Raw genomic sequence first — 115343 nt, 5'->3', positions numbered from 1 at the left:
GCCGGTAGCTCAGATCGATGCGAACCCAGTGCACGGAGCGTGAATAGCCGGCGTTGAACACCGGCGTTCGATTGCGCTGGAAATGGCTTTCGAATGCGGGCGACGCGATGTCCTCTATGCTGATCTCTCCGCGCGGGTCCTCGAACACTTCCATCACCTGCCCGAGCGGCAAATGACGGGTGTGTTCGTCGAGCTCGACGGCGGCGGCCAAGGCAGGCAGAACAGCCAGAAAGAAGAGGAAGACGTACCGCATGATGCCTCGTGCAGGCCAGGCGACTACTGCGAACCCACCGTCGGTGAACTCCGTCGCCCGGTCCGAAAACCAAAGTGCCAGCAATCTACCACAGCGGCGTGCGCACCCGGAAAAAGCCGATTCGCCAGGATGACTTGGCCGATGACCGGTGCGCGCGGCGGTGGCGGATAGACGCACAACTGCCGCGTCCCGCCAGCGCGGTTTGGTGATAAGCTCGCACGCCATGAAAAACTTCACTTCCCGTCCCGTCGTCCTCTGCCTGTCCGGCCACGATCCCAGTGGCGGCGCCGGCCTGCAGGCGGACATCGAAGCCCTGCTGGCACAGGCCTGCCACGCCGCGCCGACCGTCACCGCGCTCACCGTGCAGGACACCGTCAACGTCTCCGACTTCCGCGTGCTCGACCGCGAGTGGGTACTCGCCCAGGCCAACGCAGTGATCGCCGACCTCCCCATCGCCGCCGTCAAGCTGGGCATGCTCGGCTCGGTTGAGATGGTCGAGACGGTGCTCGAGATCATGGCCCGGCTGCCGGGCGTGCCGCTGGTCTGCGACCCGGTGCTGCGCGCCGGCGGTGGCGGCGCGCTGGGCAAGGAGGATGTCGGCTACGCCATGCGCGAGCGGCTGTTCCCGGTTTCCACCATCGCCACGCCGAATCTGCCGGAAGCTCGGATCCTTGCCGAACTGCCGGAGGGCAGCGCCGACGAGTGTGCCGAGCGCCTGCTGCCGCATATCCGCCACCTGCTGATCACCGGCGGCCATGGCGACGAGAGCGAAGTGCACAACCGCCTGTATTGCCGCGACGGCAGTCGTCACGACTTCACTTGCGCGCGCCTACCGGGCAGCTATCACGGCTCCGGCTGCACGCTTGCCAGCGCCCTGACCGGTCGTCTGGCACTGGGCGAGGAGCTGACCAGCGCGGTCCGCTCGGCACTCGACTACACCTGGCGCACGCTGCGCGATGCCGAGGCCCCCGGCCACGGCCAGTACGTGCCGCGCCGCCTGCCCCTGGACCTGGCCTGACTGGAGACCAGCGCATGAAGGAATCGTCCCGCCTGCGCGGCCTGTACGCCATCACCGACAGCAAGTTGCTGGCCGATGGCCGCCTGCTGCCCTATGTCGAGGCGGCACTGAAGGGCGGCGCCCGCCTGCTGCAGTATCGAGACAAGACCAGCGACGAGGCACGGCGGCTGCGCGAGGCCGATGCGCTGCAGGAGCTCTGCGCCCGCCACGGTGCTCAGCTGATCATCAACGATGATGCCGAGCTGGCCGCCCGCCTGGGCGTTGGCCTGCACCTGGGCCAGGAAGATGGTTCGCTGGCAGCCGCCCGGGCCCTGCTCGGCCGCCAGGCGATCATCGGTGCCACCTGTCATGCGCAACTGCCGCTGGCCGAGCAGGCGGCGCGTGACGGCGCCAGCTACGTCGCCTTCGGCCGTTTCTTCCAGTCCCACACCAAACCCGGCGCACCGGCAGCCAATCACGAATTGCTGCGTGAAGCCCGCGCCCGTATCGGCCTGCCCATCGTCGCCATCGGTGGCATCACGCTGGACACCGCGCCATCACTGATCGCCGAAGGCGTGCAGATGATCGCCGTGATCCACGCCCTGTTCGCCGCCGACAGCGCCGCCGAGGTCGAGCGCCGCGCCCAGGCCTTCAGCCAACTGTTCAACACGCCCTGATTCCGCCACGGCGGGTCGCTGATGCCGGCCCGCCCCTGTTTTGCGAGGCCCGCATGTCCCGTTCCGAAACCCTCTTTGCCAGCGCCCAGACCCACATCCCCGGCGGCGTCAACTCGCCGGTTCGCGCCTTCCGCAGCGTCGGCGGCACCCCGCTGTTCCTCAAGCACGCCGAAGGCGCCTATGTCATCGACGAGGACGACAAGCGCTACGTCGACTACGTCGGCTCCTGGGGCCCGATGATCCTCGGCCACAGCCACCCGCAGGTACTGGATGCCGTGCGTCGCCAGCTCGAGCACGGGCTGTCCTACGGCGCACCGACCGCGATGGAAACCGAGATGGCAGAGCTGGTCTGCCGCCTGGTGCCGTCCATGGAGATGGTCCGCATGGTCAGCTCCGGCACCGAGGCAACCATGAGCGCGATCCGCCTGGCCCGTGGTTACACCGGTCGCGACGCCATCATCAAATTCGAGGGCTGCTACCACGGCCACTCCGACAGCCTGCTGGTGAAAGCCGGCTCCGGCGCCCTGACCCAGGGCGTACCAAGCTCAGCGGGCGTGCCGGCGGACTTCGCCAAACACACCCTGACCCTGGCCTACAACGACCTCGACGAAGTCGAAGCCACGCTGAAGGAAAAGGGCGAGCAGGTCGCCTGCATCATCGTCGAACCGGTGGCTGGCAACATGAACTGCGTGCCGCCGGCGCCGGGCTTCCTCGAAGGCCTGCGCCGCCTGTGCGACGCGCACGGCGTGGTGCTGATCTTCGACGAGGTGATGACCGGTTTCCGCGTCGCCCTCGGCGGTGCCCAGGCCTACTACGGCGTGACGCCGGACCTTTCGACCTTCGGCAAGATCATTGGCGGCGGCATGCCGGTGGGCTGCTTCGGCGGCAAGCGCGCCATCATGGAACGCATTGCCCCGCTCGGCCCGGTCTACCAGGCTGGCACGCTGTCGGGCAATCCACTGGCCATGGCCGCTGGCCTGACCACCCTGGAGTTGATCAGCCGCCCCGGCTTCCATGACGAACTGGGTGCCTACACCAGCCGCATGCTGCAGGGCCTGCAGGATCGCGCCGATGCCGCCGGCATCCCCTTCGTCACCACCCAGGTGGGCGGCATGTTCGGTCTGTATTTCAGCGGCGCTGACGACATCGTGACCTTCGCCGACGTCATGGCCAGCGATGCCGACCGCTTCAAGCGCTTCTTCCACCTGATGCTCGAGGGCGGCGTTTACCTGGCGCCGAGCGCGTTCGAAGCCGGCTTCACCTCCATCGCCCACGGCGATAAAGAGCTGGCCATCACCCTCGACGCCGCCGAGCGCGCCTTCGCCAAGCTCAAGTGAACGCGCCGATGGAACTGCTGCAGTCCCTGCTGCTGACGCTTGCCGCTGCTGCCAGCGCGATCCTGATCGGTCGCGCCCGGCGCCGTTACGGCGAAGCGGATCAACCGGCGCTGTTCAGCGCGATGCTCGCCTTCATCCTTGCCGCGGCCAGCGGGGCGACCGGCCTCGCCGGCGGATTGGCCGAGGCCCAGCAGTGGCTGGAACGCGCCACCCTGCTGCTCGGTCTGCCGCTGCTCGCGCTGGCGGCGCTGACCCTGGCACGACGCTGGGCCTGGAGCCGGCCGAACTGGGGCCGGGTGGTGCTGGGCCTGTGCGTGTTCTTCGAACTGGCACGACAGCTGGGCTGGAGCGAGCCCTATGCGCTCGGCCTGCTGCTCGCCAGCGCGCTGCTGGTGATCTATGCGGCGGTGCTGCAATGGCCGGAACGCTTGTCGAGCGGTGCTGGCGTCGCGGCCGGCGTGCTGTTGCTGCTCATGCTGCCGATGCCCAGCGGCAGTACTGTTGGCAATCCGCTGGCCGGGGCAGAGCCACTGCTGCTGGCCATCGCCAGTCCGCTGCTGGCGCTGCTGTTGCTGCGCTTGCCGGGCAGCACAGGCGAGCAACAGCCAACCGCGACATAAAAAGCCGATGGCAGGCGGTTAAAGGCTTTGTAAGCAGACTGCAGCTTATCCATAATGTGACGGCTGGCTCGTTCCAGCCTTTCATTATCGCCCTGCTCCTCGAGGCGCCAGATTTTCATGATCCGCACCGGCCGCATCCTGTCTTTGGGCTGTCTGCTGCTTCTCTCGCCTCTCACGGCCCTGGCCGGCGGGAACACCCTGCTGATCCCGGCGACCGCCCGTTGCGCGCTCAACACGCTCCCCGAAGAACTCCCCGAGGCGCTGCGCAGCTGCCAGCAGGCCGCCAGCGAAGGCGACGTGCAGGCCGCCTACGAACTGGGCGAATTCCACTACGATGGCCGCCGCGCACCGCGCGACCTGGCCAAGGCGCTGTACTGGTTCGAACAGGCATCGCTGCGCGGCCATGCGGCGGCGCAGCACCGCCTCGGCGTGATGTTCTTCCGGGGCGAAGGCGTCAAGGCGAACAACGTCCAGGCCTATATCGTGCTGAAGATGGCTGCGGTCAACGGCGAGGACGAGGCGCTGGACACCGCCGACCGCGTCTCCGCGCAGATGCGCCGCGACGAACTGGAGATCGCCACTCAGGTGCTCGGCCAGATCTTCCGCGACTATCTCATGCAGCTGCAGGCCGCCGACGCGCCGCTCATTCCCTGAAGCCTGGCGAGGCAGCCGCCCTGCGGCATCCGTCCGCGCTTTCCCCTGCCCGGCGGTGGGCATATAATCGCCGGTCATTTTTTGCACAACGCCGGCCCGTAACATGACCCGCAAGCTTTTCATCGAAACCCATGGCTGCCAGATGAACGAGTACGACAGCTCGCGCATGGTGGACCTGCTGGGCGAACACCAGGCCATGGAGATCACCGAGAATCCGGCAGAAGCCGACGTGATCCTCCTCAATACCTGCTCGATCCGCGAAAAGGCCCAGGAAAAGGTCTTTTCCCAGCTGGGCCGCTGGCGCGAACTGAAACAGGACAATCCGCAGTTGGTGATCGGCGTCGGTGGCTGCGTCGCCAGCCAGGAAGGCGCGGCGATCCGCGACCGCGCGCCCTATGTCGATGTGGTGTTCGGCCCGCAGACACTGCACCGCCTGCCGGAAATGATCGATGCCGCGCGCACCACCAGGACGCCGCAGGTGGATATTTCCTTCCCCGAGATCGAGAAGTTCGACCGCCTGCCCGAGCCGCGCGTCGACGGCCCCAGCGCCTATGTCTCGGTCATGGAAGGCTGCAGCAAGTACTGCACCTTCTGCGTGGTGCCCTACACCCGCGGCGAGGAAGTCAGCCGGCCGCTGGCCGATGTGCTGGCGGAGATCGTTCACCTGGCCGAGAACGGCGTTAAGGAAGTCACCCTGCTGGGGCAGAACGTCAACGGCTATCGCCACGACGGCCACGACTTCGCCGACCTGCTGCATGCAGTGGCAGCGATCGATGGCATCGGACGCATCCGCTACACCACCAGCCATCCGCTGGAATTCTCCGACGCCATCATCCAGGCCCACGCGGACATCCCGCAGCTGGTGAAATACCTGCACCTGCCGGTACAGGCCGGTTCCGACCGCATCCTCGCAGCGATGAAGCGCAACCACACCGCGCTGGAGTACAAGTCGCGCATCCGCCGCCTGAAGGCCGCGGTCCCGGACATCCTGATCAGCTCGGACTTCATCGTCGGCTTCCCCGGCGAGACGGACAAGGACTTCGAACAGACCATGAAGCTGATCGAGGACGTCGGCTTCGACTTCTCCTACTCCTTCGTCTACAGCGCTCGTCCTGGCACCCCGGCGGCGGACCTCGCCGACGACACACCGGATGAGGTCAAGAAACAACGCCTGGCGATCCTGCAGCAGCGCATCAACCAGCAGGGCTTCGAGAACAGCCGACGAATGGTCGGCACCACGCAGCGCATCCTGGTCAGCGACTACTCGAAAAAGGACCCCGGCATGCTGCAGGGCCGTACCGAGCACAATCGCATCGTCAACTTCCGCTGCGACAACCCGCGACTGATCGGCCAGTTCGTCGACGTTCACATCGACGATGCGCTGCCACACTCGCTGCGTGGCAGCCTGCTATCTTGAGAGTGACGGTCGCGGGCCCGTGTGATTGCATCGGCGCCGCGACCGGCTGCCCGACTGTGCTTTCCGCATTGCGCCCGCAGCGCTATTCTTTCCCTCACCACTTCGCCGATCACGGCCACATATAAAAGCCCTTGAACGCACCCATAGAACCGCATCGTTTCACCCTCGAACCCTTTGAAGCCCGTCGCTTCGCCAACCTCTGCGGCCAGTTCGACGAGCATCTGCGCCTGATCGAACAACGCCTGGAGCTGGAAATCCGCAACCGCGGCAACCAGTTCGAACTGGTCGGCCCGAGCAACGTGGCCAAGTCCGCCGAGAACCTCCTGCGCCGCCTGTACCGCGAGACCAAGACCACCGAGCTGTCTCCGGACATGGTGCACCTGTATCTGCAGGAATCCGGCATGGAGGAACTGGCCAACCCGAACGCCCAGCAGGGCGTGGCGCTGCGCACCAAGAAGGGCATGATCCGCCCGCGTGGCGCCAACCAGCAGCGCTACGTCAAGGCCATCCTCGACAACGACATCAATTTCGGCGTGGGCCCGGCCGGTACCGGCAAGACCTACCTGGCGGTCGCCTGCGCGGTGGACGCGCTGGAACGCGAGCAGGTGCGCCGCATCCTGCTGGTGCGCCCGGCGGTGGAAGCCGGCGAGAAGCTCGGCTTCCTGCCGGGCGACCTGGCGCAGAAGATCGACCCCTACCTGCGCCCGCTGTACGACGCGCTCTACGAAATGCTCGGCTTCGAGTACGTGGCAAGGCTGATCGAGAAGCAGGTGATCGAGATCGCTCCGCTGGCCTACATGCGCGGGCGTACGCTGAACAACAGCTTCATCATCCTCGATGAGAGCCAGAACACCACCCAGGAGCAGATGAAAATGTTCCTGACCCGGATCGGCTTCGGCTCCACCGCCGTGATCACCGGCGACATCACCCAGGTCGACCTGCCGCGTGGCACCAAGAGCGGCCTGGCGCACGTCATCGAGGTGCTCAAGGACGTCAACGGCATCAGCTTCACCCACTTCAAGCCCAAGGACGTGGTGCGCCACCCGCTGGTGCAGCGCATCGTCGAGGCGTACGAGTCGTTCGAGGATCGTCAGTCGCCGGCCAGCAAGCGCGCCGCGCAGGATGCCGCCGGTGATTGAACTCGACCTGCAGTGCGCCAGCACTGGCGCCGCGCCCGCTGCGACGGACCTGCAACGCTGGTGTGAACTGGCGCTGCGTCAGCGCAGTGGTGACTCCGAGCTGACCATTCGCCTGGTCGACGAGGAGGAAGGCCGCGAGCTCAACCGCACCTGGCGACAGAAGGACTACGCCACCAATGTGCTGTCTTTCCCGGCTGATGTGCCGGACGAATTTCTCGACATTCCGCTGCTCGGTGACCTGGTCATCTGCGTGCCGGTGGTCGAGCGCGAGGCAGCGGAACAGGGCAAGACCCTCGACGCGCACTGGGCGCATCTGGTCATCCATGGCTGCCTGCATCTGCTCGGCTACGATCACATCGAAGATGCCGAAGCCGAGGAGATGGAAGCGCTTGAGCGCCAGCTGCTGGCTGAACTGGGGCACCCCGACCCCTATGCTGAAGATTCGCCCGAACCGGGCATTTGCAAGGACTCTTGAGTCAACGACATGAGCGAAGATCGATCGATCAGCGGGCAGAAGACCTGGCTGGAAAGAATCACCCAGGCTTTTGCCCATGAACCCAAGAATCGCCAGGAGCTGCTGGAGATCCTGCGCGAGGCCCACCAGAACAAGCTGCTCGACAACGAGGCGCTGGCCATCGTCGAAGGCGCCATCCAGGTCGCCGACCTGCAGGTACGCGACATCATGGTGCCGCGGTCGCAGGTGATCAGCATCAAGGCCGACCAGTCTCCACGCGAATTCCTCCCCGCCATCATCGCTGCCGCGCATTCGCGCTATCCGGTCGTCGGCGAGAGCCTCGACGAGGTGATCGGCGTGCTGCTGGCCAAGGATCTGCTGCCGCTGATCCTCAAGGAGGACCAGCAGAACTTCGACATCAAGGACCTGCTGCGCCCGGCCACCTTCGTGCCCGAATCCAAGCGCCTCAATGTGCTGTTGCGCGAGTTCCGCGCCAACCACAACCACATGGCCATCGTCATCGACGAATACGGCGGCGTGGCCGGCCTGGTGACCATCGAAGACGTGCTCGAGCAGATCGTCGGCGATATCGAGGACGAGCACGACGTCGAGGAAGACAGTTATATCCGACCGTTGCCCAGCGGCGACTTTCTGGTCAAGGCGCTGACGCCGATCGACAGCTTCAACGAGTACTTCGGCAGCGCCTTCCCCGACGACGAGTTCGATACCGTTGCCGGCCTGGTGATGAGCACCTTTGGCCATCTGCCCAAGCGCAACGAGGTGACCGAGATCGACGGTTTCCGCGTTCGCGTATTGAACGCCGACAGCCGCCGCGTGCACATGCTGCGCCTGAGCCGTCTGGAAAGCGCTTGACCTGCGACTTGCCGCCCGCCCGCGGGCGGCAAGCGATCGGCCAGCTTGCCGGATCGCCTCGTTGCCCTTAGCCTGCGCCGCAATCCCCGCCCAAGGAAACCCCATGCACTGGTTCACCCGCCCCGGCTGGCCGGGCAATCTGCTGGCGCTACTGGCCGGCACGCTGACCACGCTCTCTTTGGCCCCCTTCGACATCTGGCCGCTGGCCCTGTTGTCGGTGGCACTGCTCTACCTCGGCCTGCGCGAAACCGGGCCGAAACAGGCGGCGCAACGCGGCTGGTGCTACGGCTTCGGCCTGTTCGCCTCGGGCGTCAGCTGGGTCTATGTGAGCATCCATGACTTCGGCGCGGCGTCGCCGCCATTGGCCGGGCTGCTGACGTTCGGCTTTGTCGCCGGCCTGGCGCTGTTCTTCGCCCTGCTCGGCTGGCTCTGGGTGCGGCTGCTGCGCAATCGCCATTCGGCGCTCGGTGACGCGCTGGCCTTCACCGCGCTCTGGCTGGCCTTCGACGCCCTGCGTGGCTGGCTGCTCACCGGCTTTCCCTGGCTCTATATCGGCTACAGTCAGCTCGACGGCCCGTTATCCGGCCTGGCACCGGTGGGTGGCGTCTGGCTGCTGAGCTTCGCCATCGCCCTGAGCGCCACCCTGCTCGTCGCGCTGCCGCGGCTGCGTGCCGACAAGCCGCGTCTGGCGGCTGGCATCCTGTTGCTGATCGCCCCCTGGCTGACCGGACTGGCGCTCAAGGATCGCGCCTGGACCCAGGACAAGGGCAACCCCCTGAGCGTGGTTGCGGTACAGGGCAACGTCGAGCAGAGCATGAAGTGGGACCCCAAGAAGCTGGAGATGCAGCTGCTGTTGTACCGCGACATGACCTTTCGCAGCCGCCCGGCGGACCTGATCGTCTGGCCGGAAACCGCCGTGCCGATCCTCAAGGAACACGCCGAAGGCTACCTGGCGATGATGGCTGGCTTCGCCGAGCAGCGCGGATCGGCGCTGATCACCGGTGTGCCGGTGCGCCAGCCCAACGCCGACGGCGAGCTGCGCTACTACAACGGCCTGACCACCGCTGGCGAGGGTGCCGGCACCTACCTCAAGCAGAAGCTGGTGCCGTTCGGCGAGTACGTGCCGCTGCAGGAACTGTTGCGCGGGCTGATCGCCTTCTTCGACCTGCCAATGTCCGATTTCGCCCGCGGCGAACCCGGCCAGCCGCTGCTGCAAGCCAGAGGCCTGCAGATCGCGCCCTACATCTGCTATGAGGTGGTCTATCCGGAGTTCGCCGCGGGCCTCGCGGCGCAGAGCGACCTGCTGCTGACGGTGAGCAACGATGCCTGGTTCGGCCGCTCCATCGGCCCGTTGCAGCACCTGCAGATGGCGCAGATGCGCGCGCTGGAGGCCGGGCGCTGGATGATCCGCGCGACCAACAACGGCATCACCGTGCTTATCGACCCCTATGGGCGCATCACCGAGCAGATTCCGCAGTTCGAACAGGCCGTGCTGTATGGCGAGGTCACGCCAATGCAGGGGCTTACGCCCTACCTGCGCTGGCGCTCCTGGCCGCTGATCGCGGTATGCGTGTTGCTGCTCGGCTGGGCACTGGTCAGACGCAAGTCCGCATAGGGACGCTCTGTGTCCCTGCGACTGGGAGAGAGCATTCCGCTCATTCGTTCGCCGAGCGATAAACCAGCGGGTACACCGCCATCCCCACCACTTCGTTGAGCAGCAGGCCGTTCTGCCAGAATGCCTTGGATTCCGGCAGCCAGCCATTGAGCGGACGCGCGTTGTGCCCGCCCAGAAAGCCGACGGGCGCGGCGATCACCTCGATGCCGTTCTGCTCGAAGCACCAGCGCGAGCGCGGCATATGTGCGGCCGAGGTGACCAGCACCACCCGCTCGACGCCGGCGGCGCGCAGCATCTCGGCGCTGAACAGGGCATTCTCCCATGTGGTCCGGCTGCGCTCCTCGAGCCAGCGCGTGGCCACGCCGAAGTCGCGCTGCAGCACCTCTGCACCGAGCATGGCCTCGCTGGGCGGCTGCCCGTAATGCAGACCACCACTGGTGAGAATCGGCAGCCCGCTGGCCTTGGCCAGTCGTGCCGCATAGCGCAGGCGCTCCAGCGCGGTGTAGCCCGGCTGATCGCCGCCCCAGGCCGGATCGTTCTGCTCCCGGCCCGCGCCCAGCACCACAATGGCCCCGGCTTGCCCGCTCAGTTGCGACCAGCGTGCCTCCACCAGTGCCGGCTCGCGCTCCACCGCGCGCGCCGTCCATTCGACGACGATCGGCAGGCTCATCAACCAGAGCCCGGTGAAGCCGGTGACGAAACACAGCGCCGCCAGCCTTGGCGAGCGGCGGCGCAGCCACCAGCCCAGCAGCAACAGAAGCAACAGCACACCTGGTGGCAACAGCAGTTGCTTGAAGAAATAACGAATCGGCATCCCAGCTCTCCGGCAAAGGACGACACTCTAGCGGCTGTCAGCCGATTTGTCGGCGCAGGCTGAGCTCAATGACGCGGGTAGGTGTGCAGCCGTTGCCGGGCACGCAGCAACTGTGAACCGCATGCCGGGCATGCCGCAGGCCCGGCACCTTCCGGCCAGCTCACCTCGGCATTGCACAGGGCGCAGCTCAGAGTTTGCTGCAGATGCAAGGGGGCATGCCTGGGGCGCATGCCATGTCGCTGGCGACTACCCCCGCGTACGGCGGGTCGCATTGCCTGGCGCGTGAGATGGGCCTGTTCCTCGGCGGCGGCATGCCAGCCGGAAAGCCACTGGGAATCGCGTTGGAGATAGGCACGGATCAACTCGAACTCGGCGGGGGTCAGCCCGCGCACCTCGAGCTCGCCGGCGACATCCGCCTCACCGGACGCGCTTCGCTCCGCCTCCTGCAGCGCCGACGTCAAGCGCTGCAGCACCCGTGCATATAGACTGCTGTCCTCCGCTCGCGGCTCTCTGTCCATCTACCTCACCTCACGTTCGTCCCGCCCCTGGATCAAGCGTAGCTCAGCCTGGCCCGCTCAAGCCGGACACGACGGACGGAACCCAAGGCGCTGACGGCAAATCGGGTTTCCCTAGGCTGCGGGGGGTCATGTATGCTACGGCGCTTCCATGCCTCCGCCCGCCACCCGCCGGGTCGCGTTTGCACAGGGTCCTTCGGACCTGCCTGCCTGCCGCGCCTGCGCCAGCGCATTCGCGGAGAGCCAGCCCCTACCCAACGCCAGTAGCCATGCACGAACAGTATCAGCCCCGCGAGATCGAAGCCGCCGCGCAATCCCACTGGGATTCGCAGAAATCCTTTGAAGTGAGCGAACAGCCCGGCAAGGACACCTTCTATTGCCTGTCGATGTTCCCCTACCCCAGCGGCAAGCTGCACATGGGCCACGTGCGCAACTACACCATCGGCGACGTGATCGCTCGCTACCAGCGCATGCAGGGCAAGAACGTGCTGCAACCGATGGGCTGGGACGCCTTCGGCATGCCGGCCGAAAACGCCGCGATGAAGAATCAGGTGGCGCCGGCCAAATGGACTTACGAGAACATCGCCTACATGAAGGCCCAGCTGAAAAGCCTGGGCCTGGCCATCGACTGGTCGCGCGAAGTCACCACCTGCAAGCCGGACTACTACCGCTGGGAACAGTGGCTGTTCACCCGCCTGTTCGAGAAGGGCGTGATCTACCGCAAGAACGGCACGGTGAACTGGGACCCGGTCGACCAGACCGTGCTGGCCAACGAGCAGGTCATCGACGGCCGCGGCTGGCGTTCGGGCGCGCTGATCGAGAAGCGCGAAATCCCGATGTACTACTTCAAGATCACCGCCTACGCGGACGAGCTGCTGGAAAGTCTGGACGAGCTGGACGGCTGGCCCGAGCAGGTCAAGACCATGCAGCGCAACTGGATCGGCAAGTCGCGCGGCATGGAGATCAGCTTCCCCTACGACGTCGCCAGCATCGGCAACGAAGGTGTGATGAAGGTCTTCACCACCCGCCCCGATACGCTGATGGGTGCGACCTACGTGGCCGTCGCCGCCGAGCATCCGCTGGCCACCCTGGCGGCGCAGCACAACCCCGAGCTGCAGGCCTTCATCGATGAGTGCAAGCGCGGCGGCGTTGCCGAAGCCGACATCGCCACCCAGGAGAAGAAGGGCCTGGCCACTTCCCTGCGCGTGCAGCACCCGCTGACCGGCGAGCTGCTGCCGGTATGGGTCGCCAACTACGTGCTGATGAACTACGGCGAGGGCGCGGTCATGGCCGTGCCGGCACATGACGAGCGCGACTTCGAATTTGCCAGCAAGTACGGCCTGCCGATCAAGCCGGTGGTACGCACCAGTGCCGGCGACGAGACACCCGCCCCCTGGCAGGACGCCTACGGCGAGCACGGCCAGCTGATCAACTCCGGGATCTACGACGGCCTGGATTTCGAAGGCGCCTTCGATGCCATCGAAGTGGCGCTGCAGAAGAAGGGCCTCGGCCAGGCGCGTACCCAGTTCCGCCTGCGTGACTGGGGTATCAGCCGCCAGCGCTACTGGGGCTGCCCGATCCCGATCATCCACTGCGACAGCTGTGGCGACGTGCCGGTGCCGGAAGACCAGCTGCCGGTGGTGCTGCCCGAAGACGTGGTGCCGGATGGCGCCGGCTCGCCGCTCGCCAGGATGCCCGAGTTCTACGAATGCACGTGCCCGAAATGCGGCGCACCGGCCAAGCGCGAAACCGACACCATGGACACCTTCGTCGAGTCGTCCTGGTACTTCGCCCGCTACGCCAGCCCGAACTATGACAAGGGCATGGTCGACCCGCAGGCGGCCAACCACTGGCTGCCGGTGGATCAGTACATCGGCGGTATCGAACACGCCATCCTGCACCTGCTCTATGCGCGCTTCTTCCACAAGCTAATGCGCGACGAAGGGCTGGTGTCTTCGAATGAGCCGTTCAAGAACCTGCTGACCCAAGGCATGGTGGTCGCCGAGACCTACTACCGCACCCTGGAGAACGGCGGCAAGGACTGGTTCAACCCGGCCGACGTCGAGGTCGAGCGTGACGCCAAGGCCAAGGTCATCGGCGCCAGGCTCAAGACCGACGGCCTGCCGGTGGAAATCGGCGGCACCGAGAAGATGTCCAAGTCAAAGAACAACGGCGTCGACCCGCAGGCGATGATCGATGCCTACGGCGCCGACACCTGCCGTCTGTTCATGATGTTCGCCTCGCCGCCGGACATGAGCCTGGAATGGTCCGACTCCGGCGTCGAGGGCGCCAGCCGCTTCCTGCGCCGCGTCTGGCGCCTAGCCCACGCGCATGTCAGCGCCGGACTTCCGGGCGCGCTCGATGTGGCCGCACTTAACGATGAGCAGAAGGCCGTGCGCCGCGCGATTCATCTGGCGATCAAGCAGGCCAGCACCGATGTCGGCCAGCACCACAAGTTCAACACCGCCATCGCTCAGGTCATGACGCTGATGAACGTGCTGGAGAAGGCGCCGACCGCCGGGGAACAGGACCGCGCCCTGCTGCAGGAAGGCCTGGAAACCGTCGCCCTGCTGCTGGCACCGATCACCCCGCATATCTGCCACGAACTCTGGCAGCAGCTGGGCAAGCCGGGCGCGATCATCGACGCGCAGTGGCCCAAGGTCGACGAAGCCGCCCTGGTGCAGGACAGCCTGACCCTGGTGGTACAGGTCAACGGCAAGCTGCGCGGCCAGATCGAAGTGCCGGCCAGCGCCAGCCGGGAAGAGGTGGAGACCGCCGCGCGCGGCAACGAGAACGTACTGCGCTTCACCGAAGGCCTGACCATCCGCAAGGTCATCGTGGTGCCGGGCAAGCTGGTCAACATCGTCGCTAACTGATTCGGTCCCGGCGCCTGCGCCGGGCCTGCAAGGGGATAACAAGATGAACAAACGGAATCTGGTGGTGCTGGGTCTGACATTGCTGCTGAGCGCCTGCGGTTTCCAGCTGCGCGGCACCGGTGATGTAGAGTTCGGTCTCAAGGAAATCGATCTGCAGGCCCGCAACAGCTATGGCGAGACGGTCCAGCAGCTCGAGAGCCTGCTGCAGAGCAATGGCGTGCGGGTGACCCCCAGCGCGAAGTACAGCCTCAACCTGGCCCGCGAGCAGACCCGCCAGCGCACCGCCAGCTACACCAGCTCGGCACGCAGCGCCGAGTACGAGCTGACCAGCACTCTCGATTACGAATTCCGCGGCCCGCAGAACCTGCTGTTGCTCGAAGACAGCATCGAGGTGCAGAAGGTCTACGTGCACGACAGCAACAACCTGATCGGCTCCTCCCAGGAAGGCGACCAGCTGCGCCAGGAAATGCGCCGCGAACTGCTGCAGCAGCTCGCCCTGCGTATCCAGCGCATCACGCCGTCACAGCTCGACCGCCTGCAGCAGGAAGCCGAAGCCAAGGCACGCGCCGAGGCGGAGGCCGTCGAAGCCGCCCGCCGCGCCCAGGACGCGCAACCGCAGCAGTCGCCCATCCAGCTACCCGTCCGCTGAGCCTGCACGGGGGCCGTAGCGCCCCCGTCTTCTGCCCATGAAGCTCTCCCCCGCCCAACTCGGCAAGCACCTGCAAGGCGCTCTCGCGCCCGTCTACGTGGTCTGTGGCGACGAGCATCTGCTGTGCCAGGAAGCCTGCGATGCGATTCGCGCTGCTACCCGTGCACAGGGGTTCAGTGAGCGCCAGGTCTTTCATGTCGAGACCGGCTTCGACTGGGGCCAGCTCATCGAGGCTGGCGCCAGCCTGTCGCTGTTCGCGGAAAAACGCCTGATCGAGTTGCGCATTCCCAACGGCAAGCCAGGGGACAAGGGCGCCGCGGCGCTACTGGACTACCTGGCGCGCCCGGCCGACGACACGGTGCTGTTGATCAGCCTGCCCAAGCTCGACGGCAGTACGCAGAAGACCAAGTGGGCCAAGGCGCTGATTGAAGGCAAGGACGTGCAGTTCCTGCAGATCTGGCCGGTGGATGCCGCGCAGCTACCGCAATGGATCCGCCAGCGATTGACCCAGGTCGGCCTGTCCGCTGACCAGGAAGCCGTCGAGCTGATCGCCGCGAGAGTCGAAGGCAATCTGCTCGCCGCCGCCCAGGAAATCGAGAAGCTGAAACTGCTGGCCGACGCCGGCCAGATCAGCGCCGATACCGTGCAAGCCGCCGTCGCCGACAGCGCCCGCTACGACGTCTTCGGCCTCATCGACGCGGCGCTCCACGGGCAGGCCGCTCATGCGCTGCACATGCTCGAGGGCTTGCGCGGCGAGGGCGTGGAGGCACCAGTGATCCTCTGGGCATTGGCGCGCGAGCTGCGCCTGTTGGCCAACATCTCCCAGCAGTACGGCCAGGGCGTTCCTCTCGATCGCGCCTTCAGCCAGGCTCGCCCACCGGTCTGGGACAAACGACGCCCGCTGGTCTCCAAGGCACTGCAACGGCACGACGCCGCAGGCTGGAGCCGCTTGCTGATGGCTGCACAGCGCATCGACGAGCAGATCAAGGGCCAGTCCGAAGGCGACCCCTGGATCGGGCTGGCCAATATCTGCCTGCAGCTGAGCGGCCGCCGGCTGGGCGCGGGCTGACATCGCCGCCTGCTGGACATTTTTTGTACAAGCCCTATGATGCCCACGCCCGATTCCGGGCTACCTGAGGGATACATCATGAGCACACGCAAGAAGCGGCCGAACAAGGCCAAACGGCTGGTCGCGCAACCGCTGTTCCGCCAGCGCCAGGAAACGCCCAAGAAAGGCAAAGGCAGCTACCGCCGCGAAGCCTCCCAGTCCACCAACTGGGAGGCTTCGGTCCTTCTGACGGTCTGAAAACCCAACACCCCGAAAGCGTGATAATGTCAGCGGCCGACGACACCTTTCGAGAGTGGTGCATGTATTACACCTTCGTTCCCGTTCTGCTGCTGCGAACGCTGGTCGCCGCCTCGGCGATGAGCCTGGTGGTCGCCTGTGCCGCCGAACCCCTCGCGCAGTCTTCTCTTGTCGGCAACGCGGCCGCCCCCTCCGGTCAGCGTAGCGACAATGCCGTCGTCGACGCGCCAGCAGAAGCCACGCATGTCAGCTTCAGCCAGTGGCGCGAGCAGTTCCGTGCAGAAGCCCTGGCAGCGGGCATTTCCGCCACCACCTTCGACCGCGCCTTCGCCGGGGTGCAGCCCGATCCGGCGGTGATCGAAGCCGATCGCAGCCAGCCGGAGTTCACGCGCCCTGTCTGGCAATATCTGGAAAGCGCGATTTCGCCCCAGCGGGTCCGCAGCGGACAGCGCCTGTTGAACGAGCACGCCGCAACCCTGGACCGCATCGAGGCACGCTACGGCGTCGATCGCGAAACCCTGGTCGCGGTCTGGGGCCTTGAGAGCAGTTTCGGCCAGATCATGGGCGACAAGTCGGTGATCCGCTCGCTGGCCACCCTCGCCCATGAAGGGCGCCGCCCCGCCTTTGCCAAGAGCCAGCTGATCGCGGCGCTGGAGATCCTCCAGCACGGCGACGTGTCACCGCAGCAGATGCGCGGTTCCTGGGCTGGCGCCATGGGTCAGACGCAGTTCATCCCGACCACCTACAACACCCATGCGGTGGATTTCGACGGTGACGGCAAGCGCGACATCTGGAACAGCTCGGCCGATGCCCTGGCGTCCGCCGCACACTACCTGCAGGCCTCTGGCTGGAAGCAAGGTCAGCCCTGGGGCTTCGAGGTGCAACTGCCCAGCGGCATCGACTACGCCCTGGCCGACAACGAGATCCGCAAGCCACTGGCGGAATGGCGCCGCCTCGGCCTACGCGGCCTGCCCGGCGGACGAGACGAAGCCAATGCCAGCCTGCTGCTGCCAGCCGGACACCGCGGTCCGGCATTCCTGATCATGGACAATTTCCGCGCGATCCTGCGTTACAACAACTCCTCGGCCTACGCGCTGGCCATCGGGCTGCTGTCCGAGAGCTTCCAGGGCAAGGGCCAGGTGGCGGGTAGTTGGCCGCGTGGCGAGCAGCCGCTCAGCCGTTCGGAGCGCCTGGAGCTGCAGGAGCGCCTTGTCGCTCAGGGCTTCGACCCCGGCACCCCGGACGGCATCATCGGTGCCAATACGCGCAAGGCCATCCGCGGCTTCCAGCAGCGCCTCGGCTGGCCCGCCGACGGTCATCCCACCCAGGAACTGCTCGGCCGCCTGCGCGCTCAGCCCTGACTAACCTTAGCCAACGAAAAAGCCCCGACAGGTTATGCCGGGGCTTTTTTTTGCGTTTAGCCTCTACGTGAGTGCCAGACGGCCTCAGTGCTTGATCGCGACTTCATAGAGGTAATCGGGAAGCGGATCGATCACCACCTGCTGCCCCTGGTAATGGGCCTTGACCGCTTCGCGCGGTACGACGCCATGGGGAACCCGCTGGTCGCCGCCCAGCCGCTGGCGAGCACGGTAGTCGATGACGCAGCCATCGGCTTCGACCCAGAAGTGTGGCGCAACCACCTTACCGTCCAGCTCGACCTGCCCCAACATCGCACGGTACGGAATACGCTGTTTGGCCAGACGCGTCACGACCAGGCGGCTCATCGCGTCGCACTCGACCTTTGCGGCATCCAGATCGTCAAGCAAGTCCTTCAACTGGGGTTCGTTCATCTGCAGTGGCCCTCGGTTGGCCTCATGGTGTAAACGAGCGCCACTATAGACCAAAGTCTAATGCGGCGTAATGCCGCAATTTTCTTGCCAACGCTTCGCTGGCAAACCGAACGGATTCCGCCACGCGGGCAACAAAAAAGCCGCGGAGGCGATTCGACGCCTGCGCGGCTTTCCTTGGAACGACCGGACCGCCGGTCCGATCAGTCGTGCTTGGCGCCGTGAGCCTGCTGGTCGGCGTGGTACGAGGAGCGCACCAGCGGGCCCGAGGCGACGTTCTTGAAGCCCATCTTCATGCCTTCCTCGGCGAACCAGGCGAAGGTGTCCGGGTGCACGAAACGCTGCACCGGCAGATGGTTGCGCGACGGCTGCAGATACTGGCCGAGGGTCAGCATGTCGATGTCGTGCTCGCGCATGCGCTGCATGACCTCGATGACTTCCTCGTCGGTCTCGCCAAGGCCGAGCATCAGCCCCGACTTGGTTGGCACGCCCGGCACGCGCTGCTTGAACTTCTCCAGCAGATCCAACGACCACTCGAAGTCCGACCCCGGGCGCGAGGACTTGTACAACCGCGGCACGGTTTCCAGGTTGTGGTTGAACACATCCGGCGGCTCAGTGGCGGTGATCTCCAGGGCGATCTCCATGCGTCCGCGATAATCCGGCACCAGGGTCTCCAGCTGAATGGACGGCGACAGCTTGCGAATCTCACGCAGGCAGTCAGCGAAATGCTGGGCGCCGCCGTCGCGCAGGTCATCCCGGTCCACCGACGTGATGACCACGTACTTCAGGCGCATGTCGGCGATAGCCTGGGCGAGGTTCTTCGGCTCATCCGGGTCCAGCGCGTTCGGCCGGCCATGGCCGACGTCGCAGAACGGGCAGCGGCGCGTGCAGATGTCGCCCATGATCATGAAGGTGGCGGTACCGCTGGAGAAGCACTCGCCCAGGTTCGGGCAGGAGGCCTCCTCGCAGACGCTGTGCAGCTTGTGCTTGCGCAGGGTCTGCTTGATCTGGTCCACCTCCGGCGATACCGGGATGCGCACGCGAATCCAGTCCGGCTTCTTCGGCAATTCATCGGTGGGGATGATCTTCACCGGAATCCGCGCGACCTTCTCGGCACCGCGCAGTTTGACGCCAGCCTCAACCTTGGCCGGGCGCTTGCCTGCCGTTTCTACACTACTCATAAGCTTCGATTCCGCCCGCGAGGGTCTTCTGTTGCGCGTATCCGAGCTGCCGGACCAGATGGTCACGCAGTCGATCGGCCACTTCAGAGATGTCGATCGGCCCGATCAGGTCACGCAACTGGGTCATGGGCAACCCTGCATAACCGCAGGGGTTGATGCGCCGGAAAGGTTCGAGATCCATGTCCACGTTCAGCGCCAGGCCGTGGAAGGACCGGCCGTTGCGAATGCGCAGGCCCAGGGAAGCGATCTTCGCGCCGCCGACATAAACGCCCGGTGCATCGGGCTTGGCCACCGCCTCGACGTCGTACCCGGCCAGCAGATCGATCAGACTCCGCTCGATGCGGCTGACCAGCTCACGCACGCCGATGCCGAGCCGACGTACGTCCAGCAACAGGTAGCCGACCAGCTGACCCGGCCCGTGATAGGTGACCTGACCGCCGCGGTCCACCTGCACCACCGGAATCTCGCCCGGAAACAGCAGGTGCTCGGCCTTGCCGGCCTGGCCTTGCGTGAATACGGGCGGATGCTGCAGCAGCCAGATCTCGTCGCCACTGTCGGCATCACGCGTATTGGTGAAATGCTGCATGGCCTGCCAGGCAGCCCGATACTCGATCAGCCCTAGCTCACGCACACCCACGTCGTGGGTCATCACAGCACCATGTGGACACGACCGGTGGCCCGCAGGTCGACATGGATGGCCTGCAGCTGCTCGACACCGGTGGCGGTGATCAGCACCTGCAGCGAAAGGAAGCGTCCGTTGCGGCTGTCACGGGTGACCACGGTGGTCTCGTCGAAGTCCGGCGCGTGGCGCTGAATGACTTCGATCACCACCTCGCGGAACCCCTCGCCGGCCTCGCCGATCACCTTGATCGGGTAGCGCTCGCAGGGGAAGTCGATCTTGGGTGCAGCGATATCGTCTTGGCTATTGGTCATGGCGTAACGGACTCGTGATCCGCACGTGCGCCGCGGCGGGGTCAGCCGGAGCGCACTCGAGCGTGGTCAGTTGAACAGGCTGTAGAAGAACAGGCGAATGCTATCCCAAAAACGGCGGAACAGCCCACCCTCTTCGACGGTATCCAGCGCCACCAGATCGGTGCTGCGCACGACCTTGTCGTCCAGTTTGACCTCGACCTTGCCGATCACGTCACCCTGCTGGATCGGCGCGGTCAGCGTGCCGTTGAAGCTCATGACAGCCTGCAGCTTCTCTACCTGGCCGCGTGGCAGAGTCATGGTCAGGTCCTGAGCCAGACCGGCCTTGAGCTTGCTCTGCTGCCCCTTCCAGACCTGGGCTTCGGCCAGCTCGGTGCCTTTCTGGTAGAAGGTGCGGGTCTCGAAGAAGCGGAAGCCGTAGGTCAGCAGCTTCTGGGTCTCCGCGGCACGGGCCTGCTCGCTGTCGGTACCGAACACCACGGAGATCAGGCGCATGTTGTCACGCACGGCGGACGCCACCAGGCAGTAGCCGGCCTCTTCGGTGTGGCCGGTCTTCAGGCCGTCGACGGTCTTGTCGCGCCACAGCAGCAGGTTGCGGTTGGGCTGCTTGATGTTGTTCCAGAAGAATTCCTTCTGCGCATAGATCGCGTAGTGCGCAGGGTCTTCGTAGATGATCGCCCGCGCCAGCTTGGCCATGTCATTGGCCGAGGAGTAGTGCTCCGGATGCGGCAGGCCGGTGGCGTTGACGAAGTGAGTGTTGCTCATCCCCAGGCGCTGCGCGGTGCTGTTCATCATGTCGGCGAAGGCTTCTTCGCTGCCGGCGATGTGCTCGGCCATTGCGACACTGGCGTCGTTGCCCGACTGGATGATGATGCCGTGCAGCAGGTCATCCACCGAAACCTGGGTGTTGACCTGGATGAACATGCGCGAGCCGCCGGTACGCCAGGCCTTCTCGCTGACGGTGACCATGTCGTTGTCGCTGATCTGCCCTTTCTGGATCTCCAGGGTGGCAATGTAGGCGGTCATCAGCTTGGTCAGGCTGGCCGGTGGCAGGCGTTCGTCGCCGTTGTGCTCGACCAGCACCTCGCCGCTGGCGGCGTCCATCAGCATGTAGGACTTGGCCGCCAGCTGCGGAGCCGACGGCAGGATCTGGGCCGCCCAGACGGTCGGAGCGACCGTCAGCAGAGTCAGGACAATGAAGCGTTGCACGAGGCTGGTGATGTTCATCCGAATCTCAAGTTAGTCAGGTAAAACAAGGCAGGGATTGCAAAGGCTCAGTCGGCCGCGACCCGCCGCGGCTGCCCGAGGTTGGCCAGGCGAACGCTCTGCTCGAGCTGCACGGCCTCATCCGGCGTGTCGATGGGCCCCAGCCGCACCCGGTGCAGGGTCTGCTGGTTGTGTACCACCGAGCTGATGAACACCGGTGCAGACACCACGCCGCTCAGCTTGTCCTTGAGCAGCTGTGCCGCATCCGGATTGGCGAAGGCGCCAACCTGGAGAAACAGGCCAGAGGCTGCGGGCGAAGCGTTTTTTTTTGCGTCGATTTCCAGCGGCACCGTCGCCGCAGCGTGCTGCTGCGGCGGCGGGGTGTACTGTTCGATCGGTTGGGCGATGCTGGTGGTCGGCTTGCTCGCCGCCATCTGCGGCTGCGCCATCATCGCCGGAACGGGGCGCCCCTGCGCCGCCCACCACTGCTGCGGATCGATGCCCTCGACCTTGACCCGCGCCGTGCCGGTCTCGGCGAACCCCAGTTTCTTCGCCGCGGCGAAGGACAGGTCGATGATCCGGTCGGAATAGAACGGGCCGCGGTCGTTGACGCGCAACGTCACGGTGCGTCCGTTATCCAGGTTGGTGACCTTGACGTAGGTGGGCAGCGGCAGGGTCTTGTGCGCCGCGCTCATGCCGTAGAGGTCGTACTTCTCGCCATTGGCAGTGGGCTGCCCGTGGAACTTGGTGCCGTACCAGGATGCCGTCCCGGTGGCCGAGTAACGATGGCCATCGCTGATGGGGAAGTAGGTCTTGCCCAGCACCGTATAGGGGTTGGCCTTGTACGGTCCGTAATGCGGCATCGGCACGGCGTCCGGGATCTGCGAGACGTCCACGTCCCACCAGGGCGCGCCATCCTTGTGCGGCCGCGCGTAATCGCCAGGGCCGCTACTGGTGGTGCTCTTGCTCGGCGTGGTGCTCGGCGCCGGCGTCGAGGAGCAGCTTGCCAGCAGGGCTCCCGTCACGCCCAAGGCGACCAGTCTTGTCCAGAGAGGGCTCATTGTTCGCCTCGCGCGTCAGCCAGCAGCTGGGACAGCTGATGTACGGCCATGGCGTACATCACGCTGCGGTTATAGCGGGTGATCACATAGAAGTTGGGCAAGCCCAGCCAGTATTCCTCGCCCTCGGCGCCTTCCAGGCGGAAAGCGGTCACGGCGGTCTGGTCTGCCACCGACTTGTCGAACTGCCAGCCAAGGGCGCGCATTTCTCCGGCGTTCTTCTGCGACTCGAGGCCGACGGTCAGGCCTTCCTCGAAGCGCTCGCCAGAGACCTTCGCCCGTGCCACTACAGGTTCACCGGCGGCCCAGCCATGCTGCTTGAAATAGCTCGCGGCGCTGCCGATGGCGTCGGTGGGGTTGTTCCAGATGTCGATGTGGCCGTCACCATCGAAGTCCACGGCATAGGCGCGGAAGCTGCTCGGCATGAACTGCGGCAGGCCCATGGCCCCGGCGTAGGACCCCTTGAGAGTCAGCGGGTCGACCTGCTCCTCGCGGGTCAGCAGCAGGAATTCCTTGAGCTGCTGGCGGAAGAAGGGCTGACGCGGCGGGTAGTCGAAGCCCAGGGTCGACAACGCATCGATCACGCGATGGCTGCCGGTGTTGCGACCATAGAAGGTTTCCACGCCGATGATCGCCACGATAATTTCGGCCGGCACGCCGTACTCGGCTTCGGCACGGGACAGCGCCGCCTCGTTCTCGCGCCAGAAGTCGACACCCTGGGCGACGCGCGAGTCGGTGAGGAAGATCGGCCGATATTCCTTCCACGGCTTGACCCGTTCGGCCGGCCGCGAAATGGCGTCGAGAATGGCCTGCTTGCGCTCGGCCTGCTTGAACAGATCACGCAGCTGTTCGCTGGCGAAACCGTAGTCGCGGGTCATCTCCGCGATGAACTCGTCCACGTTGGCGCCGGTGTAATCCGCGGCCTGCAGCGGCACGCTCCCCAGCACAGCGCCGGCCAAGCCTACGCTACCCAGCATCCGTGCCACCCAGCCCCGCCGTAATGAAGTCAACAAAGTCACTCTCGTCAAACCTGTGCGATCCACTTGCGATGGGTGTGGATCGACATCAAAACCCCGAACCCTGACAGCAGGGTCACCAATGAAGTTCCACCGTAACTGATGAAGGGCAAAGGCACCCCCACCACCGGCAACAGCCCACTGACCATACCGATATTGACGAAAACGTAAACAAAGAAGGTCATCGTCAACGCACCGGCCAGCAGTTTTCCGAACAGCGTCTGGGCCTGCACCGTGATCACCAGGCCGCGGGTGATCAGCAGGATATACACCAGCAGGAGCAGGCAGACTCCGACCAGACCGAACTCTTCGGCGAGCACGGCGATGATAAAGTCAGTATGGCTTTCCGGCAAAAAATCCAGGTGCGACTGGGTGCCGGCCAACCAGCCCTTGCCGAACACCCCACCCGAACCGATCGCCGCCTTCGACTGGATGATGTTCCAGCCGGTGCCCAGCGGATCGCTTTCCGGATCGAGGAAGGTCAGCACCCGCTGCTTCTGGTAGTCGCGCAACACGAAGTACCACATTGCCACAGCGATCGGCACCACCGCCGTCACCGCACCGATGATCCAGCGCCAGCGCAACCCGCCGATGAACAGCACAAAAGCGCCGGAAGCCAGGATCAGCAACGCGGTACCCAGATCGGGCTGCTTCAGGATCAGCACAAAGGGCACCAGGATCAGTGACAGGCTAATCGCGGTGTGCTTGATGCTGGGCGGCAGGCTGCGCGAGGACAGGTACCAGGCGATGGTCATCGGCATGATGATCTTCATGAATTCCGATGGCTGGAAACGAATCACGCCGGGGATGTTGATCCAGCGCGTCGCCCCCATCGCCGTGTGTCCGGCCACCTCGACCGCGACCAGCAACGCCACGACGCCGAGATAGCCCAGCGGCACCCAGCGCGCCATGAACCGCGGTTCGAACTGGGCGATCACCAGCATGGCGCCGAGGCCGAGTCCGAAGGAGGTGGCCTGCTTGATGACCAGATCCCAGTTCTTGCCACTGGCCGAATAGAGGATGAACAGGCTGCCGGCGGCCAGTACCAGCAGCAGCACCAGCAGCAGCCCGTCGATATGCAGGCGCTGCAACAGGCTGGCGCGGCGGCGCAGCACGTCCTCGCGGGACAGGGTACGGTCGAAATTGCCGCTCATGGCTTCTTCCCTTCGGCAGTCAGCGGCGGCGCGAACTCGGCCTTGAGCTTGCCCTCCTCGTCGAGCAGCCAGGCATCCATCACCTGCTTGGCCACCGGTGCGGCGACGCCGGAACCGGACTCGCCGTTCTCCACCATCACCGCCACCGCGATCTTCGGGTCATGCACCGGGGCAAAGGCAACAAACAGGGCATGGTCGCGATGGCGCTCGGCCAGCTTGGCACTGTCGTATTTCTCGCCCTGGCGGATCGCCACGACCTGCGCAGTACCGCTCTTGCCGGCGATGCGATAGACCGAGCTTTCGCCGACCTTCCGCGCCGTACCCCGGGCGCCGTGCAGTACCTGCTCCATGCCATGGGTCGCGTAATCCCAGAAGCGCGGATCGCGCAGCTGGATATCCGGCAGCGGCTCCGGATCCACCGGCGGCTCGCCACCGATGCTGCGCGCCAGGTGTGGGCGAATCCACTTGCCACGGGTCGCCATCAGCGCCGTGGCCTGAGCCAGCTGCAGTGGCGTGGCCTGCATGTAACCCTGACCGATGCCGAGAATGACCGTCTCGCCGGGATACCAGGGCTGGCGATAACGCGCCCGCTTCCAGTCACGCGACGGCATCAGCCCGGCGGTTTCCTCGTACATGTCCAGCGACACGCGCTGGCCAAGACCGAAGCGGGTCATGTAGTCGTACATGCGATCGACGCCCAGCTTGTGCGCCATGTCGTAGAAATAGGTGTCGTTGGAACGGGCAATGGCCAGGTCGAGATCGACCCAGCCGTCGCCGCTGCGATTCCAGTTGCGGTACTTGTGCTGCACGTTGGGCAGCTGGAAGAAGCCCGGGTCGAAGACCCGGCTGGTGGGCGTGATCACCCCGGCATCGAGGCCGGCCACGGCCATCATCGGCTTGATGGTCGAGCCCGGCGGATACAGCCCGCGCAGCACGCGGTTGTACAGCGGCCGGTCGATGGAGTCGCGCAGCTCGCCATAGTCCTTGAAGCTGATACCGGTGACGAACAGGTTGGGGTTGAAGCTTGGCTGGCTGACCATCGCCACCACCTCGCCGGTGTCCGGCAGCAGCGCGACGATCGCACCACGGCGCCCGCCCAGCGCCTCCTCGGCGGCTTCCTGCAGATCCAGATCGAGGGACAGGGTGATGTCCTTGCCGGGTATCGGATCGGTCCGCTTGAGCACCCGCAGGACCCGTCCGCGGGCGTTGGTCTCGACTTCCTCGTAGCCGACCTGGCCGTGCAGCTCGTCCTCGTAGAACTTCTCGATGCCGGTCTTGCCGATGTGGTGCGTGCCGGCATAGTTGACCGGGTCGAGCTGCTTGACCTCCTGCTCGTTGATCCGCCCGACGTAGCCTACCGAATGGGCGAAATGCGGCCCCTGCGGATAATGACGGACCAGCTGCGCCGCCACCTCGATGCCCGGCAGGCGGAACTGGTTCACCGCGATACGGGCGATCTGTTCCTCGGACAGCTCGTACATGATCGGTACCGGCTCGAATGGCCGTCGCCCCTGCAGCACGCGCTTCTCGAATAGCCCGCGCTCCTCCTCGCCCAGCTCCAGAATCTCCACCACCGCGTCGAGCACGACCCGCCAGTCGCCAGCGCGCTCGCGGGTGACGGTCAGACTGAAGCTCGGGCGGTTGTCGGCGATGACCCGCCCCTGGCGGTCGAAAATCAGCCCGCGGTTGGGCGGGATCGGCTGCACGTGAACGCGATTGTTCTCCGACAGCGTCGAGTGGTGCTCGAACTGCACGACCTGCAGGTAGTACATGCGCGCCACCAGCACACCGATCAGCAGCAGCACGAAAACGAGGCCCACGATCACGCGTTGGCGCACCAGCACGGCGTCCTTTTCGTGATCCTTGAGCTGAATCGGTTGCGGCATATCGAAGGCGTTCGCGTACTACTTGTGATAGGGGTGACCGGACAGCAACGTCCAGGCGCGATAGATCTGTTCGCCGATCAGGATTCGTACCAGCGGGTGCGGCAGGGTCAGCGGCGACAGCGACCAGCGCTGCTCGCTGCGTGCACAGACCTCAGGCGCCAGCCCTTCCGGGCCGCCCACCATGAGGTTGACGTTGCGAGCATCGAGCCGCCAGCGTTCGAGTTCCGCGGCCAGCTGCTCGGTGCTCCAGGGTTTGCCGTGCACCTCGAGCGTGACGATACGCTCGCCCGGCTGGACCTTGCCCAGCATGGCCTCGCCTTCCTGGCGAATCAACCGTGCCACGTCAGCGTTCTTGCCACGGGTGTTGAGCGGGATTTCGTGCAGCTCCAGCGGCAGCTCGGACGGCAGGCGTTTGACGTATTCCTGCCAGCCGTCCTCGACCCAGCGCGGCATCTTCGAGCCGACCGCGACCAGCTTGATCCGCACGGTTTACTCCGGGTCGTGGGCGTGCTGCGCGCGGCTCTGCTCGGCGCCCTGCCACAGGCGCTCGAGGTCGTAGAACTGGCGAGTCGGCACCTGCATCACGTGGACGACCACATCGCCCAGGTCGAGCAGCGCCCACTCGCCGCCGTCCAGCCCTTCGCTGCCGAGCGGGCGTACACCCTGCCCCTTGGCCTTTTCCAGCACGTTCTCGGCCAGCGATTTGACGTGCCGGCTGGAGCTGCCGCTGGCGATGATCATGTAGTCGGTGACGCTGGTCTTGCCCTGGACATCGATGGTGGTGATGTCCTGGCCTTTCAGATCTTCCAGGGCGGCGACCGCCAGCTGGACCAAAGCTTCAGTTTGCATAACGTGAAAACAACCTCAGTTCGACGCCCGGTACAGTCCGTGCGCGTTGATATAAGCCAGTACGGCATCGGGAACCAGGAATCGGACCGACTTGCCGCTGGCCAGCAATTGGCGAATCTGCGTGGCGGACACTTCCAAGGGTGTCTGCCAGACGAAGGCGATCTGTCCGCTGCCGCCGCTGAGCGCCTGCGGGTCCGGCACGCTGCGCGCGGCCAGCAGATCACGCAGTTCCTGCGGTGCCTCGCTACCGGCATCCGGTCGCTGCAGCACGAGGATGTGGCAGTAATCGAGCAGCTCCTCCCAGCGATGCCACGTCGGCAGCCCGCAGAAGGCATCCCAGCCCACCACCAGCAGCAACTGGTCATCTGCCGCCAGTTCGGCGCGCAGCGACATCAGCGTATCGATGGTGTAGGACGGCTTGTCCCGCTCCAGCTCGCGGGCATCGACGCACAGCGGCGGCAGATCCTGCACCGCCAGGCGGACCATTGCCAGGCGATCCTGCGCCGAGCAGTTGGGCGTATCGCGGTGCGGCGGCCGCGCATTGGGAATCAGCCGCAGCTCGTCGAGCCCGAACATCTCGGCCACTTCCAGCGCGCCGCGCAGGTGACCGATGTGCACCGGATCGAAGGTGCCACCAAGTATGCCGATGCGCCGGGCGCCGCCTGCGTGATTCATCAGGTACGGACGTGACCGTCGCCGAAGACCACGTACTTTTCGCTGGTCAGCCCTTCCAGGCCGACCGGACCGCGGGCGTGCAGCTTGTCGGTGGAGATGCCGATCTCCGCGCCCAGCCCGTACTCGAACCCATCGGCGAAGCGGGTCGAGGCATTGATCATGACGGACGCCGAATCCACCTCGGTGAGGAAGCGGCGGGCATCGGTGAAGTTCTCGGTGACGATCGCATCAGTGTGCTGCGAGCCGTAACGATTGATGTGTTCGATGGCCTCGTCCAGCGAGTCGAGCATGCGGATCGACAGGATCGGCGCGTTGTACTCGGTGGACCAGTCCTCTTCGCTGGCCGCCAGCACTTCGTTGCCGAGCAGCGCGCGCGTGCGCGGGCAGCCCCGCAGCTCGACGCCCTTGTCGCGGTAGATGGCGGCCAGCGGCGGCAGCACCTGCTCGGCGATGCCCTGGTGCACCAACAGCGTTTCCATGGTGTTGCACGGCGCGAAGCGCTGGGTCTTGGCGTTGTCGGCGATGCGGATGGCCTTGTCCACATCCGCCGCAACGTCGACATAGACGTGGCAAATGCCGTCCAGGTGCTTGATCACCGGAACCCGGGCGTCGCGGCTGATGCGCTCGATCAGGCCCTTGCCACCACGCGGCACGATCACGTCGACATAGTCCGGCATGCTGATCAGCGCGCCGACCGCGGCGCGGTCGGTGGTATCCACGACCTGCACGGCAGCAGCCGGCAGACCGGCTTCGGCGAGGCCGAGCTGGATGCAGCGGGCAATCGCCTGATTGGAATGGATCGCCTCGGAGCCGCCGCGCAGGATGGTCGCGTTGCCCGACTTCAGGCACAGGCTGGCCGCGTCGATGGTCACGTTGGGCCGCGATTCGTAGATGATGCCCACCACGCCCAGCGGTACCCGCATCTTGCCGACCTGGATGCCGGATGGCATGTAACGCATGTCGCGAATCGCGCCGATCGGATCAGGCAGCGTGGCGACCTGGCGCAGGCCCTCGATCATGCCGTCGATCACCTTTGGCGTCAGCGCCAGGCGATCGAGCATGGCGGCGTCCAGGCCATTGGCACGACCGCCGGCCAGGTCCAGCTCATTGGCCCGCACCAGTTCGTCGCGAGCGGCATCGAGCGCCGCGGCGGCGGCCTGCAAGGCGCGGTTCTTCTGCGCCGTGCTGGCGCGCGCGAGCACCCGCGAGGCCTCGCGCGCGGCGCGGCCCAGGCGGGTCATGTAGTCGAGTACGGACTCGGTCATGGATCTAGCTGGCCTGACTGAAGGGAAAGCGGCTGATTATAGCCACGCTGCGCGCCCGCGCACAGCGGCGCCCGGCGAAAGGCATGCGGTGGCGCACGGCATTCGTCCGCCGCGACGGCAGCGTACGCATGGCAGTCCCGGCGAGTATGCTTTGCCGAGGAAACCCCGCGCCCTCTGGCCGGGTCGAAAGGCGGTCTTGCTTCAAGGAAACCGGCATGGGCCAATGGCTCGAAACCCTTACCCAATGGCTGGCCGCCAACCCCCAATGGCTGGGGCTGGCGCTCGTGATCGTCGCCTGCATGGAGTGCCTGGCGGTAGTCGGGCTGATCGTGCCGGGGACGGTGATGGTCTTCGCCATCGCGGTGCTGGCCGGCAACGGCGTGCTGACCCTGGGCGAAACCCTGGTGCTGGGCTTCATCGGCGGGCTGCTCGGCGATCTGTTGTCCTACGCCCTGGGCCGCCGTTATCACCAGGGCATCCGCAGCCTGCGCGGCCTGCGCGACCATCCCGAGTGGCTGCTACGTGCCGAGCATTACTTCCAGCGCTACGGCGTTGCCAGCCTGCTGGTCGGTCGCTTCATCGGCCCGCTGCGGCCGATGCTGCCGATGACCGCCGGCATGCTCGACATGCCGTTCGGGCGTTTTCTGCTGGTCAGCCTGTGCGCCGCCGGCTGGTCGATGGCCTATCTGCTGCCCGGCTGGAGCGCTGGCGCCGCCATGCGCCTGCCGCTGGAGGAAGGTTTCTGGAGCGAGGCGGCGGTGGTCGTCGGCGCGTTGTTGACGCTGATCGCCACCACTGCCTTCGGCAGTCTGCGCCAGCTGCGCTGGGTCACTGCACTGGCGACCGGCCTGAGCATCGCGATCCTGCTCGGACTGTTTCTGGGCTGGCCGCACCTCAAGGAGCTCGACGAAGGGCTGCTTGCGGTGATCCAGGGCGAACGCAGCATCACACTCGATCGGGTCATGGTGCTGATCACACGCGTGGGCGACTTCCAGACCCAGCTCTGGGCCGGCGTATTGCTGTGCGTGCTGCTCCTGGTCCTGCGCCAGTGGCGTGCCGCGATCTTTTCCATTCTTACCCTGCTGGGCACGGCCATGGCCAACGGCGCACTCAAGGCGTCCTTCGCCCGTGTCAGGCCGGAGGTGCTGATGGAGCCGCTGAGCAGCTACAGCTTTCCCAGCGGGCACAGTTCGGCCGCGTTCGCCTTTTTTCTCACCCTGGGCGTACTCGCCGGCCGCGACCAGCCGCCGCGCCTGCGCCTGGCCTGGCTGGTGCTGGCCAGCCTGCCGGCCACGGCGATAGCGCTTTCGCGGGTTTACCTGGGGGTGCACTGGATGACCGACGTCACCGCCGGTGCATTGCTCGCGGCGAGCATCTGCGCACTCAGCCTGACCCTGGTGCAATGGCGCGCACCGATGGCGGCGCTGCCGGCCAAGGTGTGGTGGCTGATCCTGCCGGCCTGCCTGGGCCTGCTCGGTGCGTTCAGCGTCTGGGCGCTACCGACGGCGATGCAGATGTATCGCTATCAGTAGTACGACGGCTCCACCGCTACGCCCCTTCCTGCAGCTGCTCGAGCAGGTTCTGAATCTGCGCCAGTTGCAGCTCCGGGTCGTCCAGCCCAAGCAGTTCGACCTTCTGCCGGGCCTCGAACGGCAGCAGATAGGCCAGCTGGCTGGCCAGCGCGGCCTGATCGCGCACCGGGCCGCCGAGCCCCAGAGTCTTCACCATGGGGTGCTGACCGAGCGCCTCGAGCAGCACCAGCAGGTCGGCGTGTTCGTCCGCCAGCGGCAGGGCATCGCCCTCGTTGCGCCAGGCGACCTGAGCGACGGTCAGCTGATCGCGCAGCACCTCGAAGGTCTGGACATCGAAGCGGCGCCCACCCTCGACCCGGATGCCGAGCAGACCATTGGGCAGTTGCTGCCAGTCGCGAATCAGCGCTTCGCAGCCGACGCGCGCGAAGGACGCCGGCGCCGCGCCGACCTCACTGCCGTCGAGGATATGCACGACACCGAAGCCGTGGCCGGCCTTGAGGCACTGGCTGACCATGTCGAGGTAGCGCGCCTCGAATATCTGCAGATCAAGCATGCAACCGGGGAACAGCACGGTATCCAGCGGAAACAACGGCAACTTCATGCGGACTCCATCACAGCAGCAGGGCAACCGCCAGCGGCAGCAGTACCGCCGTCATCACCCCCATCAGGCTCATGGCCAGCGCCGCGAAGGCACCGCATTCGTCGCTTTCCTGCAGCGCCTGCGCGGTGCCCACGGCGTGGGCGGTCAGCCCCAGCGCAATGCCGCGGGCCGCAGGATGCTGAACGCCAAACCGGCGCAACAGTTCCGGACCGAGAATCGCGCCGAGCACGCCGGTGATCATCACGAACACCGCCGCCAGCGCCACCACGCCGCCGATCTGCTCGGCCACCAGCATGGCGATCGGCGAGGTCACCGACTTGGGCGCCAGGGTCATCAGGATCATCTCGTCCGCGCCGAACGCCCAGGCCAGCGCCATACCCAACGCCGTGGCGAACACACCGGCGACGAGCAGGGTGATCACGATAGGTCCGAACAACTCGCGGATGCGCCGCAGGTTCAGGTACAGCGGCACGGCCAGGGCCACGGTGGCCGGCCCGAGAAGCAGCGTCAGCCACTGGGCGCTGATGCGGTACTCCGCGTAGTCGATGCCGCACAGCAGCAGAATGCCGACCACAAGCAGCATCGATACCAGCACCGGCTGCAGGAACACCCAGCGGGTCTTCTCGTAGGCGGCGAACGCCAGCTGGAATGCCGTCAGGGTGATGCCGACGCCGAACAGCGGATGATGGATGAGTGCCTGCCAGGCCGCGTGCCAGTGCAATTCCATCATGCGCCCTCCTGGCGGCGCTGTTTGCGCCGGATCAGTGCCTGCATCAGCCAGCCAGTGAACACCAGCGAGATCAGCAACGAAATCACCAGCACACCGACGATGGCCCAGAAGTCCTCGAGAATCGCCTCGGTATAAGCCATCACGCCGACTGCCGGCGGCACCAGCAGCAACGGCAGGTAGCGCAGCAGGCTGCTTGCCGCCAGCTGCAGCGATTCGCTGGCGCGGCCGCGCGCCAGCAGACCGGCGAACAGCAGCACCATGCCGATGATGGGTCCCGGCAGCATGGGCAGCAGCAACACGTTGAGGACGGTGCCGAGCAGCTGGAACGCGACCAGCCAGGTCAGACCTCTGAGCAGCATGGGAGCCTCCCGCAAAATGGCGACAGTATAAGGGGCAACGCGCACAGGCGCCCGCGCTGCGCTATGACGGCCCATTCGCGCTGCGGATGCTGGTTTGCCAGGGCTGCGCGCCGTGCTGATCTAGCCCGGTGCCAGGACGCGCTTCGGCGCGTGCCGCTCCCTACAGCCATCCATGCGGGATCACAAGAACAATCCGGAGGACACATGCCACAGGTACCCGTCGCGCAACTCAAGGACTACATCGGCAAGGAACTGGGCCATTCCGAATGGCTGACCATCGATCAGCAGCGCGTGGATCGGTTCGCCGACTGTACCGGCGACCACCAGTTCATCCATGTCGACCCCGAGAAGGCCGCCCAGACACCCTTCGGCGGCACCATCGCCCACGGTTTCCTCTCGCTCTCACTGCTGCCGATGCTCTCCGGAGACCTGCTGGTCGTGCCCGAGGGCACGCGCATGGGGGTCAACTATGGCCTGGACAGCCTGCGTTTCATTCAGCCGGTGCGCGTTGGCTCGCGGGTTCGGCTGGGGCTGACGCTGATCGATGCCCACGAGAAGAATCCCGGCCAGTGGCTGCTCAAGGCCCGCGCAGTGATGGAGATCGAAGGCTCGGAGAAACCGGCCTACATCGCCGAAACGCTGGCCCTGTGCATCCTCTGAGCAGCGCGCCTGCGCGGATGTCGCAGGCCGTTGGGTTTGCGGCATACTGCGGGCCTCCTGCCTGAGCGGATGCCCGCATGCTGCGCCTCGTTCCCCTGCTGTTGATCGGCCTGCTCACCGCCTGCGGCGAGGGCGAGCCATTCACCCCTGCCGATGCAGTGCTGCCCGACGGCGGCCGCTACCGCGGGGAGATCGTCGACGGCCTGCTGCAGGGCAGCGGACGTATCGACTACCCGAACGGCAGCTACTACTTCGGCGAGTTCAAGGACGGCCAATGGCACGGCTTCGGCACCTGGAACGGCGCCACCGGCGATCGCTACGAGGGCGAGTTCAAGCACGGCCTGTTCGACGGCCTCGGCCGTTTCAGCTACGCCGAAGGCGGCGTCTATCAGGGTGAATTCCATGCCGGCCGCATGCACGGTCACGGTCGCTTCAGCCAGGACGGCACCGTGTACGAAGGCGAGTTTCGCAACAACCTCTACCACGGCATGGGCCGCCTGGACTATGCCGACGGCCTCAGCCATCGCGGCCAGTTCAGCCAGGGTCAGCCGGATGGGCCGGGCATCCGCCACGACGCCGACGGCGAGCTCAGCGGCCACTTCAGCGCCGGCAGCCTGAACGGCGCCGGCAGCTACGTGACCGGCCAGGGCGAGCGCTACAGCGGCGAGTTCGAGAATGACCAGTTCCATGGCCAGGGCCGCTACGAGGATCTCGACGGCAACCTCTGGAGCGGCACCTTCGTCCGCGGCGAGCTCAATGGTACCGGCAGCCACATCGCCAGCGATGGCAGCCGCTACGTCGGCCAGTTCCGCAGCTGGCGCTATCACGGCCAGGGCCGCCTCGATCGCGCCGACGGCAGCTTCTATACCGGCGGCTTTCGCCTCGGACGCTTCGACGGTGAAGGCGTGCTGACCGCTGCCGACGGCAGCGAAATGCGCGGCACCTGGCGCAACGACCGACGCGTCCGCGACGAACAGGGCCGTGCCCTGCCCGATCCGCTGGAAATCGCCTTGCTGGAGCAGGGCGACCTGCTCGACAGGGCTATCGACGCCCTGCCGCCGTCCACGCCGGCGGCGGAACTCTATACGCTGACGCTCGCCGGCGATGGTCGCCAGAGCGTGTTCATGCGCGAGGCGGACTACGTGCAACGGCTGCTGGCCGAACGTTTCCATGCCCACGGCCAGCTCAGCCTGGTCAACCATCGCGACCACCTGGCCGACCGCCCACTGGCGACCCGGGAGAACCTGGGACGTGCCATCCGTGCCCTGGCCGAGCGCAGCGGCGAGGAAGACCTGATCTTCCTCTCCTTCACCAGCCACGGCTCGGCCGAACACGAACTGGTGCTGAGCCAGCCGCGCCTGAGCCTGGACGATCTGCCTGCCCGCGACCTTGCCGGACTGCTCGCGCCGCTGGCCGGACGCAAGGCGGTGGTGGTGATCTCTGCCTGCTATTCCGGCGGCTTCATCGAGCCGCTGAAGAACCAGCAGACCCTGATCATGACCGCCGCGCGCGCCGACCGCGTGTCGTTCGGCTGCTCGGAACAGAGCGACTTCACCTACTTCGGCCGCGCGCTGTTCGCCGAAGCCCTGCAGGAAACCGACGATATCGTGCAGGCCTTCACGCTCGCTTCGGCAAAGGTTGCCGAACGCGAGCAGGCCGACGACTATCAGGCATCGGAACCGCAATTATGGGCACCTGAACCGGTCGTCCAGCGCTGGCAGGAACTCCAGCAGCGGCGCGCCGCCCAATGATCGCCACAGGAGCACAACCATGTATTTGACGCCACAGCGCATTCTGCTTGCCGGCGCCACCGGACTCACTGGCGAGCATCTGCTTGATCGACTGCTCAACGAACCCACCGTCGAGCGCGTACTGGCGCCCACGCGCAAGCCGCTGGCCCCGCATCAGCGCCTGGAAAACCCGGTCGGCGAGCTGCCGGCGCTGCTGCCGACGCTGAGCGGCACGATCGACACGGCCTTCTGCTGCCTGGGCAGCACGCTCAAGCAGGCCGGCAGCCAGGAGGCCTTCCGCGCCATCGATCATGACCTGGTGCTGGCATTTGCCCGCCGCGCCAAGGAAATGGGGGCCCGCCATCTGCTGGTGATCAGCTCGCTCGGCGCCAACCCGGACAGCTCGATCTTCTACCTCAAGGTCAAGGGCGAGATGGAAGCGGCGCTGCAGCAGCAGGACTGGCCGCAGCTGACCATCGCGCGCCCGTCGCAACTGCTCGGCCCGCGTCTGGAAATGCGCCTGAGCGAACGCATCGCCGCGCCGCTGTCGCAACTCTTGCCAGGCAAGTACCACGGGATCGAAGCCTGCACCCTGGCGCGGGCGCTCTGGCGCCTGGCGCTCGAGGAAGGCGATGGCGTGCGCATCGTCGAGTCGGACGAACTGCGCAAGTTGGGGAAATAACAGGCGGGAAGCTGCAAGCGGCGTAGCGCGGATGTCGTTTCTCGCATCGACGCTACGCCCATCTGGCTTTTTCTGCGGCTTGTGGCTAGCCGCTGAAGCGGCTCTATCAGACCTTGATGAAATGCTCGCGGTAATGACGCAGCTCGGCGATGGAGTCGCGGATGTCGTCCAGCGCCAGGTGGGTACCGCCCTTCTTGAAACCTTCCATGATCTGCGGCGCCCAGCGTGCTGCCAGCTCCTTGAGCGTCGAGACATCCAGATTGCGGTAGTGGAAGTAGGCTTCCAGCGTCGGCATCTGCCGGTAGAGGAAACGACGGTCCTGGCAGATGCTGTTGCCACAGATCGGCGACTTGCCCTTGGGCACCCACTGCTCGAGGAATTCCAGGGTCAGGCGCTCGGCCTCCGCCGTGGAAATCCGGCTCTCGCGCACACGCTGGGTCAGCCCCGAACCGCCGTGCTGGCGGGTGTTCCACTCATCCATGCGGGCGAGGACGTCGTCGCTCTGGTGCACGGCGATGACCGGTCCCTCGGCCAGCACGTTGAGCTGGCTGTCGGTGACGATGGTGGCCATCTCGATGATGACGTCGTTGTCCGGATCCAGACCGGTCATTTCCAGGTCGATCCAGATCAGGTTCTGCGGGTTCTGCATGAGGGGCTCCTTGGCTGTGCGGCGCAGTTTAGCCGCTCGTGCCGGTGCCGTCAGGTGGCGGGCCGGCCGGGTACCAGATCAGCAAGCGTGAGCCGCGCCAGTCGTCGATCGACAGCACCTCGGCCGGTTCCACGCCGGGCACGGCGAAACTGTTGCTGATCAGCATCGCACCGGGGCGCATTTCCGCCCGCGCCTTTTCCCACAGCGCCGCCATGGGTGCCGGTGACAGGAAACAGTAGACGACATCGTATTCGCCGAGGTCGACGCGCCACAGGCTGAGCGGGTGGACCTGGCAGTTGCGCCGCGGCAGGCAGCGCAGCCAGGACAGGGCGAAGGTCAGCGGCGCGGTTTCCACCCCGACGAAGCGCGCCGCCGGATATGCCCGCGCCAGCCGCACCAGGGTACCGGCCAGCCCACTGCCCAGATCGATGAGGCGAAAATCCGTCGGCAACACCGCCAGCCGCGCGCGCAACCGGCGCTCGGTCTGCGAGCCGGTCAGGTAGAGCGGCACCCGCTCGCCGAAAGCGTTCCAGTTGAGCAGCAAGAGCAGCGCGAAGCCGCTCAGCGGCGCCCATGCCGGCACGTCCAGATCGCGGAACAGCAGCAGACCGGGCACGAACAGCAGGTTGATCGGCAGCCACCAGACCGACAGGCCGAGCCGCGCCCCGATCAGTGCGGCCAGGGCGCCCTGTGCGAGCGCCGCGAGGAGCAGTCCCGGGCGCACGGCAAAGCCCCAGACCAGGCCGAGCGACAGCAGCCAGACGAGCGGCAGCGCCAGCAGCTGGGCCAGCAGCGCGCGCAGGACGGGCAAACGAGTGAGCGTGGTGGCGGACATGGCCGGCAATCATCGAACCAGGGTCACCCAGTCTAGCCGCCTACCGACGCGCCATACAGGCCGCAGCCCGCCGGGTTCGGCATGCTAGACTCGCCCACCAAAACTCCGAGACAGCCCCAACCCATGGCCAAACGCCAACTCAACCGCCGGCAAAGCTGGCGCATCGAGAAGATCCAGGAAGAGCGCGCCGCCCGTGCCGCGCGTCGCGAGAGCCGTGCCCTCGAGGAGCTGGAGGGCGGCGACCTGGGCCCGGAACAGACCGGGCTGGTCATCGCGCATTTCGGCGTACAGGTCGAGGTCGAGGCACTGGAGGGCGAACACAGCGGGCAGGTGTTCCGCTGCCACTTGCGGGCCAACCTGCCGGCACTGGTCACCGGCGACCGCGTGGTCTGGCGCCCGGGCAACCAGGGCATCGGCGTCATCGTCGCGCAGCTGCCGCGGCATTCGGAGCTGTGCCGGCCGGACATGCGCGGTCAGCTCAAGCCCGTGGCGGCCAATGTCGACCTGATCGTCATTGTCTTCGCCCCGCTCCCCGAGCCGCACGCCAACCTGATCGACCGCTATCTCATCGCCGCCGAGCACGCGGGCATCGCGCCGCTGCTGCTGCTGAACAAGGCCGACCTGATCGACGAACACAACGAGGTGGCGCTGAACCGGCTCCTGGACGTGTATCGCCAACTGGATTATCCGCTGCTGGAGGTCTCGGCCCATGGCGGCGCCGGCATGGATGAGCTGAAGGCGCGCCTGGACGGCCATGTCAGCGTGTTCGTCGGGCAATCCGGGGTGGGCAAGTCGTCGCTGGTCAACAGCCTGTTGCCGGGCGTGGACACCCGTGTCGGCGCGCTGTCGGAAATGACCGGCAAGGGTACGCACACGACCACCACCGCGCGACTGTTCCACTTCCCCGGTGGCGGCGAGCTGATCGACTCACCCGGCATTCGCGAATTCGGCCTCGGCCACGTCAGCCGCGCCGATGTGGAAGCGGGCTTCATCGAATTCCAGGAGCTGCTCGGCCACTGTCGCTTCCGCGATTGCAAGCATGATCGCGAACCGGGCTGCGCACTGCTCAAGGCGCTGGAAGACGGCCGCATCCAGCCGCAACGCATGGCCAGCTACCGGCACATCCTCAGCAGCCTGCCGGAATCGGACTACTGATAAGCGGGCTGATCAGCGCGCACCGGGCTCACTGAACTTCAGCACGCCATCCTCGAAGATGTTCAGCCGCTCGCGCAGCTGTTGCGGCTGCAACGGCTCATTGAGCGCCGGCGCGCCACCGCCACCGCCGCTTGCTGGCGGCTGAGCCGCCTCGCCCGCATCGGACTTCTGCGACGCATCGGGCTGCTCGCCCTCGATGGAGCGCTGCGCCTTCTTGGTCAGCACAAGGATATCGATGCGACGGTTCACCGGATTGAACGGGTCCTTGCGATCGAACAGCGCAGAGGATGCGTAGCCGACCACCCGCGCGATCTGCTCTTCCGGATAGCCACCGTACACCAGCGTTCGCCGAGCCGCGTTGGCGCGGCTGGCCGACAGCTCCCAGTTGCCGAAGTCACCACGCCCGGAAAACGGCTTGGCGTCGGTGTGCCCGCTGATGCTGATCTTGTTCGGCACCGCGGCGATGGTGTCCACCAGCGCCAGCAGGATGTCCTCGAAGTAAGGCTGTAGCTGGGCGCTGCCGAGGGCGAACATCGGTCGGTTCTCGGCATCCATGATCTGGATGCGCAGGCCGTCCTGGGTGATCTCGAAGAGGATCTGGTCCTTGAACTTCTGCAGCTCGGGGTTCTCGTCGACCTTGTTCTGCAGTTCCTGCAGCAGCAACTCCAGCCGCTCGCGCTCGATCTGCTCGGCGAACGTCTCGGCCTGCTGGGCGTCGATCTGCGCCTCGCTCTGCGCAGGCTCCAGCTCGGGATTGAGGGTGCGGTCCGGCGAAGGCGTCGGCGTGCCGCCCAGATCGATGACATGGGGGCTGGCGCTTTCGGTGAACCCGATGGGGTCCTGAAAGTAGCCGGAGATGAGTTTCTTCTGTTCCGGCGTGGCCGAACTCATCAGCCACATCACCAGGAAGAACGCCATCATCGCCGTGGCGAAGTCGGCGAAGGCGATCTTCCAGGCGCCACCGTGATGACCGCCAGCGACCTTCTTGACCCGCTTGACGATGATCGGTTGGGTATTGTCCATGGCGAACCTTTAGCTGCCACGCATGGCTTGCTCGAGCTCGGAGAAGCTCGGGCGGTGCGCCGGATAGAGAACCTTGCGGCCGAACTCGACGGCCAGGCTCGGCGGCATGCCGGACGCCGAGGCCACCAGGGTCGCCTTGATGGATTCGTATACGTTCAGCTCCTCCTTGGCATCGTGCTCCAGCGCCGCCGCCAGCGGGCCGAAGAAGCCGTAGGAGGCGAGAATACCGAGGAAGGTACCCACCAGCGCCGACCCCACCTTGTAGCCGATCATCGCGTTGTCCGCCTCAGCGAGGATGGACATGGTGATCACGATACCCAGCACCGCCGCGACGATACCCATCGCCGGCAGACCGTCGGCCACCTTGCTGACCGCGTGGGCCGGATGATCGAGTTCCTCCTTCAGGCTGGTCAGCTCCATGTCGAACAGGCCTTCCAGCTCATGGGGCGCCATGTTGCCGGAAGACATGATGCGCAGGTAGTCGCAGGTGAAGGCGGTCATCCGCTCGTCCTGCAGGAAGCCCGGGTACTTGCTGAACAGCGGGCTCGCGGCCGGGTCCTCGAGGTCAGCCTCGATGGCCATCATGCCTTCACGGCGGCTCTTGTTCAGAATCGCGTAGAGCAGGCTGAGCACTTCCAGGTAATAGGCGTGGGTAAAGCGCGTGCTGAACATCTTCAGCGACTTCTTGAAGACGATCATGGTGGTGCTGCCCGGGTTGGCCTGCAGGAAGCCACCCAGCGCCGCGCCGCCGATGATCATCACCTCGAAGGGATGGATGAGCGCGCCGATCTTGCCGCCGGATAGTACGAACCCGCCCAGCACGCTGGCGAACACGACGATGATGCCGATGATTTTGACCATAGGAGGTACGTCTGGAACCTGATTACGAGCCGTTCGGACTGCGGCAACAACTGCCGCAAAACCCCGCCGTACGGCCTTGCAGAAGGAATGTTGGAAGAATTGTTCTGGTTATCGGAACTTTTGCGCCAGACTAAAGGCCATCCCGATGAAAAGCTAGTTCGGCCATGACCACCACACCCCCGCTGCCCCGTACGCTACCTGCCTGGATCAAGGCACTCGATGACGCTCCCCTGCCCGCCTTCGCCGCCGTTCATGGCAAGGTGCGCCTGGCGCTGCGCGACGCCAGCAAGTCGATGCGGCAGATTGCCGAGCTGATTCAGGACAGCCCGGTGCTGGCGCTGCGCTTCATTCAGGAAGCCAATCGCGGCATCGGCGATGGCCAGCCAGCGGAAAGCCTCGAGGTCGCGCTCAGCCGCATCGGCCTGCAACGCGCCGAGGCGCTGCTGGCTCGCATACCGGCGATGGAGGCCCAGGACATGCCGCGGCCGCTGCGTCAGGTGGTGCTGATCAGCCGGCATGCCAGCCAGCAGGCCAACGGACTGTTCGCCGCCCGCCTCGCACGGCTGTGGCAGGACATCCACTGGGGCAGCCTGCTGTTTCTCGCCCCGGCCTGGGCGCTGGTCGGCGCCTATCCGCATCTGCTGGACGCCTGGGAGCAGCGAGTGCTGGTCAAGGGCGAGCCGGCCAGCCGCGTCGAGCGCGAACTGCTCGGCGTTTCCCTGCTGGAGCTGTGCCTCGCGCTCGCCGAGCACTGGCGCCTGCCGGACTGGATCATTCAGGGCTACCGCCTGCTGGGCGCCGACCGGCGCAGGCTGATCAAGGCGCTGCACATTGCCCACGACAACGAGCACCCGCTGCACCAGCAGCAGATGCTCGACGCCGATCCGGAATTGCGGCGCTGGCTGACGCTGCCGAGCAACACCATCGTACTGGCCAACGGCCTGGCGCTGTCGGCGCACCACAGCTGGAGCGGCATCCACAGCCTGCGCTGGCAACGCCTGGCCGGGCTGTATCTGCAGGTACCGCTGGGAGAATTGCAGCAGATGGTGCACCAGCAGGCAGTCATCAGCGCCCGCGATTTCGGCGCGACCGATCTCTGGCACCCCGCCCAAGGGTTGCTGTGGCCGAGTGGCAGCCGCTTCCAGGTGTTGCGCGAAGTATCCGCGGCCACATCTGCTCCGACGGCCGATCTGACCGAATGGCGCGAACACTGCCGCCGGCTGCTTGCCGAGCCCAGCCCGTTCAGCAACGTGCTGCAGCTGACCGCCACCGCCAGCCAGGCCCTGACCAGCGCCGGCATGCAACGCTCGCTGGTATTGCTGGTGGATCGCAAGCAGAACCGCCTCGTCGCCCAGCAATGCGTCGGCCTGCCCGGCGATGCCGCACGGTTGACGCTTGCACCGGAGCAGAGCCAGGTCGTGCGTCGCCTGCTGGAAAAACCGGCCCAGCTGCGTCTGCAGCCGGCCAACATGGCACAGTTTTCCGCTCTGCTGCCCGGCGGCCTCAAGGCACTGTTCGCCGGCGAACACCTGCTACTGCGCTCCCTGGGCGTCGACGGTCGGGTATTGATGCTGGTCGTGGCCGATCAGAACGGCGCGCCGCTGTCCGACGCCAGCGTGCAAACATTCGCTAAAACATCACAATGCATCGAGCGCGCTTTGAGTCTGTTCGGCAGGCGCGGGGGCTGAGCTTTTTCGCTAGACTTCGCCCCTTCAACGACTAGTCGAGGCCTGCCGTGTCCGCCTTTTCCAATCTGCCACTGGTGATCGAGCCCGCCGATCTGGCCACCCGCCTCGATGCGCCCGAGCTGATCCTGGTCGATCTGACCAGTGCTGCCCGCTATGCCGAAGGCCACCTGCCGGGCGCCCGCTTCGTCGATCCCAAACAGACCCAACTGGGCCGACCGCCCGCACCAGGCCTGCTGCCCGAACAGGCGCAGCTGGAACGGGTGTTCGGCGCGCTGGGCCATCGCCCCGATGCGGTGTACGTGGTGTACGACGACGAAGGCGGCGGCTGGGCCGGACGCTTCATCTGGTTGCTCGACGTGATCGGCCACCGGCACTACCACTATCTCAACGGCGGGCTGCATGCCTGGCTGGACGAAGCCCGTCCGCTGAGCCGGGAGATACCCGAAGCGGCGACCGGTACACCACACCTGGTCGTGGACGACGCCCCGACCGCCACCCGCCACTACATCGAGAGCCGCCTCGGCGCCGACGACCTGGTGATCTGGGACGCCCGCTCGCCGGCCGAATACCGCGGCGAGAAGCTCTTCGCCGCCCGCGGAGGCCATATCCCCGGGGCGGTCAATTTCGAGTGGACGGCCGCCATGGACCCCGCCCGCGCGTTGCGCATCCGCGAAGACATCGCCGAGCGCCTGCTGGCACTGGGCATCGTTCCGGACAAGGAAATCGTCACCCACTGCCAGACTCACCACCGCTCCGGCTTCACCTACCTGCTGGCCAAGGCGCTGGGCTATCCCCGCGTCAAGGGCTATGCCGGTTCCTGGGCCGAATGGGGCAACCTGCCTGACACCCCGGTGCAGCAATGAAAAGGACACACATGAAAGACCGCCTGTTCGTCATCAGCCAGTATGTGCTGCCGCATCACCTGATTTCCCGCCTGGCCGGCTGCCTGGCCGAATGCCGCCTGCCCTGGGTGAAGAACACGTTCATCAAGTGGTTCGTCCGGCATTTTCAGGTCGACATGCGCGAGGCGCAGATCGAGGAGCCGACGGCCTACGAACATTTCAACGCCTTCTTCACCCGCGCCCTGAAGGACGGCGCCCGTCCGCTGGACAGCACGCCCGGCGCGATCCTCAACCCCTGCGACGGCGCCATCAGCCAGCTCGGCAAGATCGAGCAGGGCCGCATCTTCCAGGCCAAGGGCCACAGTTTCAGCGCCATGGAGCTGCTCGGCGGCGATCATGAGCGTGCAGCACCGTTCATGGGCGGCGCCTTCGCCACGGTGTACCTATCGCCCAAGGACTACCACCGCGTGCATATGCCGGTCAGCGGCACGCTGCGGGAGATGGTCTATGTGCCGGGGCGGATCTTCTCGGTCAACACCGTCACGGCGCAGGGCGTGCCGGAGCTGTTCGCGCGCAACGAGCGGGTCGTCTGCCTGTTCGACACCGAGCACGGCCCCATGGCGATGGTTCTGGTGGGCGCGATGATCGTTGCCAGCATCGAGACCGTCTGGGCCGGGCTGGTGACCCCGCCCAAGCGCAGCCTGAAGACCTTCCGCTACGACGAAGCGGCTCGCGCGCCTATCCACCTGGAAAAGGGCGCGGAGATGGGCCGTTTCAAACTGGGCTCCACCGTGATCCTGCTGTTCGGGCCGGACCGCGTGCGCTGGGCCGAACAGCTCGGCCCGCTGAGCCCGGTGTGCATGGGCGAGTCGCTGGGTCAGGCGGCGATCACCGCAGCCGCGAGCGAGGCCATCGAGCTTCAGTAAAAGGCGGGGCGCGACATTTCGGTAGCCCTCGGCTGCCGAATATCGGGTAATATCATCGAGCCATCATTTAGTCCTGCCCGTGCCGGCAGATATTGATAGAGTTCACATTACCCATGCCCTGAGCCGCCGCGGAGTCCGCCCGTTTTGGATAGACAGAGCCATCATCTGCTGTTGCGCGCACCCGCACCGACTCGGCAGACCCTGTCCTTCTGTGACGCCAGCGTTCGCGGTGTGACCGGCTGGCTCGCCGGCCTGCCGAAAGCCAACATCGGCGAGACCGCGCGCCAGCTCTATCAAGCGCTGATCGAGCTCAATCAACTGCGCATCGCCTCCGACACCCGCCTGCAGTTGCTCGAGCTGCTGCGTCCGGATGTCGACTTCGTCTGCAACCAGCTGGAAAAACACTTCGTCAACCAGCCGATCGTGCTCAGCGAGCGCCCGCGCAAGGTCGCCGGGCTCTGCCAGGCGTTGCAGAACCACTTGGCGGTGGGCTACAAGCTGATCGTGATACGTGTGGTCTCGCAACCCGATCGCGAGCGTCACCAGCTGCTGTCCATCGCGCTGCAGCGGGCCATCCACTGCCTTGGCGCACTGCTGATCCGCTCGACCCAGCTTTACGGGCCAGCGGCACCCGGGCTATGGCTGGAGCTGCACCAGCTCTACCAACTGGCAGTGGAACAGGGCACCGAGCGCCTGCTCATCCGCGACCCGCTGGCCCGTCATGCCAAGGGGTTGAGCGCGGAACAAAGCTATCTGGCATCCCTGCTGCTCGGCTGTGCGCGCTGCAATCAGATGCGTCAGCAGAGTATCGTCAAGCTCGCCGCCGCGCTGGAGGCCTGGAGCGGCATGGCCCAGATCCAGGCGGTCGGTGCCGCCGGCAGCCTGTTCCTGTTTTCCCCGCTGGTCGATGGGCCACCGCGCTACCGCTCGCTGTTTCCCGAGCGGGAGCAGCAGAACCTGCTCGGTATCAGCACCCAGCCACTGGTGGAAGTCATCGAGGAGCATCTTCGTCTGGCGCCGGACAATCGCCAGCTGACCCGCCTGCCCGCGGCGGCTGGGCTGGACGATGACCTGCTGCGGCACCTCTGCTCCGCCTGGGGCGCAATTTCCGAACGCACCTTTCAGCGCATCCCTGCCCAAGGCAGCCTGACCCTGTGCATCGGCATGACCGCGCTGCACTATCAACTGGCCGGCCAACGCCCGTTCAATGAAGTCCTGGAGCTGCAAGGCACCTCCAACCGTGCGGTGTTCAAGCTGCATAACGGCGCGGCGGATGTCTGGGCGAATGCCTTCGACGCGCAGAGCAGTACCGTCGAGCTGCTGCCGACCCATGACCATATCGAATTCGTCAGCCCGAACCTGACGCGCACGGCCGCCGCCGCCAAAACCGCCGCGCCCGCCAGCGCTCAACCCAGGCGGCCGAGCGAGACGGAAAACCGTCCCCTGTATCAGGTGCAGCTGGTCGACCACAGCCCCGGCGGCTACTGCCTGGCATGGGAAGGCGAAGTGCCCGGCCAGCTGCAGACCGGCGAGCTGCTGGGGCTGCGCGAGGGCAGCTCGCAGAGCTGGAGCATCGCCGTGGTGCGCTGGATACGCCAGGTGCGCGGCGGCAGCACGCAGATGGGGGTCGAGCTGATTGCGCCCCAGGCCCAGCCGTGCGGGTTGCGCCTGCTGCGCAAGGATGACCAGGGCAGCGAATACCTGCGCGCCTTGCTGCTGCCGGAGATCGGTGCGATTTCCCAACCGGCCATGCTGATCGCACCGCGCCTGCCCTTCCAGGAAGGCCACAAGGTCCTGATCAAGCGTGAGGGCGAGGAACAGCGCGCCGTGCTCAATCGGCGGCGCACCGGCACCGGCAACTACAACCAGTTCGAATATCGCTCGCTCGGGCAGGTGGCGCCGGAGCGAGAGACACCTGTCACAGGCTGGAAAACCCACACGGCGGGCGGGGATGAAGATTTTGACTCACTCTGGAAGTCGCTGTAGATTGCCGACTCTCGCATTCTTGCCTGCCCGCGCCGCACCGGCGCGCACTTAAGCTGTTGCCATGGCCCTGCAAAAGAAAACCATCCGCCTGCTGATTCTCGAAGACTCGCAGAACGAGGCCGAGCGTCTGGTCAGCCTTTTCCGCAATGCCGGACAGGCGACCCGGGTGCATCGACTGACGTCCAGCGACGACCTGGCCGAAGCCCTGACGCAGACCTGGGACCTGCTGATCAATGCACCGCAAAGCGAGAACCTCGACCCCAGCGAGGCGATCGGCGCCATTCGCCGGCAGGCCAAGGACATCCCGATCATCCAGCTGACTGCCGGCAACGATGCCGAAGCGATCACCGAAGCATTGATGCTCGGCGCCCAGGATGCGCTGCCGCAGGGCGAGGATGAGTGGCTCCTGCTGGTGGCCAACCGCGAGCTGGCCAACCTGGAAGAGCGTCGCGCACGACGCTCGGCGGAAGTGGCGCTGCGCGAGGCCGAAAAGCGCTGCCAGTTGCTGCTCGACAGCTCGGTGGATGCCATCGCCTATGTGCACGATGGCATGCACATCTACGCCAACCGCGCCTACCTCGAGCTGTTCGGCTACGACGACGTGGAGGATCTGGAAGGCATGCCGATGATCGACCTGATCGCCGGCACCGACCAGAGTCGCTTCAAGACGTTCCTGAAGAACTACCAGACCCTCGAAGGCGCCGCCGAGCTTGCCTGCGGTGGCGTGCGCGCCGACGGCGACACGCTAAAGACACGGATGATCTTCTCGCCGGCGGCCTACGACGGCGAGCCCTGCATCCAGGTCGTGATCCGTGCCGAGAACGACAGCGCCGAACTGCAGAAACTGCGCGAAATCAGCAGTCAGGACCCCGTGACCGGCCTGCTCAACCGCAACAGCTTCCTCGAAGTGATGGATGCCGCCGTCGAGCGCGCCGTGAACGCCGGACAGAGCGCCAGCCTGGCCTATGTTCGCGTCGACCGCTTCGCCGCGCTGCAGGCGGACATCGGCCTGGCCGACTCGGATGAGCTGCTCAGTCAGCTGGCCACCCTGCTGCGCGGACACTTTTCCGGCGACAGCCAGCTGGCACGCTTCGCCGACGACGTGTTCACCGTGCTGCAGCCCGGCCTCACTCCGCAGCAGGCCGAACCCGAACTGCGCAAGCTGCTGAGCAAGGTCGAAGGCCATCTGCTAGACGTCGGCGGCCGCACGGTGCAGACCACCCTCAGCATCGGTGTCGCCGGCCTCGACGAAAAGACCGCCAAGGCGCAGGACGCCATCGAGCGCGCACACCGCTGTGCCGATGACCTGAGCGACGGCAATGCGCTGAAAATCTACAACCCGGCCGACGAGCTGGCCGCCGCCGCCAACCGCGGCGACATCATCGCCATGCTCAAGCAGGCCCTGGAGAACAACAGCTTCCGCCTGCTGTTCCAGCCGATCATCAGCCTGCGTGGCGACAGTTTCGAACACTACGAAGTGCTGCTGCGCCTGCTCGATCCGCAAGGCGTGCAGGTACCGCCCAGCGACTTCCTCAGCGTCGCCAGCGAGGCGGGCCTGGCCACCAAGATCGATCGCTGGGTCATCCTCAACTCCATCAAGCTGCTGGCCGAACACCGCGCCAAGGGCCATCGCACACGGCTGTTCCTGCACCTGTCGGCTGCCAGCATCCAGGACGCCAGCCTGCTGGCCTGGCTGGGCGTCGTGCTCAAGGCGTCGCGCCTGCCGGGCGATTCGCTGGCCTTCGAATTGGGCGAAGCCGACGCCGTGGCCTACCTGAAGCCGGCCAAGGCGCTGGCGCAGGGGTTGGCCGGGCTCGGCTGTCGCATCGCGCTGTCCCAGTTCGGCTGCGTGCTCAACCCGTTCAACACGCTCAAGCATCTGGACGCCGAGTTCATCAAGGTCGACGGCTCCTACACCCAGGACCTCACCCGCCAGGAGAACCAGGAAGCCCTGAAGGCACTGCTGGCCGAGCTGCATGAGCAGCAGAAGCAGAGCATCGTGCCCTTCGTCGAAAGCGCCACGGTACTTGCCACCCTCTGGCAGGCCGGCGTCAGCTATATCCAGGGCCACTACCTGCAGGGCCCGAGCCAGTCGATGGACTACGACTTCTCCTCCGACGAAGAATGACCTCCGGGCTGGCCCCCACCAGCCCGAAGACAGCCTCCTGCGCCAACTCGCCCTGACTTGATCGCGGTCATCCGCCGGCTTCCACGCTGGGCTAGAGTGTCCGGACGTCTTCACTTCCAGGAGGAGTCGCACCATGGCCATGATGAAAGCCGCCGTGTTCGTCGAGCCGGGCCGCATCGAACTGCAGGACAAGCCCATCCCCGAGATTGGTCCCAACGATGCGCTGCTGCGCATCACCACGACCACCATCTGCGGCACCGATGTCCACATTCTCAAGGGTGAATACCCGGTCGCTCCCGGCCTGACCATCGGTCACGAACCGGTGGGCATCATCGAAAAGCTGGGCAGCAACGTGAAGGGCTACCAGGAAGGCCAGCGGGTGATCGCCGGCGCCATCTGCCCCAGCTTCACCTCCTACGCATGCCAGGACGGCCTGCCCGCTCAGGATGGCGGCTGCTCCTGCCATGGCTACAAGCCCATGGGCGGCTGGCGATTCGGCAATACCATCGACGGCACTCAGGCCGAATACGTGCTGGTGCCCGACGCCCAGGCCAACCTGGCGCCGGTGCCGGACGCGCTGACCGACGAGCAGGTGCTGATGTGTCCGGACATCATGTCCACCGGTTTCGCTGGCGCCGAGGCGGCCAATATCAAGATCGGCGATATCGTGGTGATCTTCGCCCAGGGCCCGATCGGGCTGTGCGCCACCGCCGGCGCCCGGCTGCGCGGCGCTGGCACCATCATCGCGGTGGACGGCGTGGATGCGCGGCTGGATATCGCGCGCAAGATGGGTGCGGATGTGACGCTCAACTTCCGCAATGTGGATGTGGTGGAGGAAGTGCTGAAACTGACCGGCGGCCGCGGCGTCGACGCCTCGATCGAGGCGCTGGGTCTGCAATCGACCTTCGAAAGTGCGCTGCGGGTGCTCAAGCCGGGCGGAACCCTGTCCAGTCTGGGCGTCTACTCCAGCGACCTGAGCATTCCGCTGGGCGCCTTCCATGCCGGCCTGGGCGACAACAAGATCGTCACCTCGCTCTGCCCCGGCGGCAAGGAACGCATGCGCCGACTGCTCAATGTGGTGGCGTCCGGCCGCGTCGATCTCGCCCCGCTGGTCACCCATCACTACGCGCTGGACAACATCGGTGCCGCCTATGACCTGTTCGCCAATCAGCGCGACGGTGTGCTGAAGGTGGCGATCAAGCCCTGACGACCGTGTGCTGGCCGGGCGCGCCGTTCGCCGCCCGACCGGTGCGCATCACTCCGAACCCTCGCGGTCGCGGAAGCCCAGCAGATAGAGGATGCCGTCCAGGCCCAGGGTGGAGATGGCCTGCTTGGCCGACTGCTTGACCAGCGGCTTGGCACGGAAGGCGACGCCGAGCCCGGCGAGGCCGAGCATCGGCAGGTCGTTGGCTCCATCACCCACGGCGATGGTCTGCTCCAGGCACAGTCCTTCCTGCTCGGCCAGTTGGCGCAGCAGATCGGCCTTGCGCTGGGCATCGACGATAGGCTCGACCGCCACGCCGGTGACTTTGCCGTTTTCGATCTGCAGCTCGTTGGCGAATACGTAGTCGATGCCCAACTTGGCCTGCAGCTGCTTGGCGAAATAGCTGAAGCCGCCGGAGAGGATCGCCGTCTTGTAGCCCAGGCGCTTGAGCTCGGCGAACAGCACCTCGGCGCCCTCGGTCAGGCGCAGGCTGGCGCCGATATCGGCCAGCACGTTTTCCGACAGCCCCTCGAGCAGCGCCAGGCGTTCCTTGAAGCTGGCGCGGAAATCCAGCTCGCCGCGCATCGCGCGCTCGGTGATCTCCGACACCTGCTCGCCAACGCCAGCGGCCTTGGCCAGCTCGTCGATGACCTCGGCCTCGATCAGCGTGGAGTCCATGTCGAACACGGCCAGGCGACGGTTGCGCCGGTAGACCGAATCGCGCTGGAAGGCGATATCGACGTTCAGCTCCTGCGCCACGCTGAGGAACTCGGCACGCAGTGCGGCCGTGTCGGCCGGCTCGCCGCGCACAGAGAGCTCGATGCAGCCCTTGCCCCGCTCTTCGGGCATGTCCAGCGGCATACGCCCGGACAGCCGATCGATGTGGTCGATGTTGAGCCCGTACTTGGCGGTGATCGAGCTGACCCGCTGCAGCTGCTCGGCGGTGACCTTGCGCGTCAGCAGCGTGACGATGTGCCGGGCCTTGCCTTGCCCCGCGACCCAGTGCTGGTAGTCAGCCTCGGAAACCGGCGTGAAGCGCACCTGCTGGTCGTGCTTGTAGCCCATGAAGAGCACGTCCTTGAGGACCGACGAAGCGCGCTCGTTATCCGGAATCTCGATCAGGATGCCGAACGACAGCGTGTCGTGGATCACTGCCTGGCCGATGTCGAGAATGTTCACGCCACCCTGGGCGAGCACGCCGGTAATGGCCGCGGTCAGGCCCGGGCGATCTTCACCGGTGATATTGATCAGGACGATTTCGCGCAAGGCGCAGCTCCCATGGCAGGCAATGAAGGCCGGCATTCTACATCAGCTGGCAAGGGGGCTGGACAGCCGCCACCGCCTCCGCACGCGCAGCGCCGGCGGCGCAATTCGTCAGCTTACCGTTGCAGACCTTTAGCGCCCCCCGCGCTATCCGTATACTGCTCGGCAATTTCCCGACGAGAAGAGCCGCGCTCTGTGAACCGGCCCGCATCCGTAAAGCCAGACAACTTCTTCCTCATGCTCTATCGCGCCGTGCGCCAGCACCGCGTGCCGCTGGTGTTGCGCATCGCCGCCCATACGCTGCTGCTCGTGGCGTTGGCGCTGATCATCTACGCCTGGGTGATCGGCATGCAGTTCAAGCACGCCATGGCGCAGCAGGCCGATGCCCTCGGCCAGAGCCTGGTCACGCAGACTGCCGCCTCGGCCACCGACCTGCTGGTGGCCAACGACATCCTCAGCCTGAACGTGCTGCTGAGCAATCTGGTGAAGAATCCGCTGGTTGCCCACGCGGCGATCTACAGCGTCGACAACCGCGTGCTGGCCGAGTCCGGCACGCGCCCGCAGAAGGGCCTGCTCGGCGATGACAGCGGCCTTTATTCGACCCCGATCAGCTTCCAGGAGGTAATCGCCGGCCACCTGCGCGTCAGCCTCGACATGCAGCAGTTCCAGCAGCCGATGACCATCAGCCTGCAGAGCATGGGCCTGCTCAGCCTGATCCTGCTGGCCCTGACGCTGATGCTGAGCCTGCGCCTCGGCCGCCAACTGGCGACACCGTTGATGCAGATGCGCCTCTGGCTGCGCGATCCGGATGATCCTGCGCCGGGTGCCGGGCGCCAGGACGAGATCGGTGACCTTGCGCGCCAGTTGCAGGCACGGCTGGTGCCGGAAAAGCCCGAGCCGGAACTCGACCTCAGCGATGCGCTGGATGACGATTATTTCGAGCAGGATGATGATCGCGCCATCCCGCAGCGCACGCAGTCTCGCCCCGAACGCTTCGACATCGATCTGGACGATGACGAGCCGCAGCGCCCGGCACGACTGTCGGCCAACTTCGACGACGACGAACTGGAGATCGCCGACGACGAACCGCCATTCGATAGCCCGGCGTCAGCCAGCAGCGCGCCGCAGCCTAGCCTTCCGCGTTCGACCCGTAGTGCCGTGCTGGCCATCCAGCTCGGCGCCCAGGACCAGCTGCGCCGCCTGCCGCGGCCTCGCCTGACCGAGCTGCTGCAGCGCTACCGCGATTGCCTGCAACAGGCCGCCACGCTCTACCAGGCCGAGCTGCACACGCTCAACGACGGCAGCAGCCTGATGCTGTTCCACAGCCAGGACGACGAGCAGAACTACCTGACCCATGCGATCTGCTGTGGCGAGCTGATGCGCGCGCTGGCTCATGCGCTGCAGATCGACGTCGCCGACAGCGGCATCACGCTGCAGCTGCAACTGGGCCTGACCCAGGGCGATGGCCTGTTCGACCTGAGCCAGGGCGACCTCTTGCTCAGCGAGCCGGCACAGGCGGCACTGGACATGTCGCTGCACAGCCGCAACCTGTTGCTGGTCGAAAGCAGCATCAGCGAAGACCGGCTGATCCAGCAACGCGCCCGCATCCGCCCGATCGCCAGCCCCGAAGGCGCCTGCTGCGTCGAGCGCCTGCTGGACCCCTACCCTTCTTTGCTGGAACGCCAACTGGCCCGGATGCACGAGCTGCGCAGCCGCACCTACTGACGCGCTCGCGGGCGAGCGCCCGCTGCCAGCAAGACGGGCTGACGATTGGCGAACGCGGCAGTGCATCTCGCCGACGCCTCCTCCACCCGCAAAAAAGAAAAGCCCGACCAGGATCACCGGTCGGGCTTTTTCAGTCGTACTTCCACCACTCAGCGGTGTCAGAAGCGGAAGACTTCCAGGTCGGTTCGGATCGGCTCGGCCGCCGGAATGCGCGGTGCCGGCGGTTCGGCCGACTTGCTCACCTGTGGCTTGGCCGGAGCCGGCTTGGGCGGCGTCTTGGCGACCAGCGCGGGCTCGACCGCCCCGGCCACCATCTCGCTCAGGCGCTGCAGCAGGGCGCTCTGCGCGCGCACCTGATCGGCGGTGGTGCCGAGGTGCTCTTCCTGCAGGCGCACCAGACGGCTGCCCAGATGCTTGCCGGCCTTGTCGCGCAGACGCCACTGCGCCTCGAGTACCGCCGGGTACGCAGGCCCGGAATCGAGGCGGGTGATGGACAGCTCGATCTGTACCTCCGGCGCGAAGCCTTCGTCGGCGGGACCGAGCACCAGGCTTTGCGTATCCAGGCGCCAGGCCAACTGGCGCAGCATGAGCTGCTCGATATCGGCCTTGAGGCTGCCCGCCCAGCGGGCCTGCTGGTCATCGGCAGCCAGGCTGCCGTCGGCCAGACGCTGCAGCAGCGCATCGCGCTGCAGATAATCGGCAAGGGTAACCGGCGCCAGCAGCACGGCCGCGCCATCGATCCGCTCCGGCACCTCGGTGGTACCGCTGTCCAGGCGATACATGGGTGCCGGCTGCAGACCGACACAGCCGGTCAGGCCGATGCTGGCCAGCAACAACACAGTCGGAACACGCAGCAAGTTCTTCATTACCGTCATAACACCACAGTTCAGGCCACTGCCGACCCTCTCGGCCGCCGTCGCCTCGTGCCCATGTCGCGTCGGACAGCATGTCGTCGACGCGCAACTAGGCACCGGGCAAAACGCCGCAGGCTGGAAAGGCCGCTATCTTCCGTGAATCTGGCCGTCGATTCCAGCGCCAATGCACATTGTCACACTTCTACCAGCAGGCCCTCGACGCGCTGGAAGCCTCGCGGCAGCTTGTTGCCGCGCCTGCCACGTTCGCCCTTGTAGTGCTCGAGATCCTCGGCCTTGAGCGACAGCGTGCGCTTGCCAGCCTGCAGGACCAGGGTGGCGCCAGCCGGCAGCACGGCGAGATCGACCAGATACTCCTCGCGACTGGCCACCCGCTCCCCGGGAATGCCGATGATCTTGTTGCCCTTGCCCTTGCCCAGCTGCGGCAGGTCGCGCACCGGGAAGACCAGCAGGCGGCCTTCGGTGGTGACCGCGGCAAGCCAGTCGTCCTCGCGGCTGGCCAATGGTCGTGGTGCGACGACGCGGGCGCCGGCCGGCAGGGAGAGCAGCGCCTTGCCAGCCTTGTTCTTGGCCTGAAGGTCCTCGCCCTTGACGACAAAACCATAGCCGGCATCCGAGGCGATCACATAGAGCGCCTCATCGTCGGGCAGCAGCACGCATTCGAAGCTGGCGCCTGGCGGCGGAGTCAGCCGGCCGGTGAGCGGCTCGCCCTGGCCACGTGCCGATGGCAACGTGTGGGCTGCCAGCGAGTAGCTGCGGCCGGTGGAGTCGATGAACACTGCATGCTGGTTCGAGCGGCCCGCCGCCGCCGCCTTGAAGTTGTCGCCGGCCTTGTAGGAAAGCCCGCCGGCATCGATGTCGTGACCCTTGGCGCAGCGCGCCCAGCCCTTCTCGGAAATCACCACGGTGACCGGCTCGGACGGCAGCAGCTCGTTCTCCGTCAGGGCTCGGGCCTCGGCGCGCTCGACAATCGGCGAGCGGCGGTCATCGCCATAGGTTTCGGCGTCTTCCAGCAGTTCCTTGCGCACCAGCTTCTTCAGCTTGGCTTCGCTGCCGAGCAGTGCCAGCAGCCGCTCGCGCTCCTTGGCCAGCTCGTCCTGCTCGCCGCGGATCTTCATCTCTTCCAGACGCGCCAGCTGGCGCAGACGGGTGTCGAGGATGTAGTCAGCCTGAAGCTCGGACAATTCGAAACGCGCCATCAGCACCGGCTTGGGCTGATCCTCGGTTCGGATGATGTGGATCACCTCGTCGAGGTTGAGGAACGCCACCAAAAGGCCTTCCAACAGGTGCAGGCGCTTTTCCACCTTGTCCAGGCGGAACTGCAGACGACGGCGCACGGTACCGATGCGGTAGGTCAGCCACTCGCTGAGCAGGGTGCGCAGGTTCTTCACCTGCGGCCGGCCGTCGATGCCGATGACATTGGTGTTGACCCGGTAGCTGGATTCCAGGTCGGTGGTGGCGAACAGGTGCTGCATCAGCGCCTCGACATCGACCCGGTTGGAGCGCGGGATGATGACGATGCGGCAGGGGTTCTCATGGTCCGACTCGTCACGCAGGTCGGCCACCATCGGCAGCTTCTTGGCCTGCATCTGCCCGGCGATCTGCTCGAGCACCTTGGAACCTGACACCTGGTGCGGCAACGCGGTGACCACGATATCGCCGTCCTCGACCCGGTAGACGGCACGCATGCGCACCGAACCACGGCCGGTTTCGTAGATCTTCAGCAGGTCCGCACGCGGCGTGACGATCTCGGCCTCGGTCGGGAAATCCGGCCCCTGCACATGCTCGCAGAGCTGCTCGACGCTGGCACTCGGCTCGTCGAGCAGACGCACGCAGGCGGCGGCGACTTCACGCAGGTTGTGCGGCGGCACGTCGGTGGCCATGCCCACGGCGATGCCGGTGGTGCCGTTGAGCAGCAGGTTGGGCAGCCGCGCCGGCAGGGTCGCCGGTTCGTCCAGGGTGCCGTCGAAGTTCGGCACCCAGTCCACCGTGCCCTGCCCCAGTTCGGACAGCAGCACCTCGGAATAGCGTGACAGGCGCGCCTCGGTGTAGCGCATGGCGGCGAAGGACTTGGGATCGTCCGGAGCACCCCAGTTGCCCTGACCGTCGACCAGCGTGTAGCGGTAGCTGAACGGCTGTGCCATCAGCACCATCGCCTCGTAGCAGGCGCTGTCGCCGTGCGGGTGGAACTTGCCGAGCACGTCACCGACGGTACGCGCGGACTTCTTGTGCTTGGCGTCGGCGTTCAGGCCGAGTTCGCTCATGGCATAGACGATGCGCCGCTGCACAGGCTTGAGGCCGTCGCCGATATGCGGCAGCGCGCGATCCATGATCACGTACATGGAATAGTTGAGGTAGGCCTGCTCGGTGAAGTCGGCGAGGGAGCGCCGCTCCACGCCGTCCAGGCTCAGGTCGAGGGATTCGCTCATGGTCGATCCGTTACATGCTGGCGCAGCACCAGGGTGCCGGCGCGCTGGGTGAATTCAAGTTGTTTCAGGGCGCTCATGCCGAGCAGAACCTGTTCGCTGCGAAAGCCGGGGGCGACGATGGCGCGCACGTCGCGCAGCACGATGTCGCCCAGGCTGAGGCTGTTCAACACGGTGCGATAGCCGGTGGTCTGGCCGTTGGCGGTGTGCAGCATCACCGGCGCACCGCGGGACAGTCCCAGCCGCTCGGCCAGCTCGGCCGGCACGGCGACGTCCGTGGCGCCGGTGTCGAGCAGAAAGGTGACCGTTTCGCCATTGATCTTGCCGCTGGCGACGAAATGCCCCTGGACGTTGCCAGCCAGCTGCACCTCGATCTGCTCGCCCTGCAGCTGGGATACCGGCTGGCGGTTCGGGTTGAGGCGATCCTCCTCCCAGGCGGCGAAGAAGCGCGTCGCCAGGTACAGCCCGACGCCCCAGGCGAGCACCAGCATCACCCGCCCGGCACGACGCCCGGCCGTCTGGCTCACGGCCGCGCCATCCAGCCGCCGCTCGGTGCGGCGAAACGCCAGACGATGGGTCTCTTCTCGCCGTCGCCGCGCGCCTTGCCGTTGTTGTCGACGCCGATCCAGGCCCCTTCGGCGTCGATCCACAGCGCCTCGGCATTACCGAACGGCTCGCGGTAGCGGCGCTCCTCGGTCAGCGCCTCGGCGGCGAACGACCAGCAGCGTTCGACCGTCCCGTTCGCCGGGCTGCGCCGGCAGACCCGATATGCAGAGGGCTCCAGCACGAACAGCTTGTCGTTGAAATAGGCCAGGGCCGAGAAGCTGCGCGGCAGCGGCGTATCGCCGAGCGCCGCGGGGGGCTGCTGATGCCCGCCCTGCGCCATCAGCACACAACCGCCGGTGCACTGCCAGCTGCTCTGCTTGCGGTGCATCACCAGCAGCCCGCGGCGTTCGCGCTCGGCGGCCAGCCACATGCGTTCGGCCTTCGGGTCGACTGCAATGCCCTCGAACAGCGCGTTGAAATGCCAGAGCATGCCGCTGGCCCGGGCCTGACGAACCAGGGACTCGGGCAGGCGCAGCCATTCCGCCGTGCCGGCCGGGCTCACCCGCAGCACGGCGGCATGCGCCTCGCTGACGACGTAGCGATTGCCCAGCGCATCGCAGCTCAGCCCTTCGAAATCGAGGTGGCCGCCGCGCACATGGCCACTGAGCCAGGCGCGCATGCGCATGCCCCAGGGCAAACCACTATCGGGCGGCGGGCCGGCTTCGAAGCGCTCCGGTTCGGCCTGCCAGGGCGAGACGCTGGTATCGAGCCGGTACAGCACGTCGTCTTCGCGGTCGGATACCGCCCACAACGCATCTCCGCACCAGGCCATTCCGGACAGATTGCCGCCGCTCATGCCCTGCACGGGATGCTCGCTCAACAGCTTCAGCTCGGGCGCCGGCTCGTTGGCCCAGAGCGGTGCCGATACCAGACTCAGCAGCGCCAGCCCACGGCGGATCAAACCAGCACCTCCGCCAGGTTGCCCTTGGACTCGAGCCAGCTCTTGCGGTCGCCAGCGCGCTTCTTGGCCAGCAGCATATCCATGACTTCGCGGGTGCCCTCGAAATCATCCAGGGTCAGCTGCACCAGCCGGCGGGTGTTGGGGTCCATGGTGGTCTCGCGCAGCTGTGGCGGGTTCATTTCGCCGAGACCCTTGAAGCGCGTCACCTGCGGCTTGCCGCGGCGCTTCTCGGCCACCAGCCGCTCGAGGATGCCGTCACGCTCGGCCTCATCCAGCGCATAGAAGATGTCCTTGCCCAGGTCGATGCGGTACAGCGGCGGCATGGCCACGTAGACATGACCGGCCTCCACCAGCGGGCGGAAATGCTGGACGAACAGGGCGCACAGCAGGGTGGCGATATGCAGGCCGTCGGAGTCGGCGTCGGCGAGGATGCAGATCTTGCCGTAGCGCAGCTGGGCCAGATCGGTGGCGCCCGGATCGACGCCGATGGCCACGGCGATGTCATGTACTTCCTGGCTGGCGAGCACCTCGCCGCCGTCGACCTCCCAGGTGTTCAGGATCTTGCCACGCAGCGGCATGATCGCCTGAAACTCCTTGTCCCGCGCCTGCTTGGCGGAGCCGCCGGCCGAGTCGCCTTCCACCAGGAACAGCTCGGCGCGCATCGGGTCCTGCCCGGCGCAGTCGGCCAGCTTGCCCGGCAGCGCCGGCCCTTGAGTGATCTTCTTGCGCTCGACCTTCTTGCCGGCCTTCAGTCGACGCCCGGCATTGCTGATTGCCAGCTCTGCCAGTTGCATGCCCAGCTCCGGGTGGGCATTGAGCCAGAGGCTGAAGGCATCCTTGACCACACCCGAGACGAACGCCGCCGCCTCGCGTGACGACAGGCGCTCCTTGGTCTGCCCCGAGAACTGCGGCTCCTGCATCTTCATCGAGAGGACAAAGGCGATGCGCTCCCAGATGTCTTCCGGGGCCAGCTTGAGCCCGCGCGGCAGGAGGTTGCGGAACTCGCAGAACTCGCGCATGGCGTCCAGCAGGCCCTGGCGCAAGCCATTGACATGGGTGCCGCCCTGAGCCGTGGGAATCAGGTTGACGTAGCTTTCCTGAACGCTCTCGCCGCCCTCCGGCAACCAGAGCAATGCCCAGTCCACCGCCTCGGTATTGCCCGCCAGGGCGCCGACGAAAGGCTCGTCGGGCAGGCGCTGATACTCACTGACCGAGTCCACCAGGTAGGAGCGCAGGCCGTCCTCGTAGTGCCACTCGACCTTCTCGCCGGTGCTCTTGTCCTCGAAGCTGACGCTCAGCCCCGGGCAGAGCACGGCCTTGGCCTTGAGCACGTGCTTGAGCCGGCTGATGGAAAACTTCGGCGAGTCGAAATACTTGGGATCGGCCCAGAAGCGCACGCTGGTGCCGGTGTTGCGCTTGCCGACGCTGCCGATCACCTCCAGATCACTGGCCTTGAAGCCGTCGGCGAAGCTCATGCGGTACTCGCTGCCATCGCGCTTGACGGTCACCTCGACACGGGTCGACAGCGCGTTGACCACGGAGATGCCGACCCCGTGCAGACCACCGGAAAACTGGTAGTTCTTGTTGGAAAACTTGCCGCCCGCGTGCAGCTTGGTGAGGATCAGCTCGACGCCCGGCACCCCTTCCTCGGGGTGAATGTCCACCGGCATGCCGCGGCCGTCGTCGATCACTTCCAGCGAGTTGTCTTGGTGCAGGATCACCTGGACCGAGCGGGCATGCCCGGCGAGGGCTTCGTCGACACTGTTGTCGATGACTTCCTGGGCCAGGTGATTGGGCCGCGAGGTGTCGGTGTACATGCCCGGGCGCTTGCGCACCGGATCGAGGCCGGAAAGAACCTCGATGGCTTCTGCGGTATAAGACATCTGTCGGGTACGGTCCTTATGTTCTGAACAATCAGCCCGCTACGGGCTGCAAAAAACCAGCGCACCGGCCGGGCTCCATCGCTGCAGTTCTCCTGGCGAACCCGTTCGGGTCGCCTGGGCCCGCACCTCCATCCCAGCTCAGAGTTTTCCCAGCCAGGCCTGCGGCTCGAAGCCGGCGAACGCCAGCAGCGCCGGCAGGCGCTCGGCGAAGCCCTGGAAGCCGTGGTCGCCGCCGGCCTGGATGCGCAGTGCGCAGCCCCGGTAGAACTGCGCCGCGTCACGGTAGTCGAGCGTTTCGTCGCCGGTCTGCAGCCACACCTGATAGCGTTCGGCATCTTCGGGTGGCGCCGTTTCCAGCTCCGCCAGCGCGGTCACGTGATCCTCGGTAAGCTCCCAGACCTCGCCGCTGTACAGGTTGGTTTGTGGTCCGAGATAGCCGTCGAAACGGCGGTGTGGCATCACCGCCGGATTGATCAGCAGGGCCTTCAGGCCATGGCGCTCGGCAAGGTGCGTCGCATAGTAGCCGCCAAGCGAGCTGCCGACCAGCAACGGTCGCCCAAGCTCGGCCAGACAGGTCTCGAGCTGCCCAATGGCCTGACGCGGGTGGTGATGCAGGGCGGGAACCCGCAGACGCTCGGCCTGGCCGAGTCGCTCCAGCGCCGACGACAGATGGCTCGCCTTCTGCGAGAGCGGGGAGCTGTTGAGCCCGTGGATATAGAGGATCGAAGGCGGATAACTGGACATGGATACAGTTCTTGAAAAAACCGCAAGGCTACTAGGCCCATGCTGCGCTCTGCAAGCGACCCGCCCAGGCGTCACGCCTCGCTCGCGCCACAGGTGTCGGCAGTCGCCAACCGCGATCAGTAGCCTTTCACGCTGTAGTCGATCTCGAAGTCGATACCGCTGACGCGCGACACATCGGTCTCCAGCCGCCCATCGGCGTACAGGCGCAACCAGCGATACCCCGGTGCCGCGCTATCGACCTGGAAGTCTTCGCTCCGCGGCGTGAACTGCACGCCCGTCGACGGCGTGGCCAACAGCCGAACCCCTTTGCGCGACTGATCGAACGCCTGATGGATGTGGCCCCAGAGCAGCGCACGCACGTTGTCGTGGCGGTCCAGCACCTCGAACAGCGCCTCGGGGTTGCGCAGACCGATGCGATCCATCCAGCGGCTGCCGATGGACACCGGATGGTGGTGCAGACAGACCAGATGGTGATGATCCGGCGCCTCGCTCAGCGCCCGCTCAAGCAAGTCGAGCTGGTCGCCGCGCAGCATGCCGAATACCGAACCGGCAACCAGGGTATCGAGCATCACCACACGCCAGCCGCCGATTTCCAGCACCGGCTCCATCAGCGCACTACCACGGGCAGCCTCACGCATGGCACCGAGTTCGTCATGATTGCCGGGGCACCAGCGCGCGGGGGCCTCGATACGCTCCGTCAGCTGACGGAAACGCTGATAGGACGCCACCGAGCCGTCCTGCGAAAGGTCACCGGTGGCCAGGATCAGGTCGATGCGCGGCTGCTCGGCAAAGGCCAGCTCGACGACGCGCGCCAGGCTATCGCCGGTGCTCAGGCCCAGCAGCTTGCCGTCCGCTTCGGCAAACAGATGGCTGTCGGTGAGCTGCACCAGCAGAACCGAATCTTCAACAGCAGTCACGGGCGCACCAGGCAAGGCCCTTCTCCTTGAGCTAAATCGCAACGGAATTATGGTAGGAGCCCGACGGGGGGTAAACCTTGGGAAGTGGGCATGGGTCACAGAACCACATCGCGCACCTGAAGCAGGTCACGCAAGCCCAGCCCAGAAAAGCGCAGAGGGAACGGCGTTAGAGCACCGGTTCGAGTTCGTGGCCACAGGCCAGGCAGTGCCCCAGCCACTCGCCGAGAAAGAGATTGAGCTGGTTCTTCTCATCAGGCTGGTGCATCTGCGCGTTGGGGTAGTGATAGATGCCGCGGAAGCGCCGGGCGTTCTCGGCACGAACCACTTCGGCCATGCGTGCATCGTGATAGACGCGCACTTCCATCTTCGGCACCGGCAACCAGGTCAGACAGTGCTCCTGACTCACCCGCACGGTGGTGGTGTAAGGGCAGCTCTCCAGCACCTCGAGTACCAGTACGCCGAGCAGCAGGTCACCCTGGCTGATGGCGATGCGCCGCGCTTCGCAGCCGCTGCGCATGCCCGGCAACAGACGCATCAGACGCATCAGACGCAGATAGTTGGCTTCGCAGGCCGCCTGCAGTTCGAGCAGATCGACTCGGTATCGCTCGCGCGTCTTCCTCATGCCCACTCCCCCCGCACCTGCTCGCGATTCAAGGCCAGCCACTGCAGTGCAATGATGCTGGCCGCGTTGTCGATTCGACCGTCGGAAATGGCGCGCAGTGCCTCTTGCAACGACCAGACATGCACACGGATGTCCTCGCCCTCTTCGGCTAGCCCGAACACACCGTCGGCCCCTTCGCTGTCGCAGCGACCTATATAGAGGTGTACGCGCTCGTCGCTGCCGCCCGGCGATGGAAAATAACGCGTGATCGGCCACAACTCGCCCAGCTCCAGCCCGGCCTCTTCCACCGCCTCGCGACGGGCGACTTGATCCGGCGCCTCGTCCTTGTCGATCAGCCCGGCGACCAGTTCGATCAGCCAGGGATTGTCGACCTTGCCCAGCGCCCCGACACGAAACTGCTCGATCAGTACCACTCGGTCACGCAGCGGATCGTAGGGCAGCACGCATACGGCGTCATGCCGCACGAACAGTTCGCGGCTCAGCTCGGCGCCCATGGCACCACTGAACTGACGGTGGCGCAGGTGGACGCGCTCCAGCCGATAGAAACCGCTGAAGCATTGCTCTCGACGGAGGATCTGGACATCATCCGGACCGGGTTTGAAGGTCTCGCTCATGGGTACCACTCATATCGGTTTGATTCGCGCCTTGCCGGCGGCGAATGACTGCAACCGTCACGTCGTGAGCGGCTTTGTGGTCATCCTAACGCGGCATTGTCTCTGGCGCAGCCCTTTGCAGACCACCGTAATCGAAGAACGCTCCACTGCCGCCAGCGCACGAACTTCGCGCAACGCCGGCGATCGAAAGCGCACTGTCATGCCTGGACCAACCATGTATTCAACCGCACCCTTTCGCAATCGCATCCTGCTGGGCAGCCTTCTCCTACTGCTCGGCGGCTGCCAGCACCTGGTCGCCGAACGCCCCGTCGAAGTCCGTCAAATCGTCACCGAGCATCGTCCGCAAGGCTGCGAGGACGACAGCTGCCCGCTGGTGAACATCGACACCCTGACCTTTGCCGACGAACCGGAACTCGATCGACTGATCGACGCACGGCTGCGGCGGATGACCATCAACGGCCCGGATGACCGCCTGCCCGCGTCGCTACAGGATTACCAGCAGCGCTTTCTGAGCACCGCCGAGCCGGGCTGGAGCAGCTACCTGCAAGCCAAGCTGCGCGAGCAGCACGGCGACATCCTGGTGGTCGAGTTTTCCAGCTACCTGTATGTCGGCGGCGCCCATGGCATGCCCGGGCGTGGCTTCATCAACTACGATCGCGAGCTGAACCGCGAGCTGCGCCTGGAGGACCTGTTGGTTCCGGGGCAGGAAGGTAACTTCTGGCGCGTCGCACGCCAGGCGCACCAGCGTTGGCTGGTGGAGAACGAACACGATCAGGACGCCGAGTTCGTCGACTTCTGGCCCTTCCAGCAGACGCCGAATATTGCGCTGCTGAAAGACAGCGTGTTGCTCAAGTACGACGTCTACAGCATCGCGCCCTACTCCAGCGGCCACCCGGAGCTGTTCATTCCCCACGAACAGCTCAAGGGCATTCTGAAGCCGGAATATCTCTGAGGAGACGAAGCGGGCCGGCATCTGCCGGCCCGCTTTGGCTCAGGCGGTCGATCACACCTCGCCGGTCACACCTGCTTGTAGATCACCGAACCCTCGTCCTTGAAGCGGGAGGACTGCTCGGCGAAACCCGCCTCGATGGCCTTTTGCTCGTCGGTCAGGCCGTGCTCGGCAGCATACTCGCGCACTTCCTGGGTAATCTTCATCGAGCAGAACTTCGGCCCGCACATAGAGCAGAAGTGCGCCACCTTCGCCGACTCCTTCGGCAGCGTCTCGTCATGGAAGGCACGCGCGGTGTCCGGGTCGAGGCCGAGGTTGAACTGATCCTCCCAGCGGAACTCGAAGCGCGCCTTGGACAGCGCGTTGTCGCGGATCTGCGCGCCCGGATGACCCTTGGCAAGATCAGCAGCGTGCGCGGCGATCTTGTAGGTGATGATGCCGGTCTTCACGTCATCCTTGTTCGGCAGACCGAGGTGCTCCTTCGGCGTGACGTAGCAGAGCATCGCGCAGCCGAACCAGCCGATCATCGCCGCACCGATGCCGCTGGTGATGTGGTCGTAGCCCGGCGCGATGTCGGTAGTCAGCGGGCCGAGGGTGTAGAACGGCGCCTCGTCGCAGCATTCCAGCTGCTTGTCCATGTTCTCCTTGATCATCTGCATCGGCACGTGGCCGGGGCCCTCGATCATGCACTGCACGTCATGTTTCCAGGCGATCTTGGTCAGCTCACCGAGGGTTTCTAGCTCGCCGAACTGGGCGGCGTCGTTGGCGTCGGCGATCGACCCCGGGCGTAGGCCATCACCCAGCGAGAAGCTGACGTCGTAGGCCTTCATGATTTCGCAGATTTCCTCGAAGTGGGTGTAGAGGAAGTTCTCCTTGTGATGCGCCAGGCACCACTTGGCCATGATCGAGCCGCCGCGCGAGACGATGCCGGTAACCCGCTTGGCGGTCAGCGGCACGTAGCGCAGCAGCACGCCGGCGTGGATGGTGAAGTAGTCGACGCCCTGCTCGGCCTGTTCGATCAGCGTGTCGCGGAACAGCTCCCAGGTCAGGTCTTCGGCCACGCCGTTGACCTTTTCCAGCGCCTGGTAGATCGGCACGGTGCCGATCGGTACCGGCGAGTTGCGGATGATCCACTCGCGTGTCTCGTGGATGTGCTTGCCGGTGGACAGGTCCATCACGGTGTCCGAACCCCAGCGGATGCCCCAGGTCAGCTTGGCCACTTCTTCCTCGATGGAGGAGCCCAGCGCCGAGTTACCGATGTTGCCGTTGATCTTCACCAGGAAGTTGCGGCCGATGATCATCGGCTCCAGCTCGGTGTGGTTGATATTCGCCGGGATGATGGCGCGGCCGCGCGCGACTTCCGAGCGGACGAATTCGGGGGTGATTTCCTTGGGAATGGCCGCGCCGAAGCTCTGCCCGGCATGCTGCTCGACCAGCAGGCCGGCTTCACGCGCCTCGGCGAGCTTCATGTTCTCGCGGATGGCGACGTACTCCATCTCCGGCGTGATGATGCCCTTCTTTGCATAGTGCATCTGGCTGACGTTGTGCCCGGCCTTGGCCCGGCGCGGGTTACGCACATGAGCGAAGCGCATGGCGGAAAGTTCGGCATCGTTGAGGCGACGCTGGCCGAATTCGGAGGTCAGCCCCGGCAGCTTCTCGGTGTCGCCGCGGTCCTCGATCCAGGCACTGCGCACGTCGGCCAGGCCCTTGCGCACGTCGATGGTGACGTTCGGGTCGGTGTAGGGGCCGGAGGTGTCGTAGACGGTGACCGGCGCGTTGATCTCGCCGCCGAAGTCGGTGGGTGTCACGTCCAGGCTGATCTCGCGCATCGGTACGCGGATGTCCGGGCGCGAACCCTGGACATAGATTTTCTGCGAACGCGGGAAGGGTTGAATGGACTGCTGGTCGACCTGGGCGGATTCACTCAGGTTCTTGTTGCTTTGCACGCTCATCGGCTTCTCCTGGGATGTGTCGGAGCGAACCTGAGCAACACGGCGGATCAAGGGCGTCGGGCACCGCAACTGCGGTGGAGAGACTCGTCACGTTCGAGACGAGGACATCTTGTTCCCTACGCAGGCCTTAACCTGATCAGGTTCAACGGGATCCGGAACTTTCCGATCTCAGCCTTCGCTTCAAGGCACCCCGACAAGAACGCCGTCGAGTCTAATCAAGACCTTGGGCGAACACCATGGCAATGGCGAAACTAGTCGACCGTTCGGTCATTTGCCCGGACCGCCATCGCTGCCTCACACCACGGCGCACGCGCGCCTTGACCCCCTGACAGCTGCCGCTTAGCCTTGCCCATCAGCTCTATTCAGGATGGACCCAACATGCTGCGCAGACTCCCCCTGGCTCTCGCCGTGGCCACCCTCACTGCCGGAGGGGCCTGGGCGCAAGAGACCGTCCCCCTCGCCAGCAAGACCGATCTGGTCAGCGTCTACCAGCAAGCCGTCAACAACAACGCCGACCTGGCGGCGGCCCGGGCGCAGTTCCGCGCACGCCAGGAAGTGGTGCCACAGGCACGCGCCGGCCTGCTGCCCAACCTCAGCGCCGGCGCCGAGCTGAGCGACACCGAAACGGACGTCGACACCAGCATGGGCTCCACGTCGCTATCACGCAGTGGCACCGCCTATCAGGCGACGCTGAGCCAGCCGATCTTCCGTGCCGACCGCTGGTTCCAGCTCAAGGCCGCGGAAGCCGTGAGCGAGCAGGCCGCAATCGAATACTCCATCGCCGAGCAGGACCTGATCCTGCAGAGCGCCCAGGCCTACTTCGCCGTGTTGCGCGCGCAGGACAACCTGGCGGCGGTGAAGGCCGAGGAAGCCGCGTTCAAGCGCCAGCTCGACCAGGCCAACGAACGCTTCGAGGTGGGCCTTTCCGACAAGACCGATGTGCTCGAAGCCCAGGCCGGCTTCGACACCGCGCGCGCCAATCGCTCCATCGCCCAACGCCAGGTCGAGGACGCCTTCCAGGCGTTGTTCACCCTGACCAACCGCGAGTACGTGGCGCTGGAAGGCATCCGCCATACCCTGCCGGTGCTGGCGCCGGTGCCAAACGAGGCTAAGGCGTGGGTGGATACGGCGACGCGGCAGAACCTCAACCTGCTGGCGGTCAATTACGCCGTGACCGCCGCCGAGGAAACCCTGCGCCAGCGCCGCTCCGGCCATGCGCCAACACTCGACGCCGTGGCCTCGTACCGCAAGGGCGACAACGACGCGCTCGGCTTCAGCAACACCCAGAGCATCCCGGGCTTCGACATGCCGCGCTATACCGGCGACGTCGAGCAGCGCAGCATCGGCCTGCAGCTGAACATCCCGCTCTACAGCGGCGGGCTGACCACCTCGCAGAGCCGCGAGGCCTATTACCAGCTCAGCCAGAGCGAGCAGCAGCGCGAAAGCCTGCGCCGCCAGGTGGTGGAGGCCACACGCAACCTGCACCGCGCGGTGAACACCGATATCGAACAGGTCCAGGCCCGCCGGCAGTCGATCATCTCCAACCAGAGTGCGCTGGAAGCCACGGAGATCGGCTATCAGGTCGGCACCCGCAACATCGTCGATGTGCTCGACACCCAGCGGCGCCTGTATGCCGCGGTACGCGACTACAACAACGCCCGCTACGACTACATTCTCGACAACCTGCGCCTGAAGCAGGCGGCCGGCACGCTGAACCCGGACGACCTGCAGCAGCTGGCGGCCTACCTGAAACCCGATTACAACCCGGACACCGACTTCCTGCCGCCGGATCTGCCGCAGACCATCGGTCAGCCGGTGCGGGTGGATTATTGAGCCAGGGGGCTCGCTTGAACCGCGGTTGGGTGGGCTAAAGCCCACCAGGCGCTCGCCCCCCAGACGGCGCAATGACGCCGACAGTTGATCCGGCTTCCTCGCGGTCCAGACACACCGACTAGCCGAGCAGCCTCGCCAGTCCTGTCAGCAGACGCTGCAAGGCGCCCTGATTGGCCTTGAGCACGCCCAGCCCGGCGTCACGCATCCGTTGCGCGGCAGCCGAATCGCGCCAGAGCTCACCGACAGCATCAGCCAGCTGATCGGCATCCTGCACTTCGCGCAGGGCGCCGGCATCGCGCAGCTGCGCGGAGATTTCGAGAAAGTTGAACAGATGCGGGCCACTGAGGACCGGCTTACCCAACGCCGCAGGCTCCAGCAGGTTGTGTCCGCCATTGGGCACCAGGCTGCCACCGACGAAGGCCACGTCGGCCAGGGCATAGAGAAACAGCAGCTCGCCCATGGTGTCGCCGACCAGCACCTGCGTGCCGGCGCCAACCGTCTCGCCCGTCGAGCGGCGCACCGCGGCAAAGCCTTCCTTGCACGCCAGTTCAAACACCGAGATGAAGCGTTCCGGATGCCGTGGTACCAGGAGCAGCAGGGCCTGCGGAAACCGCTCCAGCAAGCGTCGGTGCGCGGCCAGGATGATTTCGTCCTCGCCGGCATGGGTGCTGGCGGCGATCCACAGCGGCCGATCCTGCGCCGCCCATTGATCGCGCAAATCGGTCGCCCGCGCCAGCAGTGCCGGGTCGATGGCCAGGTCGAACTTGATCGAGCCAGTCACTTTGACGCATTCGTGGCGTGCGCCGAGCTGGCGAAAACGCTCGGCTTCAGTCTCTGTCTGCACAGCAATCAGGCTCAGCTCGGCCAGCATTGGCGCGGTCAGCCGGGCGAAACGCGCGTAGCCGCGGGCCGAACGTTCGGACAGCCGCGCGTTGGCCAGCGCCACGGGTATGCCGCGCCGGGCGCACTGATGGATATGGTTGGGCCAGAGCTCGGTCTCCATCACCACCGCCAGCTTCGGCTGCAGGCAATTCAGAAAACGCGCCGCGGTCCAGGGCAGGTCATAGGGCAGGTAGCAATGCTGAACGCTGTCTCCGAACAGCGCCTGGATGCGCTCGGAGCCGGTCGGGGTCATGCAGGTGACGGTGATCGGCAGGTGCGGGTAGCGTGCCATCAGCTCGCGGACCATCGGCGCCGCGGCGATGCTTTCGCCCACCGAGACCGCATGCACCCAGATGCCACCCGGACGCAGCGGCGGCAAACCGAAGGCGAAACGCTCGCCGATACGACGGGAGTAGGCCGGGGCGCGCCAGGCGCGCCACAGCAGGCGCAGGAACACCAGCGGCAGGCCGAGGTGAAACAACAGGGTATAGAGGGTGCGATTCATGGGCGCGGAGCTTAGCAAGCTGCCTGCTCGCGAGCCATAACCGCCCTGCCGGCGAACTTGTTGGCGAGGTCGGAACCGAACGAAGTTGCCCGCCCATAATCAGGATCTCGCCATGTCCGGCTATGTTTACCTGGCCATCGCCATCTGCGCCGAGGTGGTCGCCACCACCTCGATGAAGGCACTGGCCGGCTTCAATCGTCCGCTGCCACTGCTGCTGGTGGTGACGGGCTACAGCCTGTCGTTCTGGATGCTCGCGCTGGTGGTACGGACCATCCCGGTAGGCATCGCCTATGCCATCTGGGCCGGGCTCGGCATCGTGCTGGTCAGCGTCGCCGCGGCGGTGCTCTATCGTCAGTACCTGGACCTGCCGGCGGTACTGGGCATGGGGCTGATCATCGCCGGTGTTGTGGTCATCCAGTTGTTCTCCCGCAGTGCAGGCCACTAAGCTGCCGGCGGACTGCAGTTATACTGCGCGACCGTTTACCCAATGAGGTCTGCACATGCCCGAATCCCTCAGCACCGACGTCCTGATCGTTGGCGGCGGCGTCGCCGGTCTTTGGCTGAACGCGCGCCTGCGCCGACTGGGTTTTGCCACCCTGCTGGTCGACAAGGGAGCACTGGGCAGCGGGCAGAGCGTGAAGTCCCAGGGCATCATCCATGGCGGCACCAAGTACGCGCTGAGCGGTGCGCTCACCGGTGCCTCCGAGGCGATTGCGGACATGCCGCGGCGCTGGCGCGAAGCGCTCGAAGGCAAGGGCGAGCTGGATCTCAGCGGCGTGCGTCTGTTGTCCGACGCACACTACCTGTGGTCGCCAGGCACCCTGGCCGGTAACCTCACCAGCTTCTTCGCCAGCAAGGCGGTGCGCTCGCGGGTCGGCCAGGTCAAGGGCGATGAGCTGCCGCCTGCGCTGCAGCATCCACGGTTCAAGGGCAAGGTCTATCGGCTCAGCGAGCTGGTGCTGGACGTGCCCAGCCTGATCGGCCGGCTGGCCGAACTGGCTGGCGACAGCCTGCTGGCCTGCGAGCGGATCGAACCGCTGCTCGACGACAACGAGCTGGTCGGGTTGCGCGTCGATGGTCGCGAGATCCGCGCCCAGCGCATCGTGTTCAGCGCCGGTGGCGGGACTGCCGAGCTGCTCGCGTCGCTCGGCCTGCAACAACCGGCCATGCAGCGCCGTCCGCTGCACATGGTCATCGTCAAGGCGCCCACGCTCAAACCACTCTATGCCCATTGCCTGGGCGGCGGCACCAAACCGCGGATCACGGTCACCAGCCATCCGACAGCGGATGGCGAGTGGCTCTGGTATCTCGGCGGCGACCTGGCCGAAGCCGATGGCGTGGCGCGCGACGAAGCCACTCAGATCGCCGCCGCGAAAAAAGAACTGGCCGAACTGGTGCCCTGGATCGACCTGTCCTCCGCGCAATGGGCCACGCTGCGTATCGACCGCGCCGAGCCTGCACAATCGGCACTCGCCCGTCCGGACAACGCCTTCCTTGCCGAGCAGGGCCGACTTCTGGTCGGTTGGCCGACCAAGCTGGCGCTGTCCCCCGACTTCTCCGACCGCGTCGAAGCCGCCCTCGCCCGTGACGGCATCCGTCCAGGCCAGCATCCGGCGCTGCCCGAACTGCCACGTCCGCCGCTGACCGGGCCGTTCTGGGAAGGGCTGCTGCCATGAACGCGACGCTGCATGACCTGCACCGCCCGCTGGGCAGCACCGGCCTAAGCATTTCGCCACTGGGGTTGGGCACGGTGAAGCTGGGTCGCGATCAAGGGGTGAAATATCCCAATGGTTTTTCCATCCCAGACGACGCCCAGGCCCGCCAGCTGCTGACCCTCGCCCGCGAACTGGGTATCAACCTGATCGACACCGCGCCGGCCTACGGCGTCAGCGAGGAACGGCTCGGCCCGTTGCTGGCCGGCCAGCGCGAGGATTGGGTGATCGTCAGCAAGGTTGGCGAGGAGTTCGAGAACGGCCATTCGCGCTTCGACTTTTCTGCCGCCCACACGCGCTTCTCGGTGGAGCGCAGCCTCAAGCGTCTGCGTACCGACCGCATCGAGCTGGTGCTGGTGCATTCGGACGGCAACGACCTCGATATCCTGCAGCACACCGAGGTCTACCAGACCCTGGCCGAGCTCAAGCGCGAGGGCAAGATCCTTGCCTACGGCCTGTCCGGCAAGACGGTCGATGGTGGGCTGCTTGCGCTGCAGCAGGGCGACTGCGCGATGGTGACCTACAACCTCAACGAGCAGGCCGAACGGCCAGTCCTCGACTACGCTGCTGCACACGGCAAGGGCATCCTGATCAAGAAAGCCCTGGCCAGCGGTCATGCCTGCCTCAAGCCAGGCGACGACCCGGTCCGCCGCAGTTTCGAGCTGCTGTTCGGTCACCCAGGTGTCAGCGGCGCGATCATCGGCACTATCAATCCGCAGCATTTGACGGCTAACGTACGGACTGCTGCTGCTGTTCTGACCGGCAACTGAAACGGTCCTGGCGGCAACGTTCATCCGCTACGCGGAAGCGCATTACGCTGATGCCGCGCGGTTACTTTCTTCGCCGCAAGGAGAAACCGAATGCCAAGAGTTCTGGTGCGCAAGAGCCCTGCCGCATTCAAGACCCTGCCTCTCTACGTCGAGGCCAGCCAGGACAACCTGAGCTACCAGAGTCTGGGCCGGCCGTTGAACTTCAGCGAAGTGATCGAGCGCCGCCGCCCGGTTGAGGTCTCCGATCCGGGCCGTTTTGCCATCGAACTGGCCAATCTCGGCGTTTCGGTGCGTCTGACCATGAGCTGGCAGGGCCGCGAATACTGGGTACTGGTCCGTCAGCAGCGGCCGGACCGTGGTGACGTTGTGCTCAAACTGATCTCCGGCTACATCCCGGCCCATGAGCTGAACCTGCCGTTGCTCACCGCCATCCAGGAAATTGCCGAAGAATGCCTGCTGGAAACTCCTGAAGGCTGGCTCGCCGGTCGTTTCGGCGATACCTGGCTGCCCACTCCGTACCAGGCCAGCCTGCACTACCGCGAGGCGGTGCACTTCAAGCTCGCCTCGCAATCCGGCGCCACGCGCCCGGTACAGTGCGGCAACATGGTGCTGATGGAGCGTCCTCGCGCCTATGTACACCTGCCGACCGCATCGCTGCAGCTGGTCTATGACATGCGCATGGAACTACCGAAAGAGGCGCGTCAGCTGAGCCTGTTCCACGTAGACGAGCGCCTGGAAGATGGACAACTGGTTGCGCGCCTGGAGCGCAGCCGGCCCGACATCTACCTGATACCGCTGCAGCAGGGCCAGCCGCAGGATCAGCTGCTGCAGTTGCGCAATGGCCAATTCAGCCCGGTGAACACTCGCGGCCTGTGGCTATCGGAAAGCTTTGCGCCGCAGGAAGGCTGGGTAGTGCGCGACGAGCGCGTTCGCTGGAGGGACTGGTGGGCCGCCAAGCCGGTCGCCGTGGCGCGCTGAACCGCTTGGCCCCCCCGCCAGCGAACGGACGGGGCCATGCTCGCGAAACCCGGACCTGCAGAGCTATCGCGGGCATGGCGCCTCCTACAAACAGACTCCATACGCTGGAAATAAGCACTAAAATACCTATTTAATCACTCAGCAGCGCAAAAAAGGTAATTTATTGCCTTTTAGCGAGATGAAGGCTACTTTTAAGGCAGTAAAATGCCGGTAGCAGACATGTATCCGCTCACCCTACAGATTCATACAGACCACGTATGGCACGACGCCATGCAACTGACCTTCGAGCAATCCGCGTTGGGGCTGGAGGGCACCTGCTCGTATGGATACAAGCAGGCATATCTGGTTGATGCCTTGGACGTCATGGGTAGCACATTGAGCAATGCGGTCAGCGCCACGCTACCCCTGGGCTGGGATCTCTGGCGCCTCCCCCATGCCCCCTCCTTTCTCTTCGACATCCTGCCCGCCGGAGCGGCTCGTCGTTCCCTGCTCAAGCGTCTGGGGGGCGAGCGACCCGGGGATCTGGATCTTGATCTTTTCCTACTGAGCCGCTGCACTCCCGCACCTGTCGGCAATCTGCGCATCAAGGAGGCGGCGGATGCCATCGCCAATAGTCCGATGCTGGGCTTCTCGCGGGAGGAAGTCATCAGCCGCGACTCGCGTTTCCTGGAATACGCCTACGAACAGGGAGCAGCCATCGGTGGCGCCACTGGCGCGGGCGGCGAAGCGCCCAAGCTGCTACTGACCGAAGACCGACAGGGAGCGCTGCACCCCGATGCGGCTCTTCCTGACGCGGAAGCCGCTCGGCATTGGGTCGTAAAATTCGCACGCAACCAAGCCAGCAAGACTGACCAGGAAATCCTGCGCAGCGAATTCTGCTTCTACCGAGGCCTTCAGAAACTGGGGCTGGATACCGTCGATGCTGATGGGCTGTCTCTGGAAGAGGGGCGCAAGCCCAGCCTGTGGATGAAGCGTTTCGATCGCGACGTCACCGTCGATGGGGTCGTCCGGACTGCTGTCGAGTCCATGTATTCACTGGCGGGCGTGACCGAGGCCGGTAGCTATATGTCGCACACCAATGTACTGCAACATCTCGTCGAGCTATGGCAAAGCGTGGGTCAAGGTCAGCAGGTCGGCGATCTGGTATTCGAATACCTGCGACGCGATCTGCTGAACCTGATCCTGGGCAACTCGGACAACCACGGTCGTAATACATCAATTCTACGCATGGACAAAGGTGTGAAGCTGGCCCCTATCTATGACCTTGCCCCCATGGTCATGGATGATGAAGGCGTAACACGCACAACCAAGTGGCCGCAGCCCATCGAGCTGGCTGGCGAGGTGAACTGGCGCAAAGCCTGTGAAGAGGTAGGTATATGGGCCGATGCCGAAGAGGTGTTCGAGCGGCTCAGAACCGCCGCACGTGACTTCATGGCCTTGCCCGACCTGCTGACCGACGAAGGCCTGCCTCCGGCGACCATGAATCATCCACGTATCGCGCTACGCAGCCTTCCTCAACGGCTCGCCAGATGGGAACTTACCTGAATGGATATCACGGAGCGCGACCGCATCCTGTCGGAGATACGGACTCAACTGGCGTCCGGCGATATCACCATCGGACAAGCCGTCCGCAGGCTCCGCAAGGAAATCACCGGCCTGCAGCAGGCCAGGTTCGCCCAGATGTGCAAACTCTCCCTGCGCGCTCTGCGTCAGCTGGAGCACGATGAAGCCAATCCGACCGTGCACACTCTGAACAGCGTATTCGGGCCCTTTGGCATGCAGGTCGGCATCGTGCCGAAACCGCAGCGCTGATACCTACATGCGAAGCATCAGGCACACCTGAACCCGTGGGAGGCGCGCCCTCGCGGCGATTGCAGGCCGCAGGCCGCAGGCCTGCCAGAAGCTTGAAGCTTGAAGCTTGAAGCTTGAAGCTTGAAGCTTGAAGAGCATCGCCCCGACGTCGGGCATCCACAGGGATGTGGTGAATGCCGCAAGCCCGTCGGGAACGGGCGGCCTCCCACAAAAGCAGCTCGATCGGCGGGTTATAACCCGCCCTACGCCTTGCGGATCTTCTCGACGATGGCCGTGGTCGAGCTGTTCTCCACCAGCCCCAGCACCTTCACCACGCCGCCATAGGCCTTGACCAGGTCGGCGCCGACCACCTGATCGACACCGTAGTCGCCGCCCTTGACCAGTACGTCGGGGCGAACCTGAGCCAGCAGGTTTTCCGGCGTGTCCTCGGCGAAGCACACCACCCAATCCACCGCCTCCAGGCCGGCCAGCACCGCCATGCGACGATCCACCGAATTGATCGGTCGGCCCGGCCCCTTGAGGCGGCTGACCGAGCCATCGTCATTTACTGCCACGACAAGGCGGTCGCCCTGCGCGCGAGCCTGCTCCAGATACGTCACGTGTCCGGCATGCAGGATGTCGAAGCAACCGTTGGTGAAGACGATCTTCTCGCCCTGTGCGCGAGCGTCCTCGACGACGGTCAGCAATTGCTCGACGGTCATCACGCCGCGTTCGGAGCCCTCCTCGCGCTGCACCGCACGGCGCAGTTCCGGCGCGCTGATGGCAGCGGTGCCGAGCTTGCCGACCACGATGCCGGCGGCCAGATTGGCCAGCGCCACCGCCTGCGGCAGCTCCTCGCCGGCAGCCAGGGAGGCCGCGAGCGTGGAAATCACCGTGTCGCCGGCACCGGTCACGTCGAAGACTTCGCGCGCGCGCGCCGGCAGGTGCAGCGGCGCATGCTCGGGCCGCAGCAGGGTCATGCCGTGCTCGCCACGGGTCACCAGCAAGGCGCCCAGTTCCAGCTGGCGCATCAGCTCGGCCCCCTTGGCCACCAGTTCGGCCTCGTCGGCGCAGTGGCCAACGATCGCCTCGAATTCGCCGAGATTCGGCGTGATCAGCGACGCGCCCCGATAGATCTCGAAATCCTTGCCCTTGGGATCGGCCAGCACGGGAATGCCATGGCGGCGGGCGGCCTGGATCAGCGCCTGGTGATTCTTCAGCGCACCCTTGCCATAGTCCGACAGCACCAGCACCTTGACCCCGGCCAGCAGGCTTTCCACGTCCGTTAGCAGCGCGGCCGGATCGGTATCGAACGGCTCCTCGAAATCCATGCGCAGCAACTGCTGATGACGGCTCATCACTCGCAACTTGACGATGGTCGGCTGGTGTTCGAGGCACTGAAAATGCGCCCGTACACCCGCCGCGGCAAGACTATCGACCAGGCTCTGGCGCGCCTCGTCCTCGCCGGTCACCCCGACCAACGCAGCCGGAGCACCCAGCGCGGCGATATTCAGCGCCACGTTGGCCGCGCCACCCGGACGATCCTCGATCTGCTCGACCTTGACCACCGGCACCGGCGCCTCCGGTGAAATCCGCGACGTACCGCCATGCCAGTAACGATCGAGCATGACATCGCCCACCACCAGAACGGGGGCTTGGTCGAAACGGGGCATGGTCAGCTTCATGGGGGCTCCGGAGAGGAAGAGAAACGGCAGCGATCATAACATGCGAGAGCCGAGCGCCAGGCAGCAGGGACACGCGGCCAACTACGGCTACAGCTTGCGCACCCAGAACAGCTCGTGCCGACGCACGGCCTTGCGGAAGAACTCATCGTTGCCCGTGGTAGGCCAGCGGCGGCCAATCAGAATGCGCTGGATATGCCGGCGGATGCGCTTCTTCAAAGGCAAGGGAACCTGCAGATCATGCTGCATGGCCAGCGCCATGGCTTTGTCCAGGCAGGTTTCCGGCGAAAGCTGCGGGCTCCAGAGAGCATGCGACGGCAACGTACCGAACACAGGCGGGAGTGCCACGCCATGATCGGCCGGCCCCATGGGCCAGCGATCGTTGTCATACAGATGGTTAGCGTAGAGGAGCTGGACGGCCGGTTTCCAATTGGAGCACCCGATGGCTTCATCGACGGCGATCGTCGCATGCACATGGTCCGCGTGGGGATCGAGCTCGGGATGGGGGACCAGTAATACCTCCGGGCGGTAGTGTTCCAGCAGGCAGACCAGATCGGCAATCAGGTTCTTCCAGCTGGAAGCACCGTCGCGATCGCCCGGCAAGGGGCGCTCATTGAGCCGGCGTACATTGCGGATATCCCGCTCCCCCGACTCCAGCGAGCCGAAAGCCTGATCCGGGCTGGCCCGCATTTGCGCCAGGCGCAGGCAGTAGTAACCGAGCTGCAGGCAGTCGTGTCCATGCACGCCACCCCACAAGGGTACGGCCAGGCTGTTCCAGGCGCGCAGGCGACCTTTCAAACGGGCGGCACCCTCCTTATCGAGCCCCAATCTGCGGTAGTACCTGGCCTCGATCTCTCCTTGGGTGAGCGTCACGATGGAAACTTCACGGCAGCGACTGTAGAAACCGAACGCCGCGAGCTCCGCATCGTCGGCATGGGGGGCGATGATCATCGCTCGACGCTGTGCATAGTCCGGATTGCTGAAGCAATAGAGTTCTGCCTCTGGCGCCATACGCAGGAAACGTCCCCGCAGCCGGATCGTCCCGGCGTTCAGTGCAGCTTCGCAGCCAGAAAGGTTCAGGTAACGCCAGCCACTGCAGCGCCGTTCGAAATCCTGCCGGTCAGCCAGACCCGGCCGGTCTATGTGGATGCGCGGATCGAACAAACAACCAAGCCAGGTGCTGCGCACCCTCACCTTCAGGATCAGGGTTTCACTGCCGGCAGGCAGAGCAGTCCCGGTCGCTGACCTCGGCACGCCCGCCACGATTTCGATCGGCAGGCTGGGAGTCCCCGGCGGGAAGGCGTACTCATAGGATTCCGTGGGTGAATAGAACAAGTGATCGGCGAACCAGGCCTCGTGGATCAGCCAGAATGCCAGCGCCAGCAAGGGCGCCACCCACCAGGGGCCGATATTGACGACGCTGTTGTCCAAGAACGCCGCCATGACAAGGACAGCAAGAGAAAGCACTAGACGCTTGTTACGACGGTGACGCTTCAACAACTCTTGCTTGCGATTGGACATAGGAGCCTGATCATGACTGGTATACCGGCACACGATGGCACCAGCGGTCCTTGTATTCGCAATCGGCTCGGCCGAAGGAATAACGCAGGGGTTTGCCCAGGCTCCGCGCATCCGCCCAGGCGGCCTGGGTATTGATGAAGCTGAGAACGCTGCCGGGGCTGAAATGATGGGTGCGGGGGTCGACACCACCATTGATGTACTCGTAGCTGATCCAGCCTAACGACTCGACCCTGTACAGCACCTGAACGGCCACGGGAAAACCGTCCAGCATCAGCAACGAGCCACGCAGGAAATCCTGCAACAGGCTGAATACCTCGATCAGGTGGGACTTGCCTGGCACCTCGAAGCCCCAGCGGCGCTCGAACAGGTCGGTATAGATGGCGGCCAGCTCGACGGGGGTGAACTCCGCCAGCGGACGCACCTCGCCGCCCGCCTCTTCGAACAGACGCTGCTCGCGACGCAGGTTGTAGCGGAATTTCTTCGAATAATCCTCAGGCTGGCGCGCCAGCGCCAGGCCCTCGGGCTGCTTGCGCAGAATGGCGATGCGCTCGGCATTGAGCTCGGAAACATAGCGCAGACGCTGGCGTACCGGCACGCGGGCCTCCTCGGCCAGCGGCAGGATGATCTCGGCATTGCCCAGGTCGAACAATCCGCGCTTGCCACGCTTCTTCAGCACTTCCTTGGACAGGGCCAGATGCCGCCCCCAGCACGGCACCGCTGCAACCAGCCCGCCATTTTGCTCCCACCCCAGGTATCGCACCGGAATTTGCGCCAGCCCGGCCAGCCGCTCGATCACATCAGGATGGGTCGCCACGCTGCCGCCGAAACGTTGCCACACCTGCCGATAGGTGGTCGCATCGATAACCTGCCAACCGCGTTCGCGCCAGGCACGCCATGGATGCAATGTCATTCGCGCCCCCTGAAACGAGGTAAGGGTCGTGCGAAACTTTGACGATATCCCTCGATAAAGGCCGCCCAGCGTTCACTCTTCCAGCCGGAGCGGCGAGCGATCTGACTCAGATCATGACGTGCAGCCTGGAACCGGCTCAGGCGGATACGGCTCTTTTCCAGATCTATCAGCGCAACCTGGAAGGCTCCCTCACTGACGTTGACGAAAACGTGCTTCAGATAAAGGCAGCCATGCTGGCGGCATGCTGCGTTCAAGAGCCCGATCACCCGGCCAACTTCGCGAATAATCTGCAGATGCAGCACCTCCCCCCAACACTGTTCGGCCTTTCGCCGATAGCAATCCTCCAGACTCTCAAAGCCTTCAAGCCCCTCCGTGAGCAAGACCGCCTGCCAGACGCCCTCCCACTTACGGCAGCCGGCAAAGACCAGAGCAGGCACCGGCACCCCCAGCCGTCGACAGTGCATCAGCGCATCCTGCTCACGCATCACGGTGGGATAGCCCAAGGGTCTACTCAGACTACGGTAGACATGGCCGGTCTGCTGTTTGCGATAGAGTAGCTGGCCATCGTGGCCGTATATGCGTTGAACACCGCTGAGCCCACCCCGCCGCTCATTCGGCGGCTCGACCCATTCGCCCGGAACGGCAAGCCAGCGTTCGAGTTCTTTCTCCCGGCTCATGACGGTACTCTCCATTTCGTGAGCTCAGGGCTCATCCTTGAACTGCGTTTCGTGCAATTTGGCGTAGGCACCATTGGCTGCGAGCAATTCGGCGTGCGTACCGCGTTCGACGATGCGCCCCTGCTCCATGACCAGGATGAGATCAGCCTTCTCGATGGTGCTCAGACGATGAGCGATGACCAGCGTGGTGCGCCCCGTCATCACATGATCCAGCGCGCCCTGGATATGCCGTTCGGACTCGGTATCCAGCGCCGAAGTCGCCTCATCCAGAATCAGCACCGGCGCATCCTTCAACAGCGCGCGGGCGATCGCCAGACGCTGACGCTGGCCGCCGGAAAGCAGCACACCATTCTCACCGACCTGGGTCTGGTAACCCTGTGGCATTTGCTCGATGAACTCATCGGCATAGGCTGCCTGGGCTGCCCGGCGGATATCCTCGATCGGCGCGCCTGCGAGATCGCCATAGGCAATATTGTTGGCGACCGTATCGTTGAACAACGTGACCTGCTGAGTAACCAGGGCAATATGCCGGCGCAGATTACGCAGCCTGTAGTCTTCGATCTCCGCGCCATCCAGCAATATCTGCCCCCGATCATGGTGGTAGAAACGCGGAATGAGGTTGGCCAGGGTCGACTTGCCCGAGCCCGAGCGCCCGACCAACGCGACCATTTGGCCTGGCTCGGCGGTGAAGCTGATATCGTGCAGCACCTGCTTGTCGGTACCGGGGTAAACGAAACTCAAGCCATTGATTTCCAGGCGCCCGGCAACGCGCTCACGCTCAAGCGTCCCGCTGTCGATCTCGGGCGTCTCATCCAGTTGTTCGAAGATGCTCTCGGCCCCAGAAACGCCTTTCTGGATCGTGGAACTCACCTCCGAAAGCTGCCTGATCGGCTTGGGTAGCAGCCCCGCCAATGTGATGTACGCCACCAGATCGCCGGCTGACGCATCACCACGCATGAACAGCACCAGGAACATCAGCACGGCCATGGCGCTGTAGATCACCAGTTGCAGCGTCGGCGTATAGACCGCGTTGGTCTTGACCATACGCAGCTGCTTACCGGTATTGTCCAGGCTGGCGTCGAGAAAGCGAGCCTGCTCGTAAGCCTCGCCGCCGAAGCTGCGCACCACCCGATAACCCTGAATGGTCTCGGAGGCGACATGAGTGACATCGCCCATCGCGACCTGGATCTTCTTGCTCTGCTTGCGGAACTTCTTGCTGGCGCTGGTCACCATCACCCCGATGACCGGCAGGATTGCCACCATCACCATGGTCAGCTTCCAATTCATCCAAAGCAACGTGGCGAACAGGAAGATCACTGTCATCCCTTCGCGCACCACCACCTTGATCGCATCGGTGGCCGCCCCCGTCACCATCGTCACGTTGTAGGTGATGCGCGAAATCAGGTGGCCGGAGTTGTGGCTGTCGAAGTAGCGATTGGGCAGTGTCAGCATGTTGTTGAACAGCGCGACACGCAGGTCATGCACCAAACCTAGTGAGACCCTGGCCAGAAAATAGTTGCCGAGAAACGAGCCGATGCCCTGCATCAGGGCGATGAGCACGATCAGCAGCGGCACCGCCTGCAGCAGCTTCAGCTCCGCCAACCAGGCCTGGTCTTGAAGATAAGGAACCTGCGCGAAAAAACTGGCGTCCGGGTTGTTCAGCCCATCGACGAAAAACTTGAGGATGTAACCGAGCATCGGTTGAGTAGAGGCGAAGATCAGGAAGCCAAGCAGGCTGATGGCGAACAGGCCCCAGTAGGGAATGACGTAACGCAGCAACCGTAAATACACTTTCACACTGGATTGCTGGGTAGAATTGGCCATGCGGCGGCCCCATGAAATGGCTAGAGGAACAAGATGCGGATTGTAACAGCGCGGGAATTGGAAAGCTGGCTGGCCAGCGGCAAGGTGCTGGAGAAAGATGCCCGGGGGCCAAAGGTAGTCGCACTGGAGAATGGGCTGTTTTTGAAGATTTTTCATACCCGGCGGCAACCTTGGTTAGCACGTTTGCGTCCCGCAGCTACACGTTTCGCCTGCAATGCCGAGCGTCTACGCTTAGCCGGCGTACCAGTCCCCGAGGTACTGGAGCAGCTCTGGTTGAATCGCCAAACAGGACTCAGTGCCTGCCTCTATCGGCCGCTTCCCGGGCAATCCATCGAACAGCTGTATCTTCAAGCCCCACAACATGCAGAACAGCTACTGCCCTCGCTTGCCAGTTTTATTTATCAACTTCATCGTAGCGGCATCTATTTTCGCTCCCTCCACTTGGGCAATATCTTGCTGTTACCCGATGGCGGCCACGGCTTGATCGATATCCTGGATTTGCAATGTAAACGCCGGCCACTCAGCCCCTGGCTGGTGCAGCGCAACTTCCGGCATCTGAAACATTATCTGAGCCGGCGCAAGTTGACGGATTTCCCCATCGACAGCCTGATCGCGCACTATCAACTCTGCGCCGGGCGCCGAGTACGGCGTGACTGAAGATATTCCTGTACCGCGCTGCGCTGACCATCCAGCACAGCCATAAACACAGGCAGCCAGAAATAAATCCATAACGGTTGCGGCGAAGTCAACACGCCATTACTGGTTGTCAGCAAACTGCCCCAGCCAAGCAGTGCCAGCAATAGCCAACGCGAGCGGGCACGCCATGCGTAATTTAGCCACAGCAATGCAAACAGGCTGAACAACACGCCACCTAATAGCCCATTGCGGTAGAGCATGGCGAAGTAGCCACTATGTGGATGTTCGAACCGACCCAAGAATCGATACTCATCGGCACCACAGCCGAGCCAGATGCCACATTGATTGACCAGGCGCGACCCAGCATCCTGCCAAATGTCCAAGCGATAACTGAAGCCACGACGCAGCAGCAGCTCATCACCGCCCAGACCATACAACAGCCCCCCCAGCAACAGCAGCACCGCCAGCCCTAGTAAAAACATGCGCCGATACAGCAAATAACCCAAAAAGAACAAGACGAAGCCTGCCACTGTCGAGCGGGATTGAAATATCGTGGCGCACAACAGAATGGCACCACCCAGCAACAACAACCCTGCCGCCAGGGTCAGCGGTGAGCGCCGTTCAAGCCCATCCGCCACCCGAAAAAGCCAGAGAAAAATCAGTGCATTGCTGATCAGCAATGAGAAATGCACCGGGTTAATAGGCTCGCCAAGAAAGCGGCCATAGCGCACCAATTTTCCGGTCTGTAACCAGATCCATAGCCAGTCGAGGGCAATGAACACGAGAATGCCCAAACTGATCCAGGCGCATAGATCGTACACCGCCTTCACATCCCAACGACGGTCCTGCAACAGCAGGCAGCTGGCGCAAAAAAGCAGCAGGTACAGCGCTTTCTTCAGCCCGGCCGCATCCCCCGCATCCAACGCAACTAATGCCACCAGCAGAATCACCAGCCAGCCAAAAGGGCGAACCAGCACGGTCAAGGCGGCCGGCCGCAATAGCAACCACCCAAGGCAAGGTAAGGCCAAGCCTGCATAGAAGATATTATTGATTGTCTTGGAAGACAGCGGCAGATAGAACGCCAGGCAGAACAATCCAAACAGTACGGCGAACAACCAAGGACCGTAGCGCAGCCACTCCTTGCCAAACCACGTCATTGGAAAACCTCAAAAACAAGGAAAAGAACGCAACAGGCCAGCCTGCAAGTCAGATAATCCCGGACGCTCATACTCGCCAATCAACTCAGCCACATCCTCTCGTACAAGACGCTCAAGTGCAGAGGAGCACAAAGGCTCGGGCTCGTTCAGCGAGAAGGCCGAGTAGTAGTCAACGAATTTGAAATCAGAAATCAGCCCGCTCGACAGACGCAGACGCCGATTGGGCACCTCAAATGCATCCGCCACGATCAGTCCGTGCATGCTTGAAGAGAGCACGAAATCACAAGCCTGTATCGAACGTAGCACTTCCTCCACCGGCCAGAAAACATCAATTAGCAACACTCCAGGCTGCTTCGATGCAGCAATTATGGCGGGATGCTGGCGATCGACATAATGCGGAATGATGCCTACCTTGTGCGTCTTGGCCGGCTTGGCCTTGCCGCCCCACCAGTGACTGGCCAGCAACCCCGGATCGCCCAGGGCTGGGCTGCCACGCAAACCAACTACCTGCTCGCAGCTTTTGACACCCCGTAGCGCATGATAATGGTGTCGCGCGGAGAAACTCAGCCCTGGCGCATCCGTGCCCGCCCCCCAGATATGCAAGCGATGCGGTAAGAAAAAGCGCTTGGCCTTACGTTCTCTCGGCAGGATTGAGCCGATAGCCATCATTTCTGCCCGATTTATCGGAGCATAAACCACCGGCTTGCCCGCCAGCATTTCAACCAGCAGCGGAGACAGATAATCACCAAAATTTTGCTGGTTAGGATCGCTACGCCCCTTGCCACGACACCAATAAAGTTTAATTGTCATTCTAGATTCTCAATCCATATCGAATGCGCACCCAGGCTCGCTGCCAGAAGGTCAATCCTGGCCAAGGCCGCATGGGCTCGACAATTTCTCGTGCCAGATCTCGTCCGACCCGAGCGAAGGTATAGCGCTGGCGGGCAAACGCCTGTCCCGCTCTGGCGATGCGCTCCACAAGAGCGGAGTCCTCCTTGAGGCGTTCAAGCTTCGCTATTCCCTCCTCGACAGAGCGATAGAGCATGACATTTTCGCCATCCTTAAAGCCCATAGCGGCATCCTCTTCCTCACCCTGACTCCAGGCAAGCAACGCACAACCGCAAGCCATGGCCTCGAAATTCTTAACCATATACTCGCCCATACCGACATCGGCACTGACGAAGATACGGATACGATTGAGCAACTCCACATACCGCTGGCCTGAGTCGGTACGCGTTATCAACAGTTCGCTCCTTGCGGCGATAGACTCCAGCATCTTCCTGCGCCCCTCATAGGAGTGGCCATTCACGCTACCGAGGAAAGCCGCCGCAATATCGCGCTCAGCGCCTTTGTCCAGCACCAATTGCTCGTCGTAGCCTTTAGAAACGAAACGTGCATCCACACCTTCGCTTCGCAGGCGTCTAGCAACCCCCGCACCAGAGCTAAGGACCCTTGCCCAAGGCAACTTTCGATAAAAGAGAGAATAAAGGCGATAGTATTTGCTTCCTGGCATGTAGTTCTGGCAGGCGTCATGTTCCAGAAATACTAGTCCAGGAACGCACCGCAGCACATCTACCTGACGTCGCAGGCGCTTCAAGCGGGAGAAAACCACTACACGGTCATAGGTCGAACTGTTGTGCTGGCGAAGCACCCATCCTATTTTCTTTTGCTGCGACTTACTCAAGCGTATGAGGTCGCAATCACCAAGAGCCAGGCGAATTGAGTCATACAGGTGATCGAGATTGATGCGCTGTTCATCCATCACAAGCATCAAAACTTTCACAAACTTTCCATCTCCAGAAAACCTAATGCGCAAAACGCTCTTGTACCAAGTTACATAATAACGTACGAGCCTCGAGAAACATCGCTCAACCTCTATACTTCAGATATCACTGACACTTCATATTGCTCATAAATCTAGATACATAAACCATCACTTCAATAAATCCAGCCTGACCGGCGTATTGGCCTTGACATCCTGCTGTAAAATTTTACCCAACAACTGGTCAAGCAGCTTGGGAGGCACGCCGTAGCCGGGACGAACACTCCTTACAGCATCGTGCTCGAGCCTATCGCCGGCATGCAAGTTCTTCACAAAATACAATGACCGTCGAAATTTCAAGTTTCCCTGTTCGCTCGACTTACGCCCATAATCCACCTTACCTAGCGCAGCCCACGCAGTCTTGCTGTCACGGCACAGCGCAGCGAGTTCTGCTGGCTCCAGCGAAAAGCTGTCATCGGGACCGCCGCCGTTGCGGTCGAGAGTGAAGTGTTTCTCGATGACAGAAGCGCCAAGCGCCACGCTGGCGAGAGCGGTAGTATTGTCCAACGTATGGTCTGATAGACCGGTGACCAGGCCAAAACGTTGCATCATGTCGGGGATGGTACGCAGGTTGTAGTCTTCGGCCGGCGCTGGATAGCCACTGACGCAGTGGAGAATAGCCAACTCCTTGCAGCCGCCGTCGCGGGCCGCCTCTACAGCTTCCTGGATTTCCTCGGCGTCAGCCATGCCGGTGGAGATGATCATCGGCTTGCCGGTACCAGCCACATAGCGGATCAGCGGCAGGTCGACAGCTTCGAAGGAAGCGATCTTGTAGGCCGGAGCGTCGAGATCTTCCAGTAGGTCAACGGCAGTATTGTCGAAGGGCGAACTGAAGATGGTGATGCCCAACTGGCGAGCACGGTCGAACAGCGGCTCATGCCACTCCCATGGCATGTAGGCTTCTTGATAAAGCTGATAGAGGGTCTTTCCATCCCACAGACCACCGTGAATCTGGAACTCCTCGGAGTCGCAGTTCAGGGTGATGGTATCGGCAGTATAGGTCTGAAGTTTGATCGCATCGGCACCAGCCTTCTTCGCCGCCTCAAGGATCTTCAATGCAGTTTCCAGCCTGCCATTATGATTAGCTGAAAGTTCGGCGATAATGTAGGGCGGTGCATCGTTTGCAATACGGCGACCGGCAATGTTGATACTGGGAATGCTCGTCATGGTCTTTTCTCTTAGAGATTCGCCTGCCATTCGCTGACAATCAGGCCAAAACACATTACGTCGTGGTAGTTAAGCCCATCGAAATGCTGCTGGCGCAGGATGCCTTCCTGCTGAAAACCCAGGCTCTGATGGAGACGGATGGAACGTTCGTTGTAGATCAGCGCCTGGCCACAAAGTTTGTGCACTGCAGCCTCCGTGAAGGCATAGCGCAGTGTGGCTATCCCCAGTTGACGCCCGGTACCCTTAGGCGCATCAGGGGCGGCATAGAAACCCCAGTCGGCTATTCCTCCGGGGGCAATCTGGTGGATATTAATGAAACCGAGCGGTATGGCATTACTTTCGAACATCAGTAGATGACGCTTGGGATCCTGCGAGGCTTTTTCGAACCAGCGAACGTGCTCTTCCAGCGAAATCATATGCTGGGTATACATGTAGCGGCGAATTTCCAGATTATTACGCCAGACCAGTACTCTTTCGAGATCGGCAGCGGTCATTGGACGCACCCACTGTTGAGGAGATAGGGCCACGTCAAGACTCCATTAGCTGACTGATGATAGCCACACCCTGCCCATCGATAATGCTGCTAGCGGACAGGCTCATGGCTAAGAGGGATGCGGGGCGCGCAACCAGAGCCGAGAGAAGGCTAGGCAGAAATTCGGCAATGTGCTGCGCTTGCTGGACGACCAATGCGGCTCCTGCTTTTTCTAGGCCTTGAGCGACCTGCCGTTGATTGTCGGCTAGCACCAACATGATCGTCGGCAGCCCCATGCAACAGCGTTCCCAAGAAGTAGCACCTGCCGCACCAACCGCCAAATCGCTATCGGCCATCAGCCGGGCCATATCGCTCACACCGACGAGAACCCGGGTCTTCCAAGGCATGCTCTGCGCCTGGCTGGTGACTTCGGACAGCCAAGGCGCGCCAGCCCCCATGACTACGGTGATCTGGCAGCCTGTCGGAAGCGAAGAGATGCGCAATGCCTCCAGCACCTTCCCGGTGGCGTTGTCCTTGTCGACCCCGCCCATACTGATCAACAGCTGACGCACCCGTGGCTCGGCACGGCGCTGCAGACTGTAGGAGCGCAGCGCTGCGAATTCGGGGCGCAGTAACGCGTATTGCGAGCCGCAGAGCACTTGGCAATCGTTGGGCAGCCATGCTCGATAATCCTTCACAGTGCGGCCAAAGGTCTGGTCGAGCAGCAGGTCACAATAATGCGGCCGATCGGCCAGATCATCGATGACCATCAGCTTGTGGCAGCAAGGTCTCAGAGCAAGCTCCCAGTGTGCGTCCAAGGCGTAGTGATCGACAATCAGCCAGTCGGGTTGCAGCTCAGCGAGGATGGGTGCGCAGGCCTCAACATCTTCTGCCTGAGTGGTGCCAAGCCAGTGGCCGTGGGCTGTAGCTTTCTCGCCGCTTGCCGCTCTGATCGTAGGCAAATCCGCGGTCCCAGGCTCTGCGCAAGCTGGCAAGGCATGGACGATATACCCCTTGTTGCGGATGAATTCGATCAGGTTGCCATGGTGCTCGCGGCAGAGAAACTGGCAGTCGGCACCATGGGCAGCAAGCGCGTCAGCCAAGGTCAAGCAACGCATGACATGACCGGTGCCCATCTGCAGCGAGGCATCGGCACGAAAGGCGGCTTTTATCATCACCGCTTCGCCTGCGCCTGCATCGCCTTGAACAGCCATTCGGCGCGCTCCCAGTCTTCTCTCGTGTCGATATCCTGGACCCGGTGGCGCGGCAGCGGGACCGGAGCTGAATGCAGCCCGAACAGAGGCTTGCCCTCCAGCCAGGCACTGGCTCCTCCCCAGTAGAACTGTCCCGCATCGTGATAGGTCTCTTCGAGATCTTGTGAGCGGGTGTTGAAGTGCTCGGGCTGGAGCATCTCCACACGCCCTTCACGTGTGATGCGAATCGCACGCTGGATCGGAAAGGCATAGCTGGTAACCGAGAAAGCGTAATCGCAGTCGCTCCGGAGCAGCACTTCCAGCCCTCGACGGATATCTTCCCCACTCACAAAGGGCGCGGTAGCGTAGATGCAGCACACCTGCTGCGGGCATTCTCCATTGGCGATAAACCATTCGATCGCATGCCGGACGACCGGGATGGTGCCAGTATGGTCATCGGACAATTCGGCCGGGCGCATGAAAGGTACAGTTGCCCCGTACTGATGGGCTATTTCGGCTATTTCCGCATCATCGGTGGAAACGATGACACGATCGAAGCAGCCACTTCCCAAGGCTGCTTCAATGGACCAAGCGATCATCGGCTTTCCACAGAACGACTTGATGTTCTTGCGCGGGATGCGCTTGCTGCCGCCGCGGGCGGGAATCACCGCCATTCTCACGATGCAACCACCTTACACAATGCTGCGGTGACCTGGTCCTGCTGCTCCTCGCTCATGGCCGGGAACATCGGCAGGCTGATAGCTTCACGGTAGTACTGCTCAGCCTGTGGAAAATCCCCGGCCCGAAACCCCATATGCTGGTAGTACGGCTGTGTATGCACCGGGATGTAGTGCAGGTTGACGCCAACGCCCTGCTCCCGCAGCGACTCGAATACCTGGCGATGAGTCTTGTCGATCTTTTCTAGCTGCAGCCGAATGACGTAGAGATGCAGGCCGGAGTAGCTGTCCGGGTGCTGCCAGGGCGTGGTGACCGGCAAACCGGCCAGCAGCTCGTCATAACGCTGGGCCAACTGATGGCGGCGCGCAACATAGTGGTCCAGACGCTCCACCTGGGTAACGCCCAGAGCGGCCTGCAGCTCCGTCATGCGGTAGTTGAAGCCGAGATCGATCTGCTGGTAATACCAGGGCCCATCGGCCTCATGAGTCATCTGGGCCGGATCGCGAGTAATCCCATGGCTGCGTAGCAGCGCCATCTTGCCGGCCAGTCCCGCATCATTGGTCAGCGCCATCCCGCCTTCGGCAGTGGTGATGATTTTTACCGGATGGAAGCTGAACACCGTGATGTCGCTATAACGACAGTTGCCGATGAATTCGCCGCGGTATTTGCCTCCGATAGCATGCGAAGCATCCTCGATGATCTTGAAGCCGTAGCGCTGGGCCAATTCGTGGATTGCCTGCATATCGCAGGGCTGCCCACATAGATGCACGGCGACCACTACCTTGGGCAGCTTGCCGTCGCGCTCGGCCTTCTCCAACTTATGCGCCAGGGCTTGGGGGCAGAGGTTGTAGGTGCGCGGATCGATATCGACGAAGCCAACCTGAGCGCCACAGTAAAGGCCGCAGTTGGCCGAGGCAACGAAAGTGATCGGTGTTGTCCATAGCCAATCCCCCGGCCCCAAATCCAGTGCCAGGCAGGCGATATGCAATGCCGAGGTGGCACTGTTCACTGCCAGCGCATGACGGGCGCCGACATGCTGCGCCACGGCATTCTCGAAGCGCGGCACCATTGGTCCCTGGGTGAGAGAATCCGATTGCAGCACGCCCACCACCGCGTCGATATCGGTCTGGGTAATGTCCTGACGGCCGTAGGGAATCATCGGTTTAGATGCTCCCGATCTTTTCGCGATTGGCGTCGATCCAGGCCTGCAATTCGCTGTCGCTCATCCACTCGCTGTTGTTGTCGCTGGCATAGACGAAGCCTTCCGGGACCTTCTTGCCGTCCTTGATGCGCTTCGGACAGGTGGCCCAGCTGTGAATGGTCGGCAGGATCTTGAAATGCTCGGGATACTCGTAGGTGTAGTAAGCATCCTCGGCACTGATCATCTGCTCGTGCAGCTTCTCACCGGGACGGATACCGATGATCTCCTGGCGAGCCTCGGGGGCAACGACGCGGGCCAGGTCGGTGACCTTCATCGACGGAATCTTCTTCACATAGATCTCGCCACCTTCCATGTCTTCGAAGGCGTGCCAGACCAGTTCCACACCCTCCTCCAAGGAAATCATGAAGCGAGTCATACGCTCGTCAGTGATCGGCAGTACGCCCTTGGCCTTGATGGACATGAAGAACGGAATCACCGAACCGCGCGACCCCATGACGTTGCCATAGCGCACCACGGAAAAGCGGGTACCATGCTCGCCGGAATATGAGTTGCCAGCGACGAACAGCTTGTCAGAAGCCAGTTTGGTGGCGCCATACAGGTTGATCGGACTGCTGGCCTTGTCGGTGGACAGCGCAACCACGCCCTTGACGCCCTTGTCGATACAGGCATCGATCAGGTTCATGGCACCGTCAACGTTGGTCTTGACGCACTCGAAGGGGTTGTATTCGGCGGTCGGCACGATTTTGGTGGCGGCGGCATGCACCACATAATCGACCCCATCCAAGGCTCGGTAGAGGCGATCCTTGTCACGCACATCGCCAATGAAGAAGCGCACGCGCTTATCGCCCTCGAACTTCTTGGCCATGTCCCACTGTTTCATCTCGTCACGGGAAAAGATGATGATTTTCTTTGGGTTGTACTTGGCCAGAGTCATCGGCACGAAGGTGTTGCCAAACGAGCCGGTGCCACCGGTAACAAGGATGACCTTATCTCTCAACATACTGTTCACCTAACAAGAAAACTGGTGGATATAGCTTCGGCGACCCGTTGGTTGGCCAAACGATCCCGCTTGCCAAAAACCCAGGAAAAATAATCCTGCCGCCGCTGCGCTCGATCGTCTCGCTCCAGCAAAGCTCTTTCGATAGGGACGGAAAGATCCACCCCTTCTTCTTTTACAAATACCGAGGGCCCACACTCGTAAAGCGTCAACAGCTGGGCCATATCGTCAGGGTGCATACCCTCATCACGCCCCATTTGGGCCATTACGTCCCGCGAAAGTTGAGGGGTCTCGATTAGCAGTTGCGGCACATCGTAGAACAGAGACTCCTCGGCCGGAGAGTTGGCATCTGACACCACCAAATCGGCCACGGATAGCAGCGCTGAGAGAGGATAGGACGTCAGATCCAGCAGCGTATGCGGGCGCCGCTGAACCAAGGCAGCCACTCGCCGAAAGCTATCGCGATCCTTGGCGCGCGAGGTCAGCGCCTGGCTGGGATGGGGGCGCAAGATGAGATTGAAATGCGAAGGGATTTTCTGCACCAGGCTTTCTGCGAGCAGATCCCACGAACCAACGCCACGCCGACTCGGTGTAAAAAGTATGGTTTGCCGGTCCGCTGCCAAACCCAGACCAACCAGCACTGATTCGCGCTGCGCCGGAGACTGTTCGGGAAACTCGCAAAAAGGGAGAAAACCTGTCGCAGCGGTATTGACCTGAACCTGGTCGGCAAACCGGTCGATCATCTGCTGCATGCGCGGCCCAATCACACAGAGCAGATCGAAATGTGCATTGCTGAGCAACGCATCCTTGCTCAGCAGCATGTAGGTGCCATGAAAAACCGTACACTTCTTTGCCGCGTAGGGCTCCAGGAAACTGCGATAAGGCGAGCCAGTAACGATCACATCGGCGTCGTTCAATATCCGGTTACCCACTGCCAGCCGCCCCAGCCACCTCGAATAGCGAGCCTGCTCAAGCTGAGGGTAAAGCTTGCGTGCAGCCATCAACGTAGAGCGGCGACTGGAAACAAAGGTGCCAGGCAGCAATGCAGCTACCTGCGCCAGGTGAGGAACGGCCTGGAACATCTTTGAGAAATAAACGATACGGCTCATCTCACCTGTCCCTGGTGCATCTCAAAATAGCGGAAGCCGACAGGTGCCAAACGCCCCCATTCGTCTATTGCAGGCCATATCAATCCTTGCCTTCCTTCACCACCAACACATCCTCCATGATCAGATACTGCAGATCCGACCCATAGAACATGTTCAACGCATCCGTCGGCGAGCAGATCATCGGTTCGCCGCGGCGGTTGAGCGAGGTGTTCAGCGATACGCCATTGCCGGTCAATTTTTCCAGCTCGACCATCAGGTCGTACCAGCGCGGGTTGTGCCGGCGCTCGAGAACCTGGGCGCGAGAGGTACCGTCTTCATGGACCACCTCGCCGACACGCTCCTTCCAGCCTTCGTTGACCTCGAAGGTGAATGTCATGAACGGGCTCGGATGGTCGACCTTGAGCATCTGCGGCGCCACGGTATCGAGCATCGACGGGCAGAAGGGTCTCCAACGCTCGCGGAACTTGATCTGCTCGTTGATGCGGTCGGCGACGCCCGGCACGCTCGGGCAGCCAATGATCGAGCGACCGCCCAGCGCACGCGGGCCGAATTCCATGCGCCCCTGGAACCAGGCCACCGGGTTGCCGTCGACCATGATCCTGGCGATGCGCTCGGGGGTGTTGGCGATCTGCTTGAACACTGGCTTGTTCGGATGCCGGGCACAGGCAGCGATGACATCTTCGTTTGAATAAGACGGGCCGAGGTAGACGTGCTCCATCTTCTCTACCGGAACGCCGCGCTGCAACGACACATAGGCCGCCGCACCGACAGCGGTACCAGCATCACCGGAGGCCGGCTGGACGAACAGCTCCTTGACCTCCTCACGGGCGATGATCTTCTGGTTGAGTTTGACGTTGAGCGCACAACCGCCGGCAAAGGCGATTTTGCCGGTCTCGCGGATGATGTCACCGAGGTAGTAGTCCATCATCTCCAGCGCAAGTTTCTCGAACAGCGCCTGCATGCTGGCCGCGTAATGAATGTACGGGTCGTCGGCGATATCGCCTTCGCGCTTGGGCCCCAGCCACTCGATCAGCTTGGGCGAGAAGTAGTAGCCCTTGCCCTTCTCCTTGTAGCGACGGAAGCCGATGACGTTGGCGTATTCGGTATTGATGGTCAGCTCGCCGTTCTCGAAGGTCGCCAGGCGCGAGAAATCGTACTTGGCCGCGTCACCGTACGGCGCCATGCCCATGACCTTGAATTCGCCATCGAGCATCTCGAAGCCGAGGTATTCGGTGATCGCGCCATACAGTCCGCCCAAGGAGTCCGGGTCGTAGAATTCCTTGATCTTGTGGATCTTGCCGTTCTCACCCCAGCCGAAGAAGGTGGTGGCGTACTCACCCTTGCCATCGATGCCGAGAATCGCGGTTTTCTCGGTGAAGCCGGAGCAGTGATAGGCGCTGGAGGCATGAGCCAGGTGATGCTCAACCGCTTGGATCTTGACCTTCTTCAAGTCGAAGCCCAGCTGCTGGAGACACCATTCGATGCGTTTCTTGTAGCGGTAATAGCGGCGGTTGCCCATGAGAATGGCATCCAGCGCGCGATCCGGTGCGTACCAGTAACGCTTGGCATAGTGCCAGCGCGCCTTTTCGAAGATGCTGATGGGGGCGAACGGGATCGCCACCACATCGACGTCGGACGGTTTGATGCCGGCCTGCTCCAGGCAGAACTTGGCTGACTCGTAGGGCATGCGGTTCTTGGCATGCTTGTCGCGCACGAAGCGCTCTTCTTCGACGGCGGCGATCAGCTTGCCGTCGATATACAGGGCGGCGGAAGGATCATGACTGAGGGCGCCGGAAAGGCCGAGAATCGTCAATGCCACGGGTATTGCCTCTTAATCTTCGATGCTGGTGCCGGGCACCGCGGGTAAACGTTGGTCAAGCAGCCGGTACAGGGCGCTGTCGGTCGGCCAGTTGCGCAGGAATCGCGCACGGTCCTTGGCATACGCCCGAGCGAAGCTGGCATCGCTGCCATGCTGCTGCACGGCATCCAGGTCGATTAACGACCAGCGATCATGCTCCCAGAACAGGTTGTGCCCCTTGAGATCACCATGACTGATTCGCTCGCGGATCAGTGCCTCGAACAGCCGGTCCAGGGCAACCAACTCCTGCTCTGGAGGACAGCCATCCAGATACGGCTGAAAACGCGCAATTATATCTTCTCCGCGCAGCAATTCGGTAATCAGCCACGCCGGCCCGCGCATCCACAGCCAGCGGCGCTCGATCACGGCCAGCAAACGAGGAGTGGCGATCCCGAGAAAATCGAGCCGATTACCCTCGACCCAGCTGTGCCAGGCGCGGCTCGGCCGCCAGAAGCGCTTCAACCAATGCAGCGGATTCTTGATGTTGTAGCGCTTGATAAGCAGGGCCCGGCCGTCCAGTTCGATACTGGCAACCGTCGCGCTACCACCGCCCTTTAACAACTTGCCTCGAGCGATGAATTCATTGGGGTCATCGATCACCGCCTGCAGCGCTGCCTGCTCGTCACGCCGAACCACTTGCGCCCTGAACGCCCCGATGCTCGCACTGAACAGGCTGCAGTCCCGCACGACCTTCTTCAAATAGTCACTTAGACGCCAGTCACGGATCTTGTGAATCTGCTTGAGCAACGCCTCCAGCGGCAGGGCGTGCTCGCTGTTGGTCAGCAGATAAGGCACCAGCAGCTCTTCGATGAACGGCTCGATCTCTGCCGGTAGCTGAGCGAAGAAGACGCCAAGATTCTCCAACACCCGCTCGCGCGACAGAGGGCGCCCGGGCGTCTCCGCCTTTACACCGCCGCCGTCGACCACGTAGAGCTGACCGTCGGCCTTGAGGAAGTTGTCAAGATGCAGATCCGCCTGCCAAAGGCCTTGGGCATGCATCCTGGCGATCAGCTCAAGCGCCTCGCAGAGCACGCCACGCTGCCCGTCTGTCAGGACAGGCTCCGCCTCGACGGAGCGCCAGCTCTCCCACAGGCTTTTGGCGGAATCGAGCCAGTCGAACAGCAGCCAGCCACCCTCACCCTCCTGCCAGCCCTGCCCCACCAGCGCAGGTGTTGGCAAATGCTGGTCGGTCAGCAGCTTCGCACCAGCCAGCTCACGTCGATAATGACGCTGCGCCTTGCCACCCACCATCAGCTTGGCCAGGACCTGGCGCCCGTTCCAGCGCGCGCGACCGACATAGCGCTGCCCCGGCAGGATGCGCAGCCACGAATCGACATGCAGACTTGCCTCACCCGATAGCTCGACGAGCGCAGGGCAGGCTGGCTCGCGCCCGGCGACCGTCAGATCGGCCAATCTCATCAGCGCGCCCCCTTGGCTTTGTGTCGCCGCTGCAACTGCAACAGCCATGGCTCGACCAGGCGAGGATCGTCCAGATAGGCATTCAGCAAGTGCCGCACGCCTTGGTCACCGATGCAGCTTGCACGCCGCACGAGCGGCTCCAGATCCTTGATCCGGTCGCGCCGCCCTAACAACAGAGGTCGGGTTTTTTCCAGGTCGATCAGGCAAGCCTGCCAATGCCCGTCCTGCTCACGGAGAAAGATGTGCTTGGGATAGAAGCAGCCATGCATCTGGCCGGCCTGATGCAGCGTGTGCGCCAGCGCACCGACCGCACCGATAATGGCCTGGCGTCGAGGTTCGTTCAGCTCGGGCCATCGTTTCAGCCATCCGTCCAAATCCATCCAACCATCCAATGCGCGGGTCAGGAGAATTGCACGCCTTTCGCCATCAACCTTGCGCTGCCCGAAGAAGCTGGCCTGAAGCGCCGGCACGCCAAGCTGCGCATAACGACGGATATTGCGAAACTCCCGGGCAAAGGTCGGCTCACCGAACGGGTGTGCCAGGGTGCGGGTCAGATGATTGCTCTGCCGCTTGAGGTAGAACGCCGAATCATCGAGCTCCAGCCTGAAAACACTGCTCCAGCCGCCGCGTTCGACATTGGGCTCATCCACCGCCGTCAACTGGACCGACCAGAGCGCATCGAAGCTCGCCAAGCCATGGCGCTCGAGCGTTGGACGATCGGCCTGCGCAATGAAATCGTTCATTCCCGCCCCTGGAAATAATTCAGAATCTGCCGGATGCGCGGCTTGTCCTTGTCAACCAGTCGCTTTCGCTGGCAATACTGCAGATAGAACCGCAGGCGCTGGGTTCGGCTGAGCTGGTACTTGGCCACCTTGTCCAGACATGCCAGGTCCTTGACGATACGCCGCTGCAGAAACGGACCATGCCAGAAGGCGCCGGTAGGGCAGTCGATCAGGTACAGACGGCGCTGCGGATCGACGAGCAGGTTGCGCCACTTGAGGTCATTGTGGGCGAAGCTCCGGTCGTGCATCGCTCGCGTCGAGCGCGCCAGTTGCAGGCTGACTTCCTGCACCCAACGCGGATCGCGAAGACGGGCATCATGAGTAGTCGCCAGCAAAGCCAGATCATCGGTTTGCTCCAACTCACGCGTAATCAGGGCGCCGCGGAGAAAAGCACCGCCGCGCCGCTCCATGCCATAAGCCACGATCGGCGCCGTGGGGATGCCCCAACGGCGAAAAAGCATCAGGTTCTGCCACTCCGCCTTGACCCGCGGTCGCCCGAGGTAACGCCGCAGGCCTTTGCCCGCACCGGAGTAGCGTTTCACGTAATAGCGCACCCCGTTGCGCTCGACACGAATGACTTCTGAAAGTGGGTCCTTGGTAAGCCGTTCACCTTCCAGCACGAACACGCTTGCGAGACTGCCGAAATCATCATGCAGGTCGGCGTACGCAGGGTCCAGCGTCCAGCCGGCCATCAAAGCGCATCCCCGTAGCGCCGCTTACGATCCAGTAGCTTTTCCGCCCTGCGCTGCAACCACGCCAGCAAGGCAGCGTCGTCGCGCAGGATTTCACGCAGCGGCCGCTGGAAGTAATCGCGCAGAAAGCGCAGCTTGTCGCGGCCGGTCAGGCCGATCTCGAGGGCCGAGAAGTACAGCCCGGCCAGATCCTTGTTGCGCCAGCGAACAGGTGTGTGACTGCGAGTCTGGGCGCGGTGCAGGTCGATCAAGGACAGGCGCAGATCACTGACCGTCACCGGCCGGTCGGTGTGCAGCAGGAAGTGGCAGATGTAGAAGTCGCGGTGATTGACCCCGGCGCGGTGCATGGTGCCGGCCATGCGGGCGACTTCGGCGATCAGGGCACGCTTGAGTGCCGGCTGTGGCGGCTGGTCGCGCCAGTTCGCCGAGAAATCCTCGAGGCTGACAGTCGGCGCCAGTTCTTCCGTGATGATGAACGAGTGCTGGCTTGCCGGATTGCCCCCTCGCTCGCCATAGGCCACCGCGGTCATGGTCGGCACGCCGACTTCCTTGAGGCGCTGTATGGCTCGCCATTCCTGGCCGGCGCCAAGCACCGGCGCCTTGGCCGTGAGCAGGTTCTTGGCAATCTCTCCCCAGCCGATGCCGCGATGAATCTTGACGAAGTAACCGCGCCCGGCAACCTCGGTACGCAGCGTGCGGCGACCTTCCAGTTCCCGGTAGACCTGGCCCTGCAGACGCTCGACCTCTTCGAAGGGGTCCTTGCCCTGCCACAGGCTTTCGAATGGCTCGGTCAGCATCAGGCGCATGGAGCCCCCAATGACGACGCCCGCCGGAGACAAACGACGTTCATGCGCTTTCCCCGAGAATCACGTCGGCGGCCTTCTGCGGCATCGAGTAGAGATCGGCCGTCTCGGCAAAGGCCAGCGCGTTGCGACTCCAGGCCGAGCGCTGCGCGGCATCGGCGAGCATCTGCGCCAGCATCTGGTCGAGCACCCGCTGCTCGAAGGGGCTGGGTACCACGCGACCGCAATCGGCGTCGGCAATGTAGTGGGCATAGCCGCACACATCGCTGACCAGCACCGGCAGCCCGGCGACCAGCGCCTCGAGCAACACGGTGCCGGTATTTTCGTTATAGGCCGGATGGATCAGCAGATCGGCACCGAGCAGAAAGCGCGGGATGTCGCTGCGCCCCTTGAGAAACTCGACCATGCCGGAAACACCCAGCGCCTTGGCCTGCAGCTTGAACGGCTTGGGATCGTCCTGGCCGATCACCAGCAGCCGGGTGCGCTGGCTCAGTTCGCGCGGCAGCGCAGACAGGGCCTTGAGGCTGCGGTCGACCCCCTTGGTCTTGAAGCCGGAACCGATCTGCACCAGCAGCAGCTCGTCGGGCCGCACTTCGAACTCCTCGCGGAACTCGGCGCGGATCTGCGTGGCATTGGCCGGCGCGCGGCGATCCTGGGCAATGCCCGGCGGCAACAGGTGAAAGCGTTCGGCGGGCGTGCCGTAGTGCTTGACGAACAGCGGCTGCTGCACCTCGGAGATCATCAGGATTTCGGTCTTCGCCTCCGGCGCGAACACTGCGCGCTCGTACTCGGCGAAGTGCTTGTAGCGGCCCCAGCGCCGATAGATCGGGTTGCGCAGCGTCTGCGCCTTGTCCTCGAAGCAAGGGTCGGCGGCGTAGTACACGTCCAGCCCCGGCATCTTGTTGAAGCCGATCACCCGGTCCACCGGCCGCTTGGCCAGATCGGCCTCGACCCAGGCGGTGAAGCGCTCGTTGCGGGTGTGGTTGAACAACGCCTTGACCGGCGCGATCAGCACTTCGAAGCCGTCCGGCACCTCGCCTTCCCAGATCATCGCGTAGACGCGAATGCTGTGCCCGCGACGCTGGCATTCCAGGGCGATACGCATGAAATCGCGCTGCAGACCACCGAATGGAAAGTACTTGTAGAGAATGAAGGCCAGTTGCATCAGACGGACTCCGGGGCCCGCAGCAGGGCTTTCAGTTCGGTGACGACGCGCTCGGGGCGCAGGTCGTCAAAACAGGGCTTGTGCCGGTCACCGCGACCAGCGTTCGGTCCGCTGGCACACAGGTGCACCTGGGAGCGGCCATAGGCACCGACCCGCCCGGGCAAGGTCGGACCATAGAGCGAAATACTCGGCACATCCAGCGCCGCGGCCAGGTGGCCGAGGCCGGTATCCACCGCGACGCAGGCGCGCGCACCGGCGATAACCCGGGCGACACCGGCAAGATTGAGCTTCGGCAGCACCGCGGCGTTGGCTATGCCGCTGACGATGCGTTCGGCACGCGCCTTCTCCTCGGCATTGCCCCACGGCAGGCGGATCGCCCAGCCGAAATCGCTCATGCGCTCGGTCAGCTCGCGCCAGTAGGCTTCCGGCCAGTGCTTGCTCGGCCAGGTGGTGCCGTGCAGAAACAGCAGGTAGGGCTGGTCGCTAGGCGCCGCCATCTGCTCGCGATCGAGCCCGTAGTCGGCGAAATCCTGCGGCAGCGGATACGCGAGCGCCTGGGCGAACAGCTGACGCACCCGTTCCAGCGCGTGCTGGTCACGCGGCACTGCGTAGCATCGGTCATAGAAGCGTACGGCGATGGGCTCACGCGCAGACTCCCGGTCCAATCCGGCGACCGGAGCCTTGACGTAGCGGGTCAGCCAGGCGCTCTTCAGCAAGCCCTGGGCGTCGATCACCAGGTCGTAACGGCCTTCTCGCAGGCGTGCCTTGAAGCGCTGCCATTCACCCTTGCGCAGGGTCTGCAGCGGGTGCTTGCGCCAGCGACGGATCGCTACCGGGATCACCTGTGCCACCGCCGGATGCCAGGCCGGGATCTCGGCGAAGCCCTCCTCCACCACCCAGTCGAACTGGATGCCGGGCAGCGCCCGCTGCGCATCGGTCAGCGCCGGCAGGGTATGCACGACATCGCCCAGCGACGAGGTCTTGACCAGCAGGACCTTCAATCAGCGTACCTCGACCGACTGCGGGACCAGGCGATCCAGCGCCTCGATCACCGCGCGCGGCTTCAGCTCGCGCATGCAATTGTTGTGGCCGAAGCGGCAGGTGCGCTCGAAACAGGGACTGCAGTCGAGCCCCAGGCGCACCACTTCGACCTGCTCGGAAAGCGGCGGGGTGAAGGCTGGCGAGGTGGAACCATAGATCGCCGCCAACGGCCGGCCGAGCGCTGCGGAGACATGCATCAGACCGGAGTCGTTGGACACCACGGCATCGGCACAGGACAGCAGATCGATCGCCTCGGCCAGGCTGGTCTCCCCGGCCAGGTTCACCGCCTCTTCGCGCAACCCCGGAATCAACCGCTCGAGGATCTGCTCGCCGACCGGGTGATCGTTCTTCGAGCCGAACAGCCAGACCTGCCAGCCGTCCCGGATCTTCAGCTCGGCTACCTTGGCGAAGTGTTCCGCCGGCCAGCGCTTGGATTCGCCGAACTCGGCACCGGGGCACAGCGCCAACACCGGCCGGTCCAGACTCAGGCCGAAACGTGCCAGGGCGCCGTCGCGAGTCGCGGTGTCGATGCGCAGCGAGGGGTTCGGATACGGCTTGGGCAGCTCGGCGCCCGGCTCGAAGGCCAACGCCATGAAGCGCTCGATCATCAGCGGGTAGCGCTGCTTGTCGAGCTTGCGCATGTCGTTGAGCAGGCCGAAACGCATCTCGCCGCGCCAGCCCGTGCGCTTGGGGATACCGGCGAAGAATGGCACCAGCGCCGACTTCAGGGAGTTGGGCAGCAGGATCGCCTGCTGGTACTGACCGCGCAGGCTCTGCGCGACCTTGCGCCGGGTCGCCATGTCGAGCACGCCGTGCCCGACCGGAAAGCTCAGGGCCTGGCGCACCTCGGGCATGCGCTCGAGAATCGGCCGGCTCCACTCGGGCGCCAGCACGTCGATCTGGCAGTCGGGATGGCGCTGTTTCAGGCAGACGAACAGCGTCTGCGCCATCACCATGTCGCCAACCCAGCTGGGTCCTACGATCAGTATGTTCATAAGCTCTAAGCCATAAGCTGAGGGGCTGGAAGCGTGGCCGGCAAGCGAGTCATGCGTTGCCGGCTTCCAGCGCCAGGCTTACTTGACCAGGGTCCGCCATTCGGCGTGGGCATCAGTCTTGCCGGTGACCAGATCGAAGTAGGCTTTCTGCAGCTTCTCGGTGATCGGGCCGCGACGGCCGATACCGATGGCGCGGCCGTCCACTTCGCGGATCGGCGTGACTTCGGCTGCGGTACCGGTGAAGAAGGCTTCGTCGGCGATGTACACCTCGTCGCGGGTGATGCGCTTCTCGACCACCTTCAGGCCGTGCTCGGCAGCCAGGGTCAGCACGGTGCCGCGGGTGATGCCGTTCAGGCAGGCCGTGACTTCCGGGGTGTAGATCACGCCATCCTTGATGATGAAGATGTTTTCGCCCGAGCCCTCGGCCACATAGCCTTCGGGGTCCAGCATCAGCGCTTCGTCGGCGCCGCCGGAAATGGCTTCCTGCAGGGCCAGCATCGAGTTGATGTAGGCACCGTTGGACTTGGCGCGGGTCATGGTGATGTTGACGTGGTGACGGGTGAAGGAACTGGTGCGCACCTTGATGCCCAGCTCAAGCGCCTCGTCGCCCATGTAGGCGCCCCAATGCCAGGCCGCGACGATCACGTGCACCTTCAGACCGCTGGCGCGCAGGCCCATGCCTTCGCTTCCGTAGAACACCATCGGGCGGATGTAGGCGCTTTCCAGATTGTTCTCGCGCACTGCGGCGCGGGTCGCCTCGTTGATCTCTTCCTTCGAGTACGGCATCGGCATGTTCATGATGTGCGCCGAATCGAACAGGCGGTCGGTGTGCGCCTGCAGGCGGAAGATCGCCGTGCCGTCCGGGGTGTTGTAGGCGCGAACACCTTCGAACACGCCCATGCCGTAGTGCAGGGTATGGGTCAGCACATGGGTGGTCGCATCGCGCCACTGCACCAGTTCGCCGTCATACCAGATGACGCCATCACGATCGGCCATCGACATCTTGCCAGCTCCTCAGAATTCGATATTGCTCGGTAGCCCGACGCGGGCTCAGCTGAGCCCCAGCTCGCGCCAGATCCGCATGACTGCGCGACGCTCGTCGTGGAATTGATCCCCACTCACCACTCCGGGCTGCTTCTGCAGTGATTGCCGGTGGGCCGCGGCACGGTACGCCTTGTAGGCGTCCTGCAGCAGCCGCACCTCATCGCCGGTCATCAACCCGGCCTGCTCCAACCCATCGAGAATGCGGATGTTATCGGTATAGCGCAGCAGTTCGGGATGCTGGTGCGACCACGCCAAAGCCGCGTATTGCACCATAAATTCGATATCCACGATACCACCGGCGTCCTGCTTGAGATTGAACTCGGCAGCGGCGTCGAAGGCCTGCTCGGCGGTTCCCGCATGCGTCGCGCGGGTGCCGAGGTTGTCGCGCATCTTCGCGCGCATCTCGCTGACCTCGCGGCGCAGCGCCTCGAGATCGCGCTCGCGACCCAGCACACCGGCGCGCACCCGTTCGAAGTCGGCCGTCAGCTGCGGGCAGCCGACCAGCACCCGCGCGCGCACCAACGCCTGGTGCTCCCAGGTCCAGGCCTCCTGGCTCTGGTAGCGCTCGAAGGCGCCCAGCGAGCTGACCAGCAGCCCGGAAGCACCGGACGGGCGCAGCCGCATGTCCACTTCATAGAGCTGGCCGGAGGTGGTCTGGGTGGTGAGCAGATGGATGATGCGCTGGCCCAGGCGAGTGAAGAACTGCGCGGTATCGATGGGCTTGGCGCCATTGGTCTCGGCGGCGGGGTCGCCGTCGTGGATGAACACCAGATCCAGATCCGAACCATGCCCGAGTTCGATGCCACCGACCTTGCCGTAACCGACGATGACGAACGCCGGATCGCAGAGCGTGCCATCGCTGCGCTGTGGCTGGCCATGACGCGCGACGGTGTGGCGCCAGGCGAGGGTCAACACTTCCTGCAGGATCGCCTCCGCCAGCCAGGTCAGGTAGTCGCTGACCTTCATCAAGGGCAGCGTCCCGGCGATTTCCGAAGCGGCAACCCGCAGCCGGTGCGCCAGCTTGAAATGCCGCAGCGCCTCCATCTGCTGCTCGAGGTCATCTTCGGGAATGCGCATCAGCCGTTCGCGCAGTTCAGCCGCCAGTTCCGGCGCCAGCGGCGGGCTGTACAGACGACCGGCGTTGAGCAGCTCGTCAAGCAACAGCGGGAAGCGCGCAATCTGCTCGGCGATCCACGGGCTGGCTGCGCAGAGCTCGAGCAAGCGCTGCAGCGCCCCGGGATTTTCAGTCAGCAGGACCAGGTAGGCCGAACGCCGGGCGACCGCTTCCACCAGCGGCAGTACGCGTTCGAGCACCAGATCCGGATCGTCCTGCTCGACGGCCTGCGCCAGCAGCCGTGGAATGAAGGCATCCAGACGCTCGCGGCCGAGACGCTGCATGGTGCGTACCTGGCTGGCGTTGCGCAGCGCGGCGAGCCGCTGACAGGCGCCCTGGCCATCACGGAAACCGGCCTCGGACAGCTGGCGGCAGGCGAATTCCTCGTCCCAGTCCTGCTCCCACAGCGGCAGCCATTCGCCGCCGACCAGCGCCTCGCCCTCGGCATTCTCGTCCTCATCCGGGTCGGCGATGACCTGGCGGAAATGCCAGTCGATGCGCCCGCGCCAGTACAGCAGTTGCTCATGGAAGGCCGCCCAACCGTCGAAGCCGAGCATGAACGCCACCCGCGCACAGTCCACCTCGTTGTCCGGCAGCATCTGCGTCTGACGGTCCGCGATCGCCTGCAGCGCATGCTCGGTATAGCGCAGGAATTCATAGCCTTCGCGCAGTTCGGCCACTGCCGCGGCCGGCAGATAACCCTGCCCCTCCAGGGTGGCCAGCACACCGAGCAGCGGACGCTGCTGCAGGCTGAGATCGCGCCCTCCGTGGATCAGCTGAAAGGCCTGGGCGATAAACTCGACCTCGCGGATGCCACCGGCACCCAGCTTGATATTCGAAGCCATGCCCTTGCGCCGCACTTCCTGCTGGATCAGCTGCTTCATGGTGCGCAGCGCCTCGATGGCGGAGAAGTCCAGGTAACGCCGGTAGACGAAGGGTCGCAGCATTTCCAGCAGCTCTTTTCCGGCCTGCTGGTCGCCGCCGATGACCCGCGCCTTGATCATGGCGTAGCGCTCCCAGTCGCGTCCCTGATCCTGGTAGTACTGCTCCAGCGCATTGAAGCTGTAGACCAACGGCCCGGACGAGCCGTACGGGCGCAAGCGCATGTCGACGCGGAAGGCGAAGCCGTCGACGGTGATGGCGTCCAATGCCTTGATCAGCCGCTGGCCAAGGCGGACGAAGAATTCCTGATTGTCCAGCGAGCGCTTGGCGCCGACGGTCTCGCCGCCCTCCGGATAGCCGAAGATCAGGTCGATGTCGGAGGACAGGTTCAGTTCATGTGCACCCAGCTTGCCCATGCCGAGAATCACCATGTGCTGCGGGTTGCCGCTGCGCCGGCCGGTGGGCACGCCGAATTGCTCGCAATGACGGGTGTAGAGCCAGTGATAGGCCAGATCGACGCTGGCATCGGCCAGATCGGAGAGGTCGCGACAGGTCTCGGCCAGGGCCGCCTGGCGGGTCAGATCGCGCCAGATGATGCGCACCTGCTGGCGGCTACGGAAGCGCCGTAGCGTCAGCGCCAGGGTGTCCTCATTGTCACAGGCGGCAACCAGCTCGCTCAGCGCATCGCGCAGTTCGCCGGCTTCCAGCGACCGATCCAGCCAGCCCAGCTCGGCCAGCTGCAGCAGCATCTGTGGATCTCGGCTAACCTGTTCGCTGACGAAGTCACTCGCCGCGCAGACCCGGGCGAACGCCTCGCCATGCTCGGCCAGCCAGGCGCGGCATCGTGCCGCAAGCGCTTCCGACAGGTTGCCGGCAGCCGCGAGGAACGACTCCTCGGCACGACTGACAAAAGGCAGGAGTGAGGGCGGCAATGCAACCAGCGACGGCAGACTCATTGAGGTTTCCTTCACAACAGCGAATACGATGGACCGCGCGATTCAGAGCCTCGCAAGTACCTTTTACAGGGAAATGCCAGTGCCGCTGATCTGTAGTTTTACTACTAAAGAGTATTTCAGGGGGCTGATCCCGGCGCCGTTTTGTAGTAAAACTACAGACCCCGGCCCTACCCCCGGCACTCGTCCAAGAACATTACACGCACCGGCCCACAAAGCCGGTAGCGAACAGGCGACCGATTCTGGAAGCCTTTCCGCCATGGAGCAAGCCATGCAAGATCTCGATCCCGTCGAAACCCAGGAATGGCTGGACGCCCTCGAGTCCGTCCTCGACCGCGAGGGTGAAGACCGCGCTCACTACCTGATGACCCGGATGGGCGAACTGGCCACACGTAGCGGTACTCCGCTGCCCTACGGCATCACCACGCCGTACCGCAACACCATCCCCGTCACCCGTGAAGCCAAGATGCCCGGCGACCTGTTCATGGAGCGTCGAATCCGCTCCCTGGTCCGCTGGAATGCTCTGGCCATGGTGATGCGTGCGAATCTGAAGGATCCGGACCTGGGCGGCCACATCTCCACCTTTGCCTCCAGCGCGACGCTCTACGACATCGGCTTCAACTACTTCTTCCAGGCGCCGACCGAAGAGCATGGCGGCGACCTGATCTACTACCAGGGCCACGCCTCCCCCGGCATTTACGCCCGCGCCTTCCTGGAAGGCCGCCTGACCGAAGAGCAGATGCTCAACTTCCGCCAGGAAGTCGATGGCAAGGGTCTGTCGAGCTACCCGCACCCGCACCTGATGCCAGACTTCTGGCAGTTCCCGACCGTGTCCATGGGCCTCGGCCCGATCACTGCGATCTACCAGGCACGCTTCATGAAGTACCTGGAAAACCGCGGCTTCATTCCGAAAGGCAAGCAGCGCGTCTGGTGCTTCATCGGTGACGGCGAATGCGACGAGCCGGAAACCCTCGGCGCCATTTCCCTGGCCGGCCGTGAGAATCTCGACAACCTGGTGTTCGTCATCAACTGCAACCTGCAGCGTCTGGACGGCCCGGTGCGCGGCAACAGTAAGATCATTCAGGAACTGGAAGGCGTGTTCAAAGGCGCCAACTGGAACGTCAACAAGGTGGTCTGGGGTCGCCTGTGGGATCCGCTGTTCGCCGCCGACGAAGACGGCCGCATGCAGCGGCGCATGGACGAGGCGATCGACGGGGAATACCAGAACTACAAGGCCAAAGACGGCGCCTATGTGCGCAAACACTTCTTTGGTGCTGACCCCGAGCTGCTCAAGCGTGTCGAGAGCATGTCCGACGAGGAAGTCTGGAAGCTCAACCGCGGCGGCCACGATCCGTACAAGGTCTATGCGGCCTATCACCAGGCGGTCAACCACAAAGGCCAGCCAACGGTCATTCTCGCCAAGACCATCAAGGGCTACGGCACCGGTGCCGGTGAGGCGAAGAACATCGCCCACAACACCAAGAAAGTCGATATCGACAGCCTGAAGAAATTCCGCGATCGCTTCGACATCCCGGTCAACGACTCGCAACTCGAGGAGCTGCCGTTCTATCGCCCGGCCGAAGACAGCGCGGAAATGAAGTACCTGCGCAAGTGCCGCGACAAGCTGGGCGGGCATCTGCCGCAGCGCCGGCCGAAGAGCTTCAGCATCCCGACACCGCCGCTGGAGACCCTCAAGGCAGTCCTCGACGGCTCCGGTGACCGCGAGATTTCCACCACCATGGCCTTCGGCCGCATCCTCTCGCAGCTGGTCAAGGACAAGGATCTCGGCAAGCGTATCGTGCCGATTCTCGCCGACGAGGCGCGCACTTTCGGCATGGAAGGCATGTTCCGCCAGCTGGGTATCTACTCACCGGTGGGGCAGCTGTACGAGCCGGTCGACCGCGACCAGGTGATGTACTACCGCGAAGAGAAAGACGGCCAGATCCTCCAGGAAGGTCTGAACGAAGCCGGTGCGTTCTCCTCGTTCATCGCCGCAGGTACCGCCTACAGCAACTACAACCAGCCGATGCTGCCGGTCTACATCTTCTACTCGATGTTCGGCTTCCAGCGGATCGGCGACCTGGCCTGGGCGGCCGGCGATGCCCAGACCCGCGGCTTCCTGCTGGGCGGCACTTCCGGGCGCACCACGCTCAACGGTGAAGGCCTGCAGCACGAGGACGGCCACAGCCACATCCTCGCCAGCACCATCCCCAACTGCCGCAGCTATGACCCCACCTACGGCTACGAGCTGGCGGTCATCATGCACCACGGCATGCACGAGATGATGGAGCAGCAGAAGAGCGTCTACTACTACATCACCGTGATGAACGAGAACTACCAGCAGCCGGCCATGCCGCAGGGTGTCGAGGACGGCATCATCAAGGGCATGTACCTGCTCGAAGAAGCTAAGGGCGACTTCAAGCACCGTGTGCAGCTGCTGGGTTCGGGTACCATCCTGCGGGAAGTCCGCGCCGCGGTGGACATCCTCGCCAAGATGGGCGTCGGCGCCGATGTCTGGAGCGTGACCAGCTTCAACGAGCTGCGCCGTGACGGCCTGGCGGTGGATCGCTGGAATCGTTTGCACCCGACCGAGGAGCCGCGCAAGAGCTACGTCCAGCAGTGCCTGGAAGGTCGCGAAGGCCCGGTCATCGCCTCGACCGACTACATGAAGCTGTTCGCCGACCAGATCCGTCAGTGGGTGCCGTCGCGCGAATACCAGGTGCTCGGCACTGACGGCTTCGGCCGCAGCGACTCGCGCGCCAAGCTGCGTGATTTCTTCGAGGTCGACCGTCGTTGGGTGACTGTGGCCGCACTGCAAGCACTCGCCGATCGCGGCGCCATCGAACGCACCGTGGTGGCCAACGCCATCACCGAGTTCGGTATCGACCCCGAGAAGCGCAATCCGCTGGATTGCTGATGCGTGCGCACAGGAGAACCTATTGTGAGTGAAACCATACGCGTACCCGACATCGGCAGTGGTGAGGGTGAAGTAATCGAATTGTTCGTCAAGGTCGGCGACCGTATCGAAGCCGACCAGAGCATCCTGACGCTCGAGTCCGACAAGGCCAGCATGGAAATACCAGCGCCCAAGGCGGGCGTGGTGAAGAGCCTGAAGGTCAAGCTCGGCGATCGTCTGAAAGAAGGCGACGAGCTGCTGGAGCTGGAAAGCGAAGAAGGCCAGGACAGTGCGGCTCCGGCACAGGCTGCAGCCGAACCCGCTGGCGCAGCGACCGGCGGCCCGACAGATGAAGCCGAAGCGCCGACGCCTCCGGGCGACGACGACGCTTCGGCCTCGGCCGGCGAAGGCGAGACACAGGAGATCAGGGTTCCTGATATCGGCTCCTCGGGCAAAGCCAGCGTAATCGAAATCGCGGTCAAAGCCGGCGATACCATTGCCGCCGAACAAGCGTTGATCACGCTCGAGTCGGACAAGGCCAGCATGGAGATTCCGTCTCCTGCCGCCGGCGTGATCGAGAGCATTTCGGTCAAGGTGGGCGACGAAGTCGGCACCGGCGATCTGATCCTGATTCTCAAAGGCGCAGCGTCCAGCAAGCCAGCAGCAGGCAAGGCGCCAGCGAGCCAGGCCGCAAGCGCTCCGAAGCAAACGCTGAGCGAGCCGGCAGCTGAGGAGCCTGCCGAAGCCGCCGGCGAATCCGTGGAAGAAGTGCGTATCCCGGACATCGGCTCCAGCGGCAGCGCCAATGTCATCGAAGTGATGGTCAAGGCCGGGGACAGCGTCGAGGCGGATCAGTCGCTGATTACCCTTGAGTCCGACAAGGCCAGCATGGAAATTCCTGCGCCCAAGGCGGGCGTGGTGGAATCGCTGTCGATCAAGGTCGGTGACGAGGCCAAGACCGGCGATCTGATCCTGACCCTAAAGGTCCAAGGCACCGCACCGGCGAAGAAACCCGCTCCCAAGGCGGATGAGGCTGCGCCGCAGCAGCAGGCCGTCGCACCAAACAAGCAAGGCGTTCCCGAGGCGAAGGCTGCCGCGACGCCGGCTCCGGCGGTCAGCGGCCCGAGCAAGGCTGGCACCAAGGTGCATGCGGGGCCGGCGGTACGCATGCTTGCACGCGAGTTTGGCGTAGAACTGACTGATGTTCCGGCCACTGGCCCGAAGGGACGCATCCTCAAAGAAGACGTCCAGGCCTACGTCAAGAACATGCTGCACAAGGTGAAGCAGGCTCCTGCCGAAGGTACTACCGGCGGGGCGGGCATTCCGCCGATCCCGACGATCGACTTCAGCAAGTTCGGTGAAGTCGAAGAAGTGCCGATGACCCGCCTGATGCAGGTCGGTGCCGCCAACCTGCATCGCAGCTGGCTCAACGTACCGCACGTGACCCAGTTCGAGTCGGCCGACATTACCGAGCTGGAAGCTTTCCGCGTTGCGCAGAAGGCGATCGCCGAGAAGGCTGGGGTCAAGCTCACCGTGCTGCCGCTATTGCTCAAGGCGTGCGCACACCTGCTAAAGGAACTGCCGGACTTCAACAGTTCGCTGGCCCCGAGCGGCAAGGCGCTGATCCGTAAGAAGTATGTGCACGTAGGGTTCGCCGTCGACACGCCGGATGGCCTGATGGTCCCGGTGATTCGCAACGTCGACCAGAAGAGTCTGCTGCAACTGGCCGGCGAGGCTGCGGAGCTGGCTGAGAAGGCCCGCACCAAGAAGCTTTCTCCGGATGCGATGCAGGGCGCCTGCTTCACGATCTCCAGCCTCGGCCACATCGGCGGCACCGGCTTCACGCCGATCGTCAATGCGCCGGAAGTGGCGATCCTAGGCGTCTCCAAGGCGGCCATGCAGCCGGTGTGGGATGGCAAGGCCTTCCAGCCCCGCCTGATGCTGCCGCTGTCGCTCTCCTACGACCACCGGGTGATCAACGGTGCCGCGGCGGCGCGCTTCACCAAGCGCCTGTCGGAGCTGCTGGCCGATATCCGCACCATGCTGCTGTAACGGCGCGCGAAAAAACGCCGCGTTCTCACAGAGAGACCGCGGCGTTTTTTATTGAGCGGGAAGAAGGTGAAGGCTTGGTCGCGGCAGACGAACCCTAGTGTCCGCCGTCAGGCGTTGCTTCAGCCTTTCTGCAGATTGCGGATCAGGAAGGACAATGCCTTGGCCAGCTCTTCTGCTCCTTTGGGGTCGCGCACGATGACCACCAGCGGGAGACCGTCGACGGGGCTGTTGATCGAACAGCTCGGACCTTGGGGAGGACACTGATATTGCAAGTAGGGATCGAGCCCAAAGACCGACAGGCTGCGATTGCGCACGGCAACGCCGCCGCCGCTGCCACGCACTTCCTCGCGAATGCGCAGCTCGCCGGGGGCGGATACGCTCAGCTCGTAGAGGAAGTCCTGCGGGTTGCTCTGCCCGACCTGATAACCGGCGCGTAATGCATAGGTATCGAGCATTCCGTTACTATGCGCCAGCAGCGCTTCACGATCGCTGTTGGTCAGGTAAAGTTTCTTTAATTCAGTGAGATAGCGCGCCGACTCGTCGGAGCCGAATTCGACGGTTTCACTCGCCATCAGCGGTGTTCCGAGCACGCAGAAAACCGAGACCAGCACTAACTTCGCAAGCCGACTTGTCAGTCCCTGTCGCATGATGCACCCTTGCCTGAATTAATATTATTTAGCCATCGTCCTTCGCTGGAACGGCACCTGGAGCTCAGGCCCGCCCAACTCCGTGGAGCATACTGGAAGCCAGCCGCTCGATGAAAATACATACCGATGCCGCCAGTCGTCTGGCGACCGAGGTTGTGACGCAGTTGCCAGTGCCATCACGGCTCGGCATGCTGCGTTTCGAGCGCCTGAACGAATCCAGTTGGACATTGTTGTTCCTCGATCCTGCTTGCGAACGAACCATCGGCGTCTGTGCCGCCGACCTGTGCTCTCTGGTCGACTCCCCCTACGCCAGCCTCATGGAGCCCAGCGCCCGCCACCAGCTGCATGAGGACATCCAGCAACAGTTGGCCGAACGCGGCCACTACTCGGTGAGCTATCGCCTGCACGGCCCAGAAGGCGTGCTGGAGATCACCGAACTCGGCGAAGCCTTCCAGCAGTACGGCCGCGAGCTGCTCAGAGGCTATCTGATGTCCGGCGGCCAGCCCGAATCGGAGCAGGATCTGCGGGTACAGAACGCCAGGCTCCGCGCCGCGCTGCAACAGCATGAGCAAGCCCAGGACGAGCATATCGAGCACATGCTGCGCTCACGCACCCAGCAGAACCTGATCGTCCGGCTGGCTCGGCATCGCTACGGCTCCGCCAACCCACAGCAGGAGGCCGCGCAGCTGATCACCCAGGCGGCCTGCGAGGTCTACGAGCTGGGCCGTGCCACGATCTGGCATCTGAACGGCACGTGCCTGGAGCCGGTGGCGTGCTACCGACTCGACGGAGACCATTACGAAACGCCACCCGCGCTGGAGCTCTCGCCCTATCCGCGCTATCTGCAGGCGCTGCAGAGCGGCCGCGCCATAGATGCCCAGGATGTTGGCCAGGATCACCGCACCTGTGAACTGGACGAATGCGTCTATCGCCCGCAAGCCATTCGCTCGATTCTGGATGCCAGCATACGGGTCGGTGGTGAAGTGATCGGCGTGCTCAGCCTGCAGCACAGCGGCAAGCCACGGGCCTGGCATGCCGACGAAATCGCCTTCGCCGGTGAACTGGCCGATCAGTACGCGCAGGTACTGGCCAACCAGCAGCGCCTGAGTGCCACCCACATGCTCGGCCTGTTCCAGCGCGCAGTGGAGCAGAGCGCCAGCGCCTTCATCCTGGTGGACCGGGACGGTCGCGTGGAGTACGTGAACCCTGCCTTCACCGCCATCAGCCAATTCTCCGAGTCCGAAGTGCGCGGTCAGCGCCTGGCCGATCTCAAGGCTCTGGAAAACCTCGGAGAGCTGCTGTTCGACACCTCGTCGGTACTCGCCCACAGCAACAGCTGGCAGGGCGAGTTTCGCTCAAGGCGCAAGAATCTGGAGCCCTACTGGGGGCAGCTGTCGATCTCGAAGGTCTTCAACGACGACGGCATGCTCACCCACTACATCGGCATCTACGAGGACATCACCCGCAGCAAGCTGGCCCATCAGCACATCGAGCGCCTGGCCTACACCGACAACCTGACCAACCTGGGCAATCGTCCTTTCTTCATCCGCAGTATCGAGGAGCGCTTCGCCGCAGGCGCCGAGCCGAGGCTCTGCCTGCTGCTGGTGGACATCGACAACTTCAAGCGAATCAATGACAGCCTTGGCCACCAGACCGGCGACAAGCTGCTTACCAGCCTCGCACGCCGGCTGCGCAACGGCCTCAGCCAGCAGAGCGTGCTGGCACGTTTCGCCAGCAACGAGTTCGCCCTGCTGTTCGATGACAAGGGCCTGGAGGAAGGCATAAGGCTGGCGGATCAGGTGCTGCGCATCCTCGACAAGCCACTGTTCGTCGACAAGCAGCTGATCAGCGTCAGCGGCTCGCTGGGACTGGCCTGCTCACCGCAACACGGGCGCGACCCGGAAACCCTGATGAAGCATGCCGGGCAGGCGCTGCACAAGGCCAAGGCGAACGGCAAGAACCAGGTGCAGATATTCACCGAAGCCCTGCATGCCGAGGCCAACTACAAGCTCTTCGTCGAGAACAATCTTCGCCGCGCGCTGCTGCAGAACGAGTTGGAGGTGTTCTATCAGCCCAAGCTGTGCCTGCACACCGGTCGGCTGCAGGGGCTGGAGGCGCTGCTGCGCTGGAACCACCCGGAAAAAGGCATGATCCGGCCGGACCAGTTCATCAGCGTCGCGGAAGAGACCGGGTTGATCATTCCGATCGGCAAATGGGTCGTTCGCGAAGCCTGCCGCATGGGCGTTACGCTGTCGGAACTGGGTCTGGGCAAACCCCAGATCGCCATCAACCTGTCACCCAAGCAGTTCTCCGACCCGGACCTGCTGAGCTCCATCGCGGCAATTTTGCTGGAGGAAAAGCTCCCCGCCGGGCAACTGGAACTGGAGCTGACCGAGAGCCTGCTGCTCGATGCCACCGAGGAAACCCGTCAACAGCTGATCGGCCTTAAGGCGCTGGGCCTGACCCTGGCCATGGACGATTTTGGCACCGGTTACTCCTCGCTCAGCTACCTGAAGAAATTCCCCATCGATGTGATCAAGATCGATCGCAGCTTCATCAAGGACATCCCTGACAACCAGGACGACGTGGAAATCACCTCGGCGGTGATCGCCATGGCGCGCAAGCTGCACCTCAAGGTCGTCGCCGAAGGCATCGAAACGCCGGAGCAGCTGAAGTTTCTCCGCCGACATCGTTGCGATATCGGCCAGGGCTATCTGTTCGACAAGCCGATCCCGGGCACCGGACTGACCGATGCCCTGCGCCGCTACCCTCACTGGTGCTGATAAGCGGAAAGCGTGGCGACGCACGGTCGCTGGTGCGCTTTCGCTGCCGGCCTGCCTTTTTGTAGCCTAGGGCTCAGCTACCGTCCCCCGATCGAGGCCCGCATGTCGCTACGCTCGCAGATACTGGTCAACAAACAAGCACTGCCCACGGCAGAACAGGCGCTGCCCGGCCGCTCGACGGCGATGCCGGTCCCGCCGGCGCACCACGTGAACGGCAATCCGCTGCAGCCACCATTCCCGGCCGGCCTGCAACAGGCGGTCTTCGGCATGGGCTGTTTCTGGGGCGCGGAACGTCGCTTCTGGGAACAACCCGGAGTATGGACGACTGCGGTGGGCTACGCCGGAGGGATTACGCCGAACCCGACCTACGACGAAGTGTGCTCCGGACTCACCGGTCACACCGAAGCGGTGCTGGTGGTGTTCGACCCCAAGGTGATCGATTACGAAACCTTGCTGCGCATCTTCTGGGAGGCACACAACCCGACCCAGGGCATGCGTCAGGGCAACGATGTGGGCAGTCAGTACCGGTCGGCGATCTACTGCATGGACGCGCAGCAGCGCAGCGCGGCCGAAGCCAGTCGGGAGCGCTTTCAGCAGCGCCTGAGCCAGGCGGGCTTTGCGCAGATCACTACCGAAATTGCCGACGCCCCGCCTTTGTACTATGCGGAGGCGTACCACCAGCAGTATCTGGCGAAGAATCCAGGAGGTTATTGCGGACTCGGCGGGACCGGCGTCTGCATGCCGGATTGATGCGGTGCAGTCGAGCTAATGCTGCCCTTCGCCAGGCGCCCCTGCTGCTTGGCAAACGGCGGACTGGGCAGAAAAGAAAAACCCCGCCGAAGCGGGGCTCTGCAGACTGAATCCTGACATCCTTGATCGCGCGCCGTCCTGGCACCGCTCCCTGTGTGGTCCGTGTTGTTTGATCGCGCTTCCTGCGCCACATTCCTGATGCGGAAGATTACTGCCAGGCCTTGTGAGCCAGTAGTAGCCATTTTACATCACGCTTTGTAAGCCTTTTCCTACACCGCGTCATCCATGATGCAGGACTGTAAGTCCAGGCTTACATTGCGCGAGTTTTATGACCTGAGGCCCGGCTTAATCGTTCCGCGTCATGGCCAAATAATTTCATATTGCCTTTAGATTAAGCCGGCTCGACCTCAAAACTGCGCGGCATCCAGCAGGTAGAGCGACTCGCTGCCGGCCTTGACTGACGCCGTCAGCGAGTGGATACGCGGCAACAGCCGGGCAAAGTAGAAACGCGCCGTGCCCAGCTTGCTCTGATAGAACTCGCCCTCGCCCTGCTTCGCCAGTGCCACCGCTGCCATGCGCGCCCACATGTAGGCGTACGCGGTGTAGCCGAACACGTGCAGGTACTCGACCGAAGCGGCGCCGATCTCGTTCGGATTGGCCTTGGCCTGATCGATCACCCAGGCGGTCAGCTCGTCCAGATTGTCCAGCGCAGCCTTGAGGGGCTCGGTGAACTCGCGCAGATCCGCACCGGCACTGGCGACGAATGCGCGGATCTCATCGACGAACGCCTGATACATGGTGCCGCCGCTGCCGACAATCTTGCGTCCGACCAGGTCCAGCGCCTGGATGCCGTTGGTGCCTTCGTAGATCTGGGTAATACGGCAATCGCGCACCAGCTGCTCCTGGCCCCATTCGCGAATGAAGCCGTGGCCGCCGAACACCTGCTGACCGTGCACAGTGGTTTCCAATCCCATGTCGGTGAGGAAGGCCTTGGCCACCGGCGTCAGCAGCGCAACCTGCGCCTCGGCCAGCTGCCGTGCCGCTTCGTCGTCGCTGAACTTGGCGATATCGAGCTGCAGCGCGACGTAGCTGGAAAACGCACGCCCACCTTCGTTCAAGGCCTTCATGGTCAGCAGCATGCGCCGCACATCGGGATGCACGATGATAGGATCGGCGGCCTTGTCCTGCGCCACCGGGCCAGTCGGGGCACGGCTCTGGATGCGCTCGCGAGCGTACTCAATGGCGCTCTGGTAGGAACGCTCGCCAGTGGCCAAGCCTTGGATACCGACGCCCAGACGCTCGTAGTTCATCATGGTGAACATCGCCGCCAGACCCTTGTTGGGTTCGCCGACCATCCAGCCGGTAGCGCCATCGAAGTTCATCACGCAAGTCGCGGACGCCTGGATACCCATCTTGTGTTCGATCGATCCACAGGACAGCGAGTTGCGCTCGCCCAGCGAGCCGTCGTCGTTGACCAGAATCTTGGGCACCAGGAACAGGGAGATACCGCGCGAACCGGCCGGCGCATCCGGCAGCTTGGCCAGTACCAGATGGATGATGTTGTCGGTCAGGTCGTGCTCGCCGCCCGTGATGAAGATCTTGGTGCCGCTGACCTTGTAGGAGCCATCGGCCTGCGGCTCGGCCTTGGTGCGGATGATGCCAAGGTCGGTACCGGCATGCGGTTCGGTCAGGCACATGGAACCGGACCAGACGCCGGCGTACATGTTCGGCAGGTACTTCTGCTTAAGCTCTTCGCTGGCATGGGCGTAGATCGACAAGCAGGCGCCGGACGTCAGCATCGGATACAGACCGAACGCCAGGCTGGCGGAGTTCATCATCTCCTCCACCTGCGCCGAGATGACCTTGGGCATGCCCATGCCACCGAATGCCGGGTCACCACCGACACCCACCCAGCCACCTTCGGCGTACAGCTGATAGGCCTCGCGATAGCCGGCCGGTGTCGACACCGCACCGCCGTCCCAGCGGCAACCCTCTTCGTCACCACTGCGATTGAGCGGGGCGATGCTGTTGGCGGTGATCTTGCCGGCCTCTTCGAGGATCGCGTCGGCGGTTTCCGCGTCGACCACCTCGGCCAGGGCTGGCAGCGCCTGCCAGAGCTTCGGCGCATCGAAGACTTCATTCAGGACAAAACGCATGTCGCGCAGCGGCGCTTGGTAGTCAGCCATGGCAAGGTTCCTCGCAAGACACTGGGTTGCAGCCACTGTGGGCCGTTTCCAGCGAGTCTAACCGAACAACCAGGACAGGATTAAGCGTCTTTTTATGACCAGATAGTTTTGAGCGGTCATAAGCGAACCGCTACAGCCCTAACGCGAATGGCCGGCCATACGCACTGCGCCGCGCCCGCTGCCATGCACCCGAACGCAATTGCGTCCGGCCTTCTTGGCGCCATACAGCGCCTGATCGGCCGCCTTGATGACTTCCTCCGGGCTGCGTTGGTCGCCCTGCCGCTCGGCCACCCCGATACTGATGGTCACCGACACCTGCGCTGTCGATGAATGACCACGCGCCATACGTCCCTGGCGGTCATCCTTGGGTCGCTTGCTGGCGTCACGCAGTTGCAGGGCGTACCCCTCAATCGCTTGGCGGACAGCCTCCAGGTGCGGCAGACACTGCTCGACGCTACGCCCCGGAAACACCAGAGTGAACTCCTCGCCACCGTAGCGATAGGCGCGCCCGCCACCACCGACCTTGCGTAGGCGGCTGGCCACCATTTTCAGCACCTGGTCGCCGACATCATGGCCATGGGTATCGTTGAAACTCTTGAAATGATCCACGTCCGCCATGGCCAGCACGTACTGCCGGCCGAGGCGCTGCAGTCGCTCGTTCAGCGCACGCCGCCCCGGCAGACCGGTCAGCTCGTCGCGAAAGGCCATGAGATAGGCTTCGTGAGCGATGGCCACGACCAGCATGAGCAACACGTGGCTGCTGAGGATGTTCAGCGCAGCGATGCGACTGAAAGTCTGAGGCAGCATCAGCAGCAAGGCGATCAGCGCGACGATCTGCGCCGCATGTGAAGGCCTGGGCTGCCGCAGGTACTGCACCACCAGCAACGCCAGCGCAACGATGAAAACGGGATAGGCCAGCTGGATGAGCGGCAGCCAATTGGCCTGCAGCGATGGCCAGCGGATCACCACCAGCCAGGCGTGCAGCGCCTCCGGAAATCGCTTCGCCAACGCGACCGCAACGACGCCCAGGGCAAACAGCACCGCCGCCCGGGCCAGACCATCCTGTGCCAGGTGGCTGCGCTCTCGCCACAGGCCATACAAGCCATATAAAAGCGGTAGCAACAGACTGCACAGATGGAACGTCAGCGCCGCGTCGTCCAGCAATCTGCCATGGGCCCGGTAATAGTCGGCGTGAGTGTCGAGCAGGAAATAGGCGATATAGACGCACAGCAGCAGGAATAGCTCGCGAATGCGGCCGTACATCGCGCACAGCGCCCCACCGAGCAGCAACAGTACCGTCGGTAGCACCTTGTACAGCGAAGTGAAGAACTCGTTCAGCACGACCTGGCGTGCGATCGCCTCGCCGCCAAGCAGCAATGCCAGCGGTGCAAGGAAGTGGCTGAAGCGAGGCGAATAGGGGCGCGACACGAGAATACCGGCGCAGCGAGAAAAGCTGGCATTTTGCCTTAACGGTTACGGATGTGCAGCCAAAAGGTCGAAAAGCACAGTTGTCTTGCAGACCGGCCGAAATCGGC

General features: G+C 64.1%; 103 protein-coding genes and 1 riboswitch (1 of these 104 running past the window's edge). Of the genes, 40 read left to right on the top strand and 63 right to left on the bottom strand.

The window, feature by feature from the left end; all coding sequences use genetic code 11:
• Nucleotides 1-253, bottom strand: partial view of a sensor histidine kinase gene (locus VF716_RS10945; protein ID WP_125460216.1) — the 5' end (the start) only. The gene continues 1745 nt to the left of window position 1, outside the view; 253 of the gene's 1998 nt are visible here — the first part of the coding sequence; it begins with the start codon at nucleotides 251-253; its stop codon lies off the left edge, out of view.
• A 223-nt stretch (nucleotides 254-476) separates the two neighbouring features.
• Here VF716_RS10945 and VF716_RS10940 point away from each other — a divergent pair, with 223 nt between their 5' ends.
• The 10 genes from VF716_RS10940 to lnt all read left to right on the top strand — a co-directional run bounded on the left by VF716_RS10940 (nucleotide 477) and on the right by lnt (nucleotide 10036).
• A complete protein-coding gene (locus VF716_RS10940; protein ID WP_049339728.1) occupies nucleotides 477-1271 on the top strand; it encodes a hydroxymethylpyrimidine/phosphomethylpyrimidine kinase in 795 nt (264 codons plus the stop codon).
• Between the two features lie 14 nt (nucleotides 1272-1285).
• Complete coding sequence (gene thiE / locus VF716_RS10935) at nucleotides 1286-1927, top strand: thiamine phosphate synthase (RefSeq protein WP_011914765.1); 642 nt, start codon at nucleotides 1286-1288, stop codon at nucleotides 1925-1927.
• A gap of 53 nt (nucleotides 1928-1980) precedes the next feature.
• Nucleotides 1981-3264: a glutamate-1-semialdehyde 2,1-aminomutase gene (hemL, locus tag VF716_RS10930; RefSeq protein WP_011914766.1), complete on the top strand. Its 1284-nt coding sequence runs from the start codon at nucleotides 1981-1983 to the stop codon at nucleotides 3262-3264.
• 8 nt (nucleotides 3265-3272) lie between these two features.
• Nucleotides 3273-3884 (top strand): hypothetical protein, encoded by a 612-nt coding sequence (locus VF716_RS10925; protein ID WP_049339727.1) that lies wholly within the window; start codon nucleotides 3273-3275, stop codon nucleotides 3882-3884.
• A gap of 117 nt (nucleotides 3885-4001) precedes the next feature.
• Entirely contained in the window at nucleotides 4002-4538 is a 537-nt protein-coding gene (locus tag VF716_RS10920) for a tetratricopeptide repeat protein (RefSeq protein ID WP_011914768.1), read from the top strand.
• Between the two features lie 103 nt (nucleotides 4539-4641).
• Entirely contained in the window at nucleotides 4642-5955 is a 1314-nt protein-coding gene (gene miaB, locus VF716_RS10915; protein ID WP_017246528.1) for a tRNA (N6-isopentenyl adenosine(37)-C2)-methylthiotransferase MiaB, read from the top strand.
• Between the two features lie 131 nt (nucleotides 5956-6086).
• Nucleotides 6087-7094, top strand: a complete 1008-nt coding sequence (locus VF716_RS10910; RefSeq protein ID WP_013984159.1) for a PhoH family protein — start codon at nucleotides 6087-6089, stop codon at nucleotides 7092-7094.
• Nucleotides 7087-7569: an rRNA maturation RNase YbeY gene (gene ybeY, locus VF716_RS10905; RefSeq protein ID WP_020305848.1), complete on the top strand. Its 483-nt coding sequence runs from the start codon at nucleotides 7087-7089 to the stop codon at nucleotides 7567-7569. Before VF716_RS10910 ends, ybeY begins: the two co-directional genes overlap by 8 nt.
• 9 nt (nucleotides 7570-7578) lie before the next feature.
• On the top strand, nucleotides 7579-8421 hold the full coding sequence (locus VF716_RS10900) for an HlyC/CorC family transporter (protein WP_011914772.1): 843 nt from the start codon (nucleotides 7579-7581) through the stop codon (nucleotides 8419-8421).
• Nucleotides 8422-8524: 103 nt separating this feature from the next.
• Nucleotides 8525-10036 (top strand): apolipoprotein N-acyltransferase, encoded by a 1512-nt coding sequence (gene lnt / locus VF716_RS10895; RefSeq protein WP_020305846.1) that lies wholly within the window; start codon nucleotides 8525-8527, stop codon nucleotides 10034-10036.
• Between the two features lie 40 nt (nucleotides 10037-10076).
• On the opposite strand, the gene VF716_RS10890 is transcribed toward lnt, so the two are convergent.
• Nucleotides 10077-10850: a YdcF family protein gene (locus VF716_RS10890; RefSeq protein WP_049339725.1), complete on the bottom strand. Its 774-nt coding sequence runs from the start codon at nucleotides 10848-10850 to the stop codon at nucleotides 10077-10079.
• A 65-nt stretch (nucleotides 10851-10915) separates the two neighbouring features.
• The gene (locus tag VF716_RS10885) at nucleotides 10916-11368 is read right to left on the bottom strand and encodes a hypothetical protein (RefSeq protein WP_011914775.1); all 453 of its coding nucleotides are present in this window, start codon (nucleotides 11366-11368) and stop codon (nucleotides 10916-10918) included.
• A 266-nt stretch (nucleotides 11369-11634) separates the two neighbouring features.
• On the opposite strand from VF716_RS10885, the gene leuS reads away from it, so the two are divergent.
• The 5 genes from leuS to VF716_RS10860 all read left to right on the top strand — a co-directional run bounded on the left by leuS (nucleotide 11635) and on the right by VF716_RS10860 (nucleotide 17557).
• A complete protein-coding gene (leuS, locus tag VF716_RS10880) occupies nucleotides 11635-14241 on the top strand; it encodes a leucine--tRNA ligase (RefSeq protein WP_013984164.1) in 2607 nt (868 codons plus the stop codon).
• Between the two features lie 43 nt (nucleotides 14242-14284).
• Nucleotides 14285-14890 (top strand): LPS-assembly lipoprotein LptE, encoded by a 606-nt coding sequence (locus tag VF716_RS10875; protein WP_011914777.1) that lies wholly within the window; start codon nucleotides 14285-14287, stop codon nucleotides 14888-14890.
• A gap of 37 nt (nucleotides 14891-14927) precedes the next feature.
• Nucleotides 14928-15959: a DNA polymerase III subunit delta gene (gene holA / locus VF716_RS10870; RefSeq protein WP_095461253.1), complete on the top strand. Its 1032-nt coding sequence runs from the start codon at nucleotides 14928-14930 to the stop codon at nucleotides 15957-15959.
• A 78-nt stretch (nucleotides 15960-16037) separates the two neighbouring features.
• Entirely contained in the window at nucleotides 16038-16196 is a 159-nt protein-coding gene (gene arfA / locus VF716_RS10865) for an alternative ribosome rescue factor ArfA (protein WP_440552696.1), read from the top strand.
• Between the two features lie 62 nt (nucleotides 16197-16258).
• Complete coding sequence (locus tag VF716_RS10860) at nucleotides 16259-17557, top strand: lytic murein transglycosylase (protein ID WP_108242366.1); 1299 nt, start codon at nucleotides 16259-16261, stop codon at nucleotides 17555-17557.
• A gap of 84 nt (nucleotides 17558-17641) precedes the next feature.
• On the opposite strand, the gene VF716_RS10855 is transcribed toward VF716_RS10860, so the two are convergent.
• The 13 genes from VF716_RS10855 to VF716_RS10795 all read right to left on the bottom strand — a co-directional run bounded on the left by VF716_RS10855 (nucleotide 17642) and on the right by VF716_RS10795 (nucleotide 29203).
• Nucleotides 17642-17986 carry a hypothetical protein gene (locus tag VF716_RS10855; RefSeq protein WP_013984169.1) on the bottom strand — a complete coding sequence of 115 codons (345 nt, stop codon included), beginning with the start codon at nucleotides 17984-17986 and terminating at the stop codon, nucleotides 17642-17644.
• A 200-nt stretch (nucleotides 17987-18186) separates the two neighbouring features.
• Nucleotides 18187-19164: a lipoyl synthase gene (lipA, locus tag VF716_RS10850; protein ID WP_020305844.1), complete on the bottom strand. Its 978-nt coding sequence runs from the start codon at nucleotides 19162-19164 to the stop codon at nucleotides 18187-18189.
• Nucleotides 19157-19813: a lipoyl(octanoyl) transferase LipB gene (lipB, locus tag VF716_RS10845; RefSeq protein WP_013984170.1), complete on the bottom strand. Its 657-nt coding sequence runs from the start codon at nucleotides 19811-19813 to the stop codon at nucleotides 19157-19159. The genes lipA and lipB overlap by 8 nt, the downstream gene beginning before the upstream one ends.
• A complete protein-coding gene (locus VF716_RS10840; RefSeq protein ID WP_011914784.1) occupies nucleotides 19813-20097 on the bottom strand; it encodes a DUF493 domain-containing protein in 285 nt (94 codons plus the stop codon). Before VF716_RS10840 ends, lipB begins: the two co-directional genes overlap by 1 nt.
• 66 nt (nucleotides 20098-20163) lie before the next feature.
• On the bottom strand, nucleotides 20164-21321 hold the full coding sequence (locus tag VF716_RS10835) for a D-alanyl-D-alanine carboxypeptidase family protein (RefSeq protein WP_011914785.1): 1158 nt from the start codon (nucleotides 21319-21321) through the stop codon (nucleotides 20164-20166).
• Between the two features lie 47 nt (nucleotides 21322-21368).
• Entirely contained in the window at nucleotides 21369-22361 is a 993-nt protein-coding gene (locus VF716_RS10830; protein WP_014597832.1) for a septal ring lytic transglycosylase RlpA family protein, read from the bottom strand.
• Nucleotides 22358-23335, bottom strand: coding sequence for a lytic murein transglycosylase B (gene mltB, locus VF716_RS10825; protein WP_108242367.1), 978 nt, complete (start codon nucleotides 23333-23335; stop codon nucleotides 22358-22360). Before mltB ends, VF716_RS10830 begins: the two co-directional genes overlap by 4 nt.
• A gap of 47 nt (nucleotides 23336-23382) precedes the next feature.
• Nucleotides 23383-24528 (bottom strand): rod shape-determining protein RodA, encoded by a 1146-nt coding sequence (rodA, locus tag VF716_RS10820; protein WP_011914788.1) that lies wholly within the window; start codon nucleotides 24526-24528, stop codon nucleotides 23383-23385.
• Nucleotides 24525-26414 (bottom strand): penicillin-binding protein 2, encoded by a 1890-nt coding sequence (gene mrdA, locus VF716_RS10815; protein WP_011914789.1) that lies wholly within the window; start codon nucleotides 26412-26414, stop codon nucleotides 24525-24527. The genes rodA and mrdA overlap by 4 nt, the downstream gene beginning before the upstream one ends.
• Nucleotides 26415-26432: 18 nt before the next feature.
• Nucleotides 26433-26900 (bottom strand): 23S rRNA (pseudouridine(1915)-N(3))-methyltransferase RlmH, encoded by a 468-nt coding sequence (gene rlmH / locus VF716_RS10810; protein WP_011914790.1) that lies wholly within the window; start codon nucleotides 26898-26900, stop codon nucleotides 26433-26435.
• Between the two features lie 3 nt (nucleotides 26901-26903).
• Nucleotides 26904-27263 carry a ribosome silencing factor gene (gene rsfS, locus VF716_RS10805; RefSeq protein ID WP_125849625.1) on the bottom strand — a complete coding sequence of 120 codons (360 nt, stop codon included), beginning with the start codon at nucleotides 27261-27263 and terminating at the stop codon, nucleotides 26904-26906.
• A 15-nt stretch (nucleotides 27264-27278) separates the two neighbouring features.
• Complete coding sequence (nadD, locus tag VF716_RS10800; protein WP_013984174.1) at nucleotides 27279-27938, bottom strand: nicotinate-nucleotide adenylyltransferase; 660 nt, start codon at nucleotides 27936-27938, stop codon at nucleotides 27279-27281.
• Complete coding sequence (locus tag VF716_RS10795; RefSeq protein ID WP_014597834.1) at nucleotides 27938-29203, bottom strand: glutamate-5-semialdehyde dehydrogenase; 1266 nt, start codon at nucleotides 29201-29203, stop codon at nucleotides 27938-27940. Before VF716_RS10795 ends, nadD begins: the two co-directional genes overlap by 1 nt.
• 215 nt (nucleotides 29204-29418) lie before the next feature.
• Between VF716_RS10795 and VF716_RS10790 the strand changes: the two genes are divergently transcribed.
• Nucleotides 29419-30735, top strand: a complete 1317-nt coding sequence (locus tag VF716_RS10790; RefSeq protein ID WP_440552695.1) for a bifunctional DedA family/phosphatase PAP2 family protein — start codon at nucleotides 29419-29421, stop codon at nucleotides 30733-30735.
• A gap of 16 nt (nucleotides 30736-30751) precedes the next feature.
• Here VF716_RS10790 and VF716_RS10785 read toward each other — a convergent pair whose 3' ends face one another.
• From VF716_RS10785 to VF716_RS10775, 3 genes are read right to left on the bottom strand one after another with little or no spacing between them, the layout of a single operon-like run.
• The gene (locus VF716_RS10785) at nucleotides 30752-31336 is read right to left on the bottom strand and encodes an LON peptidase substrate-binding domain-containing protein (RefSeq protein WP_013984178.1); all 585 of its coding nucleotides are present in this window, start codon (nucleotides 31334-31336) and stop codon (nucleotides 30752-30754) included.
• A gap of 10 nt (nucleotides 31337-31346) precedes the next feature.
• A complete protein-coding gene (locus VF716_RS10780) occupies nucleotides 31347-32057 on the bottom strand; it encodes an LrgB family protein (RefSeq protein ID WP_026006669.1) in 711 nt (236 codons plus the stop codon).
• A 5-nt stretch (nucleotides 32058-32062) separates the two neighbouring features.
• Entirely contained in the window at nucleotides 32063-32425 is a 363-nt protein-coding gene (locus VF716_RS10775) for a CidA/LrgA family protein (protein WP_020305836.1), read from the bottom strand.
• Nucleotides 32426-32629: 204 nt separating this feature from the next.
• Between VF716_RS10775 and VF716_RS10770 the strand changes: the two genes are divergently transcribed.
• The 3 genes from VF716_RS10770 to VF716_RS10760 all read left to right on the top strand — a co-directional run bounded on the left by VF716_RS10770 (nucleotide 32630) and on the right by VF716_RS10760 (nucleotide 35497).
• Entirely contained in the window at nucleotides 32630-33085 is a 456-nt protein-coding gene (locus VF716_RS10770) for a MaoC family dehydratase (protein WP_013984180.1), read from the top strand.
• A gap of 77 nt (nucleotides 33086-33162) precedes the next feature.
• Nucleotides 33163-34836, top strand: a complete 1674-nt coding sequence (locus VF716_RS10765; RefSeq protein ID WP_111481547.1) for a C13 family peptidase — start codon at nucleotides 33163-33165, stop codon at nucleotides 34834-34836.
• 19 nt (nucleotides 34837-34855) lie between these two features.
• Nucleotides 34856-35497, top strand: a complete 642-nt coding sequence (locus tag VF716_RS10760; protein ID WP_111481548.1) for an oxidoreductase — start codon at nucleotides 34856-34858, stop codon at nucleotides 35495-35497.
• A 106-nt stretch (nucleotides 35498-35603) separates the two neighbouring features.
• On the opposite strand, the gene orn is transcribed toward VF716_RS10760, so the two are convergent.
• Both orn and VF716_RS10750 read right to left on the bottom strand, forming a co-directional pair.
• Nucleotides 35604-36146 (bottom strand): oligoribonuclease, encoded by a 543-nt coding sequence (gene orn / locus VF716_RS10755; RefSeq protein ID WP_111481549.1) that lies wholly within the window; start codon nucleotides 36144-36146, stop codon nucleotides 35604-35606.
• A gap of 28 nt (nucleotides 36147-36174) precedes the next feature.
• A complete protein-coding gene (locus VF716_RS10750) occupies nucleotides 36175-36981 on the bottom strand; it encodes a class I SAM-dependent methyltransferase (protein ID WP_049338834.1) in 807 nt (268 codons plus the stop codon).
• A 123-nt stretch (nucleotides 36982-37104) separates the two neighbouring features.
• Here VF716_RS10750 and rsgA point away from each other — a divergent pair, with 123 nt between their 5' ends.
• Nucleotides 37105-38136, top strand: coding sequence for a small ribosomal subunit biogenesis GTPase RsgA (rsgA, locus tag VF716_RS10745; protein ID WP_013984184.1), 1032 nt, complete (start codon nucleotides 37105-37107; stop codon nucleotides 38134-38136).
• A gap of 12 nt (nucleotides 38137-38148) precedes the next feature.
• Here rsgA and motB read toward each other — a convergent pair whose 3' ends face one another.
• Together motB and motA are read right to left on the bottom strand one after the other, a co-directional pair.
• Complete coding sequence (gene motB / locus VF716_RS10740) at nucleotides 38149-39159, bottom strand: flagellar motor protein MotB (RefSeq protein WP_017246541.1); 1011 nt, start codon at nucleotides 39157-39159, stop codon at nucleotides 38149-38151.
• Between the two features lie 9 nt (nucleotides 39160-39168).
• Nucleotides 39169-40020: a flagellar motor stator protein MotA gene (gene motA / locus VF716_RS10735; RefSeq protein ID WP_011914805.1), complete on the bottom strand. Its 852-nt coding sequence runs from the start codon at nucleotides 40018-40020 to the stop codon at nucleotides 39169-39171.
• A 164-nt stretch (nucleotides 40021-40184) separates the two neighbouring features.
• Here motA and VF716_RS10730 point away from each other — a divergent pair, with 164 nt between their 5' ends.
• The 6 genes from VF716_RS10730 (at nucleotide 40185) to VF716_RS10705 (ending at nucleotide 48797) form a co-directional block, all read left to right on the top strand.
• Nucleotides 40185-41708 carry an HDOD domain-containing protein gene (locus VF716_RS10730; protein ID WP_011914806.1) on the top strand — a complete coding sequence of 508 codons (1524 nt, stop codon included), beginning with the start codon at nucleotides 40185-40187 and terminating at the stop codon, nucleotides 41706-41708.
• A gap of 47 nt (nucleotides 41709-41755) precedes the next feature.
• Nucleotides 41756-42571, top strand: a complete 816-nt coding sequence (locus tag VF716_RS10725) for a rhodanese-like domain-containing protein (RefSeq protein WP_014597842.1) — start codon at nucleotides 41756-41758, stop codon at nucleotides 42569-42571.
• Between the two features lie 11 nt (nucleotides 42572-42582).
• Complete coding sequence (gene asd, locus VF716_RS10720; RefSeq protein WP_011914808.1) at nucleotides 42583-43476, top strand: archaetidylserine decarboxylase; 894 nt, start codon at nucleotides 42583-42585, stop codon at nucleotides 43474-43476.
• Nucleotides 43477-43620: 144 nt separating this feature from the next.
• Nucleotides 43621-45462, top strand: coding sequence for a molecular chaperone (locus tag VF716_RS10715; protein ID WP_256045299.1), 1842 nt, complete (start codon nucleotides 43621-43623; stop codon nucleotides 45460-45462).
• A 61-nt stretch (nucleotides 45463-45523) separates the two neighbouring features.
• Entirely contained in the window at nucleotides 45524-47590 is a 2067-nt protein-coding gene (locus VF716_RS10710) for a GGDEF/EAL domain-containing response regulator (protein ID WP_256045298.1), read from the top strand.
• Between the two features lie 133 nt (nucleotides 47591-47723).
• On the top strand, nucleotides 47724-48797 hold the full coding sequence (locus tag VF716_RS10705) for an NAD(P)-dependent alcohol dehydrogenase (protein ID WP_048330032.1): 1074 nt from the start codon (nucleotides 47724-47726) through the stop codon (nucleotides 48795-48797).
• 48 nt (nucleotides 48798-48845) lie between these two features.
• On the opposite strand, the gene serB is transcribed toward VF716_RS10705, so the two are convergent.
• Complete coding sequence (gene serB / locus VF716_RS10700; RefSeq protein ID WP_026006670.1) at nucleotides 48846-50060, bottom strand: phosphoserine phosphatase SerB; 1215 nt, start codon at nucleotides 50058-50060, stop codon at nucleotides 48846-48848.
• A gap of 192 nt (nucleotides 50061-50252) precedes the next feature.
• Here serB and VF716_RS10695 point away from each other — a divergent pair, with 192 nt between their 5' ends.
• On the top strand, nucleotides 50253-51782 hold the full coding sequence (locus VF716_RS10695; protein ID WP_440552694.1) for an AhpA/YtjB family protein: 1530 nt from the start codon (nucleotides 50253-50255) through the stop codon (nucleotides 51780-51782).
• A 158-nt stretch (nucleotides 51783-51940) separates the two neighbouring features.
• Here the strand turns inward: VF716_RS10695 and VF716_RS10690 are convergent, their stop codons facing one another.
• The 9 genes from VF716_RS10690 to VF716_RS10650 form a co-directional block, all read right to left on the bottom strand.
• Entirely contained in the window at nucleotides 51941-52648 is a 708-nt protein-coding gene (locus tag VF716_RS10690) for a PqiC family protein (RefSeq protein ID WP_017246547.1), read from the bottom strand.
• 182 nt (nucleotides 52649-52830) lie between these two features.
• Nucleotides 52831-55083 carry a DNA topoisomerase IV subunit A gene (gene parC, locus VF716_RS10685; RefSeq protein ID WP_095460187.1) on the bottom strand — a complete coding sequence of 751 codons (2253 nt, stop codon included), beginning with the start codon at nucleotides 55081-55083 and terminating at the stop codon, nucleotides 52831-52833.
• Nucleotides 55080-55607, bottom strand: coding sequence for a retropepsin-like aspartic protease family protein (locus VF716_RS10680; RefSeq protein WP_014597849.1), 528 nt, complete (start codon nucleotides 55605-55607; stop codon nucleotides 55080-55082). The genes parC and VF716_RS10680 overlap by 4 nt, the downstream gene beginning before the upstream one ends.
• Nucleotides 55604-56587, bottom strand: a complete 984-nt coding sequence (locus VF716_RS10675; RefSeq protein ID WP_079328232.1) for an esterase-like activity of phytase family protein — start codon at nucleotides 56585-56587, stop codon at nucleotides 55604-55606. The genes VF716_RS10680 and VF716_RS10675 overlap by 4 nt, the downstream gene beginning before the upstream one ends.
• On the bottom strand, nucleotides 56584-58470 hold the full coding sequence (gene parE / locus VF716_RS10670) for a DNA topoisomerase IV subunit B (protein ID WP_045633170.1): 1887 nt from the start codon (nucleotides 58468-58470) through the stop codon (nucleotides 56584-56586). The genes VF716_RS10675 and parE overlap by 4 nt, the downstream gene beginning before the upstream one ends.
• Nucleotides 58471-58608: 138 nt before the next feature.
• The gene (locus tag VF716_RS10665; RefSeq protein WP_013984196.1) at nucleotides 58609-59214 is read right to left on the bottom strand and encodes a YqiA/YcfP family alpha/beta fold hydrolase; all 606 of its coding nucleotides are present in this window, start codon (nucleotides 59212-59214) and stop codon (nucleotides 58609-58611) included.
• A gap of 116 nt (nucleotides 59215-59330) precedes the next feature.
• On the bottom strand, nucleotides 59331-60146 hold the full coding sequence (gene cpdA / locus VF716_RS10660; protein ID WP_013984197.1) for a 3',5'-cyclic-AMP phosphodiesterase: 816 nt from the start codon (nucleotides 60144-60146) through the stop codon (nucleotides 59331-59333).
• Nucleotides 60147-60297: 151 nt separating this feature from the next.
• Nucleotides 60298-60753, bottom strand: coding sequence for a DUF1249 domain-containing protein (locus VF716_RS10655; RefSeq protein ID WP_049325417.1), 456 nt, complete (start codon nucleotides 60751-60753; stop codon nucleotides 60298-60300).
• Entirely contained in the window at nucleotides 60750-61367 is a 618-nt protein-coding gene (locus tag VF716_RS10650; RefSeq protein WP_014597852.1) for an NUDIX domain-containing protein, read from the bottom strand. The genes VF716_RS10655 and VF716_RS10650 overlap by 4 nt, the downstream gene beginning before the upstream one ends.
• Nucleotides 61368-61581: 214 nt before the next feature.
• Between VF716_RS10650 and VF716_RS10645 the strand changes: the two genes are divergently transcribed.
• A complete protein-coding gene (locus tag VF716_RS10645; RefSeq protein WP_095460189.1) occupies nucleotides 61582-62319 on the top strand; it encodes an RsiV family protein in 738 nt (245 codons plus the stop codon).
• A gap of 65 nt (nucleotides 62320-62384) precedes the next feature.
• Here the strand turns inward: VF716_RS10645 and thiC are convergent, their stop codons facing one another.
• The gene (thiC, locus tag VF716_RS10640; protein ID WP_440552693.1) at nucleotides 62385-64268 is read right to left on the bottom strand and encodes a phosphomethylpyrimidine synthase ThiC; all 1884 of its coding nucleotides are present in this window, start codon (nucleotides 64266-64268) and stop codon (nucleotides 62385-62387) included.
• A gap of 96 nt (nucleotides 64269-64364) precedes the next feature.
• Nucleotides 64365-64471: riboswitch (TPP riboswitch) on the bottom strand.
• Nucleotides 64472-64646: 175 nt separating this feature from the next.
• Here thiC and VF716_RS10635 point away from each other — a divergent pair.
• Nucleotides 64647-66101: a TolC family outer membrane protein gene (locus VF716_RS10635; protein ID WP_045633175.1), complete on the top strand. Its 1455-nt coding sequence runs from the start codon at nucleotides 64647-64649 to the stop codon at nucleotides 66099-66101.
• Nucleotides 66102-66219: 118 nt separating this feature from the next.
• Here VF716_RS10635 and waaA read toward each other — a convergent pair whose 3' ends face one another.
• Nucleotides 66220-67488, bottom strand: coding sequence for a lipid IV(A) 3-deoxy-D-manno-octulosonic acid transferase (gene waaA / locus VF716_RS10630; protein WP_125865939.1), 1269 nt, complete (start codon nucleotides 67486-67488; stop codon nucleotides 66220-66222).
• Nucleotides 67489-67600: 112 nt separating this feature from the next.
• On the opposite strand from waaA, the gene VF716_RS10625 reads away from it, so the two are divergent.
• From VF716_RS10625 to VF716_RS10600, 6 genes are all read left to right on the top strand, one after another.
• The gene (locus tag VF716_RS10625) at nucleotides 67601-67933 is read left to right on the top strand and encodes a DMT family transporter (RefSeq protein WP_017246573.1); all 333 of its coding nucleotides are present in this window, start codon (nucleotides 67601-67603) and stop codon (nucleotides 67931-67933) included.
• A gap of 55 nt (nucleotides 67934-67988) precedes the next feature.
• Nucleotides 67989-69164 carry an NAD(P)/FAD-dependent oxidoreductase gene (locus tag VF716_RS10620; RefSeq protein ID WP_125865940.1) on the top strand — a complete coding sequence of 392 codons (1176 nt, stop codon included), beginning with the start codon at nucleotides 67989-67991 and terminating at the stop codon, nucleotides 69162-69164.
• Complete coding sequence (locus tag VF716_RS10615; RefSeq protein ID WP_440552692.1) at nucleotides 69161-69970, top strand: aldo/keto reductase; 810 nt, start codon at nucleotides 69161-69163, stop codon at nucleotides 69968-69970. Before VF716_RS10620 ends, VF716_RS10615 begins: the two co-directional genes overlap by 4 nt.
• Before the next feature lie 90 nt (nucleotides 69971-70060).
• Nucleotides 70061-70948 (top strand): metal ABC transporter ATPase, encoded by an 888-nt coding sequence (locus VF716_RS10610; protein WP_125842685.1) that lies wholly within the window; start codon nucleotides 70061-70063, stop codon nucleotides 70946-70948.
• A gap of 219 nt (nucleotides 70949-71167) precedes the next feature.
• Nucleotides 71168-72493, top strand: a complete 1326-nt coding sequence (locus VF716_RS10605; protein ID WP_125842683.1) for a type II toxin-antitoxin system HipA family toxin — start codon at nucleotides 71168-71170, stop codon at nucleotides 72491-72493.
• A complete protein-coding gene (locus tag VF716_RS10600; protein WP_125842681.1) occupies nucleotides 72494-72760 on the top strand; it encodes a helix-turn-helix domain-containing protein in 267 nt (88 codons plus the stop codon).
• Between the two features lie 242 nt (nucleotides 72761-73002).
• On the opposite strand, the gene hldE is transcribed toward VF716_RS10600, so the two are convergent.
• The 5 genes from hldE to msbA form a co-directional block, all read right to left on the bottom strand.
• Complete coding sequence (gene hldE / locus VF716_RS10595; protein ID WP_440552691.1) at nucleotides 73003-74424, bottom strand: bifunctional D-glycero-beta-D-manno-heptose-7-phosphate kinase/D-glycero-beta-D-manno-heptose 1-phosphate adenylyltransferase HldE; 1422 nt, start codon at nucleotides 74422-74424, stop codon at nucleotides 73003-73005.
• Nucleotides 74425-74511: 87 nt separating this feature from the next.
• On the bottom strand, nucleotides 74512-75942 hold the full coding sequence (locus VF716_RS10590) for a PIG-L deacetylase family protein (protein ID WP_037004333.1): 1431 nt from the start codon (nucleotides 75940-75942) through the stop codon (nucleotides 74512-74514).
• A gap of 10 nt (nucleotides 75943-75952) precedes the next feature.
• Complete coding sequence (locus tag VF716_RS10585; protein ID WP_125849601.1) at nucleotides 75953-76852, bottom strand: GNAT family N-acetyltransferase; 900 nt, start codon at nucleotides 76850-76852, stop codon at nucleotides 75953-75955.
• A complete protein-coding gene (locus VF716_RS10580; RefSeq protein ID WP_125849599.1) occupies nucleotides 76849-77529 on the bottom strand; it encodes a lipopolysaccharide kinase InaA family protein in 681 nt (226 codons plus the stop codon). Before VF716_RS10580 ends, VF716_RS10585 begins: the two co-directional genes overlap by 4 nt.
• 24 nt (nucleotides 77530-77553) lie before the next feature.
• Nucleotides 77554-79353 (bottom strand): lipid A export permease/ATP-binding protein MsbA, encoded by a 1800-nt coding sequence (gene msbA / locus VF716_RS10575; protein ID WP_102895580.1) that lies wholly within the window; start codon nucleotides 79351-79353, stop codon nucleotides 77554-77556.
• Between the two features lie 33 nt (nucleotides 79354-79386).
• On the opposite strand from msbA, the gene VF716_RS10570 reads away from it, so the two are divergent.
• Complete coding sequence (locus VF716_RS10570) at nucleotides 79387-80010, top strand: lipopolysaccharide kinase InaA family protein (protein WP_020305800.1); 624 nt, start codon at nucleotides 79387-79389, stop codon at nucleotides 80008-80010.
• On the opposite strand, the gene VF716_RS10565 is transcribed toward VF716_RS10570, so the two are convergent.
• The 20 genes from VF716_RS10565 to glnE form a co-directional block, all read right to left on the bottom strand.
• Nucleotides 79974-81146 (bottom strand): hypothetical protein, encoded by a 1173-nt coding sequence (locus VF716_RS10565; protein WP_020305799.1) that lies wholly within the window; start codon nucleotides 81144-81146, stop codon nucleotides 79974-79976. The genes VF716_RS10570 and VF716_RS10565 overlap by 37 nt on opposite strands.
• Before the next feature lie 9 nt (nucleotides 81147-81155).
• Complete coding sequence (locus tag VF716_RS10560; protein ID WP_020305797.1) at nucleotides 81156-81956, bottom strand: polysaccharide pyruvyl transferase family protein; 801 nt, start codon at nucleotides 81954-81956, stop codon at nucleotides 81156-81158.
• A gap of 1 nt (nucleotide 81957) precedes the next feature.
• Nucleotides 81958-82929 (bottom strand): glycosyltransferase family protein, encoded by a 972-nt coding sequence (locus VF716_RS10555; protein WP_037004330.1) that lies wholly within the window; start codon nucleotides 82927-82929, stop codon nucleotides 81958-81960.
• A gap of 150 nt (nucleotides 82930-83079) precedes the next feature.
• Nucleotides 83080-84135 carry a pseudaminic acid synthase gene (pseI, locus tag VF716_RS10550; RefSeq protein WP_125849597.1) on the bottom strand — a complete coding sequence of 352 codons (1056 nt, stop codon included), beginning with the start codon at nucleotides 84133-84135 and terminating at the stop codon, nucleotides 83080-83082.
• Nucleotides 84136-84146: 11 nt separating this feature from the next.
• Nucleotides 84147-84629: a UDP-4-amino-4,6-dideoxy-N-acetyl-beta-L-altrosamine N-acetyltransferase gene (gene pseH / locus VF716_RS10545; protein WP_125849595.1), complete on the bottom strand. Its 483-nt coding sequence runs from the start codon at nucleotides 84627-84629 to the stop codon at nucleotides 84147-84149.
• Between the two features lie 34 nt (nucleotides 84630-84663).
• Complete coding sequence (gene pseG / locus VF716_RS10540) at nucleotides 84664-85821, bottom strand: UDP-2,4-diacetamido-2,4,6-trideoxy-beta-L-altropyranose hydrolase (protein WP_256045292.1); 1158 nt, start codon at nucleotides 85819-85821, stop codon at nucleotides 84664-84666.
• The gene (pseF, locus tag VF716_RS10535) at nucleotides 85782-86480 is read right to left on the bottom strand and encodes a pseudaminic acid cytidylyltransferase (protein WP_125849593.1); all 699 of its coding nucleotides are present in this window, start codon (nucleotides 86478-86480) and stop codon (nucleotides 85782-85784) included. The genes pseG and pseF overlap by 40 nt, the downstream gene beginning before the upstream one ends.
• Nucleotides 86477-87637: a UDP-4-amino-4,6-dideoxy-N-acetyl-beta-L-altrosamine transaminase gene (pseC, locus tag VF716_RS10530; RefSeq protein ID WP_125849591.1), complete on the bottom strand. Its 1161-nt coding sequence runs from the start codon at nucleotides 87635-87637 to the stop codon at nucleotides 86477-86479. Before pseC ends, pseF begins: the two co-directional genes overlap by 4 nt.
• Nucleotides 87638-87641: 4 nt before the next feature.
• Entirely contained in the window at nucleotides 87642-88640 is a 999-nt protein-coding gene (gene pseB, locus VF716_RS10525; RefSeq protein ID WP_125849589.1) for a UDP-N-acetylglucosamine 4,6-dehydratase (inverting), read from the bottom strand.
• A 5-nt stretch (nucleotides 88641-88645) separates the two neighbouring features.
• Nucleotides 88646-89746 (bottom strand): hypothetical protein, encoded by a 1101-nt coding sequence (locus VF716_RS10520; RefSeq protein WP_125849587.1) that lies wholly within the window; start codon nucleotides 89744-89746, stop codon nucleotides 88646-88648.
• 79 nt (nucleotides 89747-89825) lie between these two features.
• Complete coding sequence (locus VF716_RS10515) at nucleotides 89826-91565, bottom strand: carbamoyltransferase family protein (protein ID WP_440552690.1); 1740 nt, start codon at nucleotides 91563-91565, stop codon at nucleotides 89826-89828.
• Between the two features lie 12 nt (nucleotides 91566-91577).
• Nucleotides 91578-93023 (bottom strand): lipopolysaccharide kinase InaA family protein, encoded by a 1446-nt coding sequence (locus VF716_RS10510; RefSeq protein ID WP_084899850.1) that lies wholly within the window; start codon nucleotides 93021-93023, stop codon nucleotides 91578-91580.
• Complete coding sequence (locus tag VF716_RS10505; protein WP_084899845.1) at nucleotides 93023-93766, bottom strand: lipopolysaccharide kinase InaA family protein; 744 nt, start codon at nucleotides 93764-93766, stop codon at nucleotides 93023-93025. Before VF716_RS10505 ends, VF716_RS10510 begins: the two co-directional genes overlap by 1 nt.
• A complete protein-coding gene (locus VF716_RS10500; RefSeq protein ID WP_084899840.1) occupies nucleotides 93763-94497 on the bottom strand; it encodes a lipopolysaccharide kinase InaA family protein in 735 nt (244 codons plus the stop codon). Before VF716_RS10500 ends, VF716_RS10505 begins: the two co-directional genes overlap by 4 nt.
• On the bottom strand, nucleotides 94497-95303 hold the full coding sequence (gene rfaP, locus VF716_RS10495; RefSeq protein ID WP_084899837.1) for a lipopolysaccharide core heptose(I) kinase RfaP: 807 nt from the start codon (nucleotides 95301-95303) through the stop codon (nucleotides 94497-94499). The genes VF716_RS10500 and rfaP overlap by 1 nt, the downstream gene beginning before the upstream one ends.
• Before the next feature lie 40 nt (nucleotides 95304-95343).
• Nucleotides 95344-96465 (bottom strand): glycosyltransferase family 4 protein, encoded by a 1122-nt coding sequence (locus VF716_RS10490; protein WP_084899833.1) that lies wholly within the window; start codon nucleotides 96463-96465, stop codon nucleotides 95344-95346.
• On the bottom strand, nucleotides 96465-97466 hold the full coding sequence (waaC, locus tag VF716_RS10485; protein ID WP_440552689.1) for a lipopolysaccharide heptosyltransferase I: 1002 nt from the start codon (nucleotides 97464-97466) through the stop codon (nucleotides 96465-96467). Before waaC ends, VF716_RS10490 begins: the two co-directional genes overlap by 1 nt.
• The gene (gene waaF / locus VF716_RS10480) at nucleotides 97467-98501 is read right to left on the bottom strand and encodes a lipopolysaccharide heptosyltransferase II (protein WP_125460192.1); all 1035 of its coding nucleotides are present in this window, start codon (nucleotides 98499-98501) and stop codon (nucleotides 97467-97469) included.
• A 78-nt stretch (nucleotides 98502-98579) separates the two neighbouring features.
• On the bottom strand, nucleotides 98580-99503 hold the full coding sequence (gene ilvE / locus VF716_RS10475) for a branched-chain-amino-acid transaminase (protein WP_003301609.1): 924 nt from the start codon (nucleotides 99501-99503) through the stop codon (nucleotides 98580-98582).
• Nucleotides 99504-99551: 48 nt separating this feature from the next.
• The gene (gene glnE / locus VF716_RS10470; RefSeq protein WP_125849578.1) at nucleotides 99552-102497 is read right to left on the bottom strand and encodes a bifunctional [glutamate--ammonia ligase]-adenylyl-L-tyrosine phosphorylase/[glutamate--ammonia-ligase] adenylyltransferase; all 2946 of its coding nucleotides are present in this window, start codon (nucleotides 102495-102497) and stop codon (nucleotides 99552-99554) included.
• Nucleotides 102498-102765: 268 nt separating this feature from the next.
• Between glnE and aceE the strand changes: the two genes are divergently transcribed.
• Together aceE and aceF are read left to right on the top strand one after the other, a co-directional pair.
• Nucleotides 102766-105411 carry a pyruvate dehydrogenase (acetyl-transferring), homodimeric type gene (gene aceE, locus VF716_RS10465; RefSeq protein ID WP_017245452.1) on the top strand — a complete coding sequence of 882 codons (2646 nt, stop codon included), beginning with the start codon at nucleotides 102766-102768 and terminating at the stop codon, nucleotides 105409-105411.
• A 24-nt stretch (nucleotides 105412-105435) separates the two neighbouring features.
• On the top strand, nucleotides 105436-107442 hold the full coding sequence (gene aceF, locus VF716_RS10460; RefSeq protein WP_111481579.1) for a dihydrolipoyllysine-residue acetyltransferase: 2007 nt from the start codon (nucleotides 105436-105438) through the stop codon (nucleotides 107440-107442).
• A gap of 119 nt (nucleotides 107443-107561) precedes the next feature.
• Here aceF and VF716_RS10455 read toward each other — a convergent pair whose 3' ends face one another.
• Nucleotides 107562-108050 carry a hypothetical protein gene (locus VF716_RS10455; RefSeq protein ID WP_017245454.1) on the bottom strand — a complete coding sequence of 163 codons (489 nt, stop codon included), beginning with the start codon at nucleotides 108048-108050 and terminating at the stop codon, nucleotides 107562-107564.
• A gap of 149 nt (nucleotides 108051-108199) precedes the next feature.
• Here VF716_RS10455 and VF716_RS10450 point away from each other — a divergent pair, with 149 nt between their 5' ends.
• Nucleotides 108200-110872: a putative bifunctional diguanylate cyclase/phosphodiesterase gene (locus VF716_RS10450; RefSeq protein WP_020305774.1), complete on the top strand. Its 2673-nt coding sequence runs from the start codon at nucleotides 108200-108202 to the stop codon at nucleotides 110870-110872.
• 102 nt (nucleotides 110873-110974) lie between these two features.
• Nucleotides 110975-111622, top strand: a complete 648-nt coding sequence (gene msrA / locus VF716_RS10445; RefSeq protein WP_108242386.1) for a peptide-methionine (S)-S-oxide reductase MsrA — start codon at nucleotides 110975-110977, stop codon at nucleotides 111620-111622.
• 407 nt (nucleotides 111623-112029) lie between these two features.
• On the opposite strand, the gene VF716_RS10440 is transcribed toward msrA, so the two are convergent.
• Complete coding sequence (locus VF716_RS10440) at nucleotides 112030-113808, bottom strand: acyl-CoA dehydrogenase C-terminal domain-containing protein (RefSeq protein WP_125871901.1); 1779 nt, start codon at nucleotides 113806-113808, stop codon at nucleotides 112030-112032.
• Between the two features lie 138 nt (nucleotides 113809-113946).
• Complete coding sequence (locus VF716_RS10435) at nucleotides 113947-115236, bottom strand: diguanylate cyclase (protein ID WP_440552684.1); 1290 nt, start codon at nucleotides 115234-115236, stop codon at nucleotides 113947-113949.
• Between the last annotated feature and the right edge of the window lie 107 nt (nucleotides 115237-115343).

Origin of the sequence: Stutzerimonas sp. Brlt_14 (assembly GCF_051948915.1) — a bacterium.
GTDB classification, from domain to species: domain Bacteria; phylum Pseudomonadota; class Gammaproteobacteria; order Pseudomonadales; family Pseudomonadaceae; genus Stutzerimonas; species Stutzerimonas stutzeri.
Note: the sequence above shows the minus strand (reverse complement) of the source record. Positions and strands in the feature narration are given on the sequence as shown.

Excerpts from the sequence above, each read along its gene's own strand:
- rfaP (WP_084899837.1), bottom strand. The coding sequence starts at position 95,303 with ATGCGCCTGATGCTGACCGAGCCATTCGAAAGCCTGTGGCAGGGCAAG.
- VF716_RS10645 (WP_095460189.1), top strand. The coding sequence starts at position 61,582 with ATGTATTCAACCGCACCCTTTCGCAATCGCATCCTGCTGGGCAGCCTT.
- motA (WP_011914805.1), bottom strand. The coding sequence starts at position 40,020 with ATGGTCAAAATCATCGGCATCATCGTCGTGTTCGCCAGCGTGCTGGGC.
- ilvE (WP_003301609.1), bottom strand. The coding sequence starts at position 99,503 with ATGTCGATGGCCGATCGTGATGGCGTCATCTGGTATGACGGCGAACTG.
- VF716_RS10580 (WP_125849599.1), bottom strand. The coding sequence starts at position 77,529 with ATGAGCCGGGAGAAAGAACTCGAACGCTGGCTTGCCGTTCCGGGCGAA.
- waaA (WP_125865939.1), bottom strand. The coding sequence starts at position 67,488 with ATGAATCGCACCCTCTATACCCTGTTGTTTCACCTCGGCCTGCCGCTG.
- VF716_RS10570 (WP_020305800.1), top strand. The coding sequence starts at position 79,387 with ATGCGGATTGTAACAGCGCGGGAATTGGAAAGCTGGCTGGCCAGCGGC.
- VF716_RS10840 (WP_011914784.1), bottom strand. The coding sequence starts at position 20,097 with ATGACCAATAGCCAAGACGATATCGCTGCACCCAAGATCGACTTCCCC.
- hemL (WP_011914766.1), top strand. The coding sequence starts at position 1,981 with ATGTCCCGTTCCGAAACCCTCTTTGCCAGCGCCCAGACCCACATCCCC.
- VF716_RS10510 (WP_084899850.1), bottom strand. The coding sequence starts at position 93,023 with ATGAGATTGGCCGATCTGACGGTCGCCGGGCGCGAGCCAGCCTGCCCT.
- VF716_RS10835 (WP_011914785.1), bottom strand. The coding sequence starts at position 21,321 with ATGAACATCACCAGCCTCGTGCAACGCTTCATTGTCCTGACTCTGCTG.
- rodA (WP_011914788.1), bottom strand. The coding sequence starts at position 24,528 with ATGAGCGGCAATTTCGACCGTACCCTGTCCCGCGAGGACGTGCTGCGC.
- VF716_RS10790 (WP_440552695.1), top strand. The coding sequence starts at position 29,419 with ATGGGCCAATGGCTCGAAACCCTTACCCAATGGCTGGCCGCCAACCCC.
- lipA (WP_020305844.1), bottom strand. The coding sequence starts at position 19,164 with ATGAGTAGTGTAGAAACGGCAGGCAAGCGCCCGGCCAAGGTTGAGGCT.
- pseI (WP_125849597.1), bottom strand. The coding sequence starts at position 84,135 with ATGACGAGCATTCCCAGTATCAACATTGCCGGTCGCCGTATTGCAAAC.
- VF716_RS10610 (WP_125842685.1), top strand. The coding sequence starts at position 70,061 with ATGCCAAGAGTTCTGGTGCGCAAGAGCCCTGCCGCATTCAAGACCCTG.
- VF716_RS10520 (WP_125849587.1), bottom strand. The coding sequence starts at position 89,746 with ATGAGCCGTATCGTTTATTTCTCAAAGATGTTCCAGGCCGTTCCTCAC.
- VF716_RS10855 (WP_013984169.1), bottom strand. The coding sequence starts at position 17,986 with ATGAACGAACCCCAGTTGAAGGACTTGCTTGACGATCTGGATGCCGCA.
- miaB (WP_017246528.1), top strand. The coding sequence starts at position 4,642 with ATGACCCGCAAGCTTTTCATCGAAACCCATGGCTGCCAGATGAACGAG.
- VF716_RS10885 (WP_011914775.1), bottom strand. The coding sequence starts at position 11,368 with ATGGACAGAGAGCCGCGAGCGGAGGACAGCAGTCTATATGCACGGGTG.
- VF716_RS10785 (WP_013984178.1), bottom strand. The coding sequence starts at position 31,336 with ATGAAGTTGCCGTTGTTTCCGCTGGATACCGTGCTGTTCCCCGGTTGC.
- pseC (WP_125849591.1), bottom strand. The coding sequence starts at position 87,637 with ATGATTCCCTACGGCCGTCAGGACATTACCCAGACCGATATCGACGCG.
- waaF (WP_125460192.1), bottom strand. The coding sequence starts at position 98,501 with ATGAACATACTGATCGTAGGACCCAGCTGGGTTGGCGACATGGTGATG.
- VF716_RS10765 (WP_111481547.1), top strand. The coding sequence starts at position 33,163 with ATGCTGCGCCTCGTTCCCCTGCTGTTGATCGGCCTGCTCACCGCCTGC.
- thiE (WP_011914765.1), top strand. The coding sequence starts at position 1,286 with ATGAAGGAATCGTCCCGCCTGCGCGGCCTGTACGCCATCACCGACAGC.
- arfA (WP_440552696.1), top strand. The coding sequence starts at position 16,038 with ATGAGCACACGCAAGAAGCGGCCGAACAAGGCCAAACGGCTGGTCGCG.
- VF716_RS10565 (WP_020305799.1), bottom strand. The coding sequence starts at position 81,146 with ATGACGTGGTTTGGCAAGGAGTGGCTGCGCTACGGTCCTTGGTTGTTC.
- msrA (WP_108242386.1), top strand. The coding sequence starts at position 110,975 with ATGTCGCTACGCTCGCAGATACTGGTCAACAAACAAGCACTGCCCACG.
- VF716_RS10560 (WP_020305797.1), bottom strand. The coding sequence starts at position 81,956 with ATGACAATTAAACTTTATTGGTGTCGTGGCAAGGGGCGTAGCGATCCT.
- VF716_RS10585 (WP_125849601.1), bottom strand. The coding sequence starts at position 76,852 with ATGACATTGCATCCATGGCGTGCCTGGCGCGAACGCGGTTGGCAGGTT.
- hldE (WP_440552691.1), bottom strand. The coding sequence starts at position 74,424 with ATGAAGCTGACCATGCCCCGTTTCGACCAAGCCCCCGTTCTGGTGGTG.
- VF716_RS10750 (WP_049338834.1), bottom strand. The coding sequence starts at position 36,981 with ATGTCCGCCACCACGCTCACTCGTTTGCCCGTCCTGCGCGCGCTGCTG.
- nadD (WP_013984174.1), bottom strand. The coding sequence starts at position 27,938 with ATGAATCACGCAGGCGGCGCCCGGCGCATCGGCATACTTGGTGGCACC.
- mrdA (WP_011914789.1), bottom strand. The coding sequence starts at position 26,414 with ATGCCGCAACCGATTCAGCTCAAGGATCACGAAAAGGACGCCGTGCTG.
- VF716_RS10655 (WP_049325417.1), bottom strand. The coding sequence starts at position 60,753 with ATGAGGAAGACGCGCGAGCGATACCGAGTCGATCTGCTCGAACTGCAG.
- VF716_RS10795 (WP_014597834.1), bottom strand. The coding sequence starts at position 29,203 with ATGACCGAGTCCGTACTCGACTACATGACCCGCCTGGGCCGCGCCGCG.
- glnE (WP_125849578.1), bottom strand. The coding sequence starts at position 102,497 with ATGAGTCTGCCGTCGCTGGTTGCATTGCCGCCCTCACTCCTGCCTTTT.
- lipB (WP_013984170.1), bottom strand. The coding sequence starts at position 19,813 with ATGACCCACGACGTGGGTGTGCGTGAGCTAGGGCTGATCGAGTATCGG.
- VF716_RS10830 (WP_014597832.1), bottom strand. The coding sequence starts at position 22,361 with ATGAGCCCTCTCTGGACAAGACTGGTCGCCTTGGGCGTGACGGGAGCC.
- mltB (WP_108242367.1), bottom strand. The coding sequence starts at position 23,335 with ATGCTGGGTAGCGTAGGCTTGGCCGGCGCTGTGCTGGGGAGCGTGCCG.
- VF716_RS10650 (WP_014597852.1), bottom strand. The coding sequence starts at position 61,367 with ATGAGCGAGACCTTCAAACCCGGTCCGGATGATGTCCAGATCCTCCGT.
- VF716_RS10710 (WP_256045298.1), top strand. The coding sequence starts at position 45,524 with ATGGCCCTGCAAAAGAAAACCATCCGCCTGCTGATTCTCGAAGACTCG.
- VF716_RS10500 (WP_084899840.1), bottom strand. The coding sequence starts at position 94,497 with ATGGCCGGCTGGACGCTGGACCCTGCGTACGCCGACCTGCATGATGAT.
- VF716_RS10770 (WP_013984180.1), top strand. The coding sequence starts at position 32,630 with ATGCCACAGGTACCCGTCGCGCAACTCAAGGACTACATCGGCAAGGAA.
- VF716_RS10625 (WP_017246573.1), top strand. The coding sequence starts at position 67,601 with ATGTCCGGCTATGTTTACCTGGCCATCGCCATCTGCGCCGAGGTGGTC.
- aceE (WP_017245452.1), top strand. The coding sequence starts at position 102,766 with ATGCAAGATCTCGATCCCGTCGAAACCCAGGAATGGCTGGACGCCCTC.
- VF716_RS10860 (WP_108242366.1), top strand. The coding sequence starts at position 16,259 with ATGTATTACACCTTCGTTCCCGTTCTGCTGCTGCGAACGCTGGTCGCC.
- VF716_RS10705 (WP_048330032.1), top strand. The coding sequence starts at position 47,724 with ATGGCCATGATGAAAGCCGCCGTGTTCGTCGAGCCGGGCCGCATCGAA.
- VF716_RS10665 (WP_013984196.1), bottom strand. The coding sequence starts at position 59,214 with ATGTCCAGTTATCCGCCTTCGATCCTCTATATCCACGGGCTCAACAGC.
- VF716_RS10450 (WP_020305774.1), top strand. The coding sequence starts at position 108,200 with ATGAAAATACATACCGATGCCGCCAGTCGTCTGGCGACCGAGGTTGTG.
- parC (WP_095460187.1), bottom strand. The coding sequence starts at position 55,083 with ATGAGCGAATCCCTCGACCTGAGCCTGGACGGCGTGGAGCGGCGCTCC.
- pseG (WP_256045292.1), bottom strand. The coding sequence starts at position 85,821 with ATGGCTGTTCAAGGCGATGCAGGCGCAGGCGAAGCGGTGATGATAAAA.
- lnt (WP_020305846.1), top strand. The coding sequence starts at position 8,525 with ATGCACTGGTTCACCCGCCCCGGCTGGCCGGGCAATCTGCTGGCGCTA.
- VF716_RS10490 (WP_084899833.1), bottom strand. The coding sequence starts at position 96,465 with ATGCAACTGGCCTTCATTCTCTACAAGTACTTTCCATTCGGTGGTCTG.
- rsfS (WP_125849625.1), bottom strand. The coding sequence starts at position 27,263 with ATGCAAACTGAAGCTTTGGTCCAGCTGGCGGTCGCCGCCCTGGAAGAT.
- orn (WP_111481549.1), bottom strand. The coding sequence starts at position 36,146 with ATGCAGAACCCGCAGAACCTGATCTGGATCGACCTGGAAATGACCGGT.
- asd (WP_011914808.1), top strand. The coding sequence starts at position 42,583 with ATGAAAGACCGCCTGTTCGTCATCAGCCAGTATGTGCTGCCGCATCAC.
- leuS (WP_013984164.1), top strand. The coding sequence starts at position 11,635 with ATGCACGAACAGTATCAGCCCCGCGAGATCGAAGCCGCCGCGCAATCC.
- VF716_RS10925 (WP_049339727.1), top strand. The coding sequence starts at position 3,273 with ATGGAACTGCTGCAGTCCCTGCTGCTGACGCTTGCCGCTGCTGCCAGC.
- VF716_RS10620 (WP_125865940.1), top strand. The coding sequence starts at position 67,989 with ATGCCCGAATCCCTCAGCACCGACGTCCTGATCGTTGGCGGCGGCGTC.
- rsgA (WP_013984184.1), top strand. The coding sequence starts at position 37,105 with ATGGCCAAACGCCAACTCAACCGCCGGCAAAGCTGGCGCATCGAGAAG.
- VF716_RS10760 (WP_111481548.1), top strand. The coding sequence starts at position 34,856 with ATGTATTTGACGCCACAGCGCATTCTGCTTGCCGGCGCCACCGGACTC.
- thiC (WP_440552693.1), bottom strand. The coding sequence starts at position 64,268 with ATGAGCGTGCAAAGCAACAAGAACCTGAGTGAATCCGCCCAGGTCGAC.
- pseB (WP_125849589.1), bottom strand. The coding sequence starts at position 88,640 with ATGTTGAGAGATAAGGTCATCCTTGTTACCGGTGGCACCGGCTCGTTT.
- VF716_RS10590 (WP_037004333.1), bottom strand. The coding sequence starts at position 75,942 with ATGTCCAATCGCAAGCAAGAGTTGTTGAAGCGTCACCGTCGTAACAAG.
- holA (WP_095461253.1), top strand. The coding sequence starts at position 14,928 with ATGAAGCTCTCCCCCGCCCAACTCGGCAAGCACCTGCAAGGCGCTCTC.
- VF716_RS10920 (WP_011914768.1), top strand. The coding sequence starts at position 4,002 with ATGATCCGCACCGGCCGCATCCTGTCTTTGGGCTGTCTGCTGCTTCTC.
- VF716_RS10635 (WP_045633175.1), top strand. The coding sequence starts at position 64,647 with ATGCTGCGCAGACTCCCCCTGGCTCTCGCCGTGGCCACCCTCACTGCC.
- parE (WP_045633170.1), bottom strand. The coding sequence starts at position 58,470 with ATGTCTTATACCGCAGAAGCCATCGAGGTTCTTTCCGGCCTCGATCCG.
- VF716_RS10600 (WP_125842681.1), top strand. The coding sequence starts at position 72,494 with ATGGATATCACGGAGCGCGACCGCATCCTGTCGGAGATACGGACTCAA.
- msbA (WP_102895580.1), bottom strand. The coding sequence starts at position 79,353 with ATGGCCAATTCTACCCAGCAATCCAGTGTGAAAGTGTATTTACGGTTG.
- motB (WP_017246541.1), bottom strand. The coding sequence starts at position 39,159 with ATGGACAATACCCAACCGATCATCGTCAAGCGGGTCAAGAAGGTCGCT.
- VF716_RS10605 (WP_125842683.1), top strand. The coding sequence starts at position 71,168 with ATGTATCCGCTCACCCTACAGATTCATACAGACCACGTATGGCACGAC.
- VF716_RS10690 (WP_017246547.1), bottom strand. The coding sequence starts at position 52,648 with ATGAAGAACTTGCTGCGTGTTCCGACTGTGTTGTTGCTGGCCAGCATC.
- VF716_RS10505 (WP_084899845.1), bottom strand. The coding sequence starts at position 93,766 with ATGAACGATTTCATTGCGCAGGCCGATCGTCCAACGCTCGAGCGCCAT.
- pseH (WP_125849595.1), bottom strand. The coding sequence starts at position 84,629 with ATGACCGCTGCCGATCTCGAAAGAGTACTGGTCTGGCGTAATAATCTG.
- VF716_RS10940 (WP_049339728.1), top strand. The coding sequence starts at position 477 with ATGAAAAACTTCACTTCCCGTCCCGTCGTCCTCTGCCTGTCCGGCCAC.
- VF716_RS10900 (WP_011914772.1), top strand. The coding sequence starts at position 7,579 with ATGAGCGAAGATCGATCGATCAGCGGGCAGAAGACCTGGCTGGAAAGA.
- VF716_RS10615 (WP_440552692.1), top strand. The coding sequence starts at position 69,161 with ATGAACGCGACGCTGCATGACCTGCACCGCCCGCTGGGCAGCACCGGC.
- VF716_RS10730 (WP_011914806.1), top strand. The coding sequence starts at position 40,185 with ATGACCACCACACCCCCGCTGCCCCGTACGCTACCTGCCTGGATCAAG.
- VF716_RS10775 (WP_020305836.1), bottom strand. The coding sequence starts at position 32,425 with ATGCTGCTCAGAGGTCTGACCTGGCTGGTCGCGTTCCAGCTGCTCGGC.
- VF716_RS10875 (WP_011914777.1), top strand. The coding sequence starts at position 14,285 with ATGAACAAACGGAATCTGGTGGTGCTGGGTCTGACATTGCTGCTGAGC.
- VF716_RS10890 (WP_049339725.1), bottom strand. The coding sequence starts at position 10,850 with ATGCCGATTCGTTATTTCTTCAAGCAACTGCTGTTGCCACCAGGTGTG.
- VF716_RS10440 (WP_125871901.1), bottom strand. The coding sequence starts at position 113,808 with ATGGCTGACTACCAAGCGCCGCTGCGCGACATGCGTTTTGTCCTGAAT.